Below are 110,644 nucleotides of genomic sequence, written 5' to 3'. Positions count from 1 at the left end.
CCCAAACGCGGAAGAACAGCAGCACCGCGACGGCCAGCACGATGAACAGCCCGATCCGGAACTCGGGGTCCTTGTCCAGCCGGGCAAAGCCGCTGGCGGCCGTGTCGGTTGAAAAAGTCAGGCGCGACAGGGCAAAAAGTAGGAAGAGAAACAGGATCATTTCACCAGTGATGCCTGCCTGCGCGCCCTCCAGCCCACCAACAGGAGAGATGCCCGAGGTCGCCATAACTGACATCGCATGGCAAATTGCTGTCAGGCCCTGCTCTCCGGCGATCAGCAGCAGGATGCAAACCACGGCGGTCAGGCCCGCATAGATCGGAGTCAGGGTGCGGGTAACGCGCAGCAGGCGGCCACGCGGATCGACCTGCTCGCTCTGTGCCACGCCCGAGACTGGCCGACCAGGCTGGCCCCGCGCCGTGACCTCGAACCCGCCCAAGGACAGCGGTGCCAAGATCGCGGCGGCGGCAATCCACATCAGCAAACCGCCCATCCAACCCACCAGCGCGCGCCACAGATGCAACGGCGCGGTGAGGCGACCAGGGTCGGGAAACAAGTCGGCGCCTGTCGTGGTCAGGGCGCTGACCATGTCGAAATAGGCGTTCAGAAAGGTGGTATTGCCAAGCGCGTCGTGGAACGGGATGGCTAGAAAGATCGGCAGAATGGTGAAACAGCCAAGCAGCACCGCCAACTGCCCCAGCGTTCCCCGCCGCGGCACCCGGTTCGAGGCCGCCAGCGCAATTGCGGATACCAGAAACAACCCAAGCAACCCGGAATAGAGGAAAGACCGCGAAGTATCGTGATCATCCAGCGCCAGCGCATAACCCGCCGGCACCCACATAGACAGCGCCGAAATCCCCCAGATCAGCAGAAACAGCGGCAAGCGCCGCAAGACCCCGATCCGAGCTGTGACCACACGCGCCATCAGAAGAAATCAATCGAAACCTGCAGCAGCCGTTCGACCTCGGGGACGTCCTTGGCCATAGCAAAGATCGACAGCACGTCCTTTTCGTCAATCCGCAGACTGCCCGTTGGGCGCAACAGTTCGTCGCCTTTGAGAACAGCGCCGACAAGAACACCCTCAGGGAAGTCGATATCGCGCAGTTTCTGCCCGGCCATGGGCGAAGTCGAAAGCACCTCTGCCTCAATCACTTCGGCTTCGGCGTCGCCGATGGAGTAAACCTGCCGCACCCGCCCATGCCGGATATGGCGCAGGATCGAGCTGACGGTGGTCGCTCGTGGGTTGATATAGGCGTCAATGCCCAGAGGCCCCATCAACGCGACCATACTGGGGTCATTGATCAGGGCAATCGCTAGCGCACAGCCTTCGGCCTTTGCGCGCACGGCGGCCAGCATGTTGGTGCGGTCATCATCTGTGACGGCCAGCATCGCATCAGCGCGGTCAATGCCCGCCTCGTTCAGCAACGCCGAGTCTAGCCCGTCGCCATGCAGGACAATGGTCCGCTCAAGCGCTTCGGCGGCTTTTTCGGCGCAATGGCGATCCCGTTCGATGATCTTGGCCCGCACACGGCTTTCGCGTTCTTCCAGCGTTCGCGCGACCTCAAGGCCGACATTGCCGCCGCCAACGATCACGACACGGTCCTGCCGCTTTTGCGCTTTGCCGAACACCTCCATCGTGCGGTCGACATCCTTCACGCTGGTGAAGACGTAACACTCATCGCCCACGAACAACTGATCTTCGGATTCAGGTGCGAAAAGGCTGCCCTCGCGCCGGACCCCGACCACGATGGAGCTGAGGGTCGAGAACAAATCGGTCAATTGCCGCAGAGGCGTGTTCACGATCGGGCAATCCTCGTCGATCCGAATGCCCAGCAGCTGGGCCTTGCCATTCATGAACATCTCGGTGTCAAAGGCGGACGGGGCCGACAGGCGACGCATAGCGGCGGCCGCGACCTCACGCTCGGGACTGATCACCACGTCAATCGGCAGGTGATCGCGGCGATAGAGGTCTGAGTGGATCGCCTGAAGGTAGGATTGCGATCGCAAACGCGCGATCTTTCGCTGGATGGCGAAAACCGAATGGGCCATCTGGCAGGTGACCATATTCACCTCGTCCGAATGGGTTGCGGCGATGATCATGTCGGCATCGCGCGCCCCTGCCCGTTCCAGCACATCCGGATAGCTGGCGAAGCCCGCGATCCCCTGCACGTCCAGCGTTTCCGTCGCGCGGCGCACAAGATCAGGGTTGTTGTCCACCACCGTGACGTCGTTCAGCTCGCCCGATAGATGCCGTGCGATCTGCCAGCCAACCTGACCCGCACCGCAAATGATGACCTTCATGTTTCTGGCCCTTCTGCCTGAAATCTTTGAATGACAGATGGTCCTGAGAGGGTCAATTGAATTGTCATACCCGACCTTTTCGGGCAGAATAAGCATATGAAAACACTCGTTCCCCTGCTTGTTCCAGTGATGCTGCTGACTGCCTGCGGCCCGCTTTCCATATACTATCGCGAGGGGGAAAGCGTGTCGAAGATGCAGGAACAAACCACTCAGTGTAAGGTGCAGGCGCTTGAACAGGCACCGGTTGCCAACCAGGTCCGTCAGGGTCCGCCGACCTATTGGCCGGGCCGCACCTATTGCGACGGAAGCGGACGGTGCTATCGGTCGGGCGGTTGGTGGGAGCCGGGGCGCATATACACGGTCGACGTCAACCAACCGCTGCGCAACACGGTTGAGGCACAGTGCATGGCGCAGAAAGGGTTTCGCCCTGTCAGCCTGCCGCCCTGCAAGTCCGGGGTGAAATCCCGCGTCCCCGCAACCCGCACAACGACCCTCCCTCCGCTGAATACGGAATCCTGCTTCGTCAAATTCGATGACGGGTCGTTTCAGATCATCACGCCCGGTCAGGCCGGCTGACGGAGCGCTCGTTTTCGCGCCAATGAGACATGCGCAAGGATCGCGGCCGCGTAGATTCCGATCACTGTGATCAACATACCGGTCTCCCCCATCCGCCCAAGTACGGCCAATAGGACGGGCGTTCCCAACAGGTTCCCCGCATTGCCCATCTGCGCCATGGCGCCGTAGCTGAGGGCCTGCGTCTCGGGCGTATGGTTCAGGATCGGTACGGCGGCAAAACTGCCCCCTTGCACCAGCCCCAGCACCGCAAACAGACATACACAAACAAGTTCGAGCGGTACGCCAAGAAACACCCCGGCGATAGCAAACATTCCAAGCGCAAATCCCAGATTGACGACCGCAACGCAGGACATGCGGGACAAGAGGATCGGGACCGCGACCCAGCTTAGTACGATGCCTGCCAAAGGCATGAAGCCTGCGACCGTCGCGGCATGCCCCTCGGGCAGCCGACCCGGCAGGATGGCCAGCAACGAGACGAAGGTTAAGGTGTAGAAGAACCACCCTATGGCCGGGGCCGACACAAATGGTGATCGGTAGGTGCGCAGATGCACGTCAAAGAGTTCGCTCCAACGCCAAGGGGCAACGTCCTGGGATGGTTGAACGTTTAGACCACAAAGCAGGATCAAACCCGCGATGGCAGTCATCAGACCACCGTGCAGAGCGAAGAAAAAGGGCAGCCCGAAATGCTCGACGACCGGCAGGCCGATCCAGGCGTTCAACGCGAAGGCCACGCCGAAGAATGTGCTCCACAACACCATCGAGATATTGCGCGCCTTGCCGCTCGTAATCTGAGCGATCAGCGTGGGCGCAGCGACGACGATGGCGAGGTGCGAGACCCCCTCGACAAACCGGGTGGCCAGCATTGTGTAAAACCCGGGAAGGCTCGCCTGAAAGATCGACAGCGCGCCGCCCAGACACAACCCGCCAATGAGCAGTTTCAACGCCCCGACGCCCCCCACGACGGCACCGGACACCGCACCCAGAACCGCGCCCAGAAGACTGATGATCGACAACAGCCACCCCATACTCTCGGCATGATCGGGGTAAAGCAGCACAAGCTCGGGAAACGGCACGGCAATCTTGGCAAATTGCGTGGCCGCACCCAGACCGGCCAGCCAGAGGAGAAGAACCTGAAATGCTTGTATCATGGAGCGCTTCTACAGCGCCTGCTCAGCCCACGGAACGCATAAATTATGCGCCTGCTTTCGTCCCGCTGACCAGACGAACCGGCGTGCCGTCAGACAGGTAGAGACGTTCCCATAAGATTTCTCCGGCACTGATCCGAATACGGTCGTGAATCGCCTCGGAGGTTTGGAATGCCTTAGGCGCGGGGGTGTGCATATCCCACCACCCTTCGGCCTCCAACTCGGCCTCGGCCTCCTGGATTTCTTCGGTCGCAAACTGCCAGAGCGACACGCCCAAAAGCGCGTTCTGGCTGGTTTTCCAGTCCCTTGCCCGACTGGCAGAATAGGCAAGGCATTTGTGGCTCGCCTCTTCCACCAAATGAAGGCAATCGGAGGAATTCAGTACCAAGCGCCGCAACGCATTGTCATCGGATCGCCTTGGACCAAGCGCGGCAAATACCGCTTGCTGAGTATCCGGAAGCGGCGTCTGACCGCCCCTTTCCCAACGGGATATCGTGGCCTGATCCACCTCCAGCAGCTCGGCCAGATACGCCTGTTTGTACCCGACGGACCGGCGCAACCGTTTCAGGCGCTTGCCGAAGCCCGGATAGCCCCGGGTCTCAAGCCGCTTGCCCGTGGATGGCGCGCCAATACCCATGGTGACCCTCCCGGCAGATTACTCTGCCGGTTCCGGCTCATCAATTTGTGCAACGCGCGCGCCCGATTTGTTCGAGGTCACAACGCCCAGCGATTTCAGCTTGCGGTGCAGCGCGCTGCGCTCCATCCCGACAAAACTGGCCGTGCGGCTGATATTGCCACCGAACCGGTTGATCTGGGTCAGCAGGTATTCCCGTTCAAACGCTTCACGCGCCTCGCGCAGTGGCAGAGTGGCCAGCGCACCGGACAGGACGACACGACCCGAATCCTCGGCCTTGTCCTCATCGCTCGGCAGTTCGCGCGCTTCGATCGGCCCTGTACCATCGCCGAGTATCAGAACACGCTCGATCAGGTTTTTCAGCTGCCGGACGTTGCCGGGCCAGGTCATGGTCTGCAGCAGAGCAACCGCTTCCTCGGACAGTTCCCGAACCGGCAAGCCCTGCGTTTCATTGCACATTTCGATGAAATGCTGTGCCAGAACCGGAATATCCTCACGACGGTCCTCTAGCGAGGGGACGTCAATCGGGACAACGTTCAGGCGGTGATACAACTCTTCGCGGAAACGCTCGGCCACGATCTCATCATCGAGGTTTTTATTGGTCGAGGAAATCACGCGCAGATCAACCCGCACCTTGTCCGAGCCGCCAACGCGTTGGAATTGCTGATCGACCAAAACCCGCAAGATCTTGGACTGGGTGCCCAAGGGCATATCGGCCACTTCGTCGAAATAGATCACGCCGCCGTGCGCTTCTTCCAGCAGGCCCGGCTCCACACCGCGTTCGCTGCTTTCGCGCCCGAACAAAACCTCTTCGACCCGCTCTGGCTCGATCCCGGCGCAATTGACTGTCACGAAGGGCGCATTGGCCCGGTTGGAATGCGCGTGGATATAGCGCGCTGCGATTTCCTTGCCCGACCCGGCCGGACCGCTCAGCATTACGCGACCGTTCGACTTGGTGACCTTGTCCAACTGGCCCTGCATCGCCCGGAACGATGCTGATTTGCCGATCATGTCCGAACAGCTGACCTCTTTGCGTTTCAGCGATGCATTCTCGCGACGCAAGCGCGAGGTCTCCATCGCGCGGCGGATCACGACCATCAACTGGTCGATGTTGAAAGGCTTTTCGATAAAGTCGTACGCGCCCTGTTTGATGGCGGCGACGGCGATCTCGATATTGCCGTGACCCGAAATGATCACCACCGGCACATCCGGATTGTCGCGCTTTACCGCCTTCAGAATATCAATCCCGTCCATACGGCTGTCTTTCAGCCAGATATCCAGGATCAACAGCCCTGGCGGCTCAGAATTAATCGACGACATGCACTCGTCCGAGTTCGCCGCCAGCCGGGTTGAATAGCCTTCGTCCTCCAGAATGTCGGACACCAGTTCGCGAATATCGCGTTCGTCATCTACGATCAGAATGTCGCTCATCTTTGGCCTGCTTTCATTATGTTGGTTTTAATCGCCTGCTTCTGTGGCGCTGAATTGGGTGGGAGGTTCGCCCCCGGTAAACGGATCACAGCCATCGCGCCGAAATGGTCCTGTCCGTCAAAGGTGGGCGCGTCTTCTAGCGTCAGCGCTCCGCCGTGTTCTTCGATGATCTTCTTGACGATGGGCAGGCCCAGCCCGGTCCCTTCGTCGCGTGTGGTAACATAGGGCTCAAACAACCGCGCACGGTCTTCCGGCAGCCCGATCCCGTTATCCGCAATGGTGATGATCGTCCCGGCATCGTCGCTGGAGACCGCCACCTTGATCTGCGGTTTCAGGTTGTTAGGAGCGCCCTTTTCCTTCAGGGTTTCAATGGCTTCCCCGGCATTCTTGATTAGGTTGGTGAAGGCCTGATTCAGCATGGTCGCGTCCACATCCACCGGGATCGGTTGGTCTGGAAGATCCGCATCAATCTGCACCTCGGGTTGACCAGCCTGTTGCAGCAGCACCGCCTCGCGCACCAGCGCAACAACATCTTCCTCGCGCCGTTCAGGCTCGGGCATGCGCGCGAATTTCGAGAACTCATCCACGATCCGCCGCAAGTCATTGGTTTGACGCACGATCACGTCGGTCATGGAGACGAGGATATCGCAATCCTCATCATCCAGCTTACGCGAGAATTTCCGCTTGATCCGCTCAGCACTCAGCTGGATCGGGGTCAGAGGGTTCTTGATCTCGTGTGCAATCCGCCGGGCCACATCGCCCCACGCGGCCATACGCTGCGCGCTGACCAGATCTGTGACGTCATCAAAGGCCACAACATAGCCCTCAAGCCCGCCGTCTTCGCCCCGCCGCGTGGCCATCCGCACCAGCAGGTTTTCCAACTGGCCTTTGCGGGTGACCTTGATCTCACCTTGCACGGCCTCTTGCCCGCTGTCTTTCAGACTTTCGAAAAGAGGCAAGAATTCGGGCACCGCGATGCCGATGGCAAGATGCTCCTCGCTCCGGGACCAATCCAACAGCCGCTCGGCTGAGCGGTTGACGAAGGTCACACACCCTTCAGGGTCGACCCCCACAACGCCCGAGGTCACCGAACTCAGCACCGAGTCGAACAGGCGACGACGGCTTTCAATCTGGCGAGTGTTTTCGAGCAGCGTGTCCCGCTGACCCTTCAATTGCCGTGTCATCTGGTTGAAGTAGCGACCCAGCATGGCGATTTCATCATCGCTGGCCTCTTCGATCACCTGCACGCTCAGATCGCCCGCACCGACCCTTTGAGCCGCTGTGGTCAGGCGCCCAACGGGCCGCGAGAGGCGTTCCGCGAACCACATCCCCAGCGACATCGCGGCAAGGATCAGGATTAGCGCAAAGCCTAGATAAAGAAGACCGAACTCGAACAGCACCCGCCCGCGTTCGCTTTCAAGCTGTTGATAAAACTGCGCGGTTTCCTTGGTGTCATCCAGCAGCGTCAGTAGCTGCCCATCGACCTCACGACTGACGTATAGGTACCGGTCCAGATACGCCTTCAAGGGCACCAGCGCGCGGAATTCGTTGTTTTGCCAATCCGCGATGATCAAAAGTCCGCTTTCGGTGGCTTCCGCCATCTGCTCGGGGGTCGGCGCTTCGTAGTTAAACAGGTAAGAGCGATCGCCACGCGACCGGATCTCACCGTCGCCGTCAATCACATAGGCTTCACGCAGGCCACGCTGGATCTGAGCCTGCCCCTGCGCTAGAACCTCGCGCAATTCCGCATCCGAAATGTAGAAATCGCGCGCGCGCGCATTGTCGAGGAAAAGCGCCAGAACGGCGGCGTCTTGTGTCAGGCCCTGCCGGTGCTCAAGCTCATAAGCCTCGGCTGCCGTCAGCGACGACCCCACAACTTGCCGAACCCGGTCCGAGAACCAGCCCTCAAGGCCAATATTCACAGTCAGCCCGGCGAAGATCGCGACCGTCACTGTCGGCACCAGCGCCAGCAGTGTAAACGCGCCAATCAAACGCAAATGCAGGCGCGACCCCGCCGATTTGGCCCGCCGCGCTGCGATCAGACTGCCCAACTGGCTCATCACCAGAGCCGCAACGACCAACACATAGACGAGGTCGGCCAGTAGAATCAGGCGCAACGTTGGGGCAGTTGCGCCCAGATCGAACGGGCCAATGACAAGGTAAGTCGCAAGCGCCAAGACCGGTCCCAGAAGAACCAGCCCGAAGGTGCTGTAATTGCGCAGTTTCCGGGATCTGCGCCACCGGTTAACCGATGGGAGAATCCCGCTCTGTGCCCGGGTTGCCACCGTCTGCCCTCATCCTGATGTGCTGCTTTCGCAGCGAACCGCCATATCTCGTGGTCTGTTCCCGGGCGATACCCGAATGCCACGCTTTGTGTGGCGATATTACATCAGTTTGCGACGGCGTGTCACCTGAATATCGAGGTCCGTGATCTTTTTCCGCAGCGTATTTCGGTTAATCCCAAGTAAATCCGCGCATTTTGCCTGGTTTCCGCCGGTGGCCTCCAGTGCGATTTCGATCAACGGCGCCTCAACTTCCCGCAAAATGCGCTGATACAGGCCCGGAGGTGGCAGCATATTGCCGTGCAGATCGAAATAGCGGCGCAGATGGCGTTCAACCGAGGTTGCCAGCTTCTCACGCTCTCCTCCGCCCAGAACGGGCTCGGCTTCGGGCTGGCTGCCCAGAACCATCTCTACCTCGGCCTTAGAGATCTCGTCGGATCTGCTGGTCAAGCTGAGCCTGCGGATCGCGTTCTCCAACTGCCGCACATTGCCCGGCCAGGAATAGCGCCGGACCAGCTCAACCGCGTCGGCGCTGAGCCAGCGTTTGGACCCAAGGTCCTTTTCCTCACGGGCCAGAAAATGCTCGGCCAAAAGGGTGATATCATCCACCCGCTCGCGCAGGGCCGGGACATGGATGGTTGCGCCGCAGAGGCGGTAGTAGAGGTCCTGACGGATACGCCCGCCCTCCATCCCGGCGGTCAGATCCGATTGGCTGGTGGCCATGAAGCGCGGCACGTGGTCGCCCGGCGTGTCCATCATCCGCACGATCCGCGCCTGAATCTCGTCATCGATATCGGCGATCTCATCAATCAACAGCGTTCCGCCACGCACCCGCGCCATAACGCGTGCGGGGCCTTCGAGGTCACGCAGATCAGCCGCAGTCGCCGTCACAAACGGCAAGGTCCGACGATCCGAGAAGTCGTGAATAGCCCGCGCAATCAGAGACTTACCGGTCCCACTTTCACCAGAAATCATGACCGAGAGATCGGTGTTCATCACCCGCGCCACCAGACGATAAAGCGACTGCATCACCGGCGTGCGCCCGACCAGAGGCAACTCATCCGGGCGTTCATTCTCCTGGGGTTCGGGGTCGGACTGTAGACGCTGTTTCTGCTCCAAGGCACGCGCAGTCCGCTTCATCAGGTCTGGCAGGTCAAACGGCTTGGGCAGGTAATCGTAAGCATCCGCCTCGGCCGCTTGGATCGCGGTCATAATCGTGTTCTGAGCCGAGATCACGATCACCGGCAAGCCAGGACGGTCCTCGGCGATCTTTGGCAGCATTTCCAAACCGTTGCCGTCCGGCATGACCACGTCCGAGATCACCACGTCCCCTTTGCCTTCGCCAACCCAACGCATCAGCGTGGTCAGCGAGGACGTGGCATGCACCTTACATCCAGCGCGCGTCAGAGCCTGTGTCAGAACGGTGCGGATCGTGCGGTCGTCATCCGCGACCAGAACGGTGCCATCCATCAGATACTCTCCTCTTTCGGTTTTTTATTTTCAGTCGGCGCACGGCGCAGCGACAGTTTGAAAACGGTCCGCCCCGGCACGGAATCAACGGAAATCCAGCCGTCATGGTCCGAGATGATCTTGCTGACCAAGGCCAGCCCCAGCCCTGTCCCGTTTTCCTTACCCGAGACAAAGGGGTCAAAGATGTCACTGCGGATTTTTTCCGGCAGGCCCGGCCCGTCATCAATGATCTCGATCTGCAGCGGCAGCGAGTGCCCCGATCCATCGCTGCGACGAAGGCGGAAGGAATGTTCGAAATAAGTGCGCAGGCGGATTGTACCGCCCTGCGGACCCGCCGCCTCAGAGGCGTTCTTCAACAGGTTCAGAACGACTTGCAGAAGTTGATCCGGGTCGCCAAAGGCCAACGGCAGCGAAGGGTCGTAATCCTCGACAATGGCCATATCCGCGCCGAAACCCAACAGGGCCGAGCGGCGGGCGCGGTCCAGGACATCGTGGATGTTGACCGGCTTGAAGTCAGGTTGTTGCAGGTTTCCAAACTGCTCGACCTGCTCCAACAGCTTTACGATCCGACGGCTTTCAGCAACGATTAGATCTGTGAGTTCAAGATCTTGCGGCGCGATATTCATGCTTAGCAATTGCGCGGCGCCGGTGATTCCCGCCAGTGGGTTCTTGATCTCATGCGCCAGCATTTCTGCCATTCCGATGGCGGACTGCGCGGCGGATTTGACCGTATTTCCCCGAGTCATGCGCCCCGCCAATTCGCGCGGGGATATGATCATGATCATCGACCCGGGGTGACCAACCAGTGGCGCAATTTGCAAGGCGCATTGTAGCGGTGCGCGATTGCCCGACCCCGCATCCACATCGTTGACAAACAAGGGCGTTCCCTGAGCACGTGCGCGGTCAAAGGCTTCCTCTAGCGGCGCATCAACGGCGATCTGATCCCAGACGGGGTGGCCAATTACCGACTTACGCGAGGCATTCAGGAACCCCTCGCCCGAGGAATTCACATCCGCAATCCGGTCGTCCTGGTCGATAATGAAAGCCGGAACCGGCAGCGAGTTCCAGATGCTCTGATCCGAAGTCATGCTGCCACTCCCTGCTGACACTCCAGCGCATCGCCCAACAGGCGCAGCACATCATCCGTATCGCGAGAGGTCAGAACCGCCCGACGCAGAGGCGCGGGCGTTCTGGCCTCATCCATGTACCAGCCCAGATGTTTTCGAGCGACGCGGAGGCCAAGGTCGGTACCATAAAAGCCCAACATCGCCTGATAATGCGCGCGCACCATGTCGATCAGATCCGCGCTTTCGGGGATCTCCGGCGCGTCGGTGCCATAGACCTCATGGCAGATCTGCGCCAGCAGCCATGGCTTGCCCTGCGCCCCTCGGCCAACCATGACACCATCCGCGCCTGATTGCTTCAGCGCTGTGCGGGCCGCGTGCGTATCCACGATGTCCCCATTGGCGATTACGGGGATCGAGACAGCCTCTTTCACTGCTCGGATTGCCTGCCAATCGGCACGGCCTTTGTAAAACTGACAGCGCGTCCGTCCATGGATCGTGACCATCCGGATCCCCGCCTCCTCGGCCCGACACGCCACGTCGGGCGCGTTCAGCAGCGCGTCATCCCATCCAAGCCGCGTTTTAAGCGTCACGGGGACATCGACAGCCTCAACCACGGCCTCGATCAAACTCAGGGCGTGATCCGGTGTCTTGAGCAAGGCCGAGCCGGAATAACCGTTGGTCACCTTTTTGGCAGGACAGCCCATGTTGATGTCGATCACGCGCGCGCCACGATCTGCCACCTGACGGGCAGCTTCAGCCATCCAATGCGCCTCACGCCCGGCCAGCTGAACCGCTGTGTTCTCCACATCTGCCGACAGCTCGGCCCGCTCGCGCACGCCGGGTTTGGCCTGCACCATTTCCTGACTGGCGACCATTTCGCTGACCACCAAGCCCGCGCCAAAACGCATCACCAGATCGCGGAACGGGCGATCCGTGATTCCAGCCATCGGGGCCAGCAAGACAGGCGGATATACGGTTTTGTCGGCGAGGTGCAGCGTCAACGTGCTTAATCCTTGGGCAATTGCGGGTTTGATATCGAATTCGAAGCATATGAACAACAAAACGACGGTCATCAAGCCTGCAAAATCATCACTTGCCTATTTTTTAATCACACTACCATGGGTGATTGCCTCTGCATTCACCGCCCCCTAAACAAAGCGCAGCATTCCGGAGAAACCCGACCATGACCACAGCCGCCATAATCGTTGCCGCAGGGCGTGGATTGCGCGCCGGAGGCGGCACGCCTAAGCAATGGCGCGCGCTGGCCGGTCGACGCGTAGCGGATTGGACAATCGACCGGTTTCGCGGCCTCGTCGACTACACTGTTTTGGTCCTGTCGGACGAAGACGCCTCGGCCTGGGAAGAGTTTCGCGAGACCGACTTAATACTGGCCGCAGGTGGTGCGGACCGGGCAGGATCGGTTCGTAACGGGTTGCAAGCATTGGAAAATCACCAAGTGACCCGCGTGCTGATCCATGACGTGGCACGGCCCTGTGTCTCGGCACATCTCATTCAAAACGTCCTGAGCGCGCTGGATACCCACCAGGCCGCGGCCCCCGGCTTACCCGTTACGGATGCGCTTTGGATCGGGCATGGTGGCTCGGTGTCTGGGACGCAGGACCGTAGCAACCTGTTCGCTGCGCAGACCCCTCAGGGGTTTGACTACGATTCCATCGTCAAAGCGCATGCCGCGCACCCCGGAGGCGCCGCCGATGATGTTGAGGTCGCGCGGGCCGCAGGTCTTGAGGTTTGCATTGTGCCAGGCGATGCGGACAATCTGAAAATCACCCGCCCCGAGGATTTCGAACGGGCGGAAAGCATAATGGGAACGACTATGGATGTGAGGCTGGGCAACGGCTATGACGTGCATCGTTTTAGCGATGGCGATCACGTGATCCTCTGCGGCGTGAAGGTCCCGCATGAACGCGGGCTGCAAGGGCATTCCGACGCGGATGTCGGGATGCACGCGGTCACCGACGCGATTTACGGCGCGCTAGCACAAGGGGATATCGGCCAGCACTTCCCCCCTTCGGACCCGCAATGGAAAGGCGCAGCCAGCGAGATCTTCCTGCGCCATGCGGTCGAGTTGGCCGAGGCGATGGGCTACCGCATCTCGAACGTCGATTGTACGCTGGTCTGCGAATACCCCAAGATCGGCCCTCATGCCCCGAAAATGAAAGAAGAAATGTCGAACATCATGGGATTGCGCACTGATCAAGTCTCGGTCAAGGCAACTACGTCCGAGCGTCTGGGCTTTACCGGCCGCAGCGAAGGCATTGCATCGCTCGCCACTGCCTGTCTGGTGAAAGCATGAACATCGCGCGTCTGATCGGAACTGTCGGCGGCGTCGGATATCTGCGCCCTGCCCCCGGCACATGGGGATCGCTTGTCGCCCTGCCTCTGGTATGGGTCCTGCACGTTCTAGGCGGCTTCCCCCTGCTCGTCTTCGCGACGCTCGTTGTGTTCATCGCAGGGCTGTGGGCCACAAAAGTGATGACCGCCGGGCAAGAGGATCACGACCCGTCCGAGATCGTCGTCGATGAAGTCGCAGGCCAGTTCGTCGCGCTCTGGGCCATTTCTTACCCAAGCTGGGCACACGGTATCGAGATCACCGCGCTCTGGCCCGGTTGGGTCGCGGGGTTCCTGCTGTTCCGGCTGTTCGACATCACCAAGCCCGGCCCGGTCGGCTGGGCCGATCGCAAAGGAGACGCGATGGGCGTGATGCTGGATGATGTGATCGCCGGGATCTTTGCCGCCATCTGTGTGATGGTTCTGGCCGGGATCGCACATGGAGTGTTGGGCCTATGACCGTATCTGAGCTGTTGGACCGTGCCATAGAGCAAGGCATCATGATCGCGACGGCAGAAAGCTGCACGGGCGGCATGGTGGCCGCTGCCTTGACCGACATCCCCGGCAGCTCGGCCGTGGTGGAGCGGGGTTTCGTCACCTACACCAACGACGCCAAGCAGCAGATGCTTGGCGTGCGCGGCGAGACGCTGGACGCCTATGGCGCGGTCTCAGAGCAGGTCGCACAAGAAATGGCCGAAGGCGCTCTGCGCCAGTCGCGCGCGCAGCTGGCCGTGTCGATCACCGGCATCGCAGGCCCCGGAGGATCGGAATTCAAACCCGAAGGCCGCGTGTGCTTTGGCCTTGCCGCCGAAGGGCAACCTACGCGCACCAAAACTGTCGAGTTCGGCGCTCTGGGGCGCGAAAGGGTCCGTCAGGCCGCGCGGGATCATGCGCTGGAAATGCTTTATTCCGGTCTTTCGCAAACCGCTTAAATTTACAGCAACTATACTGCATTGACGCAAAATTAAGCGTCAGTTGAAAAAAAGCCGTCTAAATAGGCGTCTTTTTGCACCTTTGCCTCTTTTTTCCCCGATCCAGCTCAGCTTCAACCCGCCGCACACCACTCACGAGGTGTCGGCCGTGGCGGTTTGCCCGGCCGACGCCCAAACGGCAAAAAAGGAGACCGGCCCATGAACGGAGCCGATACAGCCTGGATCATTGTGGCAACCGCACTGGTCCTGTTCATGACATTGCCGGGCCTTGCCCTGTTCTATGGCGGGCTTGTGCGTGCCCGAAATGTCCTCAGCGTGTTTATGCACTGCTTCTCGATTGCCTGTTTAATGAGCATCCTTTGGCTGGTCGCGGGTTATTCCATCGCCTTCGGGCCCGGTGAAAGCGGGTTCTGGGGTGGATTGGGCAAAGCGTTCCTGAACGGTGTCGATGCCGAAAGCCTCGCGGGCACCCTACCCGAAATCCTATTCTTTGCCTTCCAGATGACCTTCGCGATCATCACCCCCGCCCTAATCGTCGGCGCCTATGTCGAGCGGGTCGGCTTTGGCTTTGTCCTCACCTTCTCGGGCCTGTGGATGCTGCTGTGCTACGCGCCGGTGGTCCACTGGATCTGGGGCGGCGGGATGCTGTCTGATGGTGGCATTCTGGGTGAGATCGGCGTGCGCGACTTTGCTGGCGGCATTGTTGTTCACGAGACCGCCGGTCTGGCCGCGCTGATCATCGCCGTAATCCTCGGCCCGCGCCGCAACCGCACGACGCCTCCGCACAATCCGGGCTTTGTCATGATCGGTGCCGCGATGCTGTGGGTCGGATGGTTCGGCTTCAACGGCGGCTCGCAACTGGCCGCTGACGGAGGCGCCGCAATGGCCATGACCGTTACACATCTGTCCGCTGCAACTGCATCCCTGACCTGGGCACTGTGGGAGAAGATCCGCTTTGGCAAAGCCTCGATGGTGGGTCTGGTCACCGGCACCATTGCGGGTTTGGCCTCAATCACTCCGGCTTCGGGCTTTGTGGAGCCTGTGCAGGCGCTGATCATCGGGGCAGTGGCCGGTGTTCTGTGTCAGGAAGCCGTCTTTATCATCCGCTACAAGCTGAACATCGACGATACGCTGGACGTCTTTGCCGTGCACGGTGTCGGGGGCATCTTTGGCACCCTGATGATTGCGCTGTTTGGCCTAGGCACATGGACAGCACAACTGGGAGGCCTCGTGATTGTGGGTGCCTTTACGGCAGTTGTCACCTTTGTGTTGATCAAGGTGGTTGCAGCCATCACCCCGCTTCGCGTAGACGCCGAGACCGAGACAAACGGCCTCGACCTGTCTGTACACGGCGAGCGCGCCTATGACATGAGCAGCTAAGCCCACCTTAGTTGCCCATTGCCCGCAAGGGCAAAAGCGGACCTGTCGCGGGTCCGCTTTTTCTTTGTTCGGCCCTCTCGACTCCGGGCCGATGGACAGGCTATCAGCCCGCAACACTCTTTCAGCCCCGAGGTTTGCGCCATGATCCCCAGTTCATTTCCCGACAGCTCTGAAATCGCCCGCCTGACCGCGCGGATGCTGCTGGAGATCAAGGCCGTTCACTTTAACTCGCGCGAGCCGTTCACACTGGCCAGCGGTCTGCCCAGCCCCACCTATATCGATTGCCGCAAGCTGATCTCATACCCACGCATCCGCTCAACCCTGATGGATTTCCTGACCATCACCGTGATGCGCGAGGCGGGGTTCGAGGCGTTTGACAATATCGCGGGCGGTGAAACGGCGGGCATCCCCTTTGCCGCCATGGTCGCCGAGCGGATGGCCCTGCCCATGACCTATGTGCGCAAAAAGCCCAAAGGCTACGGCCGTAACGCCCGCATCGAAGGCGCGATGACCGAAGGGGAACGCGTGCTGCTGGTCGAGGATCTGACCACCGATGGCGGCTCCAAGCTGTCCTTCGTCGATGCGATCCGTGAAACGGGCGCGACCTGCGGCCATACCGCGGTGATCTTCTACTACGGCATCTTCCCCGAGACCGAGAAGACCCTCGGCGAACACGGCGTGAAGCTGCATTCGCTGTGTACGTGGTGGGACGTTCTGGCCGAGGCCAAGGCACAAAAGGCCTTTGACGAAGAGACCCTTAGCGGTGTCGAAGCCTTCCTGAACGACCCGCGCGGGTGGCAGGACGCGAATAAATCGTAAAATTCGGCCTGTGGGTAAGCTGGGGATATTTGATTTTCGAATCGATCCAAAGCGCGCCTATCTAGTCGAAATTCGCGCCCATTGCACCAAATGTTGCGATAGCTTTCGTCACGTGCAAAACTGGGCGGAAGTTATCCCCATTCAGATGGGCAGTTATCCCGAAGCCGGGGGCGGTTATCCCAACTTACCCCCATTCATTTGCAGATAGCTTGAACCGGGGCTTGGCGTGTAGAACCTCGGAACGGGCAGCGGGGACAAGATGAACGAGATCAGCAGTATCGAGCAGGCAGCGGCACAGATTCAAAACGCCGAGACCATGCCGCATTCCATTGAGGCTGAGCAGCAGCTTCTGGGTGCGATCCTGACCAACAACGATCTTTATGACCGGGTGGCTTCGATCATCGGGGCGGAACATTTCTACGACCCGGTTCATGCCCGCATCTATGAGGTCGCGGCCAATCGCATCGCCAAGAATGCGCTGGCCTCGCCCGTGACGCTGAAATCCTTCATGGCCGAGGATGAGGGCCTGAAGGAACTGGGCGGCCCCGCTTATCTGGTCAAACTGGCAGGCGCGTCGATCAGTGCCTTTGCGGTGCATGACTATGCGCAGATGATCTATGACCTCGCCATCCGGCGAGAGTTGATCCGGCTGGGCCGCGATATCTCGGACAAGGCGGCGCGGGTGGATGTCAGCAGCGAGCCCAAAGAACAGATCGTCGAGGCCGAGCAACAGCTTTATCAATTATCCGAGCAGGGCCAGACCGAACAGGGATTTCAATCCTTCCTCAAGGCGGTCACAGAAGCCGTCAACGTCACCAACGAAGCGTATCAGCGCGGTGGTGGCATGGCAGGGATTTCCACAGGTCTGGCCGACTTGGACAAACAGCTTGGAGGTCTACACCCGTCTGACCTGATCATCCTTGCGGGTCGTCCGTCGATGGGTAAAACCTCGTTGGCGACCAACGTGGCGTTCAACGTAGCCAAGGCTTACAAGCGCGGGCTGAAACCTGATGGCAGCGAAGGCGCGATTGATGGCGGCGTCGTGGGATTCTTCTCGCTCGAGATGAGCGCCGAACAGCTGGCCGGTCGTGTTCTGGCCGAAGCCTCTGAAATCTCCAGCCACAAGATCCGTCAAGGTGACATGACCGAGGCCGAGTTCCGCCGTTTCGTCGATGCCGCTAAGGAACTGGAAGCCTGCCCTCTGTTCATTGACGACACACCTGCCCTGCCGATCTCGCAGCTTGCCGCCCGCGCGCGGCGGTTGAAGCGGACGCATGGACTGGACCTGCTGGTCATCGACTATCTGCAGCTGTGCCGGGGCATGTCCGACAACCGCGTCAACGAAATCGCCGAGATTTCGATGGGCATGAAAGCGATTGCCAAGGAACTGAACATCCCCGTCATCGCCTTGTCCCAGCTGAGCCGTCAGGTAGAAAGCCGCGACGACAAACGCCCGCAGCTAAGCGATCTGCGGGAATCGGGCTCGATCGAACAGGATGCGGACGTGGTGATGTTTGTATTCCGTGAGGAATATTACAAGGAACGCGAAAAGCCAGGCGATCATGAGCTGGAAAAGATGGAAGAGTGGAAACAGGCCATGGAGCGCCTGCATGGCAAGGCCGAGGTGATTGTCGGCAAGCAGCGCCACGGCCCCATCGGCACGGTCGAGTTGTCGTTCGAGGCGCAGTTCACCCGCTTTGGCAATCTGGTCAAGCCCTGGCAACAGGGCGGCGAGATCGAAGGGTACTAAAAGCCCCCTCAAACATTCAAACAGCCGATTTTGAATGCCAATCGTGGTGTGTTAGTGTGTACTGAATGACGGCACGTACTGCCGGATTTTAGCAAGGCCTACGTCATTGCCCGCGATCATTTCGGAAATACGATACAGAAACGGGCCAAATTTTGCGCCAGACGGCGATTTCATCGAAATCCGCGTTCCGACCGGTACGGATGTCTCGGACCTGAGGGTTCAAGTTTACAATGCCAACGGAACAGTACGTAGCTCCACAGATGTCGATACAGCGCCGGTGAACACGGTCAACGGTTTCGACTATTATGTGGTCTCGGCACGTATCAACCGGCTGGGCGCTGTGTCGCTTGACGACAATGGCACGGTGCTGAGCTTTGTGTCCTTCGACAATGAGGTCACCGCAACACAAGGCGCCGCCAGCGGGCAGACCTCTACCCAGATCGGCAGCAACGGAACAGATGACACCTCGTCCCTGACCTCGACCGACGGGTTGAATTTCGTCGAGAACCCCAACCCAAGCCCCGGCGCGCCATGCTTCACAGCCGGCACTCTGATCGGCACGCCGCGTGGCAAGGTTCCTGTTGAGGCACTCCGCGCCGGAGATCAGGTTCTACTCGAAGATGGCCCGCCGGAGACCCTGCGTATGACCCTGTCCCGCAGCCTCAACCGGGCCGAGTTGATAAAGACCCCGCAACTGTTTCCGGTTCGCATCGTCGCTGGCGCGCTTGGGCAGTCGCTGCCGAAACGTGATCTTATGGTCTCGCGCCAGCATCGGATGCTGATCCGATCTCCGATTGCGCAGCGCATGTTCGGGACCGAATCCGTTTTGGTCTCGGCAATTCAATTGACCCGAATGCCCGGTGTATTCGTCGACACCAGTGTCTCGCAGGTGACCTATCACCACCTTGTGTTCGACCGCCACGTGGTGCTGTTTGCCGAAGACGCGCCCAGTGAAAGTCTATTTACCGGCCCGCAGGCGCTGCAATCCATGGATGACGCCTCACGCGAGGAGTTGCTGCTGCTGTTCCCGCAGCTTGCACTCTTTGCCGCCCCGCAGCCCGCGCGCTACATTCCAAGCAAAAAGCGTCAGCGCAAATTGGTGACCCGGCATCTTAACAACAACAAGCCGCTGCTTGACGAGCGGCGATAAGACGGGCCTCCTGCGTGGGTCGCTCTGAACGATCCGCCGCTCAAAAGACCTTTGACTTGTATCGCTGCACAATCCCGATACGCGCATCACTGCCAGTCAAAAGCCCCTTAAACCTACCCAAATTCCTGCGTCAGATGGCCGTATGCCGCCTATCTTGCGGATTTTCCTGACAGGTTGTGTGCGATCCCCTCTTGACCTGCCGTGTTCCAGTGTCATGAACAACTCCATGAGTACCGCACGTTTGACGATCAATCTTCAGGCGCTCGCCAGCAACTGGCGGGCGCTCGATGCAAAAACGGATGTCGAAACCGGCGCCGTAGTAAAGGCCGACGCCTATGGTCTTGGGGCTGAACCTGTCGCCTGGTCATTGGCCGAGGAAGGTGTCCGCAAGTTTTTTGTCGCCGTCGCCGAAGAAGGCGCAGAAATTCGCGAGGCGGTCGGGCCTGGCCCGATGATCGCTGTATTCTCAGGTCATATGGACGGGGATACCGAGCTGCTGCGCGATAACGACCTGATACCCCTGATCAACTCGGGCGAGCAATTCCAACGCCACCAACAGGCTCTGCCTGAACATGGGTTCGGCATCCAGCTTGACACCGGCATGAACCGTCTTGGACTGGAGCCCGCCGACTGGGCCGAGCTGCGCCCTCAGGCCGAGGCGTTGAACCCGGCGGTTGTGATGTCTCATCTGGCCTGCGCGGACGAGTCGGACCATCCAATGAACCAGCAGCAACTGACCGCGTTTCGAGGGATGACCGACGGGATGACGGCCCCCCGGTCTCTGGCTGCCACCGGAGGTACTTTGCTGGGGCCTGAATTCCACTTTGACTTCTGCCGTCCTGGCATTGGCCTTTACGGCGGGATGCCCTTTGCCGAGGCCAAGCCCGTCGTCACCGTCGATCTGCCGGTCGTGCAGGTGCGCGACGTCGCGGTTGGAGAGACCGTGGGCTACGGCAACAGCTGGACGGCACGCCGCCCGTCAAAGATTGCCACCGTCACCGCCGGATATGCCGACGGCCTGCACCGTGCCATCGGCGGCGGTATTGACGCCTTCGCAGGCAACCAACCCTGCCCGGTTGTCGGTCGCATCTCGATGGATCTGATCACCATCGATGTCACCGATCTGGGCTTTGAGCCCGAGAAACTGCGCATCCTTAACGGACATCAGACCGTTGACGATTTGGCCGAGGCTGCAGGTACAATCGGCTATGAAATCCTAACATCAATGGGCCGCCGTTATTCACGAGGGTACGTGGAATGAACCCGCTGTCTCTGCTGGGTGGGCTGGGCCGCACAGTTCTGACTCTGCTGGCCGCGTTTGGGCGCGTGACCCTGTTTGCGCTGGATTCACTGTCGCATATCCTGCGCCCGCCCTACTACCCGCGCGAGATCGCGATGGCGCTGCTGAATATCGGCTGGCTGTCGCTGCCCGTGGTCGGCCTGACCGCCATCTTTACCGGCGGCGCATTGGCCCTGCAGATCTACGCAGGCGGCGCACGGTTCAATGCCGAGGCCGTGGTCCCTCAGATCGTTGCCATCGGCATGGTACGAGAGCTTGGACCGGTGCTGGTCGGTCTGATGATCGCGGCGCGCGTGACCTCCTCTATCGCGGCCGAAATTGCTACGATGAAAGTGACTGAGCAGATTGACGCGCTGGTCACCCTGTCTACCCATCCGATGAAGTACTTGACCGCCCCGCGCGTGCTGGCGGCGCTGATCACGGTGCCGATTCTTGTCGGTATCGGCGACATCATAGGCATCATGGGCGGCTACACTGTGGCGACACAGAACCTCGGGTTCAACCCGGCTGCCTATCTGCAAAACACGGTCAACTTCCTTGAAACCCGCGACATCGTCTCATCCCTTGTCAAGGGTGCTGCCTTCGGCCTGATCGCGGCCATCATGGGCTGTTATTACGGTATGAACTCGGGCCGAGGCGCACAAGGCGTGGGCCGCGCCACCAAAGGCTCGGTCGAGGCAGCAGCCGTGCTGATCCTCGCTGCCAACTTCGTTCTGACAGGAGTGTTCTTCTCGCTATGATCCGGATGGAGAACGTCAAAAAGTCCTTTGATGACAACCACGTGCTGCAGGGCATGAACCTTGAGATCACCAAGGGCACCTCAATGGTCATCATCGGTGGGTCCGGCACGGGCAAATCGGTCGCGCTGAAATGTATCCTCGGCCTGATCAAGCCCGACAGCGGTGTGATCTATGTCGATGGCAAGGACGCCAGCAAGGGCGACCGCGACGCGTTTCTGGCGCGCTTTGGCATGTTGTTCCAGGGTGCGGCGCTGTTCGACTCGCTGCCCGTCTGGCAGAACGTTGCCTTCCGCCTGCTACGAGGCTCGCTGAAACGCCCCACGGATGAGGCGCGCGAGATCGCCATCGAGAAACTCCGTCGTGTGGGCCTGAAATCCAACGTCGCCGACCGCTTTCCGTCCGAGCTGTCGGGCGGGATGCAGAAACGTGTGGGCCTTGCCCGCGCCATCGCCGCCGAGCCCGAGATCATCTTTTTCGACGAGCCCACGACGGGGCTGGACCCAATCATGTCCGGCGTCATCAACGATCTGATCCGCGAGATCGTGACCGAGATGGGCGCAACCGCCATGACCATCACCCACGACATGACATCCGTCCGCGCAATCGCCGACAACGTGGCGATGCTGCATGACGGGGTGATCCAGTGGACCGGGCCTGTTGGGCAGATGGATGCTTCGGGCGATCCGTACCTGGAGCAGTTCATCAGCGGGAGTGCGGAAGGGCCGATTGAGGCGGTGCGGTGATAAAACCAGTCGATCAATTCGCTGATTTCGAGTAAAGTTTGCTCTCAAGCAATTTTGAGCATCCATATGGTCGACAGTATAAAAGTTGGCTCCATTGTAGACTGGCTAGTCGCGGGAGCACCCCCGCCCAAGTCAATTGAAGAACTTTTGTTAGAGTGCTCTTCTCGTCTTATCGACGCTGGGGTGCCGCTTTCTGCATGTGTGGTTAACGGTATTTTCGTACATCCTCAAATCAGAGGTATACGGTACAGCTGGACACGAGAAAAAGGTGTCAGAAGAAGAACTTTTGATCATTCCTTTATGAAATCGCCAGAGTTCCTCGAAACGCCGCTTTCCAAGATGATTGAAAATCCCGAAGAGATTCGTTTTCGCTTTTCGAGCGGAAAGACGCGAGTTACGTCAAGGTTTCAAAGAGCCTACAAGGACTTGGGATATAGCGACGTCTTGATTTTACCTCTAGTGAACACTGACGGAAGCGCCACGGGAAACATAGAGTTTTCGACTAAAAATGCAGGAGGCTTCAATGGCCAGCAAGTTGAGGCTCTCAATGCGCTCCGGAACCCAATTGCAAGGCTGAAGGAATATCACACCGAGCATTTTGACAAAAAATTTGTTCTGGAATCCTATGTCGGACGCGAACCATGCAAAAAAATCCTTAGCGGCAAAGTAAGTCGAGGTGAAGGCGAAGTGGTTACCGCGGTTGTCTTGTTTGCGGACCTTTCGGGTTTCACTCAGATTGCTGATGCATCAAATTATGAGAGCGTGTTGGGAACTCTTAATTCCTTTTTTGGAATCGTCGGGCAGAACGTCGAAAAGTACCAAGTTGAGATTTTAAAATTCATTGGAGATGGAGTCTTAGTAATTTACAGCTCTTCATTTTCTAGAGACGCGCAAAAAGCAGCTGCGCAATGTGCCTTAGCAACTGTTGAAGATATAAAAAAAGAAATGAAAGCTCAATTTCCAGAGAAGCAACTTTCGTTCAAATCGTCCCTCCATGTGGGCGAAGTGTTCCTAGGAAACATTGGAACAGAATCGAGATTGGACTTTACTGCGATAGGGCCAGCAGTGAATTTAACTGCGCGGATGCTCGAAGAGGCAACCAAACAAGGTATCAAGATGATATGCTCTGCTGCTTTTCAAGATCTTCTTGAGGACGTCGAAACGGTTGCGATGGAGCGTGAGCTTCGTGGTTTCAAAAAAAGCCAAAAAGTCTACCAAATTCGAAACTACTCCATCCCTGCAACGTGGAAAGGATTCTCATAGTGTCAGCCAGATCAGTTTGTACATGACTAGTAAGGACTCAGTACATTGTACGTTTTCGTGTATCCGCGTTCTTGTTCGAGACTATGACCCTCCGCCTCGCTACCCTCTCCCTCCTGATCCTCTACCCGATCGCGTGGTTCGCGCCTTTGATGCGCGCGGGCCTGCTGCCGATCTTCGGCTTATCCGAAATCAGCGTCATCACCGGCCTCCAATCTCTATGGAAATCCGACATCTTCCTCGCGCTGGTCGTCACCGTCTTCGCACTCTTCGCGCCCTACATCAAAACCATCGGCACCGCTCTGATCCAATGGGACCTGCTGGACGCCCGCGTCCAACCCGCGCTGAACATCCTGGGCAAGCTCGCCATGGCCGATATCTTCCTCATCGCGCTCTATATCACGCTCGCCAAGGGGATCTCTTACGCGACCATCGAGACGGCCTGGGGCCTTTACCTGTTTACCGGTTGCATTCTGGCCTCGATCGCGCTGGGATATATTACCGAGATGACATCCACTTCACGAAAAGCTTAGACCGTGTTGATTGAAAACACATTTCTAAGTATCATCTCTATATTTCGAGCAGCAAAGTTCTAGTGTGTACGGGTCCGCAGAGGATCACATTGCGTGTTTGATATGTCCTCCGCTTCGGCCCGATTTGTATCGGTTTGAGAAGGAGATGGACGACCATGCCCGCCCTCAACAACATTACATTGCAATTTCAGAATGCCTTTTTAAGACTGACTTTTTTCATGATCTGCGTCGCAGCCCTCGGCGCGGTGGTTGCAACCGCACTTTCGGCGCTGGGGGTTTTGCCCTGGCTGTCCCTTCAGGCCGGATTCGGCCAGACCGGCGTGATCGACGCTGGCATTTTTGTTCAGATCGGCCTGACCTGCCTGATTCTGATGCTCGGCTTTTACCTGCCCTCTAGCGCCCGGATGATGGCGCTTGAGAACGCGCACAGGAAGTTCTCGCTGAAAATGCAGGACATCGTCGAAGCGTACCAAGTCGCCCATGCTGCAGATCGCAGCGGCGTTTTCGCTCTGGCGTCGGAATTCGATGCGGTAAAAGAGCGTATGGCCTTTCTGCGCGACCACCCCGACCTTCAGGCGCTCGAACCTGAGATCCTGGAAACCGCTGCTCAGATGAGCCAGATCAGCCACGAACTGGCCGAAACCTATGGCAACGACCGGGTCGAACGCGCCCGCATGTTCCTGAAACAGCGGCAGGAAGAAGTTGAACTGTTCCAGCAACGGATCGAGGACGCCCAGACCATCCTGCACGAACTCAGCCAATGGACGCGAGATATCGAGATCGAGGAATCCATCGCCAAATCTCAGCTGTCGCGATTGCGGGATGAACTATTCGAACTTCTACCTGAGCTTTCGGCGCAATTGCAGACACCTCCTGACGGCAGCGACCCAAGCGCCTCCAGCGTGGTCGCAATGTCGCACCCTCGCGCCGCGGAATAAGCGCGTCAGCGCCCGCCGCACCCGATGGCCCGCAGGGCCTGAGGACGCGGCGCGCCACCGGCGGAGATGAAAGCCCGCAAGGGCTTGAAGAACCGCCCATCCTCGGGCACCAAAGGCCTCATGGCAAAGACGACTTCTTTCTCCTGTTCGGCCTGCGGTGCGACACATACAAGATGGTCCGGGCGGTGCGACGCCTGCGGCGAATGGAACACGATCACCCAGGACGTGCCCCTGTCGGCGGGTCCGGCCAAGAAATCCCTCGGCGGCAAGCGGGGCCAGTCTATTGCACTCACGGACTTGTCGACCGAGGAGACCCCGCCACCCCGTACACTCAGCGGGGTGGATGAGCTTGACCGCGTTCTGGGCGGCGGCCTTGTCCCCGCCTCAGCCCTGCTAGTGGGCGGAGACCCCGGCATAGGCAAATCCACCCTTCTGCTGCAAGCCGCCGCTCGGTTCGCGCGCGCTGGTGTGAAAACGATCTATGTCTCGGGCGAAGAAGCCAGCGCGCAGGTCCGTATGCGTGCCCGCCGTCTGGGGCTCGAGGACGCGCCGGTGCAACTGGCGGCGGAAACCAATCTGCGCAACATCCTGACAACGCTGGAGGCCGAAAGACCCGGCCTCGCCATCATCGACTCGATTCAGACCATGTGGGCCGACAATGTGGACAGCGCGCCCGGCTCGGTGTCACAAGTCCGGGCTGCAGCGCATGAATTGACCACGTTTGCGAAACGACACGGTGTGTCGATCGTGATGGTCGGCCATGTCACCAAAGAAGGCCAGATCGCAGGCCCGCGCGTTGTCGAACATATGGTCGACACCGTTCTCTACTTCGAGGGCGAACGCGGCCACCAGTTCCGCATCCTGCGCGCGGTCAAGAACCGTTTTGGCCCCGCAGACGAGATCGGCGTGTTCGAGATGACGGGCAAAGGGTTGGCGCAGGTCACCAACCCCTCGGCCCTGTTCCTGTCCGAACGCGGCACGCCGAGCCCCGGCTCGGCCGTCTTTGCCGGGATCGAGGGTACTCGCCCTGTTTTGGTGGAATTGCAGGCACTCGTCGCCCCGTCACCGCATTCGCAACCCCGTCGTACCGTCGTCGGCTGGGACAGCGGGCGGCTGGCGATGATCCTCGCCGTGCTCGAAGCCCGCTGCGGCATCCCCTTCGCGGGTCTCGACGTCTATCTGAACGTGGCCGGAGGGCTGAAGGTCAGTGAACCCGCCGCCGATCTGGCTGTTGCCGCAGCGTTACTAAGTGCACGCGAAGACAGCGCCCTGCCCGCTGATACGGTCGTTTTCGGAGAAATCTCGCTGTCCGGGGCACTTAGACCGGCCCCTCAGACCGAAAACAGGTTGAAAGAAGCACAAAAACTTGGTTTCACATCGGCAATCGCTCCGGCGGGCGGCAAAACCGGCACTGTGGCAGGTCTGACACTCACCCGACCCTCTGATTTGGTTGGGTTTGTTGGCGAAACCTTCGGAGCAGGTTAAAGTCCGGCCCTGAGGGGCAGAAAAAGAACAGGCGAGGGCCATGGAAGGTTTTACAATTATTGACGGGGTTGTGGCCCTGATCATCGTGCTGTCAGGCATTCTGGCCTATTCGCGCGGTTTCATGCGCGAGGTTCTTGCCATCGCGGGTTGGGTGGCAGCAGCTGTCCTCGCATTCATCTTCGCACCGCAGGCCGTGCCGCTGGTCAAAGAAATCCCGGTGGTCGGAGACTTCCTGCGCGACAGCTGCGAATTATCGGTCATCACCGGCTTCGCAGCCGTGTTTGCAATTGCCCTGATCATCGTCAGCATCTTCACGCCGCTATTTTCATCGCTGGTGCAGCGGTCGGCACTGGGCGGTCTTGACCAGGCGCTTGGCTTCTTCTTCGGCATCGCACGTGGCATCCTACTGGTCGCTATCGCGTTCTTTGTCTACGACACCGTGATGACCGGCCAGTCCTACACTCTGGTAGACGAAAGCCGCTCGGCCAAGGTGTTCGAACAGTTCAGCACCCAGATCGAAGAACAAAACCCCGAGGCCGCGCTGGGTTGGGTCACGGCACAATACGAAGAGCTGGTGGCCAGCTGCACCGCAGGCGACGCGGCCCCTGCTGCGGAAACCACCGACAGCTAATTCATACAGAATGTTCATCGAAAAGCCCGGCCTCGCGCCGGGCTTTTTCATTGAACGAACCCCTCACCCCCGCAGACCGTACAGCGGGTGGTTTTCAACCCGAAACAGCCATCACAGCGGCTGGAAATCGGTTTACCTAGAATATCGCGGCTTTTGACCACTTCACCTGCCCCATTGCAGATCGGGCACGGCGCACGCCCCATGCCGCGGCACCGATGGCAGCGCCTTTTGGGCGGCTCATCTTTCTTGTTTGGTGAGCGTTCCTGCCACATTCTGGCCCCCTCCCCGATAAGATCCGCGATGAAATTATGCATATGTCAGCACAAATGAATTCATATGTCACCACGCCGCAACTGAAGAAATCGGAACTGCGGCCTATAGAAATGTGATCCTTTGATGACAGCCGCGTTCTAAGGCAGTATGTGGAGGCCAAACTGCCACGGAATCGGAGCTGTCGGGTTTGTCCTTTCAATGTTCATCTGCCTGCAATGCGGTGACAATGCACCGTCTGGCCTGCAAGATACGAACGGTACGACCCCTCCCTATCCGGCCGTCACTCAACCCTCTCGTCAAAACGTCATAGTAATTGGAGCCCGTAAATGTGTGGGATTTTGGGGATCGCAAGCCGGACACATGATGTGTTTGCGGAAATCTATGACGGGCTGCTGATGCTGCAGCACCGGGGTCAGGATGCCTCTGGGATCGTCACATACAACGGTGAGTTCTTTCGCGAGAAAAAAGCCAACGGTCTGGTCAAAGACGTGTTCAATGCGACGGACGCCGAAACTCTTCTGGGCAAGGTCGGCATGGGCCATGTGCGCTATCCCACCGCAGGGTCGCTCAGCGCGTCCGAGGCACAGCCCTTTTTCGTCAACGCGCCTTACGGGATTTATCTGGTCCATAACGGCAACATCACTAACACGGCTGAGCAGCGCGAAAAAGTCACCGGAAAGTACAGCCGTCACCTGCGCACCACGTCAGATTCCGAGATCCTGCTGAACGTTCTGGCCGACAAGGTGGCCGACGCGATCAAGGTGAATGGCAATGCCGAACCCATTCGCAACATCTTTGCCGGCGTGAAGATGACAATGGAGCGTGTACAGGGTGCCTACTCGGTCATCTGCCTTGTTGCAGGTGTGGGCATGCTGGCCTTCCGCGACCCGCACGGCATTCGTCCGCTTTCGGTCGCAATCCGCGAGACCGAGGGCGATGGTAATGACTACGCCTTCGCCTCTGAGGATGTGGCCTTTGGTATCAACGGCTTTACCAAGATCCGTGACCTGAACCCGGGCGAGGCTATCCTGATTGATCTGGACGGCAATATGCACGAGTTTCAGGCCGTCGAAGGCAAGTTGACGCCCTGTATCTTTGAATATGTCTACCTGGCCCGTCCGGATTCCCTTCTGGACGGCGTCTCGGTCTACAAAACCCAGATGCGTATGGGGCAAACGCTGGCCAAACAGATCCAGGACTCTGGTCTTCAGATCGACCGGATCATCCCGGTTCCTGATAGCGCCCGCCCCGTGGCGCTTGAGGCCGCCAAGATCACCGGCATTCCCTATCGCGAAGGTCTGGTGAAGAACCGCTATGTCGGTCGGACATTCATCATGCCCGGTCAGGAAGAGCGCCAGAAATCCGTTCGCCGCAAGCTGAACGCCATTCCGCTGGAGTTCAAGGATCACAATGTCCTGCTGATCGACGACTCGATCGTGCGCGGAAATACGATCAAGAAGATTGTTCAGATGTGTCGTGAGGCCGGCGCCAAGAAAGTTTATATCGCCAGCGCCTCGCCCCCGGTGAAATATCCCAATGTCTATGGCATCGACATGCCCACCAAGCACGAGTTGATCGCCAATGGCAAAGAGATCGAAGAAATTCGCGAAGAACTGGGTGCGGATGCTCTGTTCTATCAGAACCTCGACGATCTGATCTGGGCCGCAAAAGAAGGCAACCCCGAGATCGAGGCGTTCGACTGTTCCTGCTTTGACGGCAACTACATCACCGGCAGTGTAAGCGGTGACTATCTCGACAGCCTCGAAAACAGCACCCGCGTCAGCAAAAAGCGCGAAGACATGCAGGTTGTTGGCGGGTCGTGGAACGCGGCGAAACTGGCGTCGGGCTAAAGAGACAACGCGAATCAGAAAACAACGCAGGCCGTGGGCATCGCCACGGCTTTGGCTGGATTTTGCCGATGGGAATGGCCTGATTGCAAAGGCTTCCGGCCCCCTCACCTCGCCGTGATCTGATGCGAGCGGGGTGATCTTTTGATTTACTTTGCGGTTTGGTAGGCAGCGCTTCACCACCACTCACACAAGGGGTTCGAACCGGGTTCGAGCCGCAGAAAATGCCAAATGCCAATGTAAAAAGCGCGGCCACGCAGCGGGGCGCGTTGAAAAGAAATTCGGTCTCGGTTCTGGGTGTCTTTGGCCCGAAAGCCGACCTGCGCGCGTTGATGCGCTTGTCATCGGGGCGTGTAAAAGAGGTCAAGCCAGGAAGCCGCGTGGCGTCGGGCACCGTTGTCGCCATTGATGAACAAGGGATCATGCTGCGACAAAGCGGCCAGACCCGCCGGATTGGAATTCCGGGAGGCTAGCGCCCTCTTGACGACCCGCGCGCGGGCGTTCAAACCGCTGCTATGACCGATCAGACCAAAATTGCCAACAAAATTGCCCTCGTCACTGGGGCCTCTCGCGGGTTGGGCGCAGCCCTGGCCGAAGCGCTGGCCCCCGAATATCACATCGTCGCCGTCGCCCGCACCACCGGCGGGCTGGAAGAGTTGGACGACCGGATCAAAGCCAAGGGCGGTTCGGCCACCCTTGCGCCGATGGACATCACCGATCCCAACGCGATGGCCACCCTATGCCGGGGTATTCATGACCGCTGGGGCAAAGTGGATTTGTGGCTGCATACGGCCGTCCATACTTCGGCCCTCACACCGGCGCATTTCGTTGATCCCAAAGAGTGGACAAAGGCAATGAACACCAACGCCAATGCCACCTCAGTTCTGATCCCTTATGTGACACCTTTGCTGGGCGAGGCCGGGCATGCCGTTTTCTTTGATGACCCCAAGGCAGGCGAGAAGTTCTATGGCATCTACGGCGCCACCAAGGCGGCCCAGATGGCACTGGCACGCAGTTGGCAGGTTGAGACTGAACGGACTGGACCTAAGGTGACGATTGTGGAACCTGCCCCGATGCCGACAGCCGTGCGCGCGCGGTTTCACCCCGGTGAGGATCGCGATGTGCTGACCAGCACAGCGGATGAGGCGGCTCGGATTCTGGCGTTGTTGTAGGGAGTGGCCGGTTGGGCCATGCCTCCGGCGGAGGTATTTTTAGCCAGATGAAGCTGGGATCACGCGATATGGACGCCGTTGCGCCCTGCGAGATCGACGAAGAATTGCCACGCAACACGGCCCGAGCGTGACCCGCGTGTCGCTTGCCATTCAATGGCTTCTGCGCGCAGGGTTTCCGGGTCGACCGACACATTGTAGGCGGCGCAGTAACGGTCGATCATGGCCAGGTATTCGTCCTGGTCACAGGGATGGAAGCCGAGCCAAAGCCCGAACCGGTCGGACAGTGAGACCTTTTCTTCGACTGCTTCCGACGGGTTGATAGCGCTGGAGCGTTCGTTCTCGATCATGTCCCGTGGCATCAGGTGGCGACGGTTCGAGGTGGCGTAGAAGACTACGTTTTCAGGCCGGCCTTCGATGCCGCCATCCAATACAGCCTTGAGCGACTTATAGTGCTGGTCATCGTGGCTGAACGACAGGTCATCGCAGAACAGGATGAACCGGTGCGGCGCTGCGCGCAGGTGGTTCAACAGCCGCGCGACCGAACTCATGTCTTCGCGCTGAAGCTCGACCAGTTTCAGGTTTGCGTGCTCGGTTTGCAGCGTGCCATGGACGGCCTTGACGAGGCTGGACTTCCCCATCCCTCGCGCGCCCCACAGCAGCGCGTTGTTGGCCTTGTACCCCGCCGCAAAGCGCCTTGTGTTGTCCAACAGCGTATCGCGTGAACGGTTTATGCCGACCAGCAGTTCCAGATCAACGCGGTTGACCTGAGGGACAGGCTCAAGCCGGTCTGGCTCAACCTGCCAGACGAAAGCCGGCGCGGCATTGAAGTCCGGAGCCGCCAAAGGGGCCGGAGCCATCCGCTCTAACGCGTCTGCGATACGGTTCAGGGCTTGGGTATCCATGGTGGCCTCCGGGGTCATATTCCAACGGTGTCAAACCACGTTCGGCTTTTGGCAACAAGGGGTTCCAACGAAAAAGGCGCGCCAGTCATGGCGCGCCTATCTTGGGAACAGCAAGAGATTACTTCCCGTCTTCTTCCTGCATCAGGTCCTCATCCGCTTCGGCCTCGTCATCATAGTAGCCATCCGCGCGGAGTTGTTCTTCGCGTTTCTTTTCGACACGCGCCACAAGGAAGATCGACACCTCATAAAGGCCGTAGACCACTACGAACAGAATGATCTGTGTGATCACGTCGGGAGGCGTCACGAGCGCAGCAAGCACCAGAATGGCGACTACCGCGTATTTACGGACACTACCCAGCCCCTCAGCCGTGACCAGCCCCGCCTTGCCCATCAGCGTAAGCAACACGGGCAGTTGGAAACACAACCCGAAGGCCACGATGAACTTGATTGTCAGGTTCAGGTATTCCTGAGCGGAGCCTTGGAACACCACACTAAGCGGTGCGGCCGTGGCGCCATCCACGACGGCCTCACCTTCAGCGCCGAACTGCTGGAACCCGAGGAAAAAGTCATAGGCCAAAGGTGTGACAACGTAGAAGGCGAAGCTTGCCCCTAAAAGAAACATGAAGGGCGAGGCCAACATGAACGGCAAGAAAGCGTTCTTCTCGGACCTATATAGCCCCGGAGCAACGAAGCGCCACATCTGCATCCCGATGTAGGGGAACGCTAGAATGAAGCCCCCTAGCAGCGACACCTTGATCGCAACAAAGAAGCCTTCCTGCGGCGAGATGAAGATCAGCCCGCAATCCTGCCCACGCTCATTCAACACCTCACACAAAGGATGCGTCAGGAAGTTGAAAAGAGGCGTCGCAACCGTGAAACAGATGATCATACCGATCAGAAACGCCACGACGCAGTGAATGAGCCGTGTCCGCAATTCGGCCAGATGCTCGATCAGCGGGGCCGAGCTGTCTTCGATTTCGTCGGTCTTGCTCATGTCTTGTTCTCAGTGTTCAGCGCGGCTTCGGCCTCTTCGGCTTTGGCCAGCGCATCAGCGGCTTCTTTGGCCTTGCGCTCGGCTGTGGCGCGGGCGGAGGTGGCTTGAATCTTCTTGGCCTGTTCAGCCCGCTCAGCCGCCAGCTTGCCCGTTTCGCTTTCAGGATCGAACTTGGTGGGGTCGATGCTGCTGCTCAGATCCTGAGCGGCCTTTTTCACACCGTCCATCGCGCTGTTTACGGGATTCGTGGCCGCGTTCAGACCCTTCTTGATCTCGTTCACACCGGCCTGATCCGCGGCCTCGTTCATAGCGCTGGTAAATTCACGCGCCATCCCGCGAGCCTTGCCGACAAACCGCCCGACATTGCGAAACAGCACGGGCAGGTCTTTTGGCCCCACCACAATCAGGGCAACGATGCCGATGACCAGAAGCTCGGTCCAGCCCAGATCAAACATCCGGGTTTAGACCTTGTCTTTCTCGGTTTCGGGCGTGACGTCCTTGGCCACTTCCGCTGCGTCCTGCTCCAGCTCGTCCGCGCCTTCCTTGACGCCTTTCTTGAACGAGGTGATGCCCTTGCCCACTTCACCCATAAGCGAGCTAATCTTGCCGCGGCCAAACAGCACCAGCACCACAACAGCGATCAGCAGCAGGCCGGGAAGTCCGATATTGTTGAGCATGTTTATTCTCCTTCTCAAAGGCGCACTGCGCCTGAACCCTTGTCTGACCCCGTGTTTACGCGGCAAGCCGCGTTCTCAAAAGGTGGCCGAGCCAATTCGGGCGGCAAATTTGATGTGATCTTGCGGATTCATGGCTCTCGCTTTTCTCAACTGACAGGTTTATGTCAGTTGTAACAGGCTAGGACAGCGGTATTGCAACCTGGTCAACGGAGAAACACATGACCCATGTCGCCGAAATCGTCACCTTCACCCTGGCCGAGGGCACCTCACCCGAGGCCTTCGTCAAACTCAGCCAATCGACCGAGAGCTTCGTGCGCGCAGCACCCGGCTTTGCCCACCGCCACCTCAGCCAAGGGGAAGACGGTCGCTGGACGGACTATGTCGTTTGGCAAGATATGAACGCTGCTCAGACGGCGGCTGCAGAATTCCCGCAACAGGAGTTTGCACCGGCCCTGATGGCAGCCATCAACCCCGAAAGCCTGCAGATGCGGCATGAGGCAGTCCTATGGAACATGACCTGACACAGGTCAGAACGGCGTATCATGCGCCGCACTGATCGACTGTTCGACATCATTCAAATCCTGCGCGACGGTAAACTACACCGCGCGCAGGACATCGCGGACCGGCTCGAGGTGTCGGTCCGCACGATCTATCGCGACATGGACACGCTGGTCGCCTCGGGCGTTCCCGTCGAAGGCGAACGCGGCGTGGGTTACATGGTGCGCGAGCAGATCACTCTTCCCCCACTCAACCTAACCACGGCCGAGCTTGAGGCGCTGAACCTCGGGATGGCCATCGTCGCCGAAGCAGCTGACCCGGACCTGAAAGCCGCAGCCGAGTCACTTGCTGAAAAGATTGACGCTGTCCTGCCCACGCAGGTCGTGGCCGAGGCCGATACTTGGAAATTTGCGGTCTACCCCTTCGCCGATGCCGCGCGCGGATTGGCACATATGGCCCCGCTCCGCGCCGCCATCAAAACCCGCCAGAAACTGCACCTGTCCTACCGCCGCATCGACGGCGCCCTGACTGAACGCACCATCCGCCCCCTCCATATGGAGTATTGGGGCCGTGTCTGGACCCTCACTGCATGGTGCGAACTGCGCAACGGCTTTCGCGTCTTTCGCATCGACCTGATCGAAACCGTCACCCCCCTGCCCGAGCTTTTCACAGACGAGCCGGGAAAACGCCTGAGCGACTTCGATCCACACGGGTGATCCACCCTTCATCTGGCCACAAATATCCCCGCCGGAGGCATGGCCCGGAACGAGTCATTCTGGTCACCGCAGATAAGGTTCAGGATCAACCGACTCAAAGCCTTTGCGAACTTCGAAATGCACGTAAGCATTGTCGCCGCCGCGCAGTTCCGCCAGTTTCTGCCCCCGCCGCACGCGATCACCTTTCTTGACGGTGATATCCTCAACATTGGCATATACCGTCAGCAAGTCATTGTTATGCTTAACAACAATGATCGGCACCTGATCGGCATCTGCGGTAATCGCAGCTACGGTACCTGCCTCGGCTGCAGTGACCGACGTACCCGGTGCGGCTGCGATGTCGATGCCTTCGTTCTTACCCTTATCATAGGTTCTGATAATGTTGCCCGCGACCGGCAAGGATAGCGCGGAATTGCCGGAACTTCTGGTGGGCGCTTCGGCTGTGACATCCGGCGCCTCGGGCGCCTCGGCCAGCGGCGCGACCTGTTCATCCGGTAGCGGCTGGGTCGCACTCGGCGGTGTCGGTGTCGGAGAACCCTGCCCCGGCTGCGTCACCTCGGTCGCAGCGACCGGAGCCGCTGCCGCCGCCTGACGCGGAGCGGCCTGGTTCTTCACCGGAATCAGCAAATACTGCCCCTCACGAATGGCGAAATCCGGGCCCAACCCGTTCCACTCTCCCAAAGCCTCAACCGGCACCTGATAGAGACGCGAAATGGTAAAGGCCGTCTCGCCCCGTTTCACCTTGTGGCGCACCGGCTCCGGTCCAGAGGCGACCGGCGCAGGCGTTGGCGCCGGTTCAACCGGCTTCAGCAGCGTCGTCTGCACCCCGCCCGTATCCGGGGCTTGATCAATCGCGGTTCCAGCGATCGACGCGATATCCACACCGCTTGACGCACCAACTGATCGCGGCAGGGCCAGAACCTCACCCTCGCGCAAGACATCGGTTGTCTGCAAACCGTTAAACCGTGACAGTTCACCTTCCGGCAGGCCGACCCGAGCCGCCACATCGCGCACTGTATCGCCCCGGCGCGCCACGGCGACTTGATAGTTCGGATAGGTGATCACCCCGCGCGCGTCGGGCGTAGGGCGGCTGGTGGTCGCGGATTGCGCAGCATCCGTGGTGGAAAACCCTCCGAGTTGTCCGCGCAGGTCGTAGTCCAACGGCCCCTCGCACCCGGCCAGAATGGCCAGAGCCGCAACTCCGGTCGCACAACGGCGCATCGTTGATTTGGTAACTGCTCTCATGACTTTTGCCCTCAACACCTGCCCCTGTTGTCCGGGGTTCCGGCGATCCATTCCAAAAAACCTGTTACGTCTCGTCCTTACCAAGCCCTTCAAGCAGCGGCACGAACCGAACCGACGTCAATTCATCATAGTCCAGCCCGGTCTCGGTGCGCGTCACCTTAATCAACTGCTGCACCGCATCCGACTGCCCGACGGGTAGCACCATGATACCCCCGATTTTCAGCTGCGCCAAGAGCGGCCCTGGCGGGTCCTCGGCCGCGGCGGTCACGATGATCCGATCAAAGGGCGCCTGCTCCGGCAAACCGAACGAACCATCCGACAGCATCGACGTGACATTGGTCAGCCCCAGTTCGGCAAACAGTTTACCGGTCTCACTGACCAGCCGCCTGTGCCGCTCAACCGTGTAAACCCGCCGGGCCAGTTTCGCGAGGATCGCAGCCTGATACCCAGACCCGGTCCCGATCTCGAGCACAGTGTCTCGCGGACGCACATCCAGCGCCTGTGTCATCAACCCCACCACCGAAGGCTGGCTGATCGTCTGACCGCAGGCGATGGGCAGCGGCATATCCTCATAAGCCCGGTCGGCGAACAGGCCGGTGACGAAGCGCCCCCGGTCGACCGCCTCCATCGCGGCCAGAACACGCGCATCGGTCACGCCTCGCTTTCGCAGGGCGAACAGGAACTGCATGACGGTTTCTGGGTCCAGTCCACTCATTCGATCGACTTCAATGCCTCTAGCGTGTCATGCGCGGTCAGATCCGCGCGCATTGGCGTGACCGAGATATAGCCTTCCAGATTGACCGCCGCGTCCGTGCCGGGCGCGGTCGGGTTGTGCTGGTACCCGCCCTTGATCCACAGAAACCGCCGCCCCGACGGCGAGCTGTGTGGCTCGACCGAAAAATGCGTATCGCGGCGGAACCCTTGCGGGGCAACGCGGGTGCCTAGAACCTCGTCGGCGGGAACGGGCGGGAAATTCACATTGTAGAACAGGCGGTAATCGCCTTGCCCTGCAGGGGTCGCGTCCAGAATGCGGCGCACCAAATCGGCGCCAAAGCGACTGGCGGCCTCGAACGGATCCTCGAGCCCCAGATTTCGTGGGCCGAAATACTGCGACAAGGCAATGGCCGGCACGCCCTGCAGAGCGGCCTCCATCGCGCCGCCAATGGTCCCGGAATAGAGCGTATTTTCCGCCGAGTTGTTTCCCCGGTTCACGCCAGACAACACCAGATCGGGCGGGCAATCCTTCATCACGTCATGCAGCCCCGCCAAAACACAATCCGCCGGAGAGCCCTCGGCCGCAAATCGCCGCTCATCCAGTTTGGCGACCATCATCGGATGGGTGTAGCTTATGCAGTGGCCGACACCGGATTGCTCGAATGCTGGGGCCACGACCCAGACCTCACCGTCAGGTCCGGACAGATCCTTTGCAATCGCCTGAAGCGTGATCAGCCCCGGCGCATTGATGCCGTCATCATTGGTAATCAGAATACGCATGACCGTCCCACCCCCGCGTTTCGCCCTTGATAGACCCGACCCCGCGTTGCGGCAAGCAATGCAGGCCCGCAATCTGCGGCTTTCGCGCACCACTTGCGGGGAAATTGCGCTCTACCTAGGGAAAACGAAACAGCGGTCGCGTCGGATGGTCAGCCACATCGCCCGCCCGGGCGCGGGGACAAACACGTTCGGAACGGTCGCCTTGAGGATCGAGCCGTCGTAGTCCATCCGAAACTCGACCAGGCTTTCATTGCCCAGGAACCGGGCCCGCTCAACCACGCCGCGCGCGGCGACGCCGTCTGTGGCCGTGGGCAAAGGCCCTTTGCCGTTTCGGTCGAAATCCAGCCGGAGGTGTTGGGGGCGGAAAACGATCTCGACATCGGTACCGTCCGGAAAGCCCGGCGCCAGGAATTGTCCGAACGGGGTCTCGGCCAAGGCACCATTCACTTGCGCCTGCAACACGTTGACATCACTGAAGAATGCGACGGCTGCCTTGTCCGCTGGCCGCGTGTAGACGTTGTAGGGCGCACCTTGCTGCACGATCTTGCCGCCCCGCATGAGGGCGATCTCGTCGGCCATGCGCATGGCCTCTTCCGGCTCATGGGTGACCAACAGAACGGCGGCGTCTTCCTCTTTCAGGATCGCCAGCGTTTCATCCCGAATACCGTCGCGCAAGCGGTTGTCGAGGCCCGAGAACGGTTCGTCCATCAACATGATCCGGGGGCGCGGTGCCAGAGCGCGCGCCAAAGCCACCCGTTGCTGTTCGCCGCCGGAAAGCTGATGCGGGAACCCGTCGATGAAGCGCATCAGATCGACTTTGGTCAGCAGCTCCTCGACCCGGGCACGTTTCTGATCCTTGCTACCCTTCAGGCCGAAACTCACGTTGTCGGCCACACTGAGATGCGGGAAGAGGGCAAAGTCCTGAAACATCAAGCCAATCTCGCGGCGTTCTGGTGGGACACGGAACACCGTATCGCAGATCAGTTTGCCGTCGACATAGATCTCACCTGTATCCTGCATCTCGACCCCGGCGATCATACGCAAGGTCGTGGATTTGCCGCACCCGGACGGCCCAAGCAGGCAGGTCACCCGCCCAGCCTCGACCGTCAGCGAGACGTCATCCACCACAACCCGGCCTTCGAACCGGCGGATCATATTGCGAATTTCCAAGCGAGGAGGAGTCGTGTTGCCTGTCACAGATGGGTCCTGTTGCCTTTCCCGATCAATTCCATCGGGCTTGAGCGGGGATAGCAACCCCGCCCGTCCGGCGCAAGGGATCAGCTATTCCGCAAGCAGCTCGAAATCGACACCGGCGCGGATTTTTCCGTTCACCTGAACCTCAAGCCGATGCGCTCCCGGCACCAGTTTGAACGTGGTCGCATTGCCTTTGAGCTTGTGGCGTTTGTCCAGACGCAACGCGCCGTTCTTCAGCGCGGCCTGTTTCAGCTTGTGAACCTTGGCCGAGGTTTTTCCGTTAGGGCGTTGAAAGTGAATGATATAATCCACCAGAACCAGTTGATCAGCAGACCCATTCAACTCGACCGAGAACGCCAACGCGCCATTGATCCGGGCCTCGCCGTCAACTGAAATGTCTGCAGTGACGTCCGCGTCCGGGTCATAGCCCAGCATCTTCATCGCCCCCGGATGCCCGGCCTTCACAAGACCGCGTAGGGTATGAGAGATCATCCACTCCAACTCCGCCTCGTCCTGCTCACCTGCCTCGCGCCAGCGCTGCAGGCAGTCCAGAACCAGATCGGGGTCCTTTTTCGTGATATCGTTCAGATGGTTTGCAACCGAGCGCGTCACATAACGTGTTTTGTCCCGATGCAGATCATCCAACAACGGCAAGGGGTCTGTCAGAGCAAGACCCACCGCCTGCCCCCATGGCAAACGGGGCCGCGTGCCCTCGCTGACCAGACGGCGCACATGATAGCTGTCGTGCTTGCTCCAGCGTTGCATCCGCGCCAAGACCAAATCGGGATGGCTGTTCAGGAACGGACGGATCACCCATTCCATCGAAAAGCGCTGAGTCAATTCCTCCAACACGTCCAGAGCCAGCTCTGGATGCTCGGCTCCAACGGCGACAACCCACTCCCCAAGCGGCGCAAAGATGAAATCGCCGAAATCATCATCCGTCTTGCTGGGGTCTAGTGGCGGCGGCAAGGCGCGCAGGATCACCGGCGCGACCGCTGGCAAATTGCCCGGAAAGGACTGCTGCAGGCAGTAGGCGATCCAGGCCATTCTCTCTTTCAGCTCCAGATCCAACAGGCGCGACATGACCTGCGCTTCGAACGACTCGGCGTCGAATTCCGGGTCCGCCGACTGGAACAAACCCGCCAGATAGCGGGTCTTTTCCATGTTGAACAATTGATCCTTCAGAGAGAAATTCTGAGCCATTCCTACATCGTCAAATTGGTTGCGCCGCCATCCAGCAGTATGTTCTGCCCAACGATAAAACCCGCATGCTGCGAACATAAGAAAGCGCAGGCCGCGCCGAACTCTTGACGTGTGCCATAGCGGCGCGCCGGGATCGTGGCGGACCGGGCCGCGCGGGCCTCGTCCAGCGAAATGCCCTGTTGATTGGACACACCGGTATCCAGCGACAAAGCGCGGTCGGTGTCATGAATCCCCGGAAGCAGGTTGTTGATCGTCACGCCGTGCGGAGCGACCTGACGCGCCGTTCCGGCCACGTAACCGGTCAGCCCGGTGCGCGCAGCATTCGACAGACCCAGAGCCGGGATCGGAGCGCGCACGGATTGCGAGGTGATATTCACCACCCGCCCCCAGCCTTTGTCCATCATCCCCGGCAACAGGGCCTTCATGAAAGCGATCGGCGTAAGCATGTTGGAATCCAGTGCCTTGATGAAATCCTCACGATCCCAGTCCGACCACAACCCCGGAGGCGGCCCGCCCGCATTTGTGACTAGAATATCAACACTTTGCGCGGCCTCAATTACCTGTGCCTGACCTTCGGTTGAGGTCACATCACAGGCCACTGTCTCAACCGCGACGCCATGGTCCGAACGCAACCGTGCCGCTTCAGCTTCAAGTGCCTCAGCACCACGCGCATTCATAACCAGATCGACACCTGCTTCAGCCATCGCCTCGGCACAGCCCAGCCCAAGCCCTTTGCTGCTGGCACAAACCAACGCACGCTTGCCGCGAATTCCAAGATCCATTCTGATCCCCTCTGTCTGTTGTTGCCCGCATGTCTAGCACCAGCCAGACAGAGAAGACCAGAATTCAACAGGCCTTAGTAGAAGAACTCTTCCCTCACAATTTTGCCATCGGCCACGTGGTAGACACCCACTTCGCTCATATCGAAATTCTCGCCGCTTTCTATGAACTTGCCCTTGATCTCGAAAATCACGGCAAAGCGGTCGTCGCCATGCAACATCGGATCACTGACCGATACATGGCTGACCTCTGTCGCGCTGTCCCACCATTCGTGTTTGCCGCGAATGGCATCCAGACCTTGGACCTCACGCCCCATGCCAACGTCATCCACCGCCTCGGCCGAGACAGCATCCGCGGCATAGAGTTTACCCAGATTTTCAGCGGTTCGATTTTCGCGGCAACCGGCCACAAGCTCATTTGCAATCTCTTTCAATTCCATTGGTTCACTCCCATAATTTGTTCACTATATGTTCTCTTTGCCACAGCTCGCCGATTCGAACCAGTCCGTTTGTCTTGCTTCGGCGGGTTTCCCCGCCTATACGCGCGCTCATGCTTGATACCGCCTCGAACCAACCCGTATTGCCGCCCGAGATCGCTCGTCGTCGGACATTCGCCATCATCTCGCACCCGGATGCGGGCAAAACGACGCTGACCGAGAAGTTCCTTCTCTATGGGGGCGCGATCCAGATGGCTGGTCAGGTGCGCGCCAAGGGTGAGGCGCGGCGCACGCGGTCGGACTTCATGCAGATGGAGAAGGACCGAGGGATTTCGGTATCCGCCTCGGCGATGTCGTTCGACTATGGGGATTTCCGGTTCAACCTTGTCGACACTCCCGGCCACAGCGATTTCTCGGAAGATACTTATCGCACACTGACCGCTGTAGATGCCGCTGTGATGGTGATCGACGGTGCGAAAGGTGTCGAAAGTCAGACGCAGAAGCTGTTCGAGGTCTGCCGCCTGCGCGATCTGCCGATCCTGACCTTCTGTAACAAGATGGACCGCGAAAGCCGCGATACGTTCGAGATCATCGACGAAATTCAGGAAATGCTGGCCATCGACGTCACGCCTGCCGCGTGGCCCATCGGCGTGGGTCGCGATTTCATCGGCTGCTACGACATGCTGCGCGACCGGCTGGAGCTGATGGACCGCGCCGACCGCAACAAGGTGGCCAAGAGCATCGAGATTAACGGCTTAGATGACCCGAAACTGGCCGAACACGTGCCCGAGCACCTGTTGGATAAACTGCTGGAAGAAGTCGAGATGGCGCGTGAATTGCTGCCCGCGCTCGACCCTCAGGCCGTGTTAGAGGGGCACATGACCCCGATCTGGTTCGGCTCGGCGATCAACTCGTTCGGCGTGAAAGAGCTGATGGAGGGTATAGGCGCCTATGGTCCTCAGCCGCAGATCCAATCGGCCGAACCCCGTCAGATTTCCCCGGATGAAAAGAAGGTCGCCGGGTTTGTCTTCAAGGTGCAGGCCAACATGGACCCCAAGCACCGCGACCGTGTGGCCTTTGTGCGTATGGCCTCGGGGCATTTCAAACGTGGCATGAAGCTGACCCATGTGCGGTCGAAAAAGCCGATGGCGATCTCGAACCCCGTCCTGTTCCTTGCCTCTGACCGGGAACTTGCTGAGGAAGCCTGGGCCGGGGACATCATCGGCATCCCGAACCACGGCCAGCTGCGCATTGGCGATACGCTGACCGAAGGCGAAGCGATCCGCGTGACCGGCATCCCGTCCTTTGCACCGGAACTGCTGCAAACGGTCCGTCCGGGCGATCCGATGAAGGCCAAGCACCTGGAAAAGGCGCTCATGCAGTTTGCCGAAGAAGGCGCGGCCAAGGTGTTCAAACCCTCGATCGGCTCGGGCTTTATCGTGGGCGTCGTCGGCGCGTTGCAATTCGAAGTACTGGCCAGCCGGATCGAGATGGAATACGGCCTGCCGGTTCGGTTCGAGGCGTCTCAGTTCACCTCGGCCCGTTGGGTCAGCGGTGAAAAGGCCGAGGTCGAGAAATTCGTCAACGCCAACAAACAGCACATCGCTCACGACCACGATGGCGACATCGTTTATCTGACCCGCCTGCAATGGGATATCGACCGGGTCGTGCGTGACTATCCGGCACTGAACTTGACGGCCACCAAAGAGATGATGGTGTGATCCAACTGCCTGATTGCACAGCCAATCCCGGCTGTGCAATTCTGCCCGCATGAGCGATGACGACCTGACCTTTCCCGGCGGCCTGCCCGACATGCTGGAGATCCTGGAAAACAGGCGCGCGCCTTTTGTGTTCGGCACCCGCCCCCTGCCCGATCTGGACGTCGATCTGGATGCACTGGCGCAGCAGATCGTGCCGGAACGCGCGTCCCTCGCCCCCAAAAGCGACGATGCCACCGCGTGGGACCAGAAGCGCGCCAAGATCGCGACCGAGTTCGTGGGCAATTCGGAATTGGCTTTCCTGAACGCCCAGTTGATCGCCAATCTGCGCAAACGCTCCTACCCGCGTCACACGCCCGCTTTGTTCCGGCGGCTCTGGGCCGAGCAATCGCCGCATCTGCTTGGAGCGCTTGATCTGCGCTGGCTCGTCTCCTCGGTGCAGACCTTTGCCGATCACGGCGACACCCCGACCCAACGCGAGGTTGGTCAGGCGCTGCGGATGCTGTTCGGGCTGATGAAGCTCTATGAGTTCGAGCGGTTGTTCTCCAAACGCGGCCCAGAGGAAACCCATTGGTTTCGCGGCAAAAGCACCGCCCCGCTGCCGTTGCAGATGCAGTCTTTCTCACTGGAGCGCGGAGGGTTGGCCGTGTCGCTAATCGCGCCGATCTGGACCAAGGCGCTGACCGATCCGACCATCGCGCCGCTGACGGATCACCTGATGACCGAACTGAACAAAGACCCCGGAACTGTCTTTCGTCGCTTGAAAAAGATGCGCGAACGCCGTCTCGCCCGGATGCAGCGCCAATGACCACATGGGGTGTTGTCTCCATGGTGCGGGGGCCGGCGCAGGATATCCTGCGTTTTGCGGCCCACCACCTGGATCTGGGGGCCGACCGGCTGTACCTCTATCTGGATGAGCCCAACACCGAGGCGCAGCACCAGTTGGAGCAGCACCCGAAGGTACAGGTGACACTCTGCGATGCTGCATTCTGGCTAAGCCGGAACCGGACGCGGCCGCGCAAGCATCAGGTGCGCCAATCCACCCATGCCAGCTATACCTATCGCAAAACCGATCTGGATTGGCTGGCCCATATCGATGTGGATGAGTTCCTGTGGGCGGACGCTCCCATCCCGGAGCTGCTTGAAACCGTGCCCGCAGATACCCCCGCCGTTCGGGTCCGCCCGATCGAGGCCATTGCGGGGGCCGAGGACCTGTACAAAGCGCATATCCCCAAAAGCCCGGACCGCGAGGCTTTGGTGCAGGCGCTTTATCCCACCTATGGCGCCCATGTGCTGGGAGGGTTCCTCAGCCATATGCAGGGTAAATTGATCGTGCGCACGGGTCTGAAAAAGCTAAGTTTTCGCATCCACAACCTGTTTCAGGACAAGGCCCTCCTGCCCTGCAAATTCGAACTACCGGGGCTGGAGTTGTGCCACCATCACGCGCCGAGTTGGGAGCATTGGTTCAAGCACTACCGTTTCCGGATGGAGCGCGGCTCCTACAAACCCGGCATGTCCCCGAACCTTCCCCGCGACCAAGGCGGCGTGAACAAGAACGAGCTGTTCAGCCAGATCGAGTCTGCCAGTGGTGTTGATGGGCTGCGTGCATTTTACGATGAACTCAGCGCCGCTGACCCAGACGTCCGTGCTCGTCTTGAGGCACATGATCAGATCCGTCACCGCCCGTTGCATCTGGATGAAAAAGTGGCGAAACACTTTCCCGGAAGCTTCTGAATTGTTGCAAAAAATGCCATTTCCAACCGGTTGACCCAGTCGGGATTTCTGTTCATTTGACCCCGCCCCACGTTTTTGTTATGTCCCGCCTCAAGCCGAAACGCGCATGGTGCGCATGGTCAGATTGACCCGGCATGACGCAGACGCGCGGGCCAGGTCAAGTGTCCGCAACAATCGGACATACATGACAAAGTTTACCGAACTGAACCTGAACCCGAAGGTCCTCAAAGCCATTGAGGAAGCCGGATACGAAACCCCTACACCGATACAGGAAGGCGCGATTCCACCCGCGCTTGAAGGGCGAGACGTATTGGGCATTGCCCAGACCGGCACCGGGAAAACCGCAAGCTTCACGCTGCCGATGATCACCCTGCTGGCCCGTGGCCGCGCGCGAGCGCGAATGCCGCGTTCGCTGGTGCTGTGCCCGACGCGGGAACTCGCTGCTCAGGTCGCCGAGAACTTCGACACCTATTCCAAACACCTGAAACTGACCAAAGCGCTACTGATCGGCGGTGTCAGCTTCAAAGAGCAAGAGGCCCTGATCGACCGGGGCGTAGACGTTCTGATCGCCACGCCGGGCCGTCTTCTGGACCATTTCGAACGCGGCAAGCTACTGCTAACCGGCGTGCAGATCATGGTTGTGGATGAGGCCGACCGGATGCTGGATATGGGCTTCATCCCCGATATCGAGCGCATCTTCTCGCTGACGCCCTTCACCCGCCAGACGCTGTTCTTCTCGGCCACCATGGCCTCGGAGATTGAGCGGATCACCGACACCTTCCTGTCCGCCCCCGCCCGGATCGAGGTCGCCCGTCAGGCCACCGCGTCGGAGACGATTGAGCAGGGCGTGGTGATGTTCAAAGGCGGTCGCCGGGATCGCGAGGCCAGCGGAAAACGCAAGGTTCTGCGCGCGCTGATCGACGCCGAAGGCGACAAATGCACCAACGCGATCATCTTCTGCAACCGCAAGACAGATGTAGATATCTGCGCGAAATCGCTGAAGAAATACGGCTATAACGCCGCCGCGATCCATGGCGATCTGGACCAGTCGCAGCGGATGAAAACGCTGGACGGGTTCCGCGATGGCTCACTGCGCCTACTGGTTGCCTCGGACGTGGCGGCGCGCGGTCTCGATATCCCGTCGGTTAGCCATGTGTTCAACTTCGACGTGCCCGGCCATGCCGAGGACTATGTTCACCGCATCGGCCGTACAGGCCGTGCCGGACGTGAAGGCAAAGCCGTGACGATCTGCTCGGGTCGTGACGAAAAGGCTCTGGATGCGATTGAAAAGCTGATCCAGAAGGAAATTCCGCGCCTCGACAATCCGGTCAAGGAAGAACCCAAGCCCGAGAAACCCGTCAAAGCGGCGGAAGGCAAGCGTAACGAAGGCAAGAAAGAGCGCGAGCCTCGCGAGTCAAAGGGTCGCGGGCGTGGCCGCAAGGACGATCATGGCCCGGCCGTTGTCGGCATGGGCGATCACCTGCCCAGTTTCATCGCGCTCAGCTTTGATGAACGCCGCGCGGGCTAACCACCCAGACGCTTAGATCGACAGCACCAGCGCCAGAATCGACGCGCCCAACAACATCATCCCGGCGATCTCGCGCCGGGTGATGGTCTCACGGAAAAACAGGGTCGAGGCCAACAGGCTGAGCAATAGCTCAACCTGTCCCAGTGCTTTGACATAGGCCGCATTCTGCAAGGTGAAGGCGAAGAACCAGCAGAACGATCCGCACAGGCTGGTCAGGCCAACAAACACACCGGTTCGGCGCGTATTCCACACCGCGCGCAACTCGGCCCGGTCGCGCCACAGCAGCCAGATCCCCATGCTGACGAACTGAAACGTGACCACTGCGGCCAGCGTGACCAACGCGCGAAACCACGCGTCGATATCGCCCAGCTCAAGCGAGGCTCCGCGATAACTAACTGAGGAAAAAGCAAACAAGACCCCCGAGCCCAGCCCCAATCGCGAGGCGCGATTGGTCAGATGCTGCCACCACGCCCCGTCCCCTCCGGGGGTTTTGGACAAAAGCAGCACCGCCAACAGTCCCACGACAATCGCCCCCATTGCTCCGGTCGAGACCTGATCGCCCAGCACGACAAATCCAACGATCGCTGTTTGGATGACTTCGGTTTTCTTGAACGTGATACCGACGGCAAAGTTGCGCTGCTTGAACAGCGCGACGACACAAATCGTCGCCAAAATCTGGGAGGTGCCGCCCATCACTGCAAACACCCAGAACCGCGCGGACAAATCTGGCAGGCTCAAGCCGGTGACCTGAATCGCGATGACCAACCCCAGCAGGGCCAACGGCAAGGAATAGGCGAAGCGCGCAAAGGTCGCCCCCGCCGCAGACAGTTTCACGCTGCTGAGCGATTTCTGCAGCATGAACCGGACCGTCTGAAAACCGGCGGCGGCGATAGTGATTGGAATCCACAAACTCATGAACTCCGTTCTGTAGTTAAATCAGGGTTTTGGCCAGAGCGGATGCGGCACCGGGTCCTTCGCCCGCCAGAAATACGCCCTGAAGATCTCGGCATAGGAAGCGTAGACATAGGCTTCGTTGCAATCCTGATACCGCTCTTTGCCCGATTGATAGAGCGCGGGTAGTTCGTACCAAGCGGCCGATGGGTTCATGTGATGAACCACGTGCAGGTTGTTGTTCAGAAACAAGAAAGCCAAAATTCCGCGGTCTTCAACGATCACCGTGCGGGCGCGCGATTTCTCATGCGCTCGGTGTTCAAGGAAGGTCCGGATCTTCAGAAGACCCAACCCGATATAGGCCGACATGACATAGGCCCAAATCGGCATGGAGGAATGCGCGACGATCCACAGAACCACCGCAACTCCGGGGATATGCAGTGCCCATGCAAGGGCGACCGAACGGTCTCCACGGATCAGGCTATTCCATTCACCCCGCAGAAACATAAACTGCCCGATCGCAGGCCCCAACACCATGCGCCCGAGCAGAGTGTTGTTGGCGGCAAGCAGCCTCTTTTGCCATGCGGACAGCTGCGCCCAGACCTTTGGGTCATGGTAGTTGCTTTCAGGGTCGTCATAAGGGTCTGTCAGGTTCGAATCCTGATGGTGCGCAAGATGCAAGTCGCGAAACCGGTTGAATGGAATAAACAGGGTCAATGGCAGGGCCATCAACGCCTCATTCAACCATTTCGTGCGAAACGGATGTCCGTGTAACGCCTCATGCGTTAGCGAGGAATGAAGGGCGGCAATCGCACCCATCGTCGGGATGGCAAGCCACAGACTCCAACCCGCCACGTAGAAAGTGGCAATCAACCAGGCGGAGTAGCATGCGGCGATCAGGGCCAATGTGCCCCATTCGGGCGTTTCAGCTTTCCCCATGACGCCCCCATGAGATCCCGGCCCAGACCCGCTCATAGACAATGTAGAGCGTCAGGCCGATGGCGGTGTTGACCAGCGCCACCACGCCACCCAAGGCAACCGACCCGGTGGCGATCAGGCCCACCAGCGTCATCATCACAAAACCCATCACATTCCAAATGAGTGCTTTCACGACAGATCTTCGTCGCGTTTCCATTCCGGACCCCGTTTCTTGTTGTTATCACGAAAGCGTTACTCAACGGGTGGTGTGTTGGGAATTCTGAATATGATTAACAAAAATCATCAGAAATGATATTTATCTCCTTATGATAGAGAAAATCGACAAACGAGTCCGCGCTGCTCAGTTTCGCCAGCGACTTTCCCGTGCGATAGAGGACACCGGTGTCAGCCAAAGCGGTCTTGCCCGACATATCGGTGTCGACCGCTCGACCGTATCACAGCTGCTGACCGATGAAGGCGCCCGCTTGCCCAACGCCCATGTAGTCGGCAGTTGCGCTTCTGCTCTGGGCGTTTCCGCGGATTGGCTGTTAAGCCTGTCGGACCGTCCCGAAAGCGCCGCGGAATTGCTGGCGAGCTCTCTGACCATGACCGAGGCCCCCCGCGCCCTTGTCGATGAGCGTATTTTCCAATGGCATCAAGAGGCTGCAGGCTACAAAATCCGTTACGTGCCCGCCACCCTGCCCGATATGCTCAAGACGCGGGCGATCCTCGAATGGGAATACGCCCCGCATTTGGGCCGCACTGCAGATCAAGCGATTGGCGCGTCCGAGGATCGCCTGTCCTGGATGCGCAGCGCCCAGTCGGACTATGAGATCGCCATGCCTCTGTACGAGATCCGCAGCTTCGCCCTCGGCACCGGCTATTACGAAGGGCTGCCTTTGCCCGTGCGTCTGGAACAGATCGACCACCTTCTAGACCTCAGCGAGCAGCACTATCCCCGCCTGCGCATCTATCTGTTCGATGCCAAACGCCTGTACTCCGCACCTGTCACGATCTTCGGGCCCCTTCTTTGCGTCTTCTATGCGGGCAGCCACTATATGGCCTTCCGCGACCGCGACCGGATCGAGGTGTTCAGCCGGCATTTCGATACTCTGATCCGCGAGGCTGAGATGACCGCCCGCCGATTCCCGGAATATCTGCGCGGATTGCGGGACGAGATTGCAAAGGGCTGACGCCTCAAACGTGCGGTTTTCCGGTTCCTGTAGTATAGTGACACCGCGAACGCGCAGACACTCTACGGAGGATGATCAGAATGGACGCACTACAAACAGCTCAATATGCACGCGCCCTATATTCCGCGCACGGCGACCGGGCCGAGGCAGAAGCCGCTCAGAAGATGCGCGAATGTGAGGCCGCCGGAAACACACAAGAGGCCAAAGACTGGCAGGCCGTCCGCCGCACAATCCGCCAGATCCGAGGTCCGAATCAAGGCTGACACCTAGCTCCACGCGCTTGTCGCGCCCTCAAAAACAACACGCTCCGCCCATCCGGTTCGCGGGCCAATTCGGCTGGCCAGCAGATCGAAACACGGTGCCCGGCCCTGTCTGATGGGCGGGCTCCTAACAATGGAATACCTGCCGTTTTCCGGGCGAAAACGTTTTCCCCAAGTTATACCCAGTTTTGACCAATGTTTTCCCCAGGCTTCTCCCCGGATTCCGATTTGCGCAACCGCCGCCTCTGGCGCAGCCTTGTGGAAACACTTGCCAGAATGCGAATCGAACTTGATGAAATCCGCAAAAAACATACTGCAACCGGAACATCGTGCCCTGAAAACGGCGCTGTTGGTTCTGAATGAATGCAGCACGCTCAGCTTCGCCTCGGCCGTGGACCCGATGCGCGCGGCCAATCGTTTGGCCGATCGCCCGGCCTTTGATTGGGACTATGTGATCCCGACGGACGCGCCGGTCATGCTGACCAGTGCGCTCGCCGTTACCGGTATCCCGCTGGCCCGTCTGCAAAGCTGCGACCTGATGATTGTGGTTGCCGGATTTCAAATGGCCCGCCAAGCAACACCCAGCCTTCTCGCGGGATTGCGGCGTATCGCGGCCACGGGTGCCACCATGGCCGGCATAGACGGAGGGCCCTGGCTGCTGGCCGAGGCTGGTCTGCTCGATGGTCACACCGCGACCACCCATTGGGACGATCTTGACAGTTTCGCGAGCCGCTTTCCCAAGGTCGATGTTCAAGCAAACCGCTTCGCAATCTCCGAAAACCGTCTGACCTCGGGCGGCGCGATCCCCGCGGTCGAGATGATACTTCACATCATCGCGGCACGTCATGGCGCAAGCTTTGCTGCACGTGTCTCAAACCAATTCCTATGCGAAGGCGCTCCGGCCCAAACCAAAACAGACGCCCCCAAGGCGAACCACCACTCCGCGCTGACGTCCAAGGCCAATAGCCTGATGGAGGCCGCCCTCGACGATCCGCTGCCACTGGCCCATATCGCCGACCGGCTGGGCACCAGCCCCCGCACTCTGCAACAGCAGTTTCGCCTGCGCCTCAACACCACGCCGCAGGACCACTACTTGCAACTGCGCATGGCCGAGGCCCGCCGACTGGTGACCGATACCGACATGTCGCTGATGGACGTGGCTCAGGCCACCGGGTTCACCTCGCAATCCAGCTTTGCCCGCGCCTTCCGCACAGCCCACGGTTTGTCGGCCCGTGACCTCAGACAGGATAGTGCCTACCCCACCCATCACTGACCGGATCCACTCCATCTGGCCAGAAATACCTCGGGGGAGGCGCGCGGCACGCGCGGCGGGGGCAGCGCCCCCTAGATCGCTTCGGGTTAAGCCTGCGACACGAATACCCGCCACGCTTTCCGCGTTCTCGGGAAATTCTTGTCACTTGGCGATCTAGGTAAAACCCGAAACGTCTCAATACGGCATCGGATGCGCTTTGTGCGCCGCCTCGATCTCGGACAGAACTTCATCCGACAAGCGCAGATCAACGCCAGACAGGATATGCTCCAACTGCGCCACTGTCGTTGCGCCAAAGATGGCTGACATCATGAACGGCCGGGTCCGGCACCAAGCCAGCGCCATGTGCGTCGGGTCCAGCCCATGCCGCGCAGCGATCTGCAAATAGACGTCAACGGCATCAAAAACCCGCTCGGACTTGCGCCCCCCCAGTTCAGGCGTCAGTGACATGCGCGAGGCTTCGGGAATGGCGCCGCCCTGATATTTGCCGGTCAGCAAACCCGTCCCCAAAGGCGAGAACGCCATCAGGCCTACATCTTCATGAACGCTCAACTCGGCCATGTCCGTATCAAACAGCCGGCACAGCAGCGAGTATTCGTTTTGAACCGACGCCACCCTCGGTGCACCCATCTGCTCGGACAAACGCAGCCATTGCGCTGTCCCCCAGGCACTTTCATTGGATAATCCAAAGGCCCGGATGTTGCCCTTGTCGACCTGAACCTGAAGCGCCTCCAGACACTCCTGCATATTCTCCAGCACTTCATCGGTGTTGTGCCCCTTCGGGGAGAACGTCCAGTTCTGCCGGAACATATAGCTGCCGCGATTGGGCCAGTGAAACTGATAGAGGTCGATATAGTCGGTCTTCAAACGCTTCAGTGAGCCCTCGATGGCCTCGGGGATTGTCTGAGCGGTGATCGGCGCGCCATCGCGGACAAAGCGAAGCCCCTCACCGGAATGCTTGGTGGCCAGAACATAATCCCCCCTACGCGCGGTATTGGCAGCATTCCAGTTGCCAAGGATTTCCTCGGTCCGGCCAATCGTCTCTTTGGCGACCGGATTGACCGGGTACATCTCGGCGGCATCGACAAAATTGATCCCGGCCGCCAGCGCCACGTCCATCTGCGTATGCGCGTCCGCTTCCGAGGTTTGCGATCCGAATGTCATCGTCCCGAGACACAGATCAGACACCATGATCCCGGTGCGGCCCAAAGGCTTCATTTCCATTTGTCGCTCTCCTGATTTCCGCAACAGCCGCGCGCTAGGCTTCGGCTTTCTTTTCCCAACGGCCCGATTCCTCGGACCAGTATTGCGCTGAACATCCCGCGCCGGTCAGCGCTTTCCATTGGCCACGCGCATGTTGAACGGCCTCCATGTCATTGCCGTCGAACAGAATGCAAACCCGGTCCAAAGCGGCGACCTCATCCGGGTCAACCGTGGCCCCGTCCACCGCCATCACGCAGCTGGCATCGTTTGCGGCCTGCATGTCCGACGTCAGCAGGATCGGTTGCATCGCATCGTGCAGCCCACCGGCTCGTCCATGCGGCAGGAACCCGTCCTCGGGTCCCAACCACAGTTTTTCATCCAGCCAGTCCAGCCGCGCAGGATCAGTCCCCCGCACGGCGATCTTCCACCCGGCCTGACGCGCCTTGTCCAGCAGGACCGGCAAAGTATGCTCCAGCGGCTGACGGGTCAGGTGATAGAAATAGACGGCCCCCATGGGTTTACTCGAAATTGTCCTGCACAAAGCGGCTCAGCGCACGCACGCCCCAGCCTGTGGCGCCTTTGGGGGCATAGGATGTCTCAGCCGCGACCGAGGCAACACCGGCGATGTCGAGGTGAATCCATGGTGTCTCTTCCTTGACGAACCGCTGGAGAAACTGCGCCGCCGTAATCGAACCCGCAGGCCGCCCGCCGACATTCTTCATATCCGCGATACGTGACTTCAACTGCTTGTCGTAGGCCGCGCCCAACGGCAGCCGCCATGCGCCTTCGTCCTCGGCCTTGGCCGATTTCAGGAAGGCATCGCAGAAGGTGTCATTGTTCGAGAAGACACCTGCATTCTCATGGCCAAGTCCGATGATGACCGCCCCGGTCAGGGTTGCCAGATCGATCATACCAACCGGAGAGAACCTTTCCTGCGCGTACCACATCACGTCGCACAGAACCAAACGGCCCTCAGCATCTGTGTTAATGATCTCGACCGTATCGCCCTTCATTGATTTCACCACGTCGCCCGGACGGGTCGCATTGCCTGAGGGCATGTTCTCGACCAGCCCCACAAGACCAACCACATTGGCCTTGGCCTTGCGCTTGGCCAGCGCCCGCATGGTGCCGGCCACAACCCCTGCGCCGCCCATGTCCATGGTCATGTCTTCCATGCCACCCGCCGGTTTCAGCGAGATCCCTCCGGTGTCGAACACAACGCCCTTCCCGACAAGCGCCAGCGGCGCATCGTCTTTGTCGCCCCCGTTCCACTGCATCACCACAACTTTCGACGGGCTGACCGAGCCCTGACCCACACTCAACAGCGTGCGCATGCCCAGTTCGGCCAGCTTGTCTTCTTCCAGCACCTCGACCTCGAGGCCCAGCGATTTCATCTCGTCCAGACGGTCGGCGAATTCGGTGGTGGTCAGGATGTTTGCAGGCTCATTCGTCAAGTCGCGGGTCATCCGCACCCCATCGGCAACCGCATACATCGGTGCAAAGGCCGCCTCGGCTTCGTCATGCTTGCTGTGGCTGATCGTGACCGAACCTGCCGCATCGCTCTCCTTGGTTTTGTGGACTTCGAAATCATAGCTGCGCAAAGCGATGCCCATCGACAGATGTTCCACGCGCACCTGATTGCCCGCCATCACCAACAGGTCTTTGCCACCAGCCAGTTTAGCCAATGACGCCCCCGCCTTGCGCGCCTCATCCGCTTCGGGGCGGCGCGGCAGGACCACAATATCCAACGCTTGAGCAGCCATTCCAACCGGCCACGCCAGCGAGATAACATCCCCGGTTTTCACCTTTTCGAACCGATCGCTTTCCACCAATCGAGCAACTGCTCCACGCGTCAGTTTGTTGGCGCGACGCACGGCGGGGTTCATCTTACCATCGGCGGGAATGATGATTGCCACGCGCCCTTCCGCCTGTGCCATGGCATCCACGTCAAAAGCCTTAAAACGGATTGGTACCAGACTGCTCATAGCAAACTCCTCAAAATCTGTTCCCCAAGACCTAGCCCGCGCTGCGCGGCTTGACCAGATAGCAGTTTTCCCCGCCCGCCATTTGCATTAAGGTTCTGCAAAAATAAACGGCAGGCTCGGGGGAGATCTAAGTGGCACCAAACGGCAGGCATTCGCTGTCGCGCATAATGACATGCATTGGCGATCCGGGCGTGAACCCCTGCGTTTCAAGCCCTGAGAGGGTCTTTCCGTGATCCTCGACCGCTACTTCGCGCGCCGCTTTCTTCAAAGCTTTGTGGTCATCGGCGGCATCTTTTTGACCCTGATGATTCTGATCGACCTGATCGAACAGCTGCGCCGCTTTGACGACTATGACCTGTCGGTCGGCCAATTGCTGGGTCTGACACTGCTGAACACCCCCGCCGCGATCAGCGAGATGCTGCCCCTGCTGATTATCCTGTCCACCATCGCGCTGTTTGTTGGGCTGGCGCGCACTTCAGAACTTGTGGTGACCCGCGCCACCGGACGTTCGGGCCTGCGGGCGCTGGTTGCGCCTGTGACCTTGGCCCTGATGATCGGCATTCTGGCCGTTGCTTTGCTGAACCCGATCGCCGCCGCGACCTCGGAAGAGTTCGAGCGTCTATCGGATGCCTATCGCGACGATGGCAATTCTGCCCTGTCGATCAGCCGGGAGGGGCTGTGGTTGCGTCAAAGCTCGGACAATGGCCAATCCGTAATCCACGCCAGGGGTACATCGAACGGGGATACTTTGGGTCTCGATGATGTGACCATCATTACCTTCTCAGGCGGCGGCAAGCCAAACCAGCAGATCGTGGCCGAACGAGCCGAACTAACCAACGGAACCTGGGTTTTGACCAACGCCAAACTCTGGCCGCTGCGAGACGACCTCAACCCCGAAACAAACGCGGTTTCGCATGAACGTCTCGAACTGCCGACCACACTGACGCGGGAACGCATTCTGGACACGCTGGGTAAACAAGACTCGGTCTCGGTCTATGATCTGCCCAAGCTAATCCGCGATCTGGGTGAGGCCGGGTTTTCGACCAAGCAATATGAGGTCTGGCTGCATGTCCAACTTGCCCGGCCGCTGTTTCTCGTCGCCATGGTCCTGATCGGAGCCGCATTCACCATGCGCCATGTGCGCTTTGGTGGAACCGGTGTAGCGGTGTTGACGGCTGTTCTGTTGGGCTTCGCGATCTATTTCGTGCGCAACTTCGCGCAGATTCTTGGCGAAAACGGCCAGCTTCCCATCTATGTCGCCGCCTGGGCACCGCCATTTGCAGCGATCCTGCTCTCGCTTGGTCTGTTGCTGCACGCGGAGGACGGCTGATGCAACGTTTTCTGCCGTTTGCAGCGACCAGCCTGCTGGCCCTGACCCTGCCCCTTGGACTAGCCGCGCAGAATCTGTCCGATGCGACCGTCACCCAAAGCCCGGCCCAAGAGGAAGAACCGGCGCTGCTTGTTGCCGACAAGATCTTTATCACGCCCGAACGCAAACTTGTGGCCGAAGGCAATGTGGAGGCGTTTCAGGGCAACGTCAAACTCAGCGCCAATCGCATCGTTTACGACCGCGAAACCGGAGAGCTAACGCTGGATGGCCCCGTCCGCATTGATCAGGGTGGGCAAACCACTGTACTGGCGGATTCGGCGCAGCTGGACAACGGGCTTCAGAATGGCCTGCTGGTGGGCGCGCGGATGGTGTTCGAGCAGCAGGTACAAATTGCATCCGTTCAAGCCCGCCGCGCCGGAGGGCGCTATACGCAATTCAGCAAGATCGCCGCAACCTCGTGCCATGTCTGCACCGATGGCCGTCCGCCTCTGTGGCAGATCCGGGCGCGAAAGGTCACGCATGACTCGCTGGAACGCCAGCTTTACTTTGAAGGCGCACAGTTGCGGGTATTAGACGTCCCTGTTTTCTACTTCCCTTACCTCCGCCTGCCCGACCCGACGCTGGAGCGTGCGACCGGTTTCCTGGTGCCGTCCATTCGCACCACCTCGCAGCTCGGAACCGGAGTGCAGGTGCCGTATTTCTTCAAAATTGGCGACCACAAGGACCTGACCCTGACGCCCTATCTCTCGTCCAAAACCACGACGCTTGGCTATCGCTATCGACAGGCTTTCGTGAATGGTCGGATCGAGATCAACGGCGCGCAGACCCGGGACGACATACAACCGGATCAGGATCGCGGTTATCTGTTCGCCGAAGGCTGGTTCGACTTTAAAAACGACTATCGCTTTACTTTCGATCTGCAGACGACATCGGATGATTCCTATCTGGCCGATTACGGTCTGCCCGATTTGGACCGCCTCCGCAGCGAAGTTGCGCTGGAACGGATCAAACGCGACACGGCGTTCCGGACCAGCTTCATCCACTACAAGACCCTGCGTGACAGCGAAGATCAGGATGAAATCCCCTCGCGCATTTTCGATCTGAACTTCCAAAAGCGCTATTTCCCAACCTCCATCGGCGGAGAGGTCCGGGTGAACGTCATCGCCCACGCGCATGAACGCACCAGCGATGAGGACGTGGTCGGACGCGACGTTGCCCGCACAACATTTGATGCCGAATGGCTTCGAAGTTGGACCTTTGCCACCGGATTGCGCGCTGATGCTTTGTTCGGCGCCTCCATTGACGCGTTCAACATCCGCCACGACAGCAATTTCCCCACGCAGGCTACCCGGACAACCCCTCGCGCCGCTCTGACCTTGCGCTATCCGATGACACGCCGCGAAAAATCCGGAGCGACGCAGTTTCTGGAACCCATCGTTCAGTTCGGCTGGACGAATGTATCCGACAATGACGTACCGATCGACGAAAGCACGTTTCAGGAATTCGACGAGGGCAACCTACTATCACTGTCTCGCTTTCCGGCCGAGGATCGCCGCGAGGATGGCGCAACCGCCGCTGTCGGCGTCAACTGGGCTCGCTATGGTCGCGGAGGCTGGCAGGCGCTTGCCACGGTGGGCCAAGTCTTTCGTGCGGATGCCGATCCGGATTTCACTCTGACTTCGGGACTGCAGGGCACATCGTCCGATATCCTGCTGGCCGGTCAGCTCAAAACCGCCAATGGCTGGTCTTTGGCCGGTCGCGGAATTCTCAACGGTGACCTGAGCTTTGCCAAGGCCGAGCTGCGTGGAGAATGGGCGCAAGAAGGTTCAGCCTTCACCGGCAGCTATATCTGGCTGGAACCCGACCCGGCTGAAAACATCGAAGAGGAGGTCTCTGAGATCTGGCTGCGCGGGCGCTATCAGGTCGACCAGAACTGGCTGACCCGGGCCGAGGCCCGCTATGATCTCAACGAATCCGAACCCATTCGCCTGGGCCTCGGCGTGACCTACCAGAACGAATGCGTTCGGGTTAACATGTCCGTAAGGCGGCGCTTTACTTCAACATCAACTATTGAGCCTTCGACCGAATTCGGCTTTACCGTATCGTTGACAGGATACGCCCTCGAAGGCGCTGGTAACACTTACAAGAGAACATGCAGTTGATATCAACTTTCTCACGGTTTCTTCGTTCCGCTTCGATCCGGCTGGTGCTTCCGGCCCTGGCCGCTACGATTCTGACTTTCACCGCGCCCCAGACATTTGCGCAAAGCCTGTTTTCGCCAGCGATCCGGGTCAATCAGGACGTGGTAACTTGGTATGAGTTGGAGCAACGTCAGCAATTCATAAACGCACTCGGTATCTCTGGCGGATCCGAGGCCGAAGTCCGGCAAGCACTGATTGATGACCGCTTGCGCAAACAAGCCGTGCGCGAAGCCGGGATCGAGGTCCCGCCCGAGGCGATTCAGGCTGGCGTCGATGAATTTGCGGCCCGAGGGCGCCTCAGCACCGAACAGTTCCTGCAACTGCTGGCGAACGAAGGCGTCGATCCGGAAACAGTCCGCGATTTCGTCGCCGATCAGCTAACATGGCGCAACTATATCAGCGCGCGTTTTCTGTCTCAGGCCAACCCCTCCGAAGAAGAGATCAACCGCGCTCTGGGTCAGGGCGGCGGTGGCGGACTTCAGGTCTTGTTGTCTGAAATCATCATTCCTGTAAACCAGCAGACCCTCGCCCAGACCGAGCTTCTCGCTGAAGAAATCGCCAATCTCGAAGGGTTTGACGCGTTTTCGGCAGCGGCGGCGCAGTACTCGGCTGCAGAAACCCGCAGCAATGGCGGCCGCCTCGACTGGCTGAACCTGTCCGGTCTGCCCCCAGCGCTACAGCCCGTGGTTCTGGGCTTGAAGAATGGTGAGATCACCAGCCCGATTGCCCTGCCCAACGCCATCGCTCTGTTCCAGATGCGCGGCCTGCGTGAAGTTTCAACTGGCACACCCTCTTACTCCAAAATCAACTACGCCATCTATTACATGGCCGGCGGGCGTAGCGCCGAAACACTGGCCGCCGCCGCGAAACTTCGCGAAGAGATCGACACCTGTGATGACCTATACGGCATCGCGCAGGAGCAACCGGCCGAATTGCTGGAGCGTGTCGACGCTGCTCCCTCAGAGATCCCGCGCGACATTGCGGTCGAGCTGGCCAAGCTGGACCCGAACGACGTCTCGACCACGCTGACACGCAACAACGGCCAAACGCTGATGTTCCTGATGCTGTGCAACCGCACCCGCAATCTGGGCGAAAATACCTCTCGCGCGGATGTCGCGAATGCGCTGACGCAACAGCGCCTTCAAGCCTTTGCGGACAGCCTGCTGGAACAATTGCGCGCCGACGCCAGCATCATCGAGCAATGAGCGCGCCCATCGCGCTCAGCTGCGGCGATCCGGCGGGAATAGGACCCGAGATCGCCGCCAAAGCATGGGTGGAATTGCGCGACGCCTGTCCCTTTTTCTACATAGGCGACGTCGCGCATCTGCCATCAGACACACAAGCAAAGCTGATCAGCGACCCGGCCGAGGCCATCTCGGTTTCCCAAACCGCGCTACCAGTTTTGCAGCTGAACTTCCCAGCCCCCAACACGCCCGGCCAACCCACGCCAGCCAATGCACCGTCGGTCATTGATGCCATCGAACAGGGCGTTTCCCTTGTGCAATCCGGCGCGGCCTCGGCCCTGTGTACGGCCCCGATCCACAAAAAGGCGCTCATCGACGGGGCCGGTTTCTCCTACCCTGGCCACACCGAATTTCTGGCGGCTCTGGCGGGCCGAGAACGGGTGGTGATGATGCTGGCCAGCGATCAGCTTCGGGTCGTGCCCGCGACCATTCACATCCCCCTCTCCCGTGTCCCGCAAGAACTGACCCCGGCCCTGCTGCACGACACGATCGAGATCACCGCCACCGGCCTGCGCTCCCAGTTCGGCATTGAGGCCCCGCGCATCGCCGTAGCAGGCTTGAACCCCCATGCGGGCGAAGGCGGCAAAATGGGAACCGAAGAACTGGACTGGATCGACCCGATGCTGGCGAACCTACAGCCCGAGGGCTACAGCGTGACCGGCCCTCACCCCGCCGACACGATGTTCCACGCAGCCGCGCGCAGCCGTTATGACGCGGCCATCGCGATGTATCACGATCAGGCCCTGATCCCGATCAAAACGCTGGATTTCGACCGGGGCGTGAATGTTACCCTCGGCCTGCCCTTCATCCGCACCTCACCAGATCACGGCACCGCATTGGATATCGCAGGGCAAAGCATAGCCAACCCAACCAGCCTGATCGAAGCGCTGAAACTCGCGCAGAAGATGGCACAAAGCGCTTGATCCTTCACCTGGCTGGAAATATCCCCGCCGGAGGCAAAAAATCACTGGCGCTGACCACCCCAAACGCGTCACGGTAACCGGATCATGAGCGCTATCGACACCCTCCCCCCCCTGCGTGAGGTCATCGCGACCCACCAGCTATCCGCCCGCAAATCGCTGGGCCAGAACTTTCTGCTGGACCTGAACCTGACCGCCAAGATCGCGCGCCAGGCCGGAGACCTCAGCACCTGCGACGTTCTGGAAATCGGCCCCGGTCCCGGAGGGCTGACCCGAGGGCTGCTCTCTGAGGGCGCGCGCAAGATTGTGGCGGTGGAAAAAGACACCCGCTGCATCGCCGCCCTGAACGACATCGCCGCCGCCTATCCCGGCCAGTTGGAGGTGATCAACGGCGATGCGCTAGAAATTAACCCGCTGGAGCACCTGACCCCGCCCATCCGCGTCGCGGCCAACCTGCCCTATAACGTCGGTACCGAGCTGCTGGTGCGTTGGCTGACCCCGCCGGAATGGCCGCCCTTCTGGCAAAGCCTGACGCTCATGTTCCAGCGCGAAGTGGCCGAACGCATCGTCGCCCAACCCGGAAGCAAAGCCTATGGTCGACTTGCGATTCTGGCCCAATGGCGGGCCGAGGCGCGCATCGCCATGTCCCTGCCCCCCGGAGCGTTCACCCCGCCGCCCAAAGTCTCCAGCGCGGTGGTTCACCTGACCGCCCTGCCGGAGCCGCGCTATCCAGCCGATGCCAGCACCCTTTCCCGCGTCGTTGCCGCGGCATTCAATCAACGCCGCAAAATGCTGCGTGCCTCATTGAAAGGTGTGGCGCCTGATATCGAGGACCGCCTGATCGCAGCCGGCATAAAGCCTACCGAGCGGGCCGAACAGGTCCCGCTTGAGGCCTTTTGTGCCCTCGCGCGCGAAGTCAAAAAAACCTAAAGCGTTTTGCGTTTTAGCTGAGGCAAAGCCACCGAAATGCGCGTACGACCGCAGGGAGAGGCAGCGTATTTCGATTCCAATCAAACGCAAAGCGATCTAGGCGCAACAAAAAAGCCCCGGATAAAACCGGGGCTTTCTTTTTATCCGTGCAGGGCTTACTCGGCCGCTTCGGGCGCGTCCCCGTCGGTTTTTGGCGCGTCCTCAGCCGCGGGTGCAGCTTTGGGCTTGCGCGGCGCACGCGGTTTGCGCGCGGGCTTTTCCTTCTTCTCAGGGGCCTGAGTACCTTTGTCTTTGCTCTCAGGGGTTTCGACCAACCCGCTTTCCGGCGCAGGCTCGGGCGCGCTGAAATCCATCACATCAGGCTGCGGCGCCTCGGCCGGGTCGGCCTGACGGGCGGCTTCACGCTCCTGACGCTCGGCGCGTTCACGATCGCGTTCGGCCTGACGTTCGCGGTTCTGGCGCTCCTGCTCTTCGCGGCGCGCTTCAATCTCGCGCTGTGCTTCGCTCAGCATCCGCAGATAGTGTTCGGCGTGTTGCTGAAAGTTCTCAGCCGCGACACGGTCGTTGGACAGCTGTGCGTCGCGCGCAAGCTGGTTGTATTTGTCAATGATCTGCTGCGGCGTGCCACGCACCTTGCCCTCGGGGCCCGAGCTGTCGAACACCCGGTTGACGACGTTGCCGCCAGAAGGACGATTGCGGTTATTTTTGGCCCGCGAGCGGGATTTGGAAGATCTCATCTTACTTTACGTCAGCCTTATCAATTCGCTGCCGATCAACCCGTACCTTACGCTGCTCAGAGGCCTGTCCCGTAACGTGTCATCGGCTTTTTTGGGCTTGGCGTCAGGGGCGCGCTGAAGCAGCGTCAACCTCTCCGACCATTCCTGAGTAAACATGTCCTGCCGCCTCAGACAAGAGGTTTCTGGGATATTTCGCAGCTTTTTTACAAAGACCGGCGCTTTTCGGCCTCTAACGCTGCGTTCAACCCGGGATTCTGCCCAAAACAACACGGTCTCGCCCGTCCAGATCGGGGATGACGCGGATATCCGACAAGCCAGCGGCATCGAACAAAGCCGACACGTCCTTGGCCTGTGTCGGCCCGATTTCTACCAGCAAGCGCCCGCCTGCCATCAAGAAATCAGGTGCACCCGCCGCGATCCTGCGATAGGCGTCCAGCCCGTCCCCTTCATCGGTCAAAGCCATGCGAGGTTCATGCTCGCGCACTTCGGGCGACAGGTCCTGCATTTCTGACAGCGCGATATAGGGCGGGTTCGAGACGATGAGATCAAACTGCCCTTCAATCCGCTCGAACCAATCCGAGCGCAAAATCTCGGCCCGGTCCTGTACGTTATGCTGAACCGCGTTGGCGCTGGCCTGTAAACAGGCCGCTTCGCTCAGATCTGCACCCAGGCCCGTAGCACTGGCGCGTTCGGCCAGCAGCGTCACCAGGATGCAGCCCGAGCCAACCCCAAGGTCCAGAACATGGTCAAACGGTTCGCTCAGCGCGGCTTCGATCAGCGTTTCGGTTTCCGGGCGCGGGTCCAGCACATCGCGGCTGACGCGGAAATTGCGACCGTAGAACTCCCGTTCTCCCAGCAGATGCGACACAGGCACCCGGATCGCGCGAAGCGACACCAGTTGCTCATAGCGTTCGGCGATGTCAGGCGACAATTCCTCGGGCGCGATCAGAGTGACGCGGCTAGCCTCAATTCGGGCCGCATGCGCCAACAGGACACGCGCGTCGCGGGCCGGGTCATCGACACCAGCAGCGCGCAGGCGGGCTGTTGCGGCAGCCATCGCCTTGGCGGCGGTCAGGGCCGCTATCATTGCGCCATCTCGGCCAGTAACCGGGCCTGATCATCCGCAGTCAGGGCATCGATCACCTCATCCAGATCGCCCTGCATAACCTGATCCAGTTTGTAGAGCGTCAGGTTGATGCGGTGATCAGTCATCCGGCCTTGCGGGAAGTTGTAGGTCCGTATCCGCTCAGACCGATCGCCCGAGCCCACCTGACTGGCCCGATCCGCCGAGCGTTCGCTGTCGATCCGCTGACGTTCCAGATCATAGAGGCGTGTTTTCAGCACCTGCATCGCGATCTCGCGGTTGCGGTGTTGCGACTTCTCGGAGCTGGTCACCACAAGACCGGTCGGCAAGTGGGTAATCCGCACGGCCGAGTCGGTAGTGTTCACATGCTGCCCTCCGGCGCCGGACGACCGCATCGTATCAATGCGAATGTCATTGGCGTCGATTTGGATGTCAACATCCTCAGCCTCGGGCAGAACCGCGACCGTTGCAGCCGAGGTGTGAATCCGTCCGCCGCTTTCGGTTTCGGGCACGCGTTGCACCCGATGCACGCCGGATTCGTATTTCATCCGCGCAAACACGTTGTCGCCTTTGATATGGGCGACGACCTCTTTGATGCCGCCAAGGTCCGAGGCCTGTTCTTCGATGATATCGAACCGCCATCCCCGTGCTTCGGCATAGCGTTGGTACATGCGCAGCAGGTCCCCAGCGAACAACGCCGCTTCATCCCCGCCGGTGCCGGGACGGATTTCCAGCATGGCCGGTCGCGCATCCGCTGCGTCCTTGGGCAGCAGCGCCAGTTGCAGCGCATGTTCGGCCTCGGGGATACGGGACTGAAGCTGGGGGATTTCCTCTTCAGCAAGTTCCTTCATATCCGGGTCCGCCAGCATCGCCTCGGCCTCAGCCAAATCCGAGACCAGCTGACGCCAGGACAGGATTTGATCGACCACCGGTTTGAGGTCGGAATACTCTTTTGCCAGGGTCGCAATATCCCCGCCCGAGGCGCCATCGGCCATGGCGGCTTCGAGGTATTGGAATCGCTGGGTTATCTGCTCAAGGCGTTCTTCGGGGATCATCCGGCGGGTGTCTCTTAATCTGGGGCTTTGGTCAAGGGCCAGCCTTGTGCTAAGGTTCCCGGCATGAAGGGGTTGGTTTTCATTTTATCGCTGTTCGCACTGCCTGCCATGGCCGACTATGTTGGGCCAGATGGCAAGGTTCGCGATTGCTATTGCACCGACAAGTCAGGCTCGCGGATCGAGTTAGGGCAAATGATCTGCCTGCAAGTTGATGGCCGGATTTTCACCGCGCAATGCCAGATGTCGTTGAACGTGCCAATGTGGCGTGAGGTGCAGGAAGGGTGTTTGTCGTCAGATTTGGACTGGCCCGATCTGGATCAGACCCTCAAGACATCCGCGTCCTAAACGCTGCCTACATCTGCGCCAGCCACCCATCAACACGGGCCTTGTTAACCCCGAAATCCTTGCGGCCAAAACGCAAGCGGCCATGGATACGCAGCACGTCTCCGTCCTGCTGGACCGTGGTGTAGTCGGGAAAGCCGATGATCTTGGTGCGGGTGATATAGGTGATCTGCCCCTCACTCACCGATCCAGCCAAAACGATTGTGCGCGGCGCGTTGCGAGCAATGGCATCCAGCCTCGCAAGCCCCTCTGGCCCTGTTTCGACCACGCGCAGTACACCACCTTGCAGATCCTGGTTGGTCTCGGCCCGAGGGGCAATGTGCCAGTCCGCCGGATCGGAGGGCGCAAGCCGGATGTAGGCTCCAAATGCGATCACCACACCAACAACACCCAAAATCAGCATGCGTTTCATTCCGTCTCTGTCCTTTTCCTGAACCCTATGCGGAACAGGTGCCGTTTCAAGGCGAACCCGGTCAGCTACCGTGACGTCACACCGGGCAGGATGCAAAGAATTTCGAACAGAAGATTGGCGGCCGTAAGGGCCGTGTTCCCCGACGGGTCGTAGGGCGGAGAGACCTCGACCAGATCGCAGCCCACCACATTCACCCCTTGCAGCGCGTGGATCAATTGCAGCGCTTGTGGGGTTGTCAGCCCTCCGATCTCGGGCGTGCCGGTGCCGGGGGCGTAGGCCGGATCCAGACTGTCGATGTCATAGGTGATATAGACCGGGTGATCGCCGACCGTCTTGCGGATTTGCGAGCCGATCTGCGTGAGGTTCTGCTGCCACAACTCCCACGCGGGGAATTGCTGGAAGCCCCAGCCCTGCGCCTCGGTAAAGTCGGTCGAGGCATAGCCCGAACCCCGAATGCCGATCTGAAAGGTCTTGTCGGGGACGATAAGCTTTTCCTCATAGGCGCGGCGGAAGACGGTGCCATGGGTCTCACGTTCGCCAAACATCTCGTCGTTTACGTCCGCATGGGCATCCACATGCACCAGGGCGACCGGCCCGTGTTTCGCCGCAATCGCACGCAGGATTGGCAGGGTGATGGAGTGATCACCGCCCATCGCCACCGGGATCACATTCTGCGAAAGGATACCGTCATAGCTGTCTTTGATGATCTTGAGGCTTTCCGACAGCGAAAACGTATTGATCGCCAGATCGCCGATATCGGCAATCTGCAACGTATCGAACGGGGCTGCCGATGTAGCCATGTTGTAGGGCCGGATCATCGCGCTTTCGCTGCGGATTTGCTTGGGCCCAAACCGCGTTCCCGACCGCCACGAGGTGCCGATATCCATCGGTATCCCCAACAGCGCCACATCCAGCGCCGCCAGCGAGGTCGCCTGCGGCAGCCGCATGAACGTGTTCGGCCCGGAGAACCGCGCCAGATCATTGCCGCTGATCGGTTGATTAAATTCAGTCATGTGCGGTTGGTTCCCATCCCATCAGATCACGTTTCTCAGCACATACCGGAAACTTGGCTAAGCATTGGTTAACGCGCTTTGATCCCTGTTTACTTTCTCTCGGCCATCAGCAGGTTCCACCCCAGCAGACAGATGATCTGCGTGGCCACATGAGCGCCCGCAATTGCAGTCGCCCCGGAGGTGTCATAGGGCGGAGAGACCTCGACCACATCCCCGCCTTTGATGTTGATCCCGGCGATGTCGCGCAGAATGATTTGCGCCTGAATCGAGGACAAACCGCCCCAAACTGGCGTCCCGGTCCCTGGCGCAAAGGCGGGATCCAGGCCGTCGATATCGAAGCTCAGATAGACGGGGCGGTCGCCGAGTATGGATTTGATCTTCTGCGCCACGGCAGCGGGGCCGGATTCGTAAACTTCACGCGCGTCGATAATGTTGACGCCCAGCGTGTCCTCGTTGCTGGTACGGATACCAACCTGAACCGAGCGTTTCGGGTCCACGATCCCCGATTTCACGGCCTTGTAAAACATGGTCCCGTGATCGACGCGGGACATGTCATCGTCCGCCCAGGTATCCGTATGCGCATCGAACTGCAGCAAGGATATCGGGCCGTATTTCTCGGCATAAGCTTTCAGGATCGGAAAGCTGATATAGTGATCTCCGCCCAAGGTGACCGAGGCCACGTCAGCCGCCAGAATCGTGCGGATATGATCGGTCAGCGTGTCCGGAAAGGCCGGGATATTGGCGTAGTCATAGGCCATATCGCCATAGTCGACGATCGCCAGCTCGCTCAGCGCGTCAAAGGGCCAACCATAGGGGGCGTCGGGCGATTGCAGGGCGCTTGCTTCGCGGATCGCGCGGGGGCCCAGCCTTGTGCCGGGGCGGTTCGTTACCGCTTGGTCAAAGGGTACGCCGGTGACAGCGATATCGACGCCCTTCAGATCCTTGGTGTAAAGCCGCCGTAGGAACGAGGTCGCGCCGCCGAACGTGTTCTCATAGGACAGGCCCTTGAGATCGGGGTTGGTAAAGGCCTCATCGACCTGATGCTTTGCGTCTTCCAGTGCCATGTCTTGTCCCCTCAGCCCAGCGGCTGCGCCTTTTCCACGATCCGGGCAAAGAACGAGGCCCCGACCGGTGCGACTTCATCGTTGAAGTTGTATTTCGGGTGGTGCAGCCCGGCGCCCTCACCCTGACCCAGAAACAGATACGCCCCCGGACGTGCCTGCAGCATGTATGAGAAATCCTCGGCCCCCATGTCACGGCCCATATTGTCGACAACGCGGTCCTCGCCTGACACCTCGCGCGCCACATCCGCGGCAAAGGCCGTTTTCTCGGCGTCATTGATCGTCGCCGGATAGCCAATCTGATAGTTCAACCTCGCCTCAACCCCATATGAGGCCGCCTGCCCCGCCACGATCTGCTCCATCCGCTCGATCACCATCTTCTGAACGGTTGGATCAAACGTGCGAACGGTGCCGTTCAGGTAAGCCGTGTCCGGGATCACATTGTTCACCGTTCCGGCGTGAATTTGCGTGACGGAAATCACCAGATCCTGCACCGCATAGTGGTTCCGGCTGACAATTGTCTGGATCGCCTGTGCGATCCCGCAAGCCGCCATCACCGGATCTTTGGTCTGGTGCGGCAATGCTCCGTGACCGCCCTGCCCTTGCACGTGGATCTCGAACGTATCCACAGCAGCCATCAGAGGCCCAGCGGTCGTGTAGAAAGCCCCCTCGGGGTTTCCTGGATCATTGTGAATGCCATAGACCTGAGAGATGTCGAACCGGTCCATGATGCCTTCCTGCACCATCACATCCGCGCCACCGCCTTCTTCTTCGGCCGGTTGAAAGATCAGCGCCACGCGGCCCGCGAAATTCCGCGTCTCGGCCAGATAGCGCGCAGCCCCCAACAGCATCGTTGTGTGCCCGTCATGCCCGCAGGCATGCATCTTGCCGGGGTTCTTCGAGGCATATTCAACGCCCGTCTCCTCGGGGATGGGTAGCGCGTCCATATCGGCCCGCAACCCGATGGTCGGGCCGTCGCCCTGCCCATTGATGATCGCCACCATCCCGGTTTTGGCGATGCCTTCGTGCAGCTCATCCACACCGAATTCCCGCAGACGCTCGGCCACGAAAGCGGCTGTCTCGTAGCATTCGAACTCCAGTTCAGGGATCGTGTGCAAGTGCTGGCGCCACTTGGCCATATCGGCGGCAAAATCGGCAATTCGGTTGACGACGGGCATCTGGGGTGGACTCCTGATCGGGACTGCGGAATGGATGCATCTGACACCGGAACGAAAGGGTTCGCAATGGCTGAAAATCCTCTGATCCATGACAGCGATGCGGGTATCGAGCGCCTGCTGGAAATCATGCGCCGTTTGCGCGACCCGCAAAGCGGGTGTCCGTGGGACATCGAACAGGATTTCGCCACCATCGCCCCCTACACAATCGAGGAAGCCTATGAGGTCGCCGACGCCATCGAACGGCAGGCCTATGATGAGCTGAAGGGAGAGCTGGGCGACCTTCTCTTCCAATCCGTCTTCCACGCGCAAATGGCTGAGGAAGCGGGGCATTTCACCTTTCAGGACGTGGTCCGCACCATGTCGGACAAGATGGTCAGCCGTCACCCGCATGTGTTCGGCGACGAATCTCGTGAAAAGTCCGCCGACCAGCAAACCAAGGATTGGGAAGCCATCAAGGCTGCCGAACGCGCGGGCAAAGAACAGAAAGGTGCGCTGGACGGTGTGGCCGCCAACCTGCCCGCCCTGCTGCGGGCGCACAAGCTGCAGAAACGAGCCGCGCGTGTGGGCTTTGACTGGCCTGATGCCAGCCATGTCCTCGCCAAGATCACCGAGGAAGCCGCCGAGTTGGAAGAGGCCCGCAACGCCAAGGACGCCGACGCGCTCGAAGATGAATTCGGCGATCTGCTGTTCGTGATGGTCAATCTCGGGCGCCATCTGGGGATCGAGCCCGAGGCTGCCCTGCGCCGCACTAACGCCAAGTTTACGCGTCGCTTTGAGCAGGTCGAGGCTCGTCTGGCCGCGCGGGGCAAAACCCCTGCGCAAAGCGATCTGGCCGAAATGGACGCGCTATGGGATGAGGTGAAGACCGAGGAACATCGCGCCAATGGCAAACTCCCGCCAGTTGGAGCCTGAATCAGGTGGACAAGTCGCGAGACACTTGCGACTGTCCGACCTTCACGCCCCCCGGAGACCCCAATGCCCCGCAAGATCATCATCGACACCGACCCCGGCCAGGACGACGCCGTCGCCATTCTTTTAGCGCTCGCCAGCCCCGAAGAGATCGAGGTGCTGGGCATTACTGCCGTCGCCGGGAATGTGCCGCTTGAACTGACCGCCAAGAACGCGCGTATTGTCTGTGAGTTGGCGGGCCATACCGAGGTGCCGGTCTATGCCGGATGCGACCGGCCGCTTAAACGCCCTCTTATCACGGCTGAACATGTGCACGGCAAAACCGGGCTGGACGGTCCCGTTCTACCGGATCCACAGATGCCTTTGACCGAGGGCCACGCGGTTGATTTCATCATCGAAACCCTGCGCACGCAGGAACCCGGGACAGTCACGCTCTGCCCGCTGGGGCCGCTGACGAACATCGCGACCGCCTTCCAGAAGGCCCCGGATATCGTCGACCGGGTGCAGGAAATCGTGCTGATGGGCGGTGCCTATTTCGAGGTCGGGAACATCACGCCAGCCGCGGAGTTCAACATTTATGTCGACCCGGAAGCTGCTGAAATCGTGTTTAAATCTGGCGCTAATATTGTCGTCATGCCTCTTGATGTGACCCATGACGCTTTAGTTACACCGCATCGCAATGACGCATTCAGATCGCTGGATAGTAAGGTCGGTCATGCAGTTGCTGAAATGACCGATTTCTTCGAGCGCTTTGACAAGGAAAAGTACGGCTCGGAAGGCGCACCATTGCACGATCCCTGCGTTACCGCCTATTTGATTCAGCCAGAACTGTTCTCGGGTCGCCACATTAATGTTGAGATCGAAACCAAGTCAGAATTGACGCTGGGAATGACAGTCGCTGACTGGTGGAGTGTAACAGACCGAAAACCGAATGCTATGTTCATGGGCGACGTAGACGCCCAAGGTTTCTTCACCCTTCTCACGGAAAGGCTGGCCCGCCTATGACCGCCGCTTTAAGACTGGCTCACCCTGAAGATCTGGATCGCCTGATGGGGCTTGTCTCTGCGTTCCACGCCGAACAGGGGATCGCACAGGACGCCGATCAACGGCGCGAGGCGCTGATGCCTCTGCTTGAGGGCATCCCCCATGGCTGCATCTACCTGATTGGCCCGGGTCGCGCGCCTTTGGGCTATATCATCCTGACCTTCGGCTGGTCGGTTGAATTCGGCGGCATGGATGGGTTCGTGGACGAAATCTACATCCGCCCCGCCGTTCGTGGACGGGGCATCGCGACCGAAGTTTTGCTGGAACTGCCCAAGGCCCTGGCTGAGGCCGGATTGACCGCCCTGCACCTTGAAGTCGACCGCACGCATGAGGCGACGCAGAAGCTTTATCTGCGCACCGGCTTCAAACCACGCGAGCGCTATATGCTGATGAGCAAAGCGCTCTAGCGCGACTCGCCCCGGAAAACCACATTCGGGTTATAGTACATCTCCTGCACCGGATCGTCGGAGGAGACCTTTTGCCCTGTGATCGGATAGGTCCCGGGCCCTGCACAGGCCGCCAGAAATACAGTGCTGAGAACTGTCGCTACGAGAAGGAATTTCGAACCAGTCATGGTGTGCTCCTTTCGGTAATGACTTCAGTATAGAACACGAAACCGTGAGCGCTGTGTGATTAAGTTCACACATAACATCCGTTAACCCGCTAAATACTTGCAAATAAGGCGAATTCTCCTAGCGAGAGGAATTAACAGTCGCAGCCGTCCTTTTGCTATCAAAAAGGCCCTCTTTCCGGGGAAAGAGGGCCTCCAGCAGTGCTCAGAACAGGGTTTGAAATCACCGTTTCAGGATCGATGCTCCCGCGTATTCCGCAATTTCACCCAGAGATTCTTCAATACGGATCAGTTGGTTATACTTGGCCAACCGGTCCGAACGCGCCAGCGAGCCGGTTTTGATCTGTCCGCAATTGGTCGCCACGGCCAGGTCGGCGATTGTGGCATCTTCGGTTTCACCCGAGCGGTGTGACATCACGTTGGTGTAACGCGCGCGGTGAGCCATATCGACGGCACGCAGTGTCTCTGTCAGCGATCCGATTTGGTTCACCTTGACCAGCATCGAGTTGGCGCAGCCACGTTCGATCCCTTCAGCCAGACGTGCGGGGTTGGTCACAAACAGGTCATCGCCGACCAGTTGAACCTTGTCACCGATCGCGTCGGTCAGAGCTTTCCAGCCGTCCCAGTCGTCTTCGGACATGCCGTCTTCGATCGAGATGATCGGATAGTCTTTGACCAAGGTCGCCAGATACTCGGCGTTTTCCTCTGAGGTCAGCGAGATATTCTCACCCGCCAGCACATATTTGCCGTCCTTGAAGTATTCGGTCGCGGCGCAATCCAGCGCGAGGTGAATTTCCTCACCCGGCTTGTAGCCCGCTTTTTCGACCGCCTGCAGGATGAAATCCAATGCCTCGCGCGTCGACGCGATGTTGGGGGCAAAGCCTCCTTCGTCCCCCACTCCGGTGGCCAGACCGGCAGCCGACAGCTCGCGCTTAAGCGTGTGGAACACCTCGGAGCCCATGCGGACCGCCTCGCGGATATTCGCGGCCGAGGTCGGCATGATCATGAATTCCTGAATGTCGATCGGGTTGTCGGCGTGCTCGCCCCCGTTGATGATGTTCATCATCGGAACCGGCAGGACGCGGGCCGAGGTACCACCGACATAGCGATACAAGGGTTGCGTGGTGAAATCCGCAGCCGCCTTGGCCGTCGCAAGCGAAACACCCAGAATAGCGTTTGCGCCCAATCGACCCTTGTTCTCGGTCCCGTCCAGCTCGATCATCGCCTGGTCGATAGCGACCTGCTCGGTCGCGTCAAAACCCACCAATTCCTCAGCGATCTCGCCGTTGACGGCGGCGACGGCCTCGAGAACGCCCTTACCCATGTAGCGCGACTTGTCTCCGTCGCGCTTTTCAACCGCCTCATAGGCGCCGGTGGAGGCACCTGAGGGCACGGCCGCGCGGCCCATTGTGCCGTCTTCCAGAATCACGTCGACCTCGACCGTCGGGTTGCCCCGACTGTCCAGGATTTCGCGTGCGTGAATGTCGATGATGGTACTCATGAGGGCGGTCCCTGTGGCTGCATTCCGTTGCACGCGTCATAGCAGCACGGAACTAAAAGTAAACCATTACCGTTATCGCTAACACGTATATTCCCGACCCTTTAGGGCTAACAGCGTCATGTTTGCGCCAACAGGGTTACGCTGCGGCCAACGCCATTTCGCGCGCCAGTTTGCGTTCGCGTAGAAAGGTATACAGGCCCGAGCCGATGATCAGGGACGCCCCGGCCAGCGTCATCAGGTCCGGACGTTCCCCAAAGACCAGGACACCCGCAAGGATCGAAAACAGAAGCCGCGTGTAGCGAAACGGCGTGACGGCCGAGGCTTCGCCGACGCGCATTGCGATCACGATCGCATAGTAGCCCAGAACACCGAAAAAGGCCGCTCCGGCAAAAGGCCAAACCTCAGCGCTTTGCATGGTTTCCAGTGGATGGCCGCTCATGATCATCAAGGTCGCGCCGCCCACAGCCAAGGCTAGATAGGCCTGTAGGGACACCACAGCCGACGAGACCTTGCTGTCCAATCGCCGTGTAATCAGATCGCGGGCCGCCACGCCAATAACCGCAGCCACCACATAGAGGGATTCCGGGCGGAAACCTTCAAGCCCGGGCCGGATGATCATCAGCACCCCTATGAAACCAACGCCAATCGCGCTCCAGCGTCGCCAACCGACTTGTTCACCCAAAAACAGCGCCGCCCCCATGGTGACCGCTAGAGGCATTGCCTGAAACACGGCCGCCACGGTCGAAAGGTCCACAAGGGCCAGCGCCGTCACAAAGGCTACCGCAGCGACGGCTTCGGACATAGCGCGGATCATTGGTAAAAGCTGCCACGCCTCGGGTACAAAAATCCGTTTGCGGGTCGCGATGGCCATGACCAGAAATACTAAAGAACAGACCAGCCCCAGCATGACCAGAATCTGGCCCGGCGAGATGGAAGACGTCAGCTGCTTGATGAACACATCTTCAAGCGTGAATGCCGCCATAGACGCAATGACCAGCAAAATGCCGTTGACGTTGTTCATGGGTCTGTCCGTAAAGAAACGGGCGGCACCAATTGCCGCCTTCTCACTTCAGCAAAACCGTATGTATTGCGTTAAATCAAGACCTATCACATCGCGAGCGATGAATTGTCTTGTTGCCACCCATCGCGTTTGGTGATGGATCACTCGGGCTTGATGGGAACGCCATACAGCTCCAGCCGATGTCCTTTGAGACGGTAACCCAACTTTTCCGCGATCTTTTCCTGCAGCGCTTCGATCTCGGGGTCGACGAATTCGATCACTTCCCCCGATTGCATGTCGATCAGGTGATCATGGTGATCCCTCTCGGCATCTTCATAACGGGCGCGGCCATCGCCGAATTCCAGACGCTCCAGAATGCCAGCCTCTTCGAATAGTTTCACCGTGCGGTAGACCGTTGCGATCGAGATACCCGAATCCAAAGCTGACGCGCGGGCATAGAGTTCTTCGACATCTGGGTGGTCCGCGCTCTCCTCGAGAACCTGCGCAATAGTGCGCCGCTGGCCGGTCATGCGAAGGCCTTTGGCTTCACAACGCGAAATGATCGTATCCGGCATGTTGCCCCTCAGAAACTACTCGGGTGTCTGTCTTAGTATGTCCGTACGCGCCGCGCCACAAGAATTCGACATCCCCCTGCAGATCATCCTTCAAGGCGCAGATCGGCCCAGATCGGCAAATGGTCCGAGGCGATATGGGCCGGGCGATCCTCGTGCACGCCATGCGCATGCACCTCGACCCCCTGCCCAAGGGCAATCCGGTCCAAGGCGCCTAAGGGCTGGGCTGCAGGAAAGCTGGGGAGCGGAGGCAGAAACCGCATCTCAGGCACGAGGTTATCGAGCACAGGTGAGCGCGACCATTCGTTGAAATCTCCGGCCCAGACCGTCGGCATATCCTCCAGATCCGCGCCGAACTGGCGTATATGGGTGATCTGCCGGCGACGCGAGGCAGACAGCAGCCCCAGGTGCATGCCCATCACCCTTAGCGGCCCGATGGGGGTATCGAACTCAACCCGCACCGCGCCGCGCGGCTCGAACCCCGGCAATTCGTGATGGCCGGTCTGACGGACCGAGATCGCATCGCCCCGCCAGATCACCGCATTTCCATGCCATCCCAAACTGCCTGCCCCGCCGAGATCGACGATCTGCCATCCGGCCTCATCCAACATGAACTGAGGCAGCGCGGCAGGCCGTGGTGGCAGCCGTTTATCAGCTTCTTGCAACACAACGATATCGGCGCGCATCCCCTCAATAACCTGAAGGATGCGCTGTGGCTGACGCCGGAGATCAAGGCCGACGCATTTCTGAATATTGTAGCTGGCAAGCCGCAGAACCGAGGGTATTTTCATATCGCTTTTCAGAGTCAACGGCACCGATTTGGAACCTTAGAAATGGGCGCGGTGTTGCAATTCTCAGCGCGTTCCCTCAAAGGTTTATGAGTATTACATTAAATAAGTTTACACGAAATCAAGCGGGGTTAAACTGCCGCAAAAAGGAAACTCGCCCTTGGACGTTGAATCCACATTCGCCACGATGATCATTGCCGATATCGTGGGCAGTACGCCGCTCTACAAGGCGGTGGGCGATGACGAAGCCCAGCGCCTGATCCAACTTGAGATCGACCGGCTACGCTCGGTCCTGCAGGAGTTTGGCGGCATTCCGGTCGGGCAAAAGGGCGACGATGTTCTCAGCTATTTCGAGAACCCAAGCTCGGCCTACAATGCAGCCCTGAAGCTGATCGAGCCTTCAACCCATACGCCGCTATCCGTCCACGTCGGCGTACATTGCGGCCCCATCGTGATCGGCAAGCGCGGCATCTATGGCGAGGCCGTCAACGTGACCGCCCGTTTTGCAACCGCAGCCAATCCGGGCGAGGCTTGTTTCAGCCAAGGGATCGCTGTCTTGCTGCCCGCCGAACTACGAACCACGCTTACACCGCTGGGCCAGCTTAGCCTCAAGGGGCTTACCGAGGCTCAGACAGCCTATTCGCTAATCCACCCCGAGTCTGACTCGATCATGCAGACCAGGCTGCCGCAGAATTTCGGCCGCACCGAGGAGAACTGGCAGCCCCGCGAAGGCCTGACCCTGATCCTGCGCCACGAGGACCGCGTCTGGCGCTGTCTCGGAAACGGAGAGTTCAAGATTGGCCGCGCGCCTGACTGCGATGTGGTGCTACCGCAGCCCTGGATCTCGCGCCTGCATGCGGTCCTTGCCATGAAAGCGGGTAAGCTGATCCTGACAGACCGCAGCACCTCGGGGACCTACGTGAAATCAGAATCCGGACGCGAAATCCAACTGAAACGGGAATCGGTCATGCTGGCCGATAGTGGCCTGATCTCACCGACCCTGCCCATCGACATGTCCGAGACCTGCCTGCAATTCGAGCTGCTGGGCCGCAATCAGGTTCCGCAAAACGTGGCGTGAACTACCTCATTTTCACTGGGGGGCCGTGTTAGGTCGGGATTCTCGGGCTGATCCACAAAGGGGCGTGACAACACATCGTTCAAACGATGGAACGGGGCATAGTCCCCCGTCACCGCAGCTTCGATCATCTGCTCAACACGGTGGTTGCGCGGGATGAAGGCCGGGTTTGTCGCTGACATCACCCCGTGCGGGTCCGCCTCGCGTGACATGCGGGCCTGCCAACCCTCAGCCCAGCTATCAAACGCCTCAGGGTTCGTGAATTGGTCCCGCGCGCGCTCACCGCCCAGCGCCCTGAACGTATTGGTGAAATCCGCATGCTCCTCCGCCATACGCTTCAACAGGTCGGTGATCAGCCCAAGATCCCCCTCCTCTGCGCGCGTCAAACCCAGCTTGGCACGGAAGCGGCGCAACCACTCCTGCTGGAGCAAATCGGGCATGGCGTGTACGATCTCGGTCGCCTCTTCGACACTGTCCTGAGGATCATCGTATTGCTGGATCAAGGCCGTCGCCAGTTGCGCCAGATTCCACACTGCAATTTCGGGCTGGTTGGAATAGGCATAGCGCCCCATCCGGTCGATTGAGCTGTAGACCGTATTCGGATGGTAGCTGTCCATGAAGGCGCAAGGACCATAGTCGATGGTCTCCCCCGCGATCGAGGAATTGTCCGTATTCATCACCCCGTGAATGAACCCAACGCTCATCCACGCCGCGATCAGCTTTGCCTGCGCATCGCGAACGGCCCGCAAAAGACCCATTGGCCCTTCAGCCTCGGGGTAGTGGCGCTGGATGGCATAGTCGGTCAATTGCTTCAGACTTTCGACCTGCCTGCGCCCGGCAAAGACCTGAAATGTTCCAACGCGCAAATGGCTCTGCGCCACTCGGGTCAAAACCGCCCCGGGCATCGGCCCTTCGCGGTAAACGGCTTCACCTGTTTCAACAGCGGCCAAAGCCCGCGTGGTCGGAATGCCCAGAGCATGCATCGCTTCTGAGACCACATATTCCCGCAACACCGGCCCCAGCCATGCTCGCCCATCGCCTTGCCGCGAATAAGGCGTCCGGCCCGAGCCCTTTAGTTGAATGTCACGGCGTATCCCGTCTTCGCCCACAGTCTCACCCAGCAAAACCGCACGGCCGTCGCCAAGCTGAGGATTATAAGTCCCGAACTGGTGACCAGAATACAGCTGCGCCAAAGGCTCTGCCCCGTCGGGTACCGTATTGCCCGCAAAGGCCTGTGCCATCTCCGTGACATCTCCGGGTGAGATGCGCAATATCCGCGCCAACCCCTCGTTGAACGCAATCAACTGAGGCTCTTTCACAGGAACCGGAGACTGCCGCGTGTAAAAGGCATCCGGCAAACGGGCGTAGGAGTTATCAAAGGGGATCGTAAGGGTCATGGCGCAAACATATGACCTTAGGCGATGATTGCCATAGCGGATCGTGCGGACCCATGCATAATCGCGCAAAAACCCAAAAGGCCAAACATGACCGCGCAAGAGATCATCGACCACCTGAACCTGCAAAAACACCCCGAAGGCGGCTGGTACCGCGAGACATGGCGCGCGCAAAACGAAGGCCGTGCCACGGGCACTTGCATCTATTTCCTGCTAGAGGCCGAGGAATCCAGCCACTGGCACCGCGTCGATGCGACCGAGATCTGGCTTTACCATGCAGGCGCGCCTCTGGTGCTATCGATCAGTGAAACCGACCAAGGCCCCGCCACCGATCACCTTCTCACCCCCAACCTGTCCCAAGGCGCACCGCAACTGATTGTTCCTGAAAACCACTGGCAAGCCGCCCGAACGACCGGAGACTATACTCTGGTCAGCTGCACCGTCTCTCCCGGTTTCGAATTCGAAGGTTTCGACCTCGCCGTCCCCGGTTTCGACATCCCTCGCAACCGATAGCAATTGCGGATCCAAACTTCATCTGGCTAAAAATACCTCGGGGGGAGTCGCGCAAAGCGCGGCGTGGGAGAGCCCCCAACCCCGCACCCACCTATTTCTCGGCCCGGTTCTTCAAAAGCGCGGTCAACAAGGGCACCAGCAACGCCGGCAAAGATCCCAGCGGATTTGCGCCAATGCTCTTGACCGCCTGAACCACCTCACGCGCCTCAGTGGCCATCTCCTCCATCTCGCCTTCAACGTCCGCGATTGCCATGTCGCGCACTTCCACCGCCGGGGCGATTTCATCCTCGACACTGGTCCGCCGCGCAAACAGAACCAGTAGCGCCGCCAAAACTAGGTTCCCCGCCGCCAGCACCGCTGCTGCACCGGCGGAAGACATCAACGCGTCCAACGCAAAAAAGATGGCAACATTCAGGGCAACCAAACCGGCCAGTGCCGCGATACCTGCCAGCACCATCAGGATCGTCTGTTGCTGCATGACCGCAAGACGACGACGCGCGATCAGGCGCTCCGTGCGATAGATCGTTACAAGATTTCTGCTAAGTCTGCTCATCTCACCCCCTCTATCTGCTGGCCCGACCGACCACATACCCAAGCGAGAACGCAATCAGCAGAACTGTAATCGGATAATCCTTCTGCAATCGACCAAACTCGGCAACGACCTCCTCACCCATGGCCTCGGCCCCGGATAGATCAACGCCATGCTCTTTCAGTAATCGCCGAATCTCATCGCTCGTTTTGGTCGAGGTCTTTTCTTCGGCGCCCGCCTCAGCGCTCTCCTCCAACTTCGCGTTACGAGCCCGCAACGCCTCAAGTTCGGCTTCCAGTTCCGCTTTCGTCGCCATGAAACAAGACCTTTGTTGAAACAAGTTTACACAAGCGTTGCACATTTGTGTCCGCTTTTGAACCACTTGGTCCGAGTTTCCAGCTTAGCTGGCCTGGTCCACCGAGACACGGCTGACAATGCCACCGCCCACCAGGGCCTGCACCCCCGTCGTTCCAGGGCATGAGGTCGGCAAACCTCGCGCCACGCGGACCGCCAGATAGGCGAAGGCCTGCGCTTCCAGCATATCGCCGTCCAGCCCCACGGCCTCGACCGGCTCAATCGGGCAATCCAACGAGACGCGCAGCATCTCCATCAGAACGGGGTTGTGCCGCCCGCCGCCGGTCACCAACACGCGCGCCGGAGGTTTCGGGCAATGCTGCATACCCTGCGCCACACCCGCCGCGCACATCGCGGTCAGAGTGGCAACCGCATCTGCGTCGCACAACTCCTGCACCAGACGCACCATCTCGGCAAAGTCGTTTCGGTCCAAGGATTTGGGCGGCATGCGCGCAAAGAATGGCTCGGCCAAAAACAGCTCCAGCGCACCGGTTTCCACGGAGCCGCCGCGGGCTACTGCGCCATCGCGATCCATCGGTAGGCCCAGGCGAGCTTGGATCAGATCATCCACAGGCGCATTTGCCGGACCGGTGTCAAACGCCAGCAACGCCCCCGGTGCCTCAGGGCCATCAAAGGACGGGTCTACATAGGTCAGGTTGCCGACACCGCCGAGGTTCAGGAAACACAGCGGCTCCCGCGCATCGATCCATTTGGCACAAGCGAAATGGAAGAACGGGGCCAGAGGCGCGCCCTCGCCGCCTAAAGCCACATCGTCACTGCGGAAGTCCCAGACAACCGGCAAACCCAGCGCCTGCGCCAGCCCGACGCCATCGCCCACTTGCAAGGTGCCGCGCCCACGCGGCTCATGCGCAAGGGTCTGGCCGTGAAAGCCGATCAAATCCACCTCTTCGAATTCCGACAGGGCCTCGGCATGGGCCACGGTCACCAACTCGCCCGCGACCTCCACATCGGGGCCTTGCCATTGCCCCAAAGCGGCGCGGATCACCGCACGTTCGGCCTCAGAATAGGCGCGATAGCCGGTTTCACCAAAGCTGAAGATCCGGTGACCATCGGTTTCGACCACAGCGGCATCCACGCCATCCATTGACGTCCCTGACATCGCCCCAAGCGCCCGGATCGGCCCTTGTTTGTTGTTGGACTGCCGCACGGCTGCCTCCTGCCTGTATCAGTCGTTGCACCTGCCTTCTGAACAATCAGAGCGTGCAACGGCGCCAACCTGCCCCGCCTATGGCAGACAAGGCAAGCGCCTTGCGCCCAAGCTGCAAAGAATTCTGCCCCGAGCGCCATGTATGCGACGCTGACCCGAGGTGTTTTTCAGCACAAAAGGCACCTTCCCCTTCCCCACGCTGCCGCCTATACAGTGCCCTGCAACATTAACCCGAGGGCACGATATGACCTACCACCCCGTCATGGATTGTCCTCGCCACGGATGACCGAGCGCGGCTTTCTGGTGTTAGATATGCCGGTGGTAGGCCATCTTTCGGAGCAAGCTCCTCCTCAGATACGTGCCCTCGGGTTAATGTTGCGGGGCACTGAAACACCTTAGTTTCATGACGCCTTCGGCCATCACTGCCTGTAACCGAAACAGGAGTGAACCGACCATGTCGTTGAAGATTGAGAAAGCTACCGAGTCCATCGTTAAAAGACTGCCATTACCTGAATCTAGGGAAGTAACTTACACCATACTTTCACCAACAGGATTGACATTAAGAGTACGTTCTGGTGGATCGAAGACTTGGTATGCTCGTCTGTGGAACGCTAAGTCCCAAAGGCTAGTGCGTAAGAAGCTAGGTGTATGGCCCCACATGTCGTGTAGCGTGGCTATTAAGGCTGTTGAGCGAACCCGTAGAGAGTTTGAAGAATCTCGGTGGAACGACAAACTCAAGGCCCTGACATTGGCTCAGGCATACCAGCACTACAAAGATAAGAAAGCCAAGGATGGTAAGATCACATCATTCCAACAACAGATAGTTCAGGCTTGGCGATGTGTCCCTTCTCGGCTCCATCATGAGCTATTGGACGAGATAGTTCCCAATGACCTAGCTGACTTGGTATCCAGTGTTGCTGCTGAGCGTAAAGGTACTGCCTTCCATGTTCGAAGGATGCTCAAGGCTGTGTATCGACTGGCCCTTATCAATGACTGGTGCTTGAAGGATCGAACTTTAACTATCGAACCCGTCACACTGAAACCGAAGAGATTACTCGTATCGAATGAGGATATAGCGAAGGTATTGGATACGGCTCGACAGCACCCTGACAAGGAGAAGGTCTGTGCACTGCCACTGACTGCTGCAACAGGTCAACGAGGTGGTGAGGTTATGAAGTTAGATTGGTCTGATGTGTACGAGGATCGCATCGTGTTCCCTGCTGAGATACGGAAGCAAGGTGAAGAACATACAGTCTGGCTCAATGACCTAGCTCGTGAAGCATTGGCTACCCATCCAAGGAGCGAAGCGAACGATCCTAATGAAGAACGTGTTGGTCCGATGTTCCCCGGTTGGCATAGGGATTGGATCAGTTACTTCGGTGAGGTGGTTGGACGACAAGCCAAGGTCAAAGGGTTCGGTGTCCACCAGCTACGCAAGGCAGTGATTAGTAACCTGCTCAGTGAGGGTGTGCCTGTTCACATCGTCCAGCAAATCTCGGGCCACAAGGATACATCTATCTTGATGAAGCACTATGCTATCTCCACCGAAGAGCAAGCCAAAGGTGCTGCCCAAAGTGTGAGCTTCAAATAGGTCTTAGAGCCACAGAGAGAGTCACTGACGGGGTGTAATGCCTCGTCAGGTCCGCACACACCATAAGACAGGTTAACAGGGCTGTGTGAACCTCCTTATTTTCATAGCTCAGTCAACCAATCCACCAATAGTTGCGGCGGTTTATCGCCCATGAATCTGGGTTGGTGAAACCTGTTTTAACCAGTCTTAACGGAATGTTGTTATACGACGTTCAACCAGCTACGAAGGCTGGCAATACCACTAAGACGAGGACGAGCAAACATGTTCAAAAGAAAGAAACTAGACCACGATCACAGAAGCATGTGGGACAATGCGAAGATGGATGCGGCTATCGACGAACTCGGCAGTCTGTTTCAATTCCCACAGAATGTCGCTGGCACCCTTGAGGCTGAATTCATCGTAATGAACAACGCCAAGGATCACACCGTATTCGACGGTAAGAAGGACACCCCCATCCAGAGGCTTGAGCATATCGAAGCTCAAATTCGGGCGCTGACTGAAGACTACTACGAAGCTCACGAACAACTGATGAAGAAGTTCAAAGCTATCCGAGACAATAAGTAATCTCAGGTATCATCCGACATGACCAAGGTTCTATACACACAGATTGCAGCATTGGCGGTGGTGCTAGGGTTCACCGCATCGGCACAAGCTGAGGCACCCTTCGAGAAGCAGATATTTGGGAGCACATTTAACCACAAGTTCTACGAGCTTGAGTTGGACGGTGGTGGTGGAGAGTCGATCTTAATATCAGGGCTGGCTGCTGGTTACGTTGATAGTGGGACAACGATCAAGCGATGCACCATCACATATGAGCTATCTCAACTAACCATTGGTGTCACCGAAGACATATCAAAGAACCGTGAATACTATCACGCTCTCGTTGGTGCTGGAAAACCAACCGAAGGTGACTCAATGGTGTTCGCTCAAATCCTGCTCAACCAATCACCACCAGTTCAGGCTGGGTTCAACTTGTGTAAGAAAGCTCTCAATAGTTATCAGGGCTAGGCGTCTTATCCAGTGGCGGGGTTCCGGTTGTCCGAGTCCTCGCCCACCTAACCCACCTGACAAAATCAAATGTGAGTATGAGCCTAACGGCTAATGCGATGCCAATCGCTCGTATTTTTGTGGGAAAGTATTTTCACCCTTTTCTAATGATCAAGTTGGGTGATCATCCCGGCTGATATTGACCGACCTATCATCACTGGAACACACCTAAGAGACTCTGGGAGGCACCCTACAGGGCCGTAACAGGTGTCTTGGCCACCCTCGCCCCAGTCAGGCAGTTAACAGGGCTGTACGAGTCATCCTGTAAACGAAGGATACCGGGCCTGTCGTGGCCCCTCACGTGTACGTGCGCGTACTCACGCGCGTACTAGTACTAAAATATACTATAACTTCTAACCTACTTTTAAGGCAGGTGGTGGTTGGACGAAGAAGTATGTCCTTAGGCGTGGGGGCTGAGCGTAGCGATAACCCACGTCGTAACCTTTAACTCTCCAACTTTCTTTACTCGGGATATAAGATAGACCTCACGGGAACCTGAGCAAGCTCAGAACCCCTGCGGACACGAGTGACACCTAACTTTATTTTCCTTATTCGGTTAACAAAACTCCCTGAATCTTTTTAGTAATATAGACACCCCATAGTGCGGAGGAGTGCACTAACGGTTGATCCGAAGGCGAGACCATCCCTAAACCTTTTTTTTACAGAAACGGAGACATCCCTTAGGATGTCACCCAACTTTATTTCTCTTCGTTGGTTGTAAATTCTGCCTGAATTTCGTTAGTATATATGTAAGGGTTTGAAGTGTCCTGAGGCCACATTTCAACCCCTTGCAAACCAAGGGCGGGGCGTGGTCGGTAGGGGGCCATGTTTCGCTGAGTCAGAATGTCGCAAGGCGCGATGACGACAACCATAAGACAAATGGCCGTCCAATAATTCTCTAATACTAAAAACCAATAATATATCTAATAAGTATTAACGCTTAGCTGTCTCTGCTGTGTGCAGCTTAGGGGTAGCCCCATAGTTTAAGAGCAGTGTTGTTACCGAAGAAAGTAAGGCTCGGTGTTATCATTACTACTCACTGCAATACTCTATCGTTCCCATCCTGAGTTGGGTTCAGACCTCAAACTTACACCAGCAGTAACGGACCATAAGCAAAGCCCTGTGTTATATGGCTTTCCGATACATTGAATGACCTAACATCTATCACTGGACATACAACTACACTTAGGCTTGGATCTATCGTTGAGGACTTGACCTTACTCGGTGGTTGATAGATTGGTTCAGCCTGTTGCTTGACCTCGGATTCACCATAGCCTACTCCAGCTTCTAGGTTGTGACGGTTGAGCCTAATGAAATAAGGCTGAGGAATACGTACCGTGACCTACCACCCCAAATCGGATTTCATCGCCACGATGATCGAGCGCGGCTTTCTGGCCGACTGCACCGATTATCAAGGCCTTGACGACGCGCTGATCGACGGGGTGCAGACAGCTTATATCGGCTATGACGCCACCGCGCAGTCGCTGCATGTGGGTCACCTGATGAACATCATGGTGCTACGTTGGTTGCAAAAGACCGGCCACAAGCCGATCACCCTGATGGGCGGCGGCACCACCAAGGTGGGCGACCCCTCGTTCCGCTCGGATGAACGTCCCCTGCTGGGGCCCGAACAGATCGACGCCAATATCGCGGGCATGAAGCAGGTGTTCTCGAAATACCTGTCCTACGATGACAGCGAGACCGGCGCGCTGATGCTGAACAATGCCGAATGGCTGGACAGCCTGAACTACCTCGATTTCCTGCGCGACATCGGGCGGCATTTCTCGGTCAACCGAATGCTGTCCTTCGAGTCGGTGAAATCCCGGCTGGACCGCGAACAATCGCTGAGCTTCCTGGAATTCAACTACATGATCCTGCAGGCCTACGACTTCCTTGAGCTGAACCGCCGCTATGGCTGCGTTCTGCAAATGGGCGGCTCAGATCAGTGGGGTAATATCGTCAACGGTATCGACCTGACCCGCCGCGTCTTGGATCAGGAAATTTACGGCCTGACGACGCCTCTGCTGACAACCAGCGACGGCCGCAAGATGGGCAAATCGCAGGGCGGTGCGATCTGGCTGAACGGCGATATGCTATCGCCCTATGAGTTCTGGCAGTTCTGGCGCAACACGACTGACGCCGATGTGGGTCGCTTCCTGAAGATCTTCACCGAGCTGCCGGTCGATGAATGCGACCGCATGGGCGCGTTGCAGGGGTCCGAGATCAACGAGGCCAAAATTCGCCTCGCCAATGAGGTCACGACCCTTCTGCATGGGGCCGAAGCCGCTGCCACAGCCGAGGCCACCGCGCGCGAAGTGTTCGAAAAAGGCGGTGTTGGCGGAGACCTTCCGACCCTCACGCTCAGCGCGGATGAGTTGGGCGATGGCATGTCGATCGTGCAGTTGATTGTGAAATCCGGTCTGGCCAAGTCCGGCAAAGAAGCCAAGCGCCTGATCTCGGAAAACGGCGCCAAGCTGGACGACGCGCCGCTGACGGACGCAGGCCTGATGATTGACGCAGGCGCGCTTTCCTCTCCGATCAAACTGAGCGCAGGCAAGAAACGCCACGCTCTGGTTCAGCTGGGCTGATCTTTCTCGTTTCCGGGCGCAAACACCTGCGCCCGGAGCGCCTTATTTCGTTGATGCCGAAATCTATGCTAAACTGCTGACTATTGAAGCGTTTTAGTATGATTTGAACATGGTAGTTGCGAACAAATTCACATCTTCCCGCCGCGCCGACGTTGTCTTTGAGGGCGAAAAATTCTCGACCGGCGCGGATGAAGTCACCTGCATCCTGACAACCGACAGCTTGAAGCAAAAGGGAAGCTCTCCGGCTACCGGCCATTGCGCGATTGTCGAGCGGTTCAACTCGCGCTGGGATGTAAAGGACCTGATTGATCTGGCTGCGGTGCAAAAGGCTCTGTCCAGTAAGTCGACGCTCCAAAAGCTTGCCAAGGCAAATTCGGTCGACAAGATTTTGGAGCTTCTGGCGCTGACAGAAATTCAGATGCTGTCCGATTACTCGGAACTGCAGGCACAGACATACATCAAAGGCCACATCCTGAGCGAAAAACTTGGCGGGCCCGGCACTAATGTCAATCTAACGCCCATGTCGGCCAGCTCGAACTCGACCTACTACAGTGCCTTTGAATCCAAGCTGATCAAGAGCTTGCAGGACTTCAAAAAAGAAGAGAAAGCCTCGGGTTATCGGGTCCGCGTCCGGTTTCATGCGAAGTGCAGCGGCGGCATGAAACCCTGGTGGAGCAGTGCGTCAAAGGAAACCTCGCGAATGTTGAGCAAACTGCCGAGAACCCTGAAAGCAAGCTGGCGGGTCGACAGTTTTTTCAAAGACGGCAAACCAGGCGAGCGGATCGCAAAGTCGAAATTACCGGCATCGGCGGCAAAGAAGATGCCCAAAGCGACTGGCGCTCAACCGATGACCTACCCGCTGGCGCTGTAAATTGCCAAGTTAGCGCTGGCTGTATCCGGGGTTTGACACGCTGGTGTAGGTCGCCGGATGTGGCGACCTACAAAAAGTTCAGGGACTGCGTCGCCATGGGCTATTTCTTGCCCTTTCCTCCGCCGTTCTTGCCGCCGCCTTTGCCGTCGCCGCCTGTACCGCCGCCTTTGCCATCACCGCCTTTGCCGCCTCCGCTGTTTCCACCATTTCCGCTGCCTCCGCCGCCGTTTCCGGAGCCGCCGCCCTGACCATTATTACCACCACCGTTACCGGTGCCCGGCCCTGAACCACCGTTGTTGCCGCCACCGTTTCCGGGGTTTCCACCATTTCCATTGCCGTTGCCGGGACCGCCGTTGTTGCCGCCATTGCCACCGTTACCGGGGCCGTCACCGCCGCCACCGTTGCCGGGGCCATCGCCGCCGTTACCCGGTCCATCGCCGCCGCCATCTCCGGGTCCATCGCCCCCATCACCGGGGCCGTCATCGCCGCCTGGACCACCGTCACCTGCCGGACCTACTCCGTCGCCGTTGCCCGGACCACTAGAAGACCTGTCCTCGCCTTGGTTCGAAGCGGCCTGCACACTTGCCGTGGGCAAATCGGTCAGCAAAGTTGCCAATTCCGGGCATTGCGCACCTGTAACGCTTAGAGTGGTTTCGAAATCGGCCCGCCTCTGCAGACGCTCCAGAAAGCTGGGCGTAACCTGCGCGCAATCGCACAAACCTGCGTAGTCTCCGGCATTGGCGAGATCACGCGCTGTTTTCCAGTTGCAGGTTTCCGGCGCGGCTGCTGCGCTTCCGACCATGAACACCCCGACAAACGGCGCAATCGCAAGCGCGCCAAGTTTTTGCTTTGTACTCTTTAACATTTCAGCACCTCCTGACGAAAAAACACCCGACCGCGTCAGGTTGTTCATTCACGAGTTGGCGATCTTCCGTGAAGCCGATCTGAAAGGTTTCTGAGGATTTCTTCAGAACCCAACGCGGGGTCCAAAGCCAAACCTATAGACAGGACGCGGCTAAACTGTTTATTGAACATATGTTCATTAACCCGCGAGGAGGCCCATCATGAACCTGTCCGACACCGCAGCCATCATCACCGGCGGCGCGTCCGGTTTGGGCGAAGCCACCGCCCGGTACTTTGCCGCGCAAGGCGCTCAGGTCACGCTGCTGGATCGCGATGCCGACCGAGGCGCGAAGGTCGCCGCCGAGATCGGAGGGCATTTCAATGAGACCGATGTAACCCAAGAAGCCTCGGTCGCAGCAGCGGTCGGGCTGGCCACGGATAAAATGGGCAAGATCACCGCTGCCGTGAATTGCGCCGGTATTGCGGATGGTATCAAAACCGTTGGGCGCGACGGCCCGCATCCTCTGGACGCATTCCAGCGCACAATCGACATCAATCTGGTGGGCAGTTTCAATGTCGCCCGTCTTGCCGCAGCCCAAATGGCCCTGAATGAGCCGGACGCAGACGGGGCCCGTGGAGTCATCATCAACACCGCTTCAATCGCGGCATTCGACGGGCAAAAAGGTCAGGCAGCCTACGCGGCTTCAAAAGGCGGCGTGGTTGGTATGACCCTACCTATGGCACGCGATCTGGCCTCAACCGGTATCCGGGTGATGACCATCGCGCCCGGAATCTTCATGACGCCCATGCTGGCCGGTCTGCCGGAAGAGGTGCAAGCCCAATTGGCCGCCGACGTCCCGAACCCACCCCGCTTGGGGGACCCGAAGGAATACGGACGCCTCGCCGCCTTCATCGTCGAGATGGGATATCTGAACGGAGAGGTCATCCGCATCGACGGCGCCCTAAGGATGCGCTAACCCTAAGGACATGAGCGAACGGCAGAAAATGGCGGCGGGTGCGTGGTACACCTGCCTCGATCCGGAACTGGAAGACTTGCGCCAGACCGCCCGTCGCGCCGTTTACGCCCACAACTCATGCCAGCCCGATGATCGCGGCCCGATCGCGCCTGAGTTGCGTGCGCTTTTCGCCGAAATCGGGCATATGTGCTTCATCGAAGCCCCGTTTCATTGCGCCTATGGATTCAACCTCTCTCTGGGCGATCGTGTCTATTTTAACGCGGGCTGTACCATATTGGATACCGCGTCTGTCAGGATCGGCAGCGACACAATGCTGGGCCCTAACGTCCAGATCTACTGCGCAGAACACGCCAAGGACCCCGCCCTGCGCGCAGACGGTCTTGAAGTCGCGCATCCGGTCACGATTGGAGAGAATGTTTGGATTGGCGGCGGCGCTATAATCCTGCCTGGTGTCTCAATCGGCGACCGGGCCATTGTAGGCGCGGGCAGTGTCGTGACCAAATCTGTCGCACCCGATGAAACGGTCGTTGGCAACCCAGCACGCCAGATCCGGGGAAGCGCATAAGACGACCTTGAAAACCTGAGGAAACTGAGTTTCGGGTCTTTTGCTACCCGCCTTCGGCCTTTTCCTCAAGCATCAGCCACTCTTCCTCGGAGGCCGACAGTTTTTCCTGCCGTTCGACCAACGCCTCGGTGGCTTTTTGGAACTTGACCGGCTCACGCGTGAACAAATCCGGGTCCGCCATCAGCTCTTCCAGTTTGGCAATCTCGGCCTCCAGCCGCGCAATCTCGGCCGGGAGCTTCTCCAACCGGTGCTTTTCCGAGAAGGACAGGCCTAGTTTCGGCTTGGCCTCTTGCTTCACCTTTGGCTTGGAAGCTTTTGTTTTCTCTTCTTTCTTAGGGGCAAGATCACCCCGCTGAGCGATATAGTCCGACCACCCGCCCGCATAAACGGTAGCACGGCCATTGCCCTCCATCGCGATGGTTGTGGTGGCCACACGGTCCAGAAAGTCCCGGTCGTGGCTGACCAGCAGAACCGTGCCGTCATAGTCGTCCAACAGCTCTTGCAGCAGGTCCAGAGTTTCCACATCCAGATCGTTGGTCGGTTCGTCCAGCACCAGTAGATTCGACGGTTTCGCCATTAACTTCGCCAGCAGCAAACGCGCTTTTTCCCCGCCGGAAAGGGACTTAACAGCCGCTCTTGCCTGGCGTTCATCGAACAGGAACTCTTTGAGGTAACCCACAACATGCTTGGGCTGCCCGCCAACCATGACCTGATCGGCCTTGCCCGACACGCGCATCTCTGGGTCGCCGGTCAGGCTGTCCCAGAGGCTCATTTCAGGGTCCAACTGCGCGCGGGTCTGGTCAAACACCGCGATTTCCAGATTGGTGCCCAGGGTCACAGAGCCCTCATCCGGAGCCTCTTGCCCCAGCAGCATCTTCAACAGAGTGGTTTTGCCCACCCCGTTCGGCCCAACAAAGGCAACCCGATCGCCGCGCTGCGCCAACAGATCAAAGCCGCGCACGATCTGCTTGTCGCCATAGGCTTTGGACAAGGCTTTGGCCTCGATCACCTTGCGCCCAGACTTTGGCCCCGCCTCAAGCGACATTGCCGCCGAGCCCTGGCGCTTGATCTGCGCCGCCTTCTCGGCCCTCAGGGCTTGCAATGCCCGCACCCGCCCTTGGTTGCGTTTACGTCGCGCACTGATCCCTTCGACCGCCCATTTCGCCTCTGACTTGATCAGGCGGTTCAATTTGTGACGCTGCTGATCCTCCTCTTCCCAGACCTTGTCGCGCCAAGTCTCGAACGCCTCGAAGCCCTGCTCCTGCCGCCGCACCATGCCGCGATCAATCCACAGGGTCGCGCGGGTCAACGCCCGCAGGAACGCGCGATCGTGCGAGATCAGCACATAGGCAGCCCGCGTCGCGCCCAATTCGCGCTCCAGCCAAGCGATGGCTTCGATGTCCAGATGGTTGGTTGGCTCGTCCAGCAACATCAGGTCCGGCGCTTCGGCCATCAGTTTGGCCAAGGCCGCGCGCCGCCGTTCCCCGCCCGAAGCAGTCTCAACGGGGCGCGATGGGTCGAATTTCAACCCCTCACCGGCCCGTTCGACCTTGTAGAGCTCGCCCGGTTCCAACCCGCTTGAGGCATAGTCGCCCAGCGTCGCGAACTCCTCCATCCCCGGGTCCTGCTCCATGTACCCAACGGATTTGCCGGGAGGCACAACGATCTCACCCTGATCCGCCTCAACCAGCCCCGCCATCACCTTCATCAAGGTGGACTTACCCGAGCCGTTGCGCCCTACAAGCGCAACGCGATCACCCGGCTGGACCACCAGATCCAAACCGGAAAACACCGGATCACCCCCGAAGGTCAGGGAAATGCCGGACATCTGCAACAAAGGAATTCTCGCCATGCCCGCCAGCTAAACCGGCAGCGCTGGCGCGTCAACGCCCACACCTTCTTGTCGTCGAAAATACGGAATTACCGAGCCACCGCCCGCAGCAACCGTTTGCGGGCTGGAGGTATCGCACCGATCTCTAACCCGGTGAACACGTGTAACGTGTTCATATGCCGATCCACCACCGCGTGATCGCTGACCCAACCGCCCATCATCAGATAGGTACGCAGCAACGGCGGCATCCGCAGCATCGCTTTTTTGGCGTCCGGCCTGCGCCGCAGCTTGGACGCAAACCGAAACACATCCGGAGCCTTCACCCGCGGCAGCCAGCGTTTCGGGGCCAAATGACGGTCCTTGAGCATCGCAAACGCGTCCAGATACTCGGCCGTTTCGGTGCCTGCGAATGAGGAGCACCCAAACAGCATCTCGATCCTGTTCTGGTCCACATAGGCCGTCATCGCGCCCCACGCGGCACGTAGGATATCCGGGTCTGTCCGGTCGGGGTGGATACAAAACCGCCCCATCTCAACCATACGGCCCGAGAACCCCTCGAGGCTGGACAGATCGTAAAACTGCGCCGAGTAGCTGCGTCCGATCTCAGCGCCGCTCTCCATGGTCAACATACGGAAACAACAGACCAGAGCGCCCTCGTCCTGCAGGTCTTCGACCAGAACATGGGCGCAAACCAGATCGAACGCGTCAGCATCCAATGCGCCGGTGCCAAACGCCCACGTCCGCAGCGCCTGCGCCGCCGCCAGATCTTCGTCACTCTGCGCCAGACGCGCCCGAAAGCGCCCTTTGCTCAACAACACAGCCATGACCGCATCCTCCGCCCTTGCCGACCGGATTTCAACCTTATGGCTCTGCTATCACGGCAGATGTGACCGCCTTGTGAAGACGACACGACAGTCCTGTGACTTAGTTGGTCGCGCCCGGAATGTTAGCTGGGTTGAAGTTGCCGATATTGCCCAGCAGCTGACGCAGGAAGCCGTTGTTCTGGATACTGGATTCGGTCACGCGCCGTTCAAGGGTCACGACGACTCCGTCCTCCAGACCGAACCTCTCGATATTGCGGACGACGCCGCGCTGGTCAAAGCTGATGGCAACCAACTCGCGCGAGACAACCTCGGGCCTTTTGGGGCCGTAAAAGCGCACGCGAGAGGCAACGTAGTAATAGCCCGAATCTCGCACAACGCCGGAAATACCGGGCGCGCCGATGGCTTCGGCCACGGTGTCGCGGGTATCGACGCCCACTTTGATCTCGGCCAGATCTTCGGCCGGCGGAATATAGCCGTGATTCTTGAAGGTTGGCGTACAGGCCGCAATCGCAGCCAGACAGGTAATAAAGACGAGCGATTTCGCTGCTCGTTTCACCTTGTTCACACCCATCACCATATACACCCTCTTGCCTTGATCCGTAACGGCCCCTATCCGCTTACAGAAACCGATGCCCCGGTTCAACACAGGAAAGGGTCACGAATGAGCAACACGACATCTCTGCGGGTGGCCGACCTGCCCCAAAACACGCCAACATCCTTCGAATTGCGCCCAAACGCGACAGAACTGGACAACATCAAAGCCGAGCTTGACCTGCTGGGCCTTCGCAAGCTCAGCTTTGTCGGCCAAGTTGAGGCCGAAGGAAAGAAGGACTGGGTCCTCACCGCCAAACTGGGCGCAACTGTCGTGCAACCCTGCGTCGTGACGCTGGAACCGGTGACCACACGTATCGACGTCCCCGTCACTCGTACCTTTCTGGCCGACTGGGCAGACCCCGAGGATGAAGAGTTCGAAATCCCCGAAGGCGACGAAACCGAGGCTCTGGGCGCCGAAATTGACCCCACTCAGGTGATGATCGAGGCGCTGTCACTGGCCCTCCCCCTTTATCCTCGCAAAGAGGGTGCGGAACTGGAGCAGGCCGACTATACAGAGCCGGGTAAACAGGCGATGACGGACGAAGATGCAAAACCCTTCGCCGGACTGGCAGGTTTGCGCGATGCGCTGAAAAAAGACGAGTGACAGGGCAGAGATTTCCTGTCATAGCAGGCGGTCAGAAAAATCGCTTGAACATGTCGAGAATCGCAGTATTTTCGCGCGCTCATCGGATTTAGGGTTGGACAACGTGGGGCATGTACCCTAAACGCGCGTCAAACCACGATAAACGAAATATGAAACCCGGTCGGCGGCGATTCTGCTGACCCTCAGTAGACAAAGGTTGAGACCATGGCCGTCCAACAGAACAAAGTTTCCAAGTCGCGTCGCAACAATCGCCGCGCACACGACGCTCTGGTTGCTGCAAACCCGAACGAATGCCCGAACTGCGGCGAGCTGAAGCGCCCGCACCACGTTTGCGCATCCTGCGGCCACTATGACGACCGTGAAGTAGTCGCTCAGGCCGACGAAATCGACCTGGACGAAGACGCAGCCTAAGCCTGATCGAGCGCAAGCCTTCGCATGACGGAACAACCCACGCACGCCGGACGGATCATCATTTCCGTTGATGCTATGGGGGGGGACGATGGTCCCGTAGCTGTTGTTGCAGGTTTGGCGCAATCGGCCAAGAAGAACCCCGATATTGGGTTTCTGCTGCACGGTCCGGAAGACAAGCTGCGCAAGCTCGTAGCGAAACGGCGCGTCCTTAACGGGCGCGTCGATTTTCGTGATTGTCCCGACGTCGTCACGATGGAGGACAAGCCTAGCCAGGTTGTGCGCAACGGCAAACAGACCTCGATGTGGTCCACGCTTGAGGCCGTGCGTCAGGGTGATGCCCATGGCGCGGTATCCTGTGGCAACACAGGCGCGCTGATGGCGCTGTCGATGATGCGTCTGCGCAAACTGCCTGGTGTCAGCCGCCCGGCGATTGCGATTCTGTGGCCCTCGCGCAACCCTCAGGGGTTCAACGTTATGTTGGATGTAGGCGCCGATGTGCGCGCCGACGCCAAGGATCTACTGCAATATGCGTTGATGGGCGCCTCTTACGCGCGCAACGGCATGGCGCTGCAGCGCCCTCGGATCGGGCTTCTGAATGTCGGCACCGAGGAACATAAAGGTCGGGCAGAGCTCAAAGAAGCGCATGCCATGATCACCGACTTCGCCGAATCCGCGAATTTCGATTTCGTGGGCTTCGTCGAAGGCAGCGATATTCCCGGCGACAAGGCAGATGTCATTGTCACCGATGGGTTTACCGGCAACGTTGCGATCAAGACCGGCGAAGGCACAGCCAGCCTGATCGGCGATCTTCTGCGCGAAGCCTTCAAATACACCCCCCTCTCTCGACTTGCATCGGTGCTGGCGATCACCTCGCTGAACCGCCTGAAAAAACGTATCGATCCGCGCCGCGTGAACGGGGGCGTTTTTCTGGGGCTGAACGGAACCGTGGTGAAATCCCACGGTGGCGCGGACGCGACCGGAGTGTCAGCCGCAGTCAAGCTGGCCTTCACGCTGGCTCAATCAGGTTTTGCCGAAAAATTGGCAGCACGGGTTGCATCAACGGCCCAGCTTGCACAAGATGCCGCGCATGCCGCGCCGCAGGCGGAAAAATAACAAAAAGGCAGTACCTCAAACATGGCAGGCCGTTCAGTCGTTGTAGGTGTCGGACATTATTTGCCCGAACGTGTTGTCCCGAATTCCGAGTTTGAACAGACTTTGGATACGACGGATGAATGGATCCGAACCCGGTCGGGAATCGAACGCCGCCACTTTGCTGCCGAAGGCGAAACCACCTCGGATCTGGCGACCAATGCCGCAAAAGCCGCCCTTGCAGACGCGGGGCTGGAAGCGGACGACATTGACGCCATCGTTCTTGCGACCTCGACCGCTGATCTGACCTTTCCGTCAGCTGCAACTATGGTTCAGGCCCGCCTTGGCATGACGCGCGGTTTTGCCTTCGATGTGCAGGCCGTATGCGCCGGATTCGTTTTCGCGCTGAGCAATGCAAACGCGCTGATCCTCTCGGGTCAGGCCAAACGCGTTCTGGTCATCGGGGCCGAGACGTTCTCCCGAATCATGGATTGGACCGACCGCTCGACCTGCGTGTTGTTCGGCGACGGCGCAGGTGCCCTGATCCTTGAGGAACAGGAAAGCACCGGCACGTCGGACGACCGGGGCGTTTTGGCAACCGATCTAAACTCGGACGGGCGGTATCAGGACCTGCTCTATGTGGATGGTGGCGTGTCAACGCAATCGACCGGTCACTTGCGGATGCAAGGCAACCAGGTCTTCCGTCATGCCGTTGAAAAGCTTGCCAAAACCGCTAGCACCGCACTCGATCGCGCCGGGCTGACGGCCTCGGACGTGGATTGGATTGTGCCGCATCAAGCCAATATCCGCATCATTCAGGGCACGGCCAAGAAGATGGGCTTGCCGATGGAGAATGTCGTGGTCACCGTACAGGATCACGGCAACACCTCGGCCGCGTCGATCCCTCTGGCCCTGTCGGTTGGCAAACAGCGTGGGCAAATCAAGCAAGGCGATCTGATCGTAACCGAAGCCATTGGCGGCGGGCTGGCTTGGGGCGCGGTTGTTCTGCGCTGGTAACCGGCGCAATTCAGCTTACGTCCCCACCTGCAATTCATTGATATTGACAGTGAATTTGCCCCCGCCCTATGCTTTGACAGCAACAGGGGAAAAGGTATGAGCGACAAAACACTGACCCGGATGGATCTAAGCGAAGCCGTCTTTCGTGAAGTTGGCCTGTCACGCAACGAAAGCGCGCAGCTGGTGGAAAGCGTTCTGAACCACATGTCCGACGCGCTGGTGCGCGGTGAACAGGTTAAGATTTCCTCATTCGGCACGTTCAGCGTTCGGGACAAAACCGCTCGTATCGGTCGCAACCCCAAAACCGGCGAAGAGGTTCCCATTCAACCCCGCCGCGTGCTGACTTTCCGTCCGTCGCACCTGATGAAGGATCGCGTCGCCGCCGGGAATCGCAAGTAATCCTAGGACCTCGCGGACATGAGCAAATCTCCCGACGCATTTCGCACCATAAGTGAAGTTGCGGATTGGCTCGGAGTACAGGCCCATGTCCTGCGCTTTTGGGAAAGCCGATTTACCCAAGTCAAACCCGTAAAACGGGCCGGAGGACGCCGGTACTACCGCCCCAATGATATGCGTCTGCTGGGCGGTATCAAAAAGCTGCTGCACGAGGATGGAATCACCATCAAGGGTGTACAGCGGATTTTGCGCGAACAGGGTGTTGCCCATGTCGCAGCGCTCTCGCCGTCTCTGGATGAGCCTGCAGTCGAGGAAACGGACAGCACCGTTGTTCCCTTTTCCGCCAAACCTGCACCTCAGACCCAACAAATCCCGATGGACCTCGACGCACCGCGAGAGGCTGAGGCACCAGCGGAAAGCGCCGAACCAGCCGATCTGGATGCCGCGCCTTTGGTTGGAGGCATCGCTTCACTGGCATGGAATCGGTCCGAATTCGACGATGAACTACTCAGCCGTATCGCGCCCTTGGCCAAGGATTTGCGCGCATGGTTGAACCGGGTGGAAACACGGGCGGCAGGATAGAAAAAAGGCAATGTTTTCCTCTTGCCCCTGCCGGGAAAACCGTTATGAACACTCCAACGTCGGGCTATGGCGCAGCCTGGTAGCGCGTCCGTCTGGGGGACGGAAGGTCGCAGGTTCGAGTCCTGCTAGCCCGACCAAATCACACCGACGTTTATGGCAGACAGGCCAGATCCCGCTCTGGCATCAGGGGGGATCGAAATGACAGGTGTATGCCCAAACCAGCAGATCGAAGCGATGATCACACGGGGTGAGATCAGTGCCAGCCCGGACGTGATCCCGGCACAGGTGCAACCCGCCAGCCTTGATCTTCGTTTGGGAACAGTGGCTTACCGCGTCCGCGCTTCATTTCTTGCGGGCGAAGGGCGATCGGTCGCCGACCGTTTGGCCGAGTTTGAGATGCACCGGATCGATATCACCGACGGAGCCGTGCTCGAGAAAGGCTGCGTCTATCTCGTGCCGTTGATGGAATCGCTCGCCCTGCCCGCTGAGACCAGCGCGGTGGCGAATGCCAAAAGCTCAACCGGGCGGCTGGACCTGCTGACGCGAACAATCACCGATGGCGGCACCGAGTTCGACCGGGTGCCCGCAGGCTATACCGGTCCACTCTATGCTGAGATCTGTCCACGGTCCTTCTCGGTTCTCGTTCGGCCGGGCATGCGGCTGAACCAGATTCGCTTCCGTCAGGGTCAAGCCGTTCTGACCGACGCCGAATTGACCGCGCTACACACCGAATCCCCGCTGGTCGATGGACCTGCCGTCATTCAGGACGGTTTAGGCTTTTCCGTTGACCTGCAGTTGCCCGACACCGATCTGGTCGGCTATCGTGCAAAGCCGCATACCGGCGTGATTGATCTGGACCGGATCCGCGCATACGACCCACGAGACTATTGGGAAGAGGTGCGCACGAGTGATGGCTGTATCATCCTAGACCCCGGCGCGTTCTACATCCTCGTCAGTCGCGAGGCGGTGCATATCCCACCCATGTACGCGGCGGAAATGGCCCCGTACCTGGCCATGGTCGGCGAATTCCGGGTGCATTATGCAGGCTTCTTCGACCCCGGCTTTGGCCATGCCGCCGCAGGTGGTGCCGGATCGCGCGGTGTGCTTGAGGTCCGCTGCCACGAGGCCCCATTCGTGCTGGAACACGGTCAGGTCGTCGGGCGCTTGGTCTATGAGAAGATGTCCGAAATGCCCACGCAGCTATATGGCGCGGACATATCCTCGAACTATCAGGGACAGGGGCTGAAACTGTCCAAACATTTCAAGGCGGCTACCTAAAACCGCATGAACCGCCGCATCTGACGGGTCATCTGCTTGGCCTGTTTGATACTCTGCGACTGGGCCGGCCCCGGTTTCCCTTTCGGTTGGGTATCGCCTGAATCCGACGAACCGCCCATACGGCTTGCCATATCAAACCCCTTGTCGATGCCTTTGTTGACAAGTCGGCGCATGACCTGGCGGACGATCATGTCAATGATCCGATTTGCATTCATTGCTCAACTCCGTTTCCTGCACCTAAACATAGGGTATCTATGCGGCGACAAAAGGGCTGTCTGATCACTGTTCCTCGAAGAGTTCGGTCTGATCTTCGTCAACTTCGTCTTCGCGCCCCTCGCCCAGTGGGATAGCACCCGGCGGCGGGCGATTTTCCAACAAGCCAGCGGCGCGCAATTCCTTGAGGCCCGGTAGATCGCGAGCGTTTTCCAACCCGAAATGATCCAGAAACTCGGGTGTGACGACAAAGGTCACCGGGCGGCCCGGCGTCATGCGGCGGCGGCCCAGACGGATCCACTCCATCTCGAGCAGTTGGTCGATTGTCCCGCGCGAGACAGAGACACCGCGTATCTCTTCGATCTCAGCCCGCGTGCAAGGCTGGTGATAGGCCACGATGGCAAGTGTTTCGATTGCCGCGCGGCTCAGTTTGCGAGTCTCAACCGTTTCTTTCTGCATCAGAAAGCCAAGGTCAGGGGCGGTCCGGATCGCCCATGCCTCACCCACCTTGACCACGCGTACACCGCGGCCCTCGTAACGTTTCTGAAGCAACTCAACGGCTTGCGCGGCACTGCTTCCATGGGGCATCCGCGCCTCAAGATCCGCAATCGTCACCGGTTCCGCGCTGGCGAACAGCACCGCTTCGACCATCCGCTCCTGCTCGGCCAGAGGGGGCGCTTCGAACAGGGTGCCGGTTTCTTCGGGGGCGTCAGTCACGGGTCTCGGTCCTCTTGCGCAGATGGATCGGGGCAAAGGTATCGCTTTGCTTGATCTCCATATGTCCTTCTTTCACCAGCTCCAGCGAGGCCGCGAAAGTCGCCGCCGTAGCCGAGCGTCGCCGCACCGGATCACCGTCCCATCCGTCGGGCAAATAGGTCTCCATATCGGTCCAGGCACCGGCAAACCCGATCAGAGGGCGCATACGTTCCAGCGCCTGCTCCATCGTGAACACCGAGTCGCGGTCCATCACAAAGGGGCGGAATTCATCGCGGGTGCGGATACGCGCATAGCCCTGCATCAAGTCCAACAGCGTGGCGGAATAGGTCACTGTGCGAATGCGAGTGACGTCTTCGGCCTGCCCGCGCTTGAAGAAATCGCGCCCCAGCTGGTCCCGCGCCATGAGCCGGGCGGCGGCATCACGCATGGCCTGCAGGCGTTCGAGCTGAAACGCCAAGTGGGCTGCAAGTTCCTCACCCGAGGGCCCCTCATCATCCGGGTCAGGCGGCAGCAGGAGGCGGGATTTGAGAAAGGCCAGCCAAGCGGCCATCACCAGGTAGTCTGCGGCCAGTTCGATCCGCAGCGCGCGCGCCTTTTCGACAAAAGCCAGATATTGCTGCGCCAGTGCCAGGACCGAAATCTTGCGCAGGTCGACCTTTTGCGTCCGTGACAGGGTCAGGAGCACATCTAACGGGCCCTCAAAACCGTCAACGTCAACGATCAGCGCTTCGGCTGCCAGCCGGTCGGCGACCGAAACCGGATCTTCGCTGAAAAGACTATCGTTCATATACCTGCCCGCCCATTAGGGCAGATAGTTCAGCCTCAGTGGCCTCGATGTCAAGTTCGGCGGGCTTTTTGCGCATGGCCAAGGCCCGATCTGCGCGGGCCTGCGCCGCCTCGGTCATCTGGCCTGCGGCTTCAAGCACATCACGACGTTCGTCAAAGCTGCCGTTGCAGTGCAAAACAACATCACAGCCCGCCTGCAAGGCCCGTGCCGCACGTTCGGGCACCGACCCGCTGAGCGCCTTCATGGTGATGTCATCGGTCATGACTAACCCGTCAAAGCCAATCACCTCGCGGATGACCTTCATCATCGGGGCCGAGATCGTGGCCGGTGTCGGATCGATCTGTTCGAACACCAGATGAGCGGTCATCGCCATTGGCAGGTCGTTCAGAGCCTTGAACGGGGCGAAATCGGTCTGCGTCAGCTCTTCGAGCGGCAGGTCGACGCGCGGCAGGTCGAAATGTGTGTCCAGCGTGGCCCGACCGTGACCGGGCATGTGCTTGACGACGGGCAAAACGCCCCCATCCAGATGCCCCTGCGCAACGGCCCGCCCCAGTTGAGCGATGCTTTTTGCATCACTGCCGTAGCAGCGGTTGCGTAGAAAGGCGTGGGTTTCCGGGCGCGCGACATCCACCATCGGGGCGCAGTTGCTGTCGATCCCCAGCTCAAATAGCTCATGCGCAATCAGGCGATAGCGCAGGTACATGGCGCGTTCCGCATGCTCTCCGGCCCGTTCAGCATGATCGAGCGGCGGCATCCATTCGCGCGCCAGAGGGGCGCGCAGACGTTGAACACGGCCTCCCTCCTGATCAATCGTTATGGGACAATTCCGCCCAACGGCCTCGCGAAAGTCATCGCACAGGGCCCGGACCTGATCGGCACTTTCGATGTTGCGCGCGAACAGGATGAACCCAAACGGGTTCATATCACGGAACAAGGCCCTTTCGTCATCGGTCAACCGCAGCGCTTCTGCGTCAGAAATCGCGGCCCCAAACGTCACCTGACGGCCACCGGGATACAGTCCGCCCCTTGCGCTACCAACGCCGCACAGAACTGGCGCGAGTCGCTCAGGTCATCAAAACCAAGCACGCGCAACCGGTAGAAGGTGCGGCCACCGCTTGAGGTTTTCTGGATAACACGCTGTTTTCCGTCCATATACTCACCGAACTGACCGTTTAGACGCGCCCATTCGGATTTGGCGACATCCGCGCTCTCAAAAGCGCCAAGCTGCGCCAGACGAGTGCCTTTGCTCAGTGTGTCAGGGTCTACATCCAACCCAACGGCGGATTTGACGGCCGCGTTGATCGCTGCCTCAGACGTATCGGTGACCACCGCACGGCGGGCCGGGCGGGTTTGCGGGCGCAACGAGCGGCGCACACCCGGAAGCTCGGCAATGGTCGGGTCTGGCAGAGCTGCGGCGAAATCCGCAGGGTCAATCGCAGGCTCTTCCTCGGGCGTCACCAGTGACGCTAGCTGCACGCCATCCTCGGTTTGCTGATCATTGGCACGAGCCGCCTCGCCCGCGAGCTCGGCGACCAGTGCGTCCACTGCGTTCTGCCGCAGCGCCGCGGCCTCTTCGTTCGAAATCGGCGCTTCGACGACATGAACAGCTTTGGTCGGCTTCAGTTCCCCAGCGGGCAGGTCCTCATCCGTCAGCGAGACCGGACGCGGGGCTAGGATCAGACGATCCGCAGGGGCGGCTGCCGAGCCTTCGGCAGCAACGGCATTCACGGCCAGACCCTGATGATCTGCGGGGCGTCCGCCCGGGTTTTCGGGTTGAATGCGCATCGGACCTTCGGCGGCGCGGACAACAGGCACACCGCTGACATCGCGCATCACCAGCTTGTAGCTCCAGATTCCGATCCCGGCGACCAGCGCCAGAGAGGCAACCGCCCCCAGCACGTTCATCGCCTTGCCAACGCCAAAACCGCTGCGCGGCGCGGCATGGTCGGCCATCTCGTCAGGGTAGTCATACCCATCATCGGCATAGGATTGATTCGGGTAATGCATCTGCCCGGGGCTTTGATGCCCCGAGTAATCGTAACTCGTCATGTCCGCCTCACCGCCCGATTGCACCTGAAATTAAGGCGCGCGGGTCATTTCTTGTCTGCCTCAGACCGGCGGTTCGGGCGGTATTGGTTACCGCATCTCCTGCGCCGGAGTAACGCCAAGAATACCCAAGCCTGCTGAAATCACAACAGAAACGGCACGGGCCAATGCGATTTTCGACTGGCTTGTGGCAACATCGCCATCCTGGATGAAGCGCAGTTGAGTTTCTTCATTGCCCTTGTTCCACAGAGCATGAAAATCCCCTGCCAATTCATACAGATAGAACGCAACGCGGTGCGGTTCGTTAGTGCGCGCGGCAATTTCCACAAGTCGTGGCCATTCAGCCAGTTTCTTGGCCACAGCCAGCTCTGAGGTATGGTCAATCTTGCCCAGATCCGCGCCCACAAGGGTCGCATCGTCGGCGGCAATTTCGGCCTCAGCGGCGCGGCGCAGCACGCTCATGACGCGGGCATGGGCATATTGCACGTAGAACACGGGGTTCTCACGGCTCTGCTCCAGCACCTTGTCGAAATCAAAATCCAGAGGCGCGTCGTTCTTGCGGGTTAGCATCACGAAACGGGTCACATCCGGCCCAACCTGATCGACCACATCGCGCAGGGTGACAAAGTTCCCGGCCCGCTTGGACATCTTGAACGGCTCGCCATTCTTCCACAGCTTCACTAGCTGGGTCAGCTTAATATCCAGCGGCACCTTGCCGTCGGACAGAGCCGAAACAGCGGCCTTCATTCGTTTGACATAGCCACCGTGATCCGCGCCAAACACGTCGATCAGAGCGTCAAAACCACGGCTCACCTTGTCGTAGTGATAGGCAATATCCGGGGCGAAATAGGTCCAGGCACCATCCGATTTCTTAACCGGGCGGTCGACGTCATCGCCATGTTCTGTCGATTTGAACAGAGTCTGCTCGCGCGGCTCCCAATCCTCGGGCTTTTTGCCTTTGGGCGGCTCCAGCACGCCCTCATAGATCAGGCCCTTGTCCGTCAGCGACTGCAGCGCGGCTTCAATCCGGCCCGTGCCATAGAGGGATTTCTCCGAGAAGAACACGTCCATCTCGACGCCCAGTGCCTTCAGGTCCGCGCGGATCAGGTCCATCATCGCGTCGGTGGCGAAGTTGCGCAGGTCTTCCAGCCATTCGCTCTCGGGCTTGTCGATCAGGCTGTCGCCGTATTTCTCTTTCAGCGCCTCGCCGATCGGGATCAGGTAGTCGCCAGGATAGAGACCTTCAGCAATCTCGGGGCTCAGACCATTGGCCTCGCGATAGCGTTCGTAAGCCGAGCGCGCCAACACATCCACCTGCGCGCCACCGTCGTTGATGTAGTACTCACGAGTCACGTCATGGCCGGAATAGGCCAGCAAACTCGCCAGAGCGTCCCCGAACACCGCGCCCCGCGTATGGCCCACATGCAGCGGCCCGGTCGGATTGGCCGAGACATATTCCACGTTGACCTTCTGCCCCTGCCCCATAGTCGAGCGGCCATAATCCGCGCCCATCTCCAACACGCGCGCAAGAACACCCTGCCAGACCGTCGCGGCCAGACGCAGATTTAGAAACCCCGGCCCCGCAACCTCGGCGCTGGTGATCCGGTCATCGGCGGCCAGCTTGACTGCCAAAGCGTCCGCAATGTCGCGCGGCTTCATCTTGGCGGGCTTTGCCAGCACCATCGCCGCATTGGTCGCCATATCGCCATGCGCAGCATCGCGCGGCGGTTCGACCGCCACGTTGTCAAAGCTCAACCCCTCGGGCAGAGCGCCTTCGGACTGCATCTGCGCCAACGCGTCCAGTACAAGACCGCGGATCTCGGAAAACAGGTTCATTTCGGATGTCCTTTTGCTTGCCCGGCGGTTTACCACGCAAAGCGTCAAGGTCAATGGAGGGCATCTGTTTGGGCTTGGATTGTCCACGAACACGGCTAATTTGAGCAGGATTGCAAAACCGGAGACGACCCATGCGCCTAGTCCTGCCCCTTGTCCTTGCCCTAGCGACGCCCGTATGGGCCGAGATGCCCGCGCCCAAGGGGCACGTTCTGCTGACATTGGGCGGCGCGGTGTCTGAGACCAACCTGCCCGCACGCGGCGAGAATGACGGCGGTCTGCTTGGATATCTGGAGGTCACGCATAGCGGAGCAGCCGGTTTCGACACCGCGATGCTGGACGCGCTTGATCAGACCGAAATCACGATACCCTACGGCCCCGAAGGCAACAAACGCGAGATCACGTTCTCCGGCCCTCTTCTGTCAGCGGTCATGACCATGGCCGGGGCCGAAGGGAAAACCGCCAAACCCATGGCGCTGGACGGCTATCAGGCAGAAATTCCGTGGAGCAGTATCGAGGCCCACAACCCCATTGTCGCGACCCATGCGGATGGCAGCCCAATGGGCATCGGCGGCTACGGCCCAACCATGATCGTCTTCCCGCCGACCGACAACGCTGATCTTGCTGCGGAACAGGCCAGTCAGCAGGTGTGGGCGCTGGCCTATATCGGGATCGAATAGTTACTGGCCTGTCAGGCGTTTATGCTCCTGCAGCGCAAACCGATCTGTCATGCCCGCAATGTAGTCTGAAACGATCCGCGCCAGCGCAGTCTCATCCTGCGCTGTTTCGATGTCGTCATGCCAACGGGTTGGCATCTGTTTGGGATCATTCAGATAGATCGGGAACAGGTCTTCGACCACACGAGCCACTTTTTCCCGAACCTCCATCACACTAGGCGCGCGATACATCCGCGCGAACAGGAAGGCGCGGATTTCCTTGAGTTGCCCCCAAAGCCCGTCGGAAAACTGAATGACCGGAGCGCCATAGTGCCTAATATCCTCAACCGACTGCGCCCCCGATCCGGCAATAAGCTCCCGCGACGTATCAATCACATCCGAGACCATAACACCAAAAACCCGTCGCAACGCCTCATGCCGGCGGCGATACGGGTCAAGCCCGGGATAGGCCCGATCAACAGCCGCATAGCATTCTCCCACAATCGGGAGTTGCTGGATTTCATCGTCAGAGAACAGACTGGCCCGAAGCCCATCCAGCAGATCGTGGTTGTTATAGGCAATATCGTCCGACAAGGCCGCCACCTGCGCTTCGGCGCTGGCATGAGTGTGCAGTTCCAAATCGAACCCACCATTACACTCGGCCAGAGCCCAAGGAAGCTCTCCGGTCACCGGTCCGTTGTGCTTTGCGATCCCTTCCAGACATTCCCATGTCAGATTGCAGCCGTCGAACTCGGCATAGTGGCGCTCCAGCTTGGTGACGATACGGATGGCCTGCGCGTTGTGGTCAAAACCACCATAGGGCACCATCAACGCATGCAGCGCATCCTCACCCGTGTGACCAAAAGGCGTGTGACCCAAATCATGCGCAAGCGCGATGGCCTCCGTCAGCTCCGGATTCAGGTCCAAAGCCCCCGCAATTGTGCGCGCGACCTGAGCCACCTCGATTGAATGCGTCAGGCGGGTGCGGTAGCTATCGCCTTCATGTTCGACAAAAACCTGCGTCTTGTGCTTAAGCCGCCGGAACGCGCTGGCATGAATGATGCGATCCCGATCACGCTGAAAGCATGACCGGAAACTGCTTTCCTCCTCAGGCACCAACCGCCCCCGTGCGCGGCCTGGATCCGAGGCAAAACCCGCTCTATCCAAAAGTCTGGTCCTTGTCGCCTGTCGATAGGTTTCATATATTGTACGTTGGTTGGGAAATAAACCTTTGGAGTCCGGCATGAATCTGCCTCCGACAGTCACAGAACGAGCGTTTGAGCGCCTTGCTGAAATCGGTGCCGCCAATCAGGGTCAGGCCTTGCGTGTCGCCGTTGAAGGCGGGGGATGTTCCGGTTTTCAATACGAAATCGCGTTGGACGAACCAAAAGAGGACGACCTTGTGCTGGAAGGCAAAGGCCAAAAGGTGATTGTAGACTCGATCTCCCTGCCCTTTCTGGAAAATGCAGTCATTGATTTTACCCAGGAACTTATCGGCGCGCGGTTCGTGATCGAAAACCCCAACGCGACGTCCTCCTGCGGATGCGGCACGTCGTTTTCCATGTAAACCACGTGGGGGCTTTGCCCCCACACCCCCAAGGTATTTTCAGCCAGGTGAAGCAGGGATCCACTCTCCGACCTGAACGCCGGAGAGCTTCACCTGGCGCGGTCATCGGCGCCTCCGCCTGTACAGCATCTCATTGCTACAACAAAATTGGTTAAGGATCCGTTTCTTCATCTGGCCAAGAATACCTCGGAGCGCGAGGCAGAGCCTCGCAACCCCATCCACCACCTTGCCGATGGGATCATTCTGGGCGATAGGTTGCCAACAGCTTTGGAGGATCGCGCATGAAAATCGCCACGTTCAACATCAATGGCATAAAAGCGCGGGCCGAAGCCTTGCCACGTTGGTTGGATGAAGCCCAGCCGGACGTGGTTCTATTGCAGGAAATCAAGTCCGTCGACGAGAACTTCCCCCGAGAAATCTTCGAAGAACGCGGGTACAATGTCGAAACACATGGTCAGAAGAGCTTCAACGGAGTCGCAATCCTCTCGAAGCTAACTTTGGAGGATGTGACGCGCGGTTTGCCCGGTGACGATGAAGATGAACAAGCGCGTTGGATCGAAGCAACTGTTGTCGGCAAGCAGGCGCTGCGGGTCTGTGGCCTTTATCTACCGAACGGAAACCCAACGCCCGGGCCAAAATACGACTACAAACTGGCGTGGATGGAGCGGCTTTACGACCGAGCCCGTGCCCTGTTGGCGAGCGAAGAGCCTGCGTTGATGGCGGGCGACTACAACATCATTCCCCAAGCAGAAGATGCAAAACGCCCCGATGCATGGCGGGAGGACGCCTTGTTCCGCCCCGAAAGCCGGGCTGCCTTCCGCAAAATCCTGAACCTTGGGTTCACCGAAGCGTTCCGTGCCCGCGTGCAAGGTGCAGGCCACTATTCCTTCTGGGACTATCAGGCCGGAGCATGGAACAAGGATGACGGCATTCGCATCGACCATTTTCTACTGACCCCTCAGGCCGCGGATCTGATGCAAGACTGTCAAATCGACAAAGAGGTGCGCGGGCACGAAAAACCCTCGGACCACGTGCCGGTTTGGGTCGATCTGGACATCTGAGATCAGACGGTCGGGTCGTAGTTGTAGATCCAGTCATATTTCCGCGTCAGGCGCGGACCTATTGCTGCCAGAACCGCTTGCGCGGCCAGACGCATAGGACCCCGCAGATGGAAGTTGCGCGCGTTAGCAGATGCCGCAGCGACCACATGTTGCGCGCGACGCTGGCGCGCGGCTTCGTAGGCTGCGAGAGCCTGTCTCACACCCGATTGGCTGTCGAATGAGCGTGCCAGAACCCAGGCATCCTCAAGAGCCAGACAGGCCCCTTGCGCCATGAAGGGCAACGTCGGATGGGCGGCATCGCCCAACAGGACCAAGCGTCCGTTCTGCCATCTCTCGGCCACCGGACGCAGGAACAGCGCCCACAGATTCGTTTCTTCGACCTTTGTCAGAATGTCCCGCACAGGCCCTCCAAAATCGGCAAACCGGGCGCGCAGTTCATTGGGATCGCCCTCTACGCGCCAGCCTTCCTGCTGCCAGTCCGAGCGTTCTTCAATTGCGACGACGTTCATCAGGTGCTGATCGCGCAGCGGATAGGTGACCACATGGCGCCCCGGCCCCATAGTCAGTGAGGCTTGCGGTCTCTCGACCCGGTCCTCCCAAGGCACCGTTGCACGCCAGGCGATCTGGTGGGTAAAGGCAGGAGCCTCGGGGCCATTCAGGATCGGGCGAAGGGTGCTGCGACCTCCATCTGCCGCAATGACACATTCTGCCCCCAAGCGCTCACCGTCATCCAGCACAATCTCGGCCTCGGACGGATGTTTTCGAACCGTCTGCACGCGCGCACCAAGGCGTATGTCGACACCTGCTTCCTCTGATGCCTGTCGCAACAACTCAAGCAAGTCAGCGCGGTGATAGTAGAATGTCGGGCCCGCCGCCGGGGCTGGAATACGACTGATCACCCGGCCCTTGCGATAGTCGCGCAGAATAATTCCGCACGAGAATTGCGCGGCTTTAGGCTGATCCCCCGCAACCCCCAAGGCGCGCAGAACGGACATCCCGTTAGCGCTGATTTGAAGGCCTGCTCCGACCTCGGTCAGCGCTGGGGCCCGCTCTAGCACCGTCACCTGCGCCCCGCGCTGGCGCAGGGCCAACGCCGCCGCAAGACCGCCAATTCCGCCGCCAACCACGCAAAACTTCAAACCGTTGATCTTCATGGCCTTGCCTTAACGCAAAAACGCCGGAGCGACAGGCCCCGGCGTTTGAATTCTTCACATTTAAGGACGATCAATCGTCGCGATGGACCTTTTCGCGACGCTCGTGCCGTTCCTGTGCCTCGAGCGTCATGGTCGCGATCGGGCGCGCATCCAAACGCTTCAGCGAGATCGGGTCGCCTGTTTTTTCGCAATACCCGTATTCGCCTTCGTCGATCCGGCGCAGGGCCGAGTCGATCTTCGCCACCAGTTTGCGCTGACGATCCCGTGTGCGCAGTTCCAGCGCGCGGTCGGTTTCCTCACTGGCGCGGTCGGCGACATCCGGAATGTTGCGGGTGTTGTCCTGCAGCCCTTCGATCGTGTCGCGGCTGCCTGCGAGTAGTTCTGTCTTCCAGTCCAGCAGCTTGCGGCGAAAATACTCAAGCTGCAGATCATTCATGAAAGGCTCATCTTCGGCCGGACGGTAGTCCTCCGGCAGAAAAACTTCCTGCTTCATATTTGCTCCCTCGGTATGGCCTGTAACGTCGGTCACGGTTGCTTCACCAGACATTTGGCTCTCCCTTCTGCGCAGCGTTTAGCCGACGGGCGCTGGAATGTCACTACACAAACGTAGAACCGACGCCCCGTCGCAAGCCTTCATCTAAATATGAGACTTAAAACAACAAATCCTTGTTTTTCTGTGAAAATCGACAGGCAATTTCAGGGCATTGTTCAACCCTCAAGAAAGGCACCTGCCTGCGAATCATGCAAAAGCGGTTGGACTCGCTGGTAAATTTGAGTCACCGACGCAGCGGCCCGGGTTGTCAAATTCCCCATCGCTCGGTAACCCGGACACCACAGTTTCGCCGGAAACATCAAGAGGACCCGATGACCGCACGTTTTCAAGGCACAGCCGAATATGTCGCCACCGAAGATCTGACCATCGCCGTGAACGCCGCCGTCACGCTGGAGCGCCCCTTGCTGGTCAAAGGGGAACCCGGCACTGGCAAGACCGAATTGGCAAAACAGGTCGCCGGCGCGTTGGGTCTGCGCATGATCGAGTGGAATGTGAAATCCACCACGCGCGCGCAGCAGGGCCTTTACGAATACGACGCCGTCAGCCGGTTGCGGGACAGCCAGCTGGGCGAAGAGCGTGTGCATGACGTCTCGAACTACATCCGCAAGGGCAAGCTCTGGCAAGCGTTTGAGGCCGACGAAAAGGTCGTTCTGCTGATTGATGAGATCGACAAGGCGGATATCGAGTTTCCCAATGACCTTCTGCAGGAACTCGACAAAATGGAGTTCCACGTCTACGAGACCGGCGAGACGATCAAGGCAAAGAACCGCCCGATCGTGATCATCACTTCAAACAACGAAAAAGAGCTGCCCGACGCCTTCCTTCGCCGTTGCTTTTTTCACTATATCCGCTTCCCGGATGAAGCCACGATGCGCCGCATTGTCGAAGTCCATCATCCCGGCATCAAGGACGCACTGTTGACCACCGCGCTGACGCAATTCTACGAAATCCGCGACACGCAAGGCTTGAAGAAGAAACCCTCAACCTCCGAGGTTCTGGACTGGTTGAAGCTGCTGCTGGCCGAGGATCTGAGCGCCGAAGACCTCAAGCGCGACGGGGCCAACGCGCTTCCCAAACTGCACGGCGCGCTGCTGAAAAATGAACAGGACGTGCATTTGTTTGAGCGATTGGCCTTCATGGCGCGCAGTCGACGTTGAACAGGATGTGAGCGCGGCTTGCTTCTTGGCGGTCCGGGTGTCAGCATCCCAGAAACCAAATAAGCAGGACGTATCGCTTGGCCAAAGACCTAAAAATCCGCCCACTGACCGCCGAGGACAAGGCCCAATGGGCTGAAATGTGGCGTGATTATCTTGCGTTCTATGAAACCACCCTGCCCGACACGATCTACGACACGACATTCGAACGTCTGCTGGGCGATGATCCGCAGGATTTCTCCGGCTTTGTTGCCGAACTAGACGGCAAGCTTGTCGGATTGACGCATTTCCTATTTCACCGTCATGGCTGGAAGGTGGAGAATGTCTGCTATCTCCAGGACCTGTTCGCCCGCCCCGAGGCGCGCGGAACCGGCGTCGGGCGCGCCCTGATTCAGGCGGTCTATGATGAGGCCGATCGCCAAGGCGCTCCGTCAGTCTATTGGCTCACGCAGGAGTTCAATCACACCGCGCGCCAGCTCTATGATCGGATTGGCACCCTGACGCCGTTCATAAAGTACAATCGCGCATGAAGCGGTTTGTCGCCTTCGTTGCAGTGTTGGCGCTGTCAGCCTGTACAACGGTCGAACGGATCGAATTGCCGGACAACGTCAAGGTCGTTGAGCAATCCCTGCCCCCTACCAAGTCGTTCTCGGCGTCGCGGCCAACGCCCCCTGCGCGGTCCAATACTAACATTGCCGCCGACTTCCTGGACCTGCATTTTGCGCTGGAAAGCGGTGTGGAACTACCGGTTTTCACCCGGTTCGAAACGCCCGTCACTGTGCGCCTGACCGGCACGCCCACGGCCAGCATGCAGCGCGACTTGACCAGCCTGTTGAACCGCATTCGACGCGAAGCCAGGATCGACATTCGGCAAATTCCCGAAGGTCAGGCCAACATCACCATTGAGGCCGTCACTCAGCGCGATATTCAACGCATCCTGCCCAATGCTGCCTGCTTCGTTGTGCCCAATTCATCGAGCCTTGAGGAATACCGCCGCGACCGCCGCAAAGCGAAAAGCAGCTGGACCGAGCTTAGTCAGCGCGAGCGTCTGGGCATTTTCATCCCTGCAGATGTTAGCCCACAGGAAATCCGCGATTGCCTGCATGAGGAACTGGCGCAGGCGCTGGGGCCGCTCAACGACCTCTATCATCTGCCTGATTCCGTATTTAACGATGACAATATCCACACCGTTCTGACCGGTTTCGACATGCTGATCCTGCGGGCGGCCTATTCTCCTGAACTACGCTCGGGGATGACCCGCGAACAGGTCGAGGCCGTGATCCCTGGCCTTCTCAGCCGCCTCAACCCGCGCGGCGACCGGCTACCAGTGCAGCCATTGACTGAAACCCCGCGCGAATGGGTTGACGCAATCAATAAAGCCCTCGGTCCCGGTCCCGGGTCTCCCCGACAACTGCGCGCAGCAAAACGCGCGGCCGAGATCGGACGGCGACAGGGCTGGACCGACCACCGCCGCGCCTATCCACACTACCTGATGGGCCGCATGATCCAGTTTCGCGACCCCGCAGCCGCCTTGCAGAACTACCAGATCGCGCTGCAATTCCTGAACGCGACACCTGGAACCGAGGTTCACCGCGCGCATGTCACGGCGCAAACGGCTTCTTTTGCGCTGGCGCAGGACAGAGGGCCCGAAATTCTGCCCGATCTGAACTCTGCAATTGACGTGATAACACGGGCCGAGAACGCGTCACTTCTGGCGACGTTGCTGCTGTTGAAATCCGAGGCTCTGAAACAAGCCGGACAGGAGCAGCAGGCACGTGCCGTCAGGCTGGACAGTATCGGATGGGCGCGATACGGGTTTGGCTCGGATCTGGTGGCCCGGTCTCTGGCCGAAGGCGACGCTGGAACGTCGAGAAACAATACAGGCGGATAACAGACGAATGCTCGTAGTAGTGGGAATGGCTGTTTTGGGTGCGATCCTGGGCGTAATGGCCGCGCGCAAGCGCAACGGCAACCGGGCTGACATGGCGCAATACGCGGCCGGTTACGGCATCGCCTTTGCGCTTTTGGGCCTGATCCTGTCTCTGATCCTTGTGCGGTTCTTGGTGTAGCCCATGTTCCTGCCCTTTTTCGAAAACCTCAGAAAAGCAGGCATCCCGGTCTCACTGCGGGAATATCTGACCTTTCTGGAGGGGATGAAAAAGGGCTTGGCCACGTATGATGTCGAGGCGTTCTACTACCTCGCCCGCGTCTCGATGGTGAAGGATGAACGCAATATCGACAAGTTCGACCGCGCTTTTGCCGCCAGTTTTGAGGGGCTGGGCGAGATCAGTTTCGATCAGGTGCTGGAGGCGGTCGACATCCCCGCGGACTGGCTGGCCAATATGGCCGAAAAACACCTATCAGACGAGGAAAAGGCCGAGATCGAAGCCCTTGGCGGCTTTGACAAGCTGATGGACACTTTGCGCGAACGCCTGAAAGAGCAGCAAGGCCGTCACCAGGGGGGGAACAAGTGGATTGGCACGGCCGGGACCTCTCCGTTCGGGGCCTATGGCTACAACCCCGAAGGCGTGCGGATCGGCCAGAAGGAAAGCCGCCACCAGCGTGCGGTGAAAGTCTGGGACAAACGCGAATTCAAGAACTTAGACGACACTGTTGAACTAGGAACGCGCAACATCAAGGTCGCCTTGAAGCGTCTGCGCCGCTGGGCGCGTGAGGGCGCGGCGGAGGAGCTGGACCTGGACGGCACCATCCGCGCCACTGCCGAACACGGCTATCTCGACGTCAAAACCCGCCCCGAGCGGCATAACGCGGTAAAGGTCCTGCTGTTTCTCGACGTCGGCGGATCAATGGACCCGCATATCAAGGTGGTTGAAGAGCTGTTCTCGGCCGCACGGACCGAGTTCAAGCATCTGGAATATTACTACTTCCACAATTGCCTTTATGAAGGCGTCTGGCGCGACAATCGCCGCCGTTGGGACCAACAGATCCCAACCCACGAGGTGCTGCGCACCTACGGCGGCGACTACAAATGCATCTTCGTCGGCGACGCCTCGATGAGCCCGTACGAAATCGCATACCCCGGGGGCGCCAACGAGCACTGGAACCAAGAAGCAGGCCAAGTCTGGCTGCAGCGCGCGCGCGAGCAGTGGACCTCAAACCTGTGGATCAACCCGGTGCCCGAGAAATACTGGGGCTACACCCACTCCATCGGCATGATCCAAGAGATTTTCGAGGACCGCATGGTGCCAATGACGCTGGCTGGGTTGGAACAAGGCATGCGAGAGTTGACTCGCTAGACGTCGCTGCGCGTTGAAGTAGATCAACGCTGCCAAAAACAAGACAAAGTCTTAGATTTTGCCCTCGAAATAGCTTCAGAGGAAACAATCGAAGCAATATTCCCCGCATTTTTGAGATTCGTGGTATAAACCAAGCGGATCGATGCTGGGGGGCTGAGATGACCAAATCTAAACTTCGCAATTACCTGACATCTTTTTTGACCATTTCTGCATTGGTGCTGGCGTCCGGTGCCGTTGCAACTTTTGCCTTTGCGCCGGATGCGGCTTACGCAAAAAACGATAAAGGCAACGGCAAAGGCAAAGGGAACGGAAGGGGTAACGGAGGTGGCAAGGGGAATTCCGGTAAGGGAGGAAAAGACGGGGGCAAGAGCGGCGAAAAGGGAAAATCTGGCAAAAGCAACGGCGCAAAAAATGCCGGTAAGGATCATGGAAAAGCCAAATCCAAAACCCTGAGTTCTCGCAACCTATTCGGAAATAGCAACAAGCAGAAAGCGAAGTCCAAAACCCAACGCTCTGGCAACCTATTTGGAAATGGCGAAAAGCAAAAAGCCAAGTCCACAACTCAACGC

General features: G+C 59.1%; 117 protein-coding genes and 1 tRNA gene (1 of these 118 only partly in view). 62 read left to right on the top strand and 56 right to left on the bottom strand.

The genetic code is table 11. From position 1 onward, the window contains the following. Together ACR0IP_RS01975 and trkA are read right to left on the bottom strand one after the other, a co-directional pair. Positions 1-922: the 5' portion of a TrkH family potassium uptake protein gene (locus ACR0IP_RS01975; RefSeq protein ID WP_170688757.1), read on the bottom strand. Its footprint begins 617 nt before the window's first position; the window shows 922 of its 1,539 coding nt (coding positions 1-922); the start codon lies at positions 920-922; the stop codon falls past the left edge of the window. Next, positions 922-2,298 (bottom strand): Trk system potassium transporter TrkA, encoded by a 1,377-nt coding sequence (gene trkA, locus ACR0IP_RS01970; protein WP_170373857.1) that lies wholly within the window; start codon positions 2,296-2,298, stop codon positions 922-924. The genes ACR0IP_RS01975 and trkA overlap by 1 nt, the downstream gene beginning before the upstream one ends. Positions 2,299-2,394: 96 nt before the next feature. On the opposite strand from trkA, the gene ACR0IP_RS01965 reads away from it, so the two are divergent. Then, positions 2,395-2,874, top strand: coding sequence for a hypothetical protein (locus ACR0IP_RS01965; protein ID WP_170641851.1), 480 nt, complete (start codon positions 2,395-2,397; stop codon positions 2,872-2,874). Here ACR0IP_RS01965 and ACR0IP_RS01960 read toward each other — a convergent pair. The 7 genes from ACR0IP_RS01960 to dusB all read right to left on the bottom strand — a co-directional run bounded on the left by ACR0IP_RS01960 (position 2,862) and on the right by dusB (position 11,979). Beyond that, the gene (locus tag ACR0IP_RS01960; protein ID WP_480523491.1) at positions 2,862-4,022 is read right to left on the bottom strand and encodes an MFS transporter; all 1,161 of its coding nucleotides are present in this window, start codon (positions 4,020-4,022) and stop codon (positions 2,862-2,864) included. The two genes, ACR0IP_RS01965 and ACR0IP_RS01960, sit on opposite strands and share 13 nt — an antisense overlap. A gap of 43 nt (positions 4,023-4,065) precedes the next feature. After that, complete coding sequence (locus tag ACR0IP_RS01955) at positions 4,066-4,656, bottom strand: helix-turn-helix domain-containing protein (RefSeq protein ID WP_480523489.1); 591 nt, start codon at positions 4,654-4,656, stop codon at positions 4,066-4,068. An 18-nt stretch (positions 4,657-4,674) separates the two neighbouring features. Further along, entirely contained in the window at positions 4,675-6,084 is a 1,410-nt protein-coding gene (gene ntrX / locus ACR0IP_RS01950; RefSeq protein WP_170373861.1) for a nitrogen assimilation response regulator NtrX, read from the bottom strand. After that, entirely contained in the window at positions 6,081-8,369 is a 2,289-nt protein-coding gene (locus tag ACR0IP_RS01945; protein WP_170373862.1) for a sensor histidine kinase, read from the bottom strand. Before ACR0IP_RS01945 ends, ntrX begins: the two co-directional genes overlap by 4 nt. A gap of 99 nt (positions 8,370-8,468) precedes the next feature. After that, positions 8,469-9,836, bottom strand: a complete 1,368-nt coding sequence (locus ACR0IP_RS01940) for a response regulator (RefSeq protein ID WP_170373863.1) — start codon at positions 9,834-9,836, stop codon at positions 8,469-8,471. Beyond that, on the bottom strand, positions 9,836-10,924 hold the full coding sequence (locus ACR0IP_RS01935) for a two-component system sensor histidine kinase NtrB (protein ID WP_480523486.1): 1,089 nt from the start codon (positions 10,922-10,924) through the stop codon (positions 9,836-9,838). Before ACR0IP_RS01935 ends, ACR0IP_RS01940 begins: the two co-directional genes overlap by 1 nt. After that, a complete protein-coding gene (gene dusB, locus ACR0IP_RS01930) occupies positions 10,921-11,979 on the bottom strand; it encodes a tRNA dihydrouridine synthase DusB (protein ID WP_480523484.1) in 1,059 nt (352 codons plus the stop codon). Before dusB ends, ACR0IP_RS01935 begins: the two co-directional genes overlap by 4 nt. 107 nt (positions 11,980-12,086) lie before the next feature. Between dusB and ACR0IP_RS01925 the strand changes: the two genes are divergently transcribed. The 18 genes from ACR0IP_RS01925 (at position 12,087) to ACR0IP_RS01840 (ending at position 30,205) form a co-directional block, all read left to right on the top strand. Continuing rightward, complete coding sequence (locus ACR0IP_RS01925) at positions 12,087-13,217, top strand: bifunctional 2-C-methyl-D-erythritol 4-phosphate cytidylyltransferase/2-C-methyl-D-erythritol 2,4-cyclodiphosphate synthase (protein WP_480523482.1); 1,131 nt, start codon at positions 12,087-12,089, stop codon at positions 13,215-13,217. Next, positions 13,214-13,711 (top strand): phosphatidylglycerophosphatase A family protein, encoded by a 498-nt coding sequence (locus ACR0IP_RS01920; RefSeq protein WP_480523480.1) that lies wholly within the window; start codon positions 13,214-13,216, stop codon positions 13,709-13,711. Before ACR0IP_RS01925 ends, ACR0IP_RS01920 begins: the two co-directional genes overlap by 4 nt. Further along, complete coding sequence (locus ACR0IP_RS01915) at positions 13,708-14,184, top strand: CinA family protein (RefSeq protein ID WP_480523478.1); 477 nt, start codon at positions 13,708-13,710, stop codon at positions 14,182-14,184. Before ACR0IP_RS01920 ends, ACR0IP_RS01915 begins: the two co-directional genes overlap by 4 nt. Positions 14,185-14,382: 198 nt before the next feature. Further along, positions 14,383-15,564, top strand: a complete 1,182-nt coding sequence (locus ACR0IP_RS01910; RefSeq protein WP_480523476.1) for an ammonium transporter — start codon at positions 14,383-14,385, stop codon at positions 15,562-15,564. Positions 15,565-15,705: 141 nt separating this feature from the next. Then, positions 15,706-16,383: an orotate phosphoribosyltransferase gene (locus tag ACR0IP_RS01905; RefSeq protein ID WP_170373870.1), complete on the top strand. Its 678-nt coding sequence runs from the start codon at positions 15,706-15,708 to the stop codon at positions 16,381-16,383. Positions 16,384-16,642: 259 nt separating this feature from the next. Further along, positions 16,643-18,133, top strand: coding sequence for a replicative DNA helicase (locus ACR0IP_RS01900; protein WP_170373871.1), 1,491 nt, complete (start codon positions 16,643-16,645; stop codon positions 18,131-18,133). A 106-nt stretch (positions 18,134-18,239) separates the two neighbouring features. Then, positions 18,240-19,283 (top strand): Hint domain-containing protein, encoded by a 1,044-nt coding sequence (locus ACR0IP_RS01895; protein ID WP_480523473.1) that lies wholly within the window; start codon positions 18,240-18,242, stop codon positions 19,281-19,283. A gap of 226 nt (positions 19,284-19,509) precedes the next feature. Then, positions 19,510-20,544: an alanine racemase gene (alr, locus tag ACR0IP_RS01890; protein ID WP_480523471.1), complete on the top strand. Its 1,035-nt coding sequence runs from the start codon at positions 19,510-19,512 to the stop codon at positions 20,542-20,544. Next, entirely contained in the window at positions 20,541-21,323 is a 783-nt protein-coding gene (locus ACR0IP_RS01885; protein ID WP_170548344.1) for an MlaE family ABC transporter permease, read from the top strand. Before alr ends, ACR0IP_RS01885 begins: the two co-directional genes overlap by 4 nt. Continuing rightward, complete coding sequence (locus ACR0IP_RS01880; RefSeq protein WP_425082899.1) at positions 21,320-22,066, top strand: ABC transporter ATP-binding protein; 747 nt, start codon at positions 21,320-21,322, stop codon at positions 22,064-22,066. Before ACR0IP_RS01885 ends, ACR0IP_RS01880 begins: the two co-directional genes overlap by 4 nt. 66 nt (positions 22,067-22,132) lie before the next feature. Then, complete coding sequence (locus tag ACR0IP_RS01875; protein WP_480523469.1) at positions 22,133-23,329, top strand: adenylate/guanylate cyclase domain-containing protein; 1,197 nt, start codon at positions 22,133-22,135, stop codon at positions 23,327-23,329. 83 nt (positions 23,330-23,412) lie between these two features. Next, positions 23,413-23,859 carry a paraquat-inducible protein A gene (locus ACR0IP_RS01870; protein ID WP_170638573.1) on the top strand — a complete coding sequence of 149 codons (447 nt, stop codon included), beginning with the start codon at positions 23,413-23,415 and terminating at the stop codon, positions 23,857-23,859. A 155-nt stretch (positions 23,860-24,014) separates the two neighbouring features. Then, positions 24,015-24,797 (top strand): kinetochore Spc7 family protein, encoded by a 783-nt coding sequence (locus tag ACR0IP_RS01865; RefSeq protein WP_480523467.1) that lies wholly within the window; start codon positions 24,015-24,017, stop codon positions 24,795-24,797. A gap of 120 nt (positions 24,798-24,917) precedes the next feature. Then, on the top strand, positions 24,918-26,282 hold the full coding sequence (gene radA / locus ACR0IP_RS01860) for a DNA repair protein RadA (RefSeq protein WP_170373878.1): 1,365 nt from the start codon (positions 24,918-24,920) through the stop codon (positions 26,280-26,282). 40 nt (positions 26,283-26,322) lie between these two features. Continuing rightward, positions 26,323-26,913 carry a CvpA family protein gene (locus tag ACR0IP_RS01855; protein ID WP_170373879.1) on the top strand — a complete coding sequence of 197 codons (591 nt, stop codon included), beginning with the start codon at positions 26,323-26,325 and terminating at the stop codon, positions 26,911-26,913. A gap of 599 nt (positions 26,914-27,512) precedes the next feature. Further along, positions 27,513-29,036, top strand: a complete 1,524-nt coding sequence (purF, locus tag ACR0IP_RS01850; RefSeq protein ID WP_170373881.1) for an amidophosphoribosyltransferase — start codon at positions 27,513-27,515, stop codon at positions 29,034-29,036. Positions 29,037-29,257: 221 nt separating this feature from the next. Continuing rightward, on the top strand, positions 29,258-29,506 hold the full coding sequence (locus tag ACR0IP_RS01845) for a hypothetical protein (protein ID WP_480523465.1): 249 nt from the start codon (positions 29,258-29,260) through the stop codon (positions 29,504-29,506). Positions 29,507-29,548: 42 nt separating this feature from the next. Further along, positions 29,549-30,205, top strand: a complete 657-nt coding sequence (locus ACR0IP_RS01840) for an SDR family NAD(P)-dependent oxidoreductase (protein ID WP_480523463.1) — start codon at positions 29,549-29,551, stop codon at positions 30,203-30,205. A gap of 59 nt (positions 30,206-30,264) precedes the next feature. Here the strand turns inward: ACR0IP_RS01840 and ACR0IP_RS01835 are convergent, their stop codons facing one another. From ACR0IP_RS01835 to ACR0IP_RS01820, 4 genes are all read right to left on the bottom strand, one after another. Then, entirely contained in the window at positions 30,265-31,107 is an 843-nt protein-coding gene (locus ACR0IP_RS01835; RefSeq protein WP_170373884.1) for an ATP-binding protein, read from the bottom strand. A 118-nt stretch (positions 31,108-31,225) separates the two neighbouring features. Next, the gene (tatC, locus tag ACR0IP_RS01830; protein ID WP_170373885.1) at positions 31,226-32,101 is read right to left on the bottom strand and encodes a twin-arginine translocase subunit TatC; all 876 of its coding nucleotides are present in this window, start codon (positions 32,099-32,101) and stop codon (positions 31,226-31,228) included. Then, a complete protein-coding gene (gene tatB, locus ACR0IP_RS01825; protein WP_170373886.1) occupies positions 32,098-32,556 on the bottom strand; it encodes a Sec-independent protein translocase protein TatB in 459 nt (152 codons plus the stop codon). Before tatB ends, tatC begins: the two co-directional genes overlap by 4 nt. A 6-nt stretch (positions 32,557-32,562) precedes the next feature. Continuing rightward, positions 32,563-32,778 (bottom strand): twin-arginine translocase TatA/TatE family subunit, encoded by a 216-nt coding sequence (locus ACR0IP_RS01820; protein WP_170373887.1) that lies wholly within the window; start codon positions 32,776-32,778, stop codon positions 32,563-32,565. Between the two features lie 218 nt (positions 32,779-32,996). Here ACR0IP_RS01820 and ACR0IP_RS01815 point away from each other — a divergent pair, with 218 nt between their 5' ends. Next, positions 32,997-33,299, top strand: a complete 303-nt coding sequence (locus ACR0IP_RS01815; protein ID WP_170373888.1) for a hypothetical protein — start codon at positions 32,997-32,999, stop codon at positions 33,297-33,299. A 21-nt stretch (positions 33,300-33,320) separates the two neighbouring features. Next, complete coding sequence (locus ACR0IP_RS01810; RefSeq protein WP_170373889.1) at positions 33,321-33,992, top strand: helix-turn-helix transcriptional regulator; 672 nt, start codon at positions 33,321-33,323, stop codon at positions 33,990-33,992. Between the two features lie 63 nt (positions 33,993-34,055). Here ACR0IP_RS01810 and ACR0IP_RS01805 read toward each other — a convergent pair whose 3' ends face one another. The 7 genes from ACR0IP_RS01805 to ACR0IP_RS01775 form a co-directional block, all read right to left on the bottom strand. Then, on the bottom strand, positions 34,056-35,237 hold the full coding sequence (locus ACR0IP_RS01805) for a peptidoglycan DD-metalloendopeptidase family protein (protein ID WP_170373890.1): 1,182 nt from the start codon (positions 35,235-35,237) through the stop codon (positions 34,056-34,058). A 64-nt stretch (positions 35,238-35,301) separates the two neighbouring features. Then, positions 35,302-35,952 carry a protein-L-isoaspartate(D-aspartate) O-methyltransferase gene (locus ACR0IP_RS01800; protein ID WP_170373891.1) on the bottom strand — a complete coding sequence of 217 codons (651 nt, stop codon included), beginning with the start codon at positions 35,950-35,952 and terminating at the stop codon, positions 35,302-35,304. Then, the gene (gene surE, locus ACR0IP_RS01795) at positions 35,949-36,731 is read right to left on the bottom strand and encodes a 5'/3'-nucleotidase SurE (protein WP_170373892.1); all 783 of its coding nucleotides are present in this window, start codon (positions 36,729-36,731) and stop codon (positions 35,949-35,951) included. Before surE ends, ACR0IP_RS01800 begins: the two co-directional genes overlap by 4 nt. A 111-nt stretch (positions 36,732-36,842) precedes the next feature. Continuing rightward, positions 36,843-37,886, bottom strand: coding sequence for an ABC transporter ATP-binding protein (locus ACR0IP_RS01790; protein ID WP_480523459.1), 1,044 nt, complete (start codon positions 37,884-37,886; stop codon positions 36,843-36,845). A 126-nt stretch (positions 37,887-38,012) separates the two neighbouring features. Continuing rightward, positions 38,013-39,128, bottom strand: coding sequence for a hypothetical protein (locus ACR0IP_RS01785; RefSeq protein WP_480523457.1), 1,116 nt, complete (start codon positions 39,126-39,128; stop codon positions 38,013-38,015). A gap of 2 nt (positions 39,129-39,130) precedes the next feature. Then, a complete protein-coding gene (locus ACR0IP_RS01780) occupies positions 39,131-39,910 on the bottom strand; it encodes an SDR family oxidoreductase (protein WP_480523455.1) in 780 nt (259 codons plus the stop codon). Positions 39,911-39,984: 74 nt separating this feature from the next. Continuing rightward, positions 39,985-40,347, bottom strand: a complete 363-nt coding sequence (locus ACR0IP_RS01775; RefSeq protein ID WP_170373896.1) for a SnoaL-like domain-containing protein — start codon at positions 40,345-40,347, stop codon at positions 39,985-39,987. Positions 40,348-40,457: 110 nt separating this feature from the next. Between ACR0IP_RS01775 and ACR0IP_RS01770 the strand changes: the two genes are divergently transcribed. From ACR0IP_RS01770 to ACR0IP_RS01755, 4 genes are all read left to right on the top strand, one after another. After that, positions 40,458-42,065, top strand: coding sequence for a peptide chain release factor 3 (locus ACR0IP_RS01770; protein ID WP_480523453.1), 1,608 nt, complete (start codon positions 40,458-40,460; stop codon positions 42,063-42,065). A gap of 49 nt (positions 42,066-42,114) precedes the next feature. Next, positions 42,115-42,870: a hypothetical protein gene (locus ACR0IP_RS01765; protein WP_480523451.1), complete on the top strand. Its 756-nt coding sequence runs from the start codon at positions 42,115-42,117 to the stop codon at positions 42,868-42,870. Further along, positions 42,867-43,796, top strand: coding sequence for a glycosyltransferase family 2 protein (locus ACR0IP_RS01760; RefSeq protein WP_480523449.1), 930 nt, complete (start codon positions 42,867-42,869; stop codon positions 43,794-43,796). The genes ACR0IP_RS01765 and ACR0IP_RS01760 overlap by 4 nt, the downstream gene beginning before the upstream one ends. Positions 43,797-43,980: 184 nt before the next feature. Then, positions 43,981-45,324, top strand: coding sequence for a DEAD/DEAH box helicase (locus ACR0IP_RS01755; protein WP_480523448.1), 1,344 nt, complete (start codon positions 43,981-43,983; stop codon positions 45,322-45,324). Positions 45,325-45,336: 12 nt separating this feature from the next. On the opposite strand, the gene ACR0IP_RS01750 is transcribed toward ACR0IP_RS01755, so the two are convergent. The 3 genes from ACR0IP_RS01750 to ACR0IP_RS01740 are packed head-to-tail and all read right to left on the bottom strand — an operon-like array spanning position 45,337 to position 47,350. Further along, positions 45,337-46,239 carry an EamA family transporter gene (locus ACR0IP_RS01750; protein ID WP_170688778.1) on the bottom strand — a complete coding sequence of 301 codons (903 nt, stop codon included), beginning with the start codon at positions 46,237-46,239 and terminating at the stop codon, positions 45,337-45,339. A gap of 21 nt (positions 46,240-46,260) precedes the next feature. Next, positions 46,261-47,154, bottom strand: a complete 894-nt coding sequence (locus ACR0IP_RS01745) for a fatty acid desaturase (protein WP_480523445.1) — start codon at positions 47,152-47,154, stop codon at positions 46,261-46,263. Next, positions 47,141-47,350, bottom strand: coding sequence for a DUF2061 domain-containing protein (locus ACR0IP_RS01740; protein ID WP_425082919.1), 210 nt, complete (start codon positions 47,348-47,350; stop codon positions 47,141-47,143). Before ACR0IP_RS01740 ends, ACR0IP_RS01745 begins: the two co-directional genes overlap by 14 nt. Positions 47,351-47,459: 109 nt before the next feature. On the opposite strand from ACR0IP_RS01740, the gene ACR0IP_RS01735 reads away from it, so the two are divergent. The 3 genes from ACR0IP_RS01735 to ACR0IP_RS01725 all read left to right on the top strand — a co-directional run bounded on the left by ACR0IP_RS01735 (position 47,460) and on the right by ACR0IP_RS01725 (position 49,859). Continuing rightward, the gene (locus tag ACR0IP_RS01735) at positions 47,460-48,326 is read left to right on the top strand and encodes a helix-turn-helix domain-containing protein (RefSeq protein ID WP_480523443.1); all 867 of its coding nucleotides are present in this window, start codon (positions 47,460-47,462) and stop codon (positions 48,324-48,326) included. Between the two features lie 80 nt (positions 48,327-48,406). After that, positions 48,407-48,589, top strand: a complete 183-nt coding sequence (locus ACR0IP_RS01730; protein ID WP_170373905.1) for a hypothetical protein — start codon at positions 48,407-48,409, stop codon at positions 48,587-48,589. 289 nt (positions 48,590-48,878) lie between these two features. Continuing rightward, entirely contained in the window at positions 48,879-49,859 is a 981-nt protein-coding gene (locus ACR0IP_RS01725; RefSeq protein WP_480523441.1) for a GlxA family transcriptional regulator, read from the top strand. Positions 49,860-50,033: 174 nt separating this feature from the next. On the opposite strand, the gene ACR0IP_RS01720 is transcribed toward ACR0IP_RS01725, so the two are convergent. The 3 genes from ACR0IP_RS01720 to ACR0IP_RS01710 are packed head-to-tail and all read right to left on the bottom strand — an operon-like array spanning position 50,034 to position 53,044. Next, a complete protein-coding gene (locus ACR0IP_RS01720) occupies positions 50,034-51,080 on the bottom strand; it encodes an aldo/keto reductase (RefSeq protein ID WP_425082922.1) in 1,047 nt (348 codons plus the stop codon). A 34-nt stretch (positions 51,081-51,114) separates the two neighbouring features. Beyond that, a complete protein-coding gene (locus ACR0IP_RS01715; RefSeq protein WP_170373908.1) occupies positions 51,115-51,573 on the bottom strand; it encodes a DNA polymerase III subunit chi in 459 nt (152 codons plus the stop codon). 4 nt (positions 51,574-51,577) lie between these two features. Then, on the bottom strand, positions 51,578-53,044 hold the full coding sequence (locus ACR0IP_RS01710; protein ID WP_170688784.1) for a leucyl aminopeptidase: 1,467 nt from the start codon (positions 53,042-53,044) through the stop codon (positions 51,578-51,580). Positions 53,045-53,273: 229 nt separating this feature from the next. Between ACR0IP_RS01710 and lptG the strand changes: the two genes are divergently transcribed. The 5 genes from lptG (at position 53,274) to rsmA (ending at position 59,669) form a co-directional block, all read left to right on the top strand. Beyond that, a complete protein-coding gene (lptG, locus tag ACR0IP_RS01705; RefSeq protein ID WP_480523438.1) occupies positions 53,274-54,374 on the top strand; it encodes an LPS export ABC transporter permease LptG in 1,101 nt (366 codons plus the stop codon). Continuing rightward, on the top strand, positions 54,374-56,536 hold the full coding sequence (locus ACR0IP_RS01700; protein WP_480523436.1) for an LPS-assembly protein LptD: 2,163 nt from the start codon (positions 54,374-54,376) through the stop codon (positions 56,534-56,536). The genes lptG and ACR0IP_RS01700 overlap by 1 nt, the downstream gene beginning before the upstream one ends. Then, positions 56,527-57,780, top strand: coding sequence for a peptidylprolyl isomerase (locus ACR0IP_RS01695; protein ID WP_480523435.1), 1,254 nt, complete (start codon positions 56,527-56,529; stop codon positions 57,778-57,780). The genes ACR0IP_RS01700 and ACR0IP_RS01695 overlap by 10 nt, the downstream gene beginning before the upstream one ends. Beyond that, complete coding sequence (gene pdxA, locus ACR0IP_RS01690; RefSeq protein ID WP_480523433.1) at positions 57,777-58,742, top strand: 4-hydroxythreonine-4-phosphate dehydrogenase PdxA; 966 nt, start codon at positions 57,777-57,779, stop codon at positions 58,740-58,742. The genes ACR0IP_RS01695 and pdxA overlap by 4 nt, the downstream gene beginning before the upstream one ends. A gap of 84 nt (positions 58,743-58,826) precedes the next feature. After that, positions 58,827-59,669, top strand: a complete 843-nt coding sequence (rsmA, locus tag ACR0IP_RS01685) for a 16S rRNA (adenine(1518)-N(6)/adenine(1519)-N(6))-dimethyltransferase RsmA (protein WP_480523431.1) — start codon at positions 58,827-58,829, stop codon at positions 59,667-59,669. Positions 59,670-59,824: 155 nt separating this feature from the next. Here rsmA and ACR0IP_RS01680 read toward each other — a convergent pair whose 3' ends face one another. The 3 genes from ACR0IP_RS01680 to prfA form a co-directional block, all read right to left on the bottom strand. Beyond that, a complete protein-coding gene (locus ACR0IP_RS01680) occupies positions 59,825-60,406 on the bottom strand; it encodes a DUF4167 domain-containing protein (protein ID WP_170373914.1) in 582 nt (193 codons plus the stop codon). 241 nt (positions 60,407-60,647) lie between these two features. Further along, complete coding sequence (gene prmC / locus ACR0IP_RS01675; protein ID WP_170638534.1) at positions 60,648-61,493, bottom strand: peptide chain release factor N(5)-glutamine methyltransferase; 846 nt, start codon at positions 61,491-61,493, stop codon at positions 60,648-60,650. Next, positions 61,490-62,545 carry a peptide chain release factor 1 gene (gene prfA / locus ACR0IP_RS01670; RefSeq protein WP_170688789.1) on the bottom strand — a complete coding sequence of 352 codons (1,056 nt, stop codon included), beginning with the start codon at positions 62,543-62,545 and terminating at the stop codon, positions 61,490-61,492. Before prfA ends, prmC begins: the two co-directional genes overlap by 4 nt. A gap of 63 nt (positions 62,546-62,608) precedes the next feature. On the opposite strand from prfA, the gene ACR0IP_RS01665 reads away from it, so the two are divergent. After that, entirely contained in the window at positions 62,609-62,890 is a 282-nt protein-coding gene (locus ACR0IP_RS01665) for a hypothetical protein (RefSeq protein WP_170373917.1), read from the top strand. A gap of 7 nt (positions 62,891-62,897) precedes the next feature. On the opposite strand, the gene ACR0IP_RS01660 is transcribed toward ACR0IP_RS01665, so the two are convergent. The 4 genes from ACR0IP_RS01660 to ACR0IP_RS01645 all read right to left on the bottom strand — a co-directional run bounded on the left by ACR0IP_RS01660 (position 62,898) and on the right by ACR0IP_RS01645 (position 66,551). After that, positions 62,898-63,299 carry a DUF1499 domain-containing protein gene (locus ACR0IP_RS01660; protein WP_480523429.1) on the bottom strand — a complete coding sequence of 134 codons (402 nt, stop codon included), beginning with the start codon at positions 63,297-63,299 and terminating at the stop codon, positions 62,898-62,900. 65 nt (positions 63,300-63,364) lie between these two features. Beyond that, complete coding sequence (gene speB, locus ACR0IP_RS01655) at positions 63,365-64,312, bottom strand: agmatinase (protein WP_480523427.1); 948 nt, start codon at positions 64,310-64,312, stop codon at positions 63,365-63,367. Positions 64,313-64,401: 89 nt separating this feature from the next. Further along, the gene (gene speB / locus ACR0IP_RS01650; RefSeq protein ID WP_480523425.1) at positions 64,402-65,376 is read right to left on the bottom strand and encodes an agmatinase; all 975 of its coding nucleotides are present in this window, start codon (positions 65,374-65,376) and stop codon (positions 64,402-64,404) included. Between the two features lie 11 nt (positions 65,377-65,387). Then, a complete protein-coding gene (locus tag ACR0IP_RS01645; RefSeq protein WP_170373921.1) occupies positions 65,388-66,551 on the bottom strand; it encodes a M20 aminoacylase family protein in 1,164 nt (387 codons plus the stop codon). 66 nt (positions 66,552-66,617) lie between these two features. Here ACR0IP_RS01645 and mazG point away from each other — a divergent pair, with 66 nt between their 5' ends. The 3 genes from mazG to ACR0IP_RS01630 all read left to right on the top strand — a co-directional run bounded on the left by mazG (position 66,618) and on the right by ACR0IP_RS01630 (position 68,911). Next, entirely contained in the window at positions 66,618-67,463 is an 846-nt protein-coding gene (mazG, locus tag ACR0IP_RS01640; protein WP_480523856.1) for a nucleoside triphosphate pyrophosphohydrolase, read from the top strand. 63 nt (positions 67,464-67,526) lie between these two features. Further along, positions 67,527-68,465 carry a nucleoside hydrolase gene (locus ACR0IP_RS01635; RefSeq protein WP_480523423.1) on the top strand — a complete coding sequence of 313 codons (939 nt, stop codon included), beginning with the start codon at positions 67,527-67,529 and terminating at the stop codon, positions 68,463-68,465. After that, complete coding sequence (locus ACR0IP_RS01630) at positions 68,462-68,911, top strand: GNAT family N-acetyltransferase (RefSeq protein WP_170688794.1); 450 nt, start codon at positions 68,462-68,464, stop codon at positions 68,909-68,911. Before ACR0IP_RS01635 ends, ACR0IP_RS01630 begins: the two co-directional genes overlap by 4 nt. Here ACR0IP_RS01630 and ACR0IP_RS01625 read toward each other — a convergent pair. The 5 genes from ACR0IP_RS01625 to ACR0IP_RS01605 form a co-directional block, all read right to left on the bottom strand. Beyond that, a complete protein-coding gene (locus tag ACR0IP_RS01625; protein ID WP_170466505.1) occupies positions 68,908-69,078 on the bottom strand; it encodes a hypothetical protein in 171 nt (56 codons plus the stop codon). The genes ACR0IP_RS01630 and ACR0IP_RS01625 overlap by 4 nt on opposite strands. A gap of 220 nt (positions 69,079-69,298) precedes the next feature. Beyond that, positions 69,299-70,576, bottom strand: a complete 1,278-nt coding sequence (eno, locus tag ACR0IP_RS01620; protein ID WP_170764567.1) for a phosphopyruvate hydratase — start codon at positions 70,574-70,576, stop codon at positions 69,299-69,301. 136 nt (positions 70,577-70,712) lie between these two features. Next, positions 70,713-71,597 (bottom strand): DMT family transporter, encoded by an 885-nt coding sequence (locus ACR0IP_RS01615; RefSeq protein WP_480523420.1) that lies wholly within the window; start codon positions 71,595-71,597, stop codon positions 70,713-70,715. Positions 71,598-71,737: 140 nt separating this feature from the next. Further along, on the bottom strand, positions 71,738-72,151 hold the full coding sequence (locus tag ACR0IP_RS01610; protein WP_170373928.1) for a Fur family transcriptional regulator: 414 nt from the start codon (positions 72,149-72,151) through the stop codon (positions 71,738-71,740). Positions 72,152-72,234: 83 nt separating this feature from the next. Further along, a complete protein-coding gene (locus ACR0IP_RS01605; protein WP_480523418.1) occupies positions 72,235-72,939 on the bottom strand; it encodes an endonuclease/exonuclease/phosphatase family protein in 705 nt (234 codons plus the stop codon). Positions 72,940-73,096: 157 nt separating this feature from the next. On the opposite strand from ACR0IP_RS01605, the gene ACR0IP_RS01600 reads away from it, so the two are divergent. Then, positions 73,097-74,014, top strand: coding sequence for an adenylate/guanylate cyclase domain-containing protein (locus ACR0IP_RS01600; protein ID WP_170373929.1), 918 nt, complete (start codon positions 73,097-73,099; stop codon positions 74,012-74,014). Here the strand turns inward: ACR0IP_RS01600 and ACR0IP_RS01595 are convergent. Further along, positions 73,990-75,408 (bottom strand): protein adenylyltransferase SelO, encoded by a 1,419-nt coding sequence (locus tag ACR0IP_RS01595; protein ID WP_480523416.1) that lies wholly within the window; start codon positions 75,406-75,408, stop codon positions 73,990-73,992. The genes ACR0IP_RS01600 and ACR0IP_RS01595 overlap by 25 nt on opposite strands. An 87-nt stretch (positions 75,409-75,495) precedes the next feature. Here ACR0IP_RS01595 and ACR0IP_RS01590 point away from each other — a divergent pair, with 87 nt between their 5' ends. Next, positions 75,496-75,918 (top strand): cupin domain-containing protein, encoded by a 423-nt coding sequence (locus tag ACR0IP_RS01590; protein WP_170373931.1) that lies wholly within the window; start codon positions 75,496-75,498, stop codon positions 75,916-75,918. Between the two features lie 91 nt (positions 75,919-76,009). Here ACR0IP_RS01590 and ACR0IP_RS01585 read toward each other — a convergent pair whose 3' ends face one another. From ACR0IP_RS01585 to ACR0IP_RS01575, 3 genes are all read right to left on the bottom strand, one after another. Then, entirely contained in the window at positions 76,010-76,471 is a 462-nt protein-coding gene (locus ACR0IP_RS01585) for a hypothetical protein (RefSeq protein WP_480523414.1), read from the bottom strand. Between the two features lie 10 nt (positions 76,472-76,481). Next, positions 76,482-76,763: a hypothetical protein gene (locus ACR0IP_RS01580; protein WP_170373933.1), complete on the bottom strand. Its 282-nt coding sequence runs from the start codon at positions 76,761-76,763 to the stop codon at positions 76,482-76,484. Between the two features lie 84 nt (positions 76,764-76,847). Beyond that, complete coding sequence (locus ACR0IP_RS01575; RefSeq protein ID WP_480523412.1) at positions 76,848-77,969, bottom strand: anhydro-N-acetylmuramic acid kinase; 1,122 nt, start codon at positions 77,967-77,969, stop codon at positions 76,848-76,850. Positions 77,970-78,423: 454 nt separating this feature from the next. Between ACR0IP_RS01575 and ACR0IP_RS01570 the strand changes: the two genes are divergently transcribed. From ACR0IP_RS01570 to ACR0IP_RS01550, 5 genes are all read left to right on the top strand, one after another. Continuing rightward, on the top strand, positions 78,424-79,560 hold the full coding sequence (locus tag ACR0IP_RS01570) for a tyrosine-type recombinase/integrase (protein ID WP_480523410.1): 1,137 nt from the start codon (positions 78,424-78,426) through the stop codon (positions 79,558-79,560). Positions 79,561-79,821: 261 nt separating this feature from the next. Next, positions 79,822-80,124: a hypothetical protein gene (locus ACR0IP_RS01565; RefSeq protein ID WP_480523408.1), complete on the top strand. Its 303-nt coding sequence runs from the start codon at positions 79,822-79,824 to the stop codon at positions 80,122-80,124. An 18-nt stretch (positions 80,125-80,142) separates the two neighbouring features. Next, entirely contained in the window at positions 80,143-80,568 is a 426-nt protein-coding gene (locus ACR0IP_RS01560) for a hypothetical protein (protein ID WP_480523406.1), read from the top strand. Positions 80,569-81,944: 1,376 nt separating this feature from the next. Continuing rightward, positions 81,945-83,195, top strand: a complete 1,251-nt coding sequence (tyrS, locus tag ACR0IP_RS01555) for a tyrosine--tRNA ligase (protein ID WP_170548189.1) — start codon at positions 81,945-81,947, stop codon at positions 83,193-83,195. Positions 83,196-83,304: 109 nt separating this feature from the next. Then, positions 83,305-84,066, top strand: a complete 762-nt coding sequence (locus ACR0IP_RS01550; protein ID WP_480523404.1) for a DNA/RNA non-specific endonuclease — start codon at positions 83,305-83,307, stop codon at positions 84,064-84,066. A 100-nt stretch (positions 84,067-84,166) separates the two neighbouring features. Here ACR0IP_RS01550 and ACR0IP_RS01545 read toward each other — a convergent pair whose 3' ends face one another. Then, positions 84,167-84,931, bottom strand: a complete 765-nt coding sequence (locus tag ACR0IP_RS01545) for a hypothetical protein (RefSeq protein WP_480523402.1) — start codon at positions 84,929-84,931, stop codon at positions 84,167-84,169. A 199-nt stretch (positions 84,932-85,130) separates the two neighbouring features. Here ACR0IP_RS01545 and ACR0IP_RS01540 point away from each other — a divergent pair, with 199 nt between their 5' ends. Then, positions 85,131-85,886, top strand: coding sequence for a 3-hydroxyacyl-CoA dehydrogenase (locus ACR0IP_RS01540; protein WP_170638478.1), 756 nt, complete (start codon positions 85,131-85,133; stop codon positions 85,884-85,886). Between the two features lie 10 nt (positions 85,887-85,896). Continuing rightward, the gene (locus ACR0IP_RS01535) at positions 85,897-86,451 is read left to right on the top strand and encodes a sugar O-acetyltransferase (RefSeq protein WP_480523399.1); all 555 of its coding nucleotides are present in this window, start codon (positions 85,897-85,899) and stop codon (positions 86,449-86,451) included. 43 nt (positions 86,452-86,494) lie between these two features. Here ACR0IP_RS01535 and ACR0IP_RS01530 read toward each other — a convergent pair whose 3' ends face one another. The 3 genes from ACR0IP_RS01530 to ACR0IP_RS01520 all read right to left on the bottom strand — a co-directional run bounded on the left by ACR0IP_RS01530 (position 86,495) and on the right by ACR0IP_RS01520 (position 89,683). Beyond that, entirely contained in the window at positions 86,495-88,303 is a 1,809-nt protein-coding gene (locus ACR0IP_RS01530; protein ID WP_480523397.1) for an ABC-F family ATP-binding cassette domain-containing protein, read from the bottom strand. Between the two features lie 68 nt (positions 88,304-88,371). Next, entirely contained in the window at positions 88,372-89,106 is a 735-nt protein-coding gene (locus tag ACR0IP_RS01525) for a GNAT family N-acetyltransferase (RefSeq protein ID WP_480523395.1), read from the bottom strand. 100 nt (positions 89,107-89,206) lie between these two features. Next, positions 89,207-89,683, bottom strand: a complete 477-nt coding sequence (locus ACR0IP_RS01520) for an outer membrane protein assembly factor BamE (protein ID WP_480523855.1) — start codon at positions 89,681-89,683, stop codon at positions 89,207-89,209. 84 nt (positions 89,684-89,767) lie between these two features. Here ACR0IP_RS01520 and ACR0IP_RS01515 point away from each other — a divergent pair, with 84 nt between their 5' ends. From ACR0IP_RS01515 to ACR0IP_RS01480, 8 genes are all read left to right on the top strand, one after another. Continuing rightward, entirely contained in the window at positions 89,768-90,304 is a 537-nt protein-coding gene (locus tag ACR0IP_RS01515) for a DUF177 domain-containing protein (protein ID WP_170548171.1), read from the top strand. A gap of 204 nt (positions 90,305-90,508) precedes the next feature. Beyond that, positions 90,509-90,715 (top strand): 50S ribosomal protein L32, encoded by a 207-nt coding sequence (gene rpmF / locus ACR0IP_RS01510; RefSeq protein ID WP_008756996.1) that lies wholly within the window; start codon positions 90,509-90,511, stop codon positions 90,713-90,715. A gap of 24 nt (positions 90,716-90,739) precedes the next feature. Continuing rightward, positions 90,740-91,828 carry a phosphate acyltransferase PlsX gene (gene plsX / locus ACR0IP_RS01505; RefSeq protein WP_480523393.1) on the top strand — a complete coding sequence of 363 codons (1,089 nt, stop codon included), beginning with the start codon at positions 90,740-90,742 and terminating at the stop codon, positions 91,826-91,828. A gap of 21 nt (positions 91,829-91,849) precedes the next feature. Next, positions 91,850-92,821, top strand: a complete 972-nt coding sequence (locus ACR0IP_RS01500; protein WP_480523391.1) for a beta-ketoacyl-ACP synthase III — start codon at positions 91,850-91,852, stop codon at positions 92,819-92,821. A 96-nt stretch (positions 92,822-92,917) separates the two neighbouring features. Further along, positions 92,918-93,220, top strand: a complete 303-nt coding sequence (gene ihfA, locus ACR0IP_RS01495) for an integration host factor subunit alpha (RefSeq protein WP_037316145.1) — start codon at positions 92,918-92,920, stop codon at positions 93,218-93,220. Between the two features lie 18 nt (positions 93,221-93,238). Then, positions 93,239-93,799 carry a MerR family transcriptional regulator gene (locus ACR0IP_RS01490; protein WP_170373943.1) on the top strand — a complete coding sequence of 187 codons (561 nt, stop codon included), beginning with the start codon at positions 93,239-93,241 and terminating at the stop codon, positions 93,797-93,799. A gap of 60 nt (positions 93,800-93,859) precedes the next feature. Continuing rightward, positions 93,860-93,936, top strand: a tRNA-Pro gene (locus ACR0IP_RS01485). 61 nt (positions 93,937-93,997) lie between these two features. Continuing rightward, positions 93,998-95,077: a 2'-deoxycytidine 5'-triphosphate deaminase gene (locus ACR0IP_RS01480; protein ID WP_480523389.1), complete on the top strand. Its 1,080-nt coding sequence runs from the start codon at positions 93,998-94,000 to the stop codon at positions 95,075-95,077. On the opposite strand, the gene ACR0IP_RS01475 is transcribed toward ACR0IP_RS01480, so the two are convergent. The 6 genes from ACR0IP_RS01475 to argS all read right to left on the bottom strand — a co-directional run bounded on the left by ACR0IP_RS01475 (position 95,074) and on the right by argS (position 100,676). Then, positions 95,074-95,292 (bottom strand): hypothetical protein, encoded by a 219-nt coding sequence (locus ACR0IP_RS01475; RefSeq protein WP_480523387.1) that lies wholly within the window; start codon positions 95,290-95,292, stop codon positions 95,074-95,076. The two genes, ACR0IP_RS01480 and ACR0IP_RS01475, sit on opposite strands and share 4 nt — an antisense overlap. Positions 95,293-95,356: 64 nt before the next feature. Further along, the gene (gene scpB / locus ACR0IP_RS01470) at positions 95,357-96,007 is read right to left on the bottom strand and encodes an SMC-Scp complex subunit ScpB (RefSeq protein WP_480523385.1); all 651 of its coding nucleotides are present in this window, start codon (positions 96,005-96,007) and stop codon (positions 95,357-95,359) included. After that, positions 96,000-96,794, bottom strand: a complete 795-nt coding sequence (locus tag ACR0IP_RS01465; RefSeq protein ID WP_170688808.1) for a segregation and condensation protein A — start codon at positions 96,792-96,794, stop codon at positions 96,000-96,002. Before ACR0IP_RS01465 ends, scpB begins: the two co-directional genes overlap by 8 nt. After that, on the bottom strand, positions 96,784-97,791 hold the full coding sequence (nagZ, locus tag ACR0IP_RS01460; RefSeq protein ID WP_170688809.1) for a beta-N-acetylhexosaminidase: 1,008 nt from the start codon (positions 97,789-97,791) through the stop codon (positions 96,784-96,786). Before nagZ ends, ACR0IP_RS01465 begins: the two co-directional genes overlap by 11 nt. Next, positions 97,788-98,843: an SPOR domain-containing protein gene (locus ACR0IP_RS01455; protein WP_170373949.1), complete on the bottom strand. Its 1,056-nt coding sequence runs from the start codon at positions 98,841-98,843 to the stop codon at positions 97,788-97,790. Before ACR0IP_RS01455 ends, nagZ begins: the two co-directional genes overlap by 4 nt. Positions 98,844-98,930: 87 nt before the next feature. Continuing rightward, positions 98,931-100,676: an arginine--tRNA ligase gene (argS, locus tag ACR0IP_RS01450; protein ID WP_480523383.1), complete on the bottom strand. Its 1,746-nt coding sequence runs from the start codon at positions 100,674-100,676 to the stop codon at positions 98,931-98,933. A 131-nt stretch (positions 100,677-100,807) separates the two neighbouring features. Between argS and ACR0IP_RS01445 the strand changes: the two genes are divergently transcribed. Continuing rightward, positions 100,808-101,353 carry a putative pterin-binding protein gene (locus ACR0IP_RS01445; protein WP_480523381.1) on the top strand — a complete coding sequence of 182 codons (546 nt, stop codon included), beginning with the start codon at positions 100,808-100,810 and terminating at the stop codon, positions 101,351-101,353. On the opposite strand, the gene ACR0IP_RS01440 is transcribed toward ACR0IP_RS01445, so the two are convergent. Beyond that, positions 101,354-102,496, bottom strand: coding sequence for a deoxyguanosinetriphosphate triphosphohydrolase (locus ACR0IP_RS01440; protein ID WP_480523379.1), 1,143 nt, complete (start codon positions 102,494-102,496; stop codon positions 101,354-101,356). A 76-nt stretch (positions 102,497-102,572) separates the two neighbouring features. Here ACR0IP_RS01440 and ACR0IP_RS01435 point away from each other — a divergent pair, with 76 nt between their 5' ends. Together ACR0IP_RS01435 and xth are read left to right on the top strand one after the other, a co-directional pair. After that, on the top strand, positions 102,573-102,896 hold the full coding sequence (locus ACR0IP_RS01435) for a HesB/IscA family protein (RefSeq protein ID WP_170373953.1): 324 nt from the start codon (positions 102,573-102,575) through the stop codon (positions 102,894-102,896). A gap of 281 nt (positions 102,897-103,177) precedes the next feature. After that, a complete protein-coding gene (gene xth, locus ACR0IP_RS01430) occupies positions 103,178-103,957 on the top strand; it encodes an exodeoxyribonuclease III (protein ID WP_480523377.1) in 780 nt (259 codons plus the stop codon). A 2-nt stretch (positions 103,958-103,959) separates the two neighbouring features. On the opposite strand, the gene ACR0IP_RS01425 is transcribed toward xth, so the two are convergent. After that, a complete protein-coding gene (locus tag ACR0IP_RS01425; RefSeq protein WP_480523375.1) occupies positions 103,960-105,111 on the bottom strand; it encodes an FAD-dependent oxidoreductase in 1,152 nt (383 codons plus the stop codon). Between the two features lie 70 nt (positions 105,112-105,181). Further along, the gene (gene dksA, locus ACR0IP_RS01420) at positions 105,182-105,604 is read right to left on the bottom strand and encodes an RNA polymerase-binding protein DksA (protein WP_170374347.1); all 423 of its coding nucleotides are present in this window, start codon (positions 105,602-105,604) and stop codon (positions 105,182-105,184) included. 371 nt (positions 105,605-105,975) lie between these two features. Here dksA and ACR0IP_RS01415 point away from each other — a divergent pair, with 371 nt between their 5' ends. The 5 genes from ACR0IP_RS01415 to ACR0IP_RS01395 are packed head-to-tail and all read left to right on the top strand — an operon-like array spanning position 105,976 to position 110,075. Then, the gene (locus ACR0IP_RS01415; protein WP_480523373.1) at positions 105,976-106,821 is read left to right on the top strand and encodes an AAA family ATPase; all 846 of its coding nucleotides are present in this window, start codon (positions 105,976-105,978) and stop codon (positions 106,819-106,821) included. Between the two features lie 59 nt (positions 106,822-106,880). Next, entirely contained in the window at positions 106,881-107,348 is a 468-nt protein-coding gene (locus tag ACR0IP_RS01410; protein ID WP_480523853.1) for an N-acetyltransferase family protein, read from the top strand. Beyond that, positions 107,345-108,709, top strand: coding sequence for a DUF2927 domain-containing protein (locus tag ACR0IP_RS01405; RefSeq protein ID WP_480523371.1), 1,365 nt, complete (start codon positions 107,345-107,347; stop codon positions 108,707-108,709). Before ACR0IP_RS01410 ends, ACR0IP_RS01405 begins: the two co-directional genes overlap by 4 nt. A 7-nt stretch (positions 108,710-108,716) precedes the next feature. Then, positions 108,717-108,887 carry a hypothetical protein gene (locus tag ACR0IP_RS01400; protein ID WP_170373958.1) on the top strand — a complete coding sequence of 57 codons (171 nt, stop codon included), beginning with the start codon at positions 108,717-108,719 and terminating at the stop codon, positions 108,885-108,887. A gap of 3 nt (positions 108,888-108,890) precedes the next feature. Further along, positions 108,891-110,075, top strand: coding sequence for a vWA domain-containing protein (locus ACR0IP_RS01395; protein ID WP_480523368.1), 1,185 nt, complete (start codon positions 108,891-108,893; stop codon positions 110,073-110,075). Positions 110,076-110,098: 23 nt separating this feature from the next. On the opposite strand, the gene ACR0IP_RS01390 is transcribed toward ACR0IP_RS01395, so the two are convergent. Next, complete coding sequence (locus tag ACR0IP_RS01390) at positions 110,099-110,503, bottom strand: hypothetical protein (RefSeq protein WP_480523366.1); 405 nt, start codon at positions 110,501-110,503, stop codon at positions 110,099-110,101. Positions 110,504-110,644 lie beyond the last annotated feature (141 nt).

It is taken from the genome of Ruegeria sp. AL11, from assembly GCF_056540865.1.
This window is presented reverse-complemented; position numbering and strand designations above follow the sequence as displayed.

What these genes read in the sequence shown, in the direction of transcription:
- trkA (WP_170373857.1), bottom strand. Translation starts at nt 2,298, where the DNA reads ATGAAGGTCATCATTTGCGGTGCGGGTCAGGTTGGCTGGCAGATCGCA.
- ACR0IP_RS01965 (WP_170641851.1), top strand. Translation starts at nt 2,395, where the DNA reads ATGAAAACACTCGTTCCCCTGCTTGTTCCAGTGATGCTGCTGACTGCC.
- ACR0IP_RS01960 (WP_480523491.1), bottom strand. Translation starts at nt 4,022, where the DNA reads ATGATACAAGCATTTCAGGTTCTTCTCCTCTGGCTGGCCGGTCTGGGT.
- ACR0IP_RS01955 (WP_480523489.1), bottom strand. Translation starts at nt 4,656, where the DNA reads ATGGGTATTGGCGCGCCATCCACGGGCAAGCGGCTTGAGACCCGGGGC.
- ntrX (WP_170373861.1), bottom strand. Translation starts at nt 6,084, where the DNA reads ATGAGCGACATTCTGATCGTAGATGACGAACGCGATATTCGCGAACTG.
- ACR0IP_RS01940 (WP_170373863.1), bottom strand. Translation starts at nt 9,836, where the DNA reads ATGGATGGCACCGTTCTGGTCGCGGATGACGACCGCACGATCCGCACC.
- ACR0IP_RS01935 (WP_480523486.1), bottom strand. Translation starts at nt 10,924, where the DNA reads ATGACTTCGGATCAGAGCATCTGGAACTCGCTGCCGGTTCCGGCTTTC.
- ACR0IP_RS01925 (WP_480523482.1), top strand. Translation starts at nt 12,087, where the DNA reads ATGACCACAGCCGCCATAATCGTTGCCGCAGGGCGTGGATTGCGCGCC.
- ACR0IP_RS01920 (WP_480523480.1), top strand. Translation starts at nt 13,214, where the DNA reads ATGAACATCGCGCGTCTGATCGGAACTGTCGGCGGCGTCGGATATCTG.
- ACR0IP_RS01915 (WP_480523478.1), top strand. Translation starts at nt 13,708, where the DNA reads ATGACCGTATCTGAGCTGTTGGACCGTGCCATAGAGCAAGGCATCATG.
- ACR0IP_RS01910 (WP_480523476.1), top strand. Translation starts at nt 14,383, where the DNA reads ATGAACGGAGCCGATACAGCCTGGATCATTGTGGCAACCGCACTGGTC.
- ACR0IP_RS01905 (WP_170373870.1), top strand. Translation starts at nt 15,706, where the DNA reads ATGATCCCCAGTTCATTTCCCGACAGCTCTGAAATCGCCCGCCTGACC.
- ACR0IP_RS01900 (WP_170373871.1), top strand. Translation starts at nt 16,643, where the DNA reads ATGAACGAGATCAGCAGTATCGAGCAGGCAGCGGCACAGATTCAAAAC.
- alr (WP_480523471.1), top strand. Translation starts at nt 19,510, where the DNA reads ATGAGTACCGCACGTTTGACGATCAATCTTCAGGCGCTCGCCAGCAAC.
- ACR0IP_RS01885 (WP_170548344.1), top strand. Translation starts at nt 20,541, where the DNA reads ATGAACCCGCTGTCTCTGCTGGGTGGGCTGGGCCGCACAGTTCTGACT.
- ACR0IP_RS01880 (WP_425082899.1), top strand. Translation starts at nt 21,320, where the DNA reads ATGATCCGGATGGAGAACGTCAAAAAGTCCTTTGATGACAACCACGTG.
- ACR0IP_RS01875 (WP_480523469.1), top strand. Translation starts at nt 22,133, where the DNA reads ATGGTCGACAGTATAAAAGTTGGCTCCATTGTAGACTGGCTAGTCGCG.
- ACR0IP_RS01870 (WP_170638573.1), top strand. Translation starts at nt 23,413, where the DNA reads ATGACCCTCCGCCTCGCTACCCTCTCCCTCCTGATCCTCTACCCGATC.
- ACR0IP_RS01865 (WP_480523467.1), top strand. Translation starts at nt 24,015, where the DNA reads ATGCCCGCCCTCAACAACATTACATTGCAATTTCAGAATGCCTTTTTA.
- radA (WP_170373878.1), top strand. Translation starts at nt 24,918, where the DNA reads ATGGCAAAGACGACTTCTTTCTCCTGTTCGGCCTGCGGTGCGACACAT.
- ACR0IP_RS01855 (WP_170373879.1), top strand. Translation starts at nt 26,323, where the DNA reads ATGGAAGGTTTTACAATTATTGACGGGGTTGTGGCCCTGATCATCGTG.
- purF (WP_170373881.1), top strand. Translation starts at nt 27,513, where the DNA reads ATGTGTGGGATTTTGGGGATCGCAAGCCGGACACATGATGTGTTTGCG.
- ACR0IP_RS01845 (WP_480523465.1), top strand. Translation starts at nt 29,258, where the DNA reads ATGCCAAATGCCAATGTAAAAAGCGCGGCCACGCAGCGGGGCGCGTTG.
- ACR0IP_RS01840 (WP_480523463.1), top strand. Translation starts at nt 29,549, where the DNA reads ATGACCGATCAGACCAAAATTGCCAACAAAATTGCCCTCGTCACTGGG.
- ACR0IP_RS01835 (WP_170373884.1), bottom strand. Translation starts at nt 31,107, where the DNA reads ATGGATACCCAAGCCCTGAACCGTATCGCAGACGCGTTAGAGCGGATG.
- tatC (WP_170373885.1), bottom strand. Translation starts at nt 32,101, where the DNA reads ATGAGCAAGACCGACGAAATCGAAGACAGCTCGGCCCCGCTGATCGAG.
- tatB (WP_170373886.1), bottom strand. Translation starts at nt 32,556, where the DNA reads ATGTTTGATCTGGGCTGGACCGAGCTTCTGGTCATCGGCATCGTTGCC.
- ACR0IP_RS01820 (WP_170373887.1), bottom strand. Translation starts at nt 32,778, where the DNA reads ATGCTCAACAATATCGGACTTCCCGGCCTGCTGCTGATCGCTGTTGTG.
- ACR0IP_RS01815 (WP_170373888.1), top strand. Translation starts at nt 32,997, where the DNA reads ATGACCCATGTCGCCGAAATCGTCACCTTCACCCTGGCCGAGGGCACC.
- ACR0IP_RS01810 (WP_170373889.1), top strand. Translation starts at nt 33,321, where the DNA reads ATGCGCCGCACTGATCGACTGTTCGACATCATTCAAATCCTGCGCGAC.
- ACR0IP_RS01805 (WP_170373890.1), bottom strand. Translation starts at nt 35,237, where the DNA reads ATGAGAGCAGTTACCAAATCAACGATGCGCCGTTGTGCGACCGGAGTT.
- ACR0IP_RS01800 (WP_170373891.1), bottom strand. Translation starts at nt 35,952, where the DNA reads ATGAGTGGACTGGACCCAGAAACCGTCATGCAGTTCCTGTTCGCCCTG.
- surE (WP_170373892.1), bottom strand. Translation starts at nt 36,731, where the DNA reads ATGCGTATTCTGATTACCAATGATGACGGCATCAATGCGCCGGGGCTG.
- ACR0IP_RS01790 (WP_480523459.1), bottom strand. Translation starts at nt 37,886, where the DNA reads ATGATCCGCCGGTTCGAAGGCCGGGTTGTGGTGGATGACGTCTCGCTG.
- ACR0IP_RS01785 (WP_480523457.1), bottom strand. Translation starts at nt 39,128, where the DNA reads ATGGCTCAGAATTTCTCTCTGAAGGATCAATTGTTCAACATGGAAAAG.
- ACR0IP_RS01780 (WP_480523455.1), bottom strand. Translation starts at nt 39,910, where the DNA reads ATGGATCTTGGAATTCGCGGCAAGCGTGCGTTGGTTTGTGCCAGCAGC.
- ACR0IP_RS01775 (WP_170373896.1), bottom strand. Translation starts at nt 40,347, where the DNA reads ATGGAATTGAAAGAGATTGCAAATGAGCTTGTGGCCGGTTGCCGCGAA.
- ACR0IP_RS01770 (WP_480523453.1), top strand. Translation starts at nt 40,458, where the DNA reads ATGCTTGATACCGCCTCGAACCAACCCGTATTGCCGCCCGAGATCGCT.
- ACR0IP_RS01765 (WP_480523451.1), top strand. Translation starts at nt 42,115, where the DNA reads ATGAGCGATGACGACCTGACCTTTCCCGGCGGCCTGCCCGACATGCTG.
- ACR0IP_RS01760 (WP_480523449.1), top strand. Translation starts at nt 42,867, where the DNA reads ATGACCACATGGGGTGTTGTCTCCATGGTGCGGGGGCCGGCGCAGGAT.
- ACR0IP_RS01755 (WP_480523448.1), top strand. Translation starts at nt 43,981, where the DNA reads ATGACAAAGTTTACCGAACTGAACCTGAACCCGAAGGTCCTCAAAGCC.
- ACR0IP_RS01750 (WP_170688778.1), bottom strand. Translation starts at nt 46,239, where the DNA reads ATGAGTTTGTGGATTCCAATCACTATCGCCGCCGCCGGTTTTCAGACG.
- ACR0IP_RS01745 (WP_480523445.1), bottom strand. Translation starts at nt 47,154, where the DNA reads ATGGGGAAAGCTGAAACGCCCGAATGGGGCACATTGGCCCTGATCGCC.
- ACR0IP_RS01740 (WP_425082919.1), bottom strand. Translation starts at nt 47,350, where the DNA reads ATGGAAACGCGACGAAGATCTGTCGTGAAAGCACTCATTTGGAATGTG.
- ACR0IP_RS01735 (WP_480523443.1), top strand. Translation starts at nt 47,460, where the DNA reads ATGATAGAGAAAATCGACAAACGAGTCCGCGCTGCTCAGTTTCGCCAG.
- ACR0IP_RS01730 (WP_170373905.1), top strand. Translation starts at nt 48,407, where the DNA reads ATGGACGCACTACAAACAGCTCAATATGCACGCGCCCTATATTCCGCG.
- ACR0IP_RS01725 (WP_480523441.1), top strand. Translation starts at nt 48,879, where the DNA reads ATGAAATCCGCAAAAAACATACTGCAACCGGAACATCGTGCCCTGAAA.
- ACR0IP_RS01720 (WP_425082922.1), bottom strand. Translation starts at nt 51,080, where the DNA reads ATGGAAATGAAGCCTTTGGGCCGCACCGGGATCATGGTGTCTGATCTG.
- ACR0IP_RS01715 (WP_170373908.1), bottom strand. Translation starts at nt 51,573, where the DNA reads ATGGGGGCCGTCTATTTCTATCACCTGACCCGTCAGCCGCTGGAGCAT.
- ACR0IP_RS01710 (WP_170688784.1), bottom strand. Translation starts at nt 53,044, where the DNA reads ATGAGCAGTCTGGTACCAATCCGTTTTAAGGCTTTTGACGTGGATGCC.
- ACR0IP_RS01700 (WP_480523436.1), top strand. Translation starts at nt 54,374, where the DNA reads ATGCAACGTTTTCTGCCGTTTGCAGCGACCAGCCTGCTGGCCCTGACC.
- ACR0IP_RS01695 (WP_480523435.1), top strand. Translation starts at nt 56,527, where the DNA reads ATGCAGTTGATATCAACTTTCTCACGGTTTCTTCGTTCCGCTTCGATC.
- pdxA (WP_480523433.1), top strand. Translation starts at nt 57,777, where the DNA reads ATGAGCGCGCCCATCGCGCTCAGCTGCGGCGATCCGGCGGGAATAGGA.
- rsmA (WP_480523431.1), top strand. Translation starts at nt 58,827, where the DNA reads ATGAGCGCTATCGACACCCTCCCCCCCCTGCGTGAGGTCATCGCGACC.
- ACR0IP_RS01680 (WP_170373914.1), bottom strand. Translation starts at nt 60,406, where the DNA reads ATGAGATCTTCCAAATCCCGCTCGCGGGCCAAAAATAACCGCAATCGT.
- prmC (WP_170638534.1), bottom strand. Translation starts at nt 61,493, where the DNA reads ATGATAGCGGCCCTGACCGCCGCCAAGGCGATGGCTGCCGCAACAGCC.
- prfA (WP_170688789.1), bottom strand. Translation starts at nt 62,545, where the DNA reads ATGATCCCCGAAGAACGCCTTGAGCAGATAACCCAGCGATTCCAATAC.
- ACR0IP_RS01665 (WP_170373917.1), top strand. Translation starts at nt 62,609, where the DNA reads ATGAAGGGGTTGGTTTTCATTTTATCGCTGTTCGCACTGCCTGCCATG.
- ACR0IP_RS01660 (WP_480523429.1), bottom strand. Translation starts at nt 63,299, where the DNA reads ATGAAACGCATGCTGATTTTGGGTGTTGTTGGTGTGGTGATCGCATTT.
- speB (WP_480523427.1), bottom strand. Translation starts at nt 64,312, where the DNA reads ATGACTGAATTTAATCAACCGATCAGCGGCAATGATCTGGCGCGGTTC.
- speB (WP_480523425.1), bottom strand. Translation starts at nt 65,376, where the DNA reads ATGGCACTGGAAGACGCAAAGCATCAGGTCGATGAGGCCTTTACCAAC.
- ACR0IP_RS01645 (WP_170373921.1), bottom strand. Translation starts at nt 66,551, where the DNA reads ATGCCCGTCGTCAACCGAATTGCCGATTTTGCCGCCGATATGGCCAAG.
- mazG (WP_480523856.1), top strand. Translation starts at nt 66,618, where the DNA reads ATGGCTGAAAATCCTCTGATCCATGACAGCGATGCGGGTATCGAGCGC.
- ACR0IP_RS01635 (WP_480523423.1), top strand. Translation starts at nt 67,527, where the DNA reads ATGCCCCGCAAGATCATCATCGACACCGACCCCGGCCAGGACGACGCC.
- ACR0IP_RS01630 (WP_170688794.1), top strand. Translation starts at nt 68,462, where the DNA reads ATGACCGCCGCTTTAAGACTGGCTCACCCTGAAGATCTGGATCGCCTG.
- ACR0IP_RS01625 (WP_170466505.1), bottom strand. Translation starts at nt 69,078, where the DNA reads ATGACTGGTTCGAAATTCCTTCTCGTAGCGACAGTTCTCAGCACTGTA.
- eno (WP_170764567.1), bottom strand. Translation starts at nt 70,576, where the DNA reads ATGAGTACCATCATCGACATTCACGCACGCGAAATCCTGGACAGTCGG.
- ACR0IP_RS01615 (WP_480523420.1), bottom strand. Translation starts at nt 71,597, where the DNA reads ATGAACAACGTCAACGGCATTTTGCTGGTCATTGCGTCTATGGCGGCA.
- ACR0IP_RS01610 (WP_170373928.1), bottom strand. Translation starts at nt 72,151, where the DNA reads ATGCCGGATACGATCATTTCGCGTTGTGAAGCCAAAGGCCTTCGCATG.
- ACR0IP_RS01605 (WP_480523418.1), bottom strand. Translation starts at nt 72,939, where the DNA reads ATGAAAATACCCTCGGTTCTGCGGCTTGCCAGCTACAATATTCAGAAA.
- ACR0IP_RS01595 (WP_480523416.1), bottom strand. Translation starts at nt 75,408, where the DNA reads ATGACCCTTACGATCCCCTTTGATAACTCCTACGCCCGTTTGCCGGAT.
- ACR0IP_RS01590 (WP_170373931.1), top strand. Translation starts at nt 75,496, where the DNA reads ATGACCGCGCAAGAGATCATCGACCACCTGAACCTGCAAAAACACCCC.
- ACR0IP_RS01585 (WP_480523414.1), bottom strand. Translation starts at nt 76,471, where the DNA reads ATGAGCAGACTTAGCAGAAATCTTGTAACGATCTATCGCACGGAGCGC.
- ACR0IP_RS01580 (WP_170373933.1), bottom strand. Translation starts at nt 76,763, where the DNA reads ATGGCGACGAAAGCGGAACTGGAAGCCGAACTTGAGGCGTTGCGGGCT.
- ACR0IP_RS01570 (WP_480523410.1), top strand. Translation starts at nt 78,424, where the DNA reads ATGTCGTTGAAGATTGAGAAAGCTACCGAGTCCATCGTTAAAAGACTG.
- ACR0IP_RS01565 (WP_480523408.1), top strand. Translation starts at nt 79,822, where the DNA reads ATGTTCAAAAGAAAGAAACTAGACCACGATCACAGAAGCATGTGGGAC.
- ACR0IP_RS01560 (WP_480523406.1), top strand. Translation starts at nt 80,143, where the DNA reads ATGACCAAGGTTCTATACACACAGATTGCAGCATTGGCGGTGGTGCTA.
- ACR0IP_RS01550 (WP_480523404.1), top strand. Translation starts at nt 83,305, where the DNA reads ATGGTAGTTGCGAACAAATTCACATCTTCCCGCCGCGCCGACGTTGTC.
- ACR0IP_RS01545 (WP_480523402.1), bottom strand. Translation starts at nt 84,931, where the DNA reads ATGTTAAAGAGTACAAAGCAAAAACTTGGCGCGCTTGCGATTGCGCCG.
- ACR0IP_RS01540 (WP_170638478.1), top strand. Translation starts at nt 85,131, where the DNA reads ATGAACCTGTCCGACACCGCAGCCATCATCACCGGCGGCGCGTCCGGT.
- ACR0IP_RS01535 (WP_480523399.1), top strand. Translation starts at nt 85,897, where the DNA reads ATGAGCGAACGGCAGAAAATGGCGGCGGGTGCGTGGTACACCTGCCTC.
- ACR0IP_RS01530 (WP_480523397.1), bottom strand. Translation starts at nt 88,303, where the DNA reads ATGGCGAGAATTCCTTTGTTGCAGATGTCCGGCATTTCCCTGACCTTC.
- ACR0IP_RS01525 (WP_480523395.1), bottom strand. Translation starts at nt 89,106, where the DNA reads ATGGCTGTGTTGTTGAGCAAAGGGCGCTTTCGGGCGCGTCTGGCGCAG.
- ACR0IP_RS01520 (WP_480523855.1), bottom strand. Translation starts at nt 89,683, where the DNA reads ATGGTGATGGGTGTGAACAAGGTGAAACGAGCAGCGAAATCGCTCGTC.
- ACR0IP_RS01515 (WP_170548171.1), top strand. Translation starts at nt 89,768, where the DNA reads ATGAGCAACACGACATCTCTGCGGGTGGCCGACCTGCCCCAAAACACG.
- rpmF (WP_008756996.1), top strand. Translation starts at nt 90,509, where the DNA reads ATGGCCGTCCAACAGAACAAAGTTTCCAAGTCGCGTCGCAACAATCGC.
- plsX (WP_480523393.1), top strand. Translation starts at nt 90,740, where the DNA reads ATGACGGAACAACCCACGCACGCCGGACGGATCATCATTTCCGTTGAT.
- ACR0IP_RS01500 (WP_480523391.1), top strand. Translation starts at nt 91,850, where the DNA reads ATGGCAGGCCGTTCAGTCGTTGTAGGTGTCGGACATTATTTGCCCGAA.
- ihfA (WP_037316145.1), top strand. Translation starts at nt 92,918, where the DNA reads ATGAGCGACAAAACACTGACCCGGATGGATCTAAGCGAAGCCGTCTTT.
- ACR0IP_RS01490 (WP_170373943.1), top strand. Translation starts at nt 93,239, where the DNA reads ATGAGCAAATCTCCCGACGCATTTCGCACCATAAGTGAAGTTGCGGAT.
- ACR0IP_RS01480 (WP_480523389.1), top strand. Translation starts at nt 93,998, where the DNA reads ATGACAGGTGTATGCCCAAACCAGCAGATCGAAGCGATGATCACACGG.
- ACR0IP_RS01475 (WP_480523387.1), bottom strand. Translation starts at nt 95,292, where the DNA reads ATGAATGCAAATCGGATCATTGACATGATCGTCCGCCAGGTCATGCGC.
- ACR0IP_RS01465 (WP_170688808.1), bottom strand. Translation starts at nt 96,794, where the DNA reads ATGAACGATAGTCTTTTCAGCGAAGATCCGGTTTCGGTCGCCGACCGG.
- ACR0IP_RS01455 (WP_170373949.1), bottom strand. Translation starts at nt 98,843, where the DNA reads ATGACGAGTTACGATTACTCGGGGCATCAAAGCCCCGGGCAGATGCAT.
- argS (WP_480523383.1), bottom strand. Translation starts at nt 100,676, where the DNA reads ATGAACCTGTTTTCCGAGATCCGCGGTCTTGTACTGGACGCGTTGGCG.
- ACR0IP_RS01445 (WP_480523381.1), top strand. Translation starts at nt 100,808, where the DNA reads ATGCGCCTAGTCCTGCCCCTTGTCCTTGCCCTAGCGACGCCCGTATGG.
- ACR0IP_RS01435 (WP_170373953.1), top strand. Translation starts at nt 102,573, where the DNA reads ATGAATCTGCCTCCGACAGTCACAGAACGAGCGTTTGAGCGCCTTGCT.
- xth (WP_480523377.1), top strand. Translation starts at nt 103,178, where the DNA reads ATGAAAATCGCCACGTTCAACATCAATGGCATAAAAGCGCGGGCCGAA.
- ACR0IP_RS01425 (WP_480523375.1), bottom strand. Translation starts at nt 105,111, where the DNA reads ATGAAGATCAACGGTTTGAAGTTTTGCGTGGTTGGCGGCGGAATTGGC.
- dksA (WP_170374347.1), bottom strand. Translation starts at nt 105,604, where the DNA reads ATGAAGCAGGAAGTTTTTCTGCCGGAGGACTACCGTCCGGCCGAAGAT.
- ACR0IP_RS01415 (WP_480523373.1), top strand. Translation starts at nt 105,976, where the DNA reads ATGACCGCACGTTTTCAAGGCACAGCCGAATATGTCGCCACCGAAGAT.
- ACR0IP_RS01405 (WP_480523371.1), top strand. Translation starts at nt 107,345, where the DNA reads ATGAAGCGGTTTGTCGCCTTCGTTGCAGTGTTGGCGCTGTCAGCCTGT.
- ACR0IP_RS01400 (WP_170373958.1), top strand. Translation starts at nt 108,717, where the DNA reads ATGCTCGTAGTAGTGGGAATGGCTGTTTTGGGTGCGATCCTGGGCGTA.
- ACR0IP_RS01395 (WP_480523368.1), top strand. Translation starts at nt 108,891, where the DNA reads ATGTTCCTGCCCTTTTTCGAAAACCTCAGAAAAGCAGGCATCCCGGTC.
- ACR0IP_RS01390 (WP_480523366.1), bottom strand. Translation starts at nt 110,503, where the DNA reads ATGATCCTTACCGGCATTTTTTGCGCCGTTGCTTTTGCCAGATTTTCC.